This window comes from Mucilaginibacter sp. UR6-11 (assembly GCF_020880695.1).
Taxonomy (GTDB): Bacteria; Bacteroidota; Bacteroidia; order Sphingobacteriales; family Sphingobacteriaceae; genus Mucilaginibacter.
The window spans coordinates 1-115343 of the sequence record NZ_JAJIWO010000001.1; the positions used below are offsets into that span (position 1 = coordinate 1).

113 protein-coding genes (1 of these 113 running past the window's edge) are annotated in these 115343 nt (G+C 43.2%); 42 read left to right on the plus strand and 71 right to left on the minus strand.

Annotated features, from left to right (window positions below; translation table 11 throughout):
* Positions 1-104 precede the first annotated feature (104 nt).
* The gene (locus LJ658_RS00005; RefSeq protein ID WP_230544394.1) at positions 105-920 is read right to left on the minus strand and encodes a hypothetical protein; all 816 of its coding nucleotides are present in this window, start codon (positions 918-920) and stop codon (positions 105-107) included.
* A 238-nt stretch (positions 921-1158) separates the two neighbouring features.
* Between LJ658_RS00005 and LJ658_RS00010 the strand changes: the two genes are divergently transcribed.
* Complete coding sequence (locus LJ658_RS00010) at positions 1159-2430, plus strand: sorbosone dehydrogenase family protein (protein WP_230544395.1); 1272 nt, start codon at positions 1159-1161, stop codon at positions 2428-2430.
* 60 nt (positions 2431-2490) lie between these two features.
* Here the strand turns inward: LJ658_RS00010 and LJ658_RS00015 are convergent, their stop codons facing one another.
* A complete protein-coding gene (locus LJ658_RS00015) occupies positions 2491-2742 on the minus strand; it encodes a hypothetical protein (protein ID WP_230544396.1) in 252 nt (83 codons plus the stop codon).
* 189 nt (positions 2743-2931) lie between these two features.
* Between LJ658_RS00015 and LJ658_RS00020 the strand changes: the two genes are divergently transcribed.
* Together LJ658_RS00020 and LJ658_RS00025 are read left to right on the plus strand one after the other, a co-directional pair.
* Positions 2932-3945 carry an IPT/TIG domain-containing protein gene (locus LJ658_RS00020; protein ID WP_230544397.1) on the plus strand — a complete coding sequence of 338 codons (1014 nt, stop codon included), beginning with the start codon at positions 2932-2934 and terminating at the stop codon, positions 3943-3945.
* A 50-nt stretch (positions 3946-3995) separates the two neighbouring features.
* The gene (locus tag LJ658_RS00025; protein WP_230544398.1) at positions 3996-4175 is read left to right on the plus strand and encodes a hypothetical protein; all 180 of its coding nucleotides are present in this window, start codon (positions 3996-3998) and stop codon (positions 4173-4175) included.
* Between the two features lie 18 nt (positions 4176-4193).
* On the opposite strand, the gene LJ658_RS00030 is transcribed toward LJ658_RS00025, so the two are convergent.
* The 8 genes from LJ658_RS00030 to LJ658_RS00065 form a co-directional block, all read right to left on the minus strand.
* Positions 4194-4943: an ABC transporter ATP-binding protein gene (locus tag LJ658_RS00030; RefSeq protein ID WP_230544399.1), complete on the minus strand. Its 750-nt coding sequence runs from the start codon at positions 4941-4943 to the stop codon at positions 4194-4196.
* Between the two features lie 180 nt (positions 4944-5123).
* Positions 5124-5999 carry a sugar phosphate isomerase/epimerase gene (locus tag LJ658_RS00035; RefSeq protein WP_230544400.1) on the minus strand — a complete coding sequence of 292 codons (876 nt, stop codon included), beginning with the start codon at positions 5997-5999 and terminating at the stop codon, positions 5124-5126.
* A 127-nt stretch (positions 6000-6126) separates the two neighbouring features.
* Entirely contained in the window at positions 6127-7359 is a 1233-nt protein-coding gene (locus LJ658_RS00040) for a nucleoside permease (protein ID WP_230544401.1), read from the minus strand.
* A 146-nt stretch (positions 7360-7505) separates the two neighbouring features.
* Entirely contained in the window at positions 7506-8711 is a 1206-nt protein-coding gene (locus tag LJ658_RS00045; protein WP_230544402.1) for a sugar MFS transporter, read from the minus strand.
* Between the two features lie 137 nt (positions 8712-8848).
* Positions 8849-9901, minus strand: a complete 1053-nt coding sequence (locus LJ658_RS00050) for a sugar phosphate isomerase/epimerase (RefSeq protein WP_230544403.1) — start codon at positions 9899-9901, stop codon at positions 8849-8851.
* 5 nt (positions 9902-9906) lie between these two features.
* Entirely contained in the window at positions 9907-11064 is a 1158-nt protein-coding gene (locus LJ658_RS00055) for a Gfo/Idh/MocA family protein (RefSeq protein WP_230545440.1), read from the minus strand.
* Positions 11065-11343: 279 nt separating this feature from the next.
* The gene (locus LJ658_RS00060; protein ID WP_230544404.1) at positions 11344-12441 is read right to left on the minus strand and encodes a fatty acid desaturase; all 1098 of its coding nucleotides are present in this window, start codon (positions 12439-12441) and stop codon (positions 11344-11346) included.
* A gap of 115 nt (positions 12442-12556) precedes the next feature.
* Positions 12557-13126 carry an acyl-CoA thioesterase gene (locus LJ658_RS00065; RefSeq protein ID WP_230544405.1) on the minus strand — a complete coding sequence of 190 codons (570 nt, stop codon included), beginning with the start codon at positions 13124-13126 and terminating at the stop codon, positions 12557-12559.
* Positions 13127-13206: 80 nt separating this feature from the next.
* Here LJ658_RS00065 and LJ658_RS00070 point away from each other — a divergent pair, with 80 nt between their 5' ends.
* Complete coding sequence (locus tag LJ658_RS00070; RefSeq protein WP_230544406.1) at positions 13207-13899, plus strand: hypothetical protein; 693 nt, start codon at positions 13207-13209, stop codon at positions 13897-13899.
* A gap of 81 nt (positions 13900-13980) precedes the next feature.
* Here LJ658_RS00070 and LJ658_RS00075 read toward each other — a convergent pair whose 3' ends face one another.
* Both LJ658_RS00075 and LJ658_RS00080 read right to left on the minus strand, forming a co-directional pair.
* On the minus strand, positions 13981-14481 hold the full coding sequence (locus tag LJ658_RS00075) for a peptidylprolyl isomerase (protein ID WP_230544407.1): 501 nt from the start codon (positions 14479-14481) through the stop codon (positions 13981-13983).
* Between the two features lie 127 nt (positions 14482-14608).
* On the minus strand, positions 14609-16627 hold the full coding sequence (locus LJ658_RS00080; protein WP_230544408.1) for a thioredoxin domain-containing protein: 2019 nt from the start codon (positions 16625-16627) through the stop codon (positions 14609-14611).
* A 194-nt stretch (positions 16628-16821) separates the two neighbouring features.
* On the opposite strand from LJ658_RS00080, the gene LJ658_RS00085 reads away from it, so the two are divergent.
* On the plus strand, positions 16822-18795 hold the full coding sequence (locus LJ658_RS00085; RefSeq protein ID WP_230544409.1) for a M1 family metallopeptidase: 1974 nt from the start codon (positions 16822-16824) through the stop codon (positions 18793-18795).
* Positions 18796-19011: 216 nt separating this feature from the next.
* Positions 19012-19965, plus strand: a complete 954-nt coding sequence (locus LJ658_RS00090) for a hypothetical protein (RefSeq protein WP_230544410.1) — start codon at positions 19012-19014, stop codon at positions 19963-19965.
* Positions 19966-20026: 61 nt separating this feature from the next.
* Here the strand turns inward: LJ658_RS00090 and LJ658_RS00095 are convergent, their stop codons facing one another.
* The 13 genes from LJ658_RS00095 to LJ658_RS00155 all read right to left on the minus strand — a co-directional run bounded on the left by LJ658_RS00095 (position 20027) and on the right by LJ658_RS00155 (position 32810).
* Complete coding sequence (locus tag LJ658_RS00095) at positions 20027-20548, minus strand: HAD family hydrolase (RefSeq protein WP_230544411.1); 522 nt, start codon at positions 20546-20548, stop codon at positions 20027-20029.
* Between the two features lie 5 nt (positions 20549-20553).
* Entirely contained in the window at positions 20554-20796 is a 243-nt protein-coding gene (gene iscX / locus LJ658_RS00100) for a Fe-S cluster assembly protein IscX (RefSeq protein ID WP_230544412.1), read from the minus strand.
* Between the two features lie 92 nt (positions 20797-20888).
* Positions 20889-21221, minus strand: coding sequence for a 2Fe-2S iron-sulfur cluster-binding protein (locus tag LJ658_RS00105; protein ID WP_230544413.1), 333 nt, complete (start codon positions 21219-21221; stop codon positions 20889-20891).
* Positions 21222-21240: 19 nt separating this feature from the next.
* Positions 21241-22023, minus strand: coding sequence for a Rossmann-like and DUF2520 domain-containing protein (locus tag LJ658_RS00110; RefSeq protein WP_230544414.1), 783 nt, complete (start codon positions 22021-22023; stop codon positions 21241-21243).
* A 93-nt stretch (positions 22024-22116) separates the two neighbouring features.
* Positions 22117-24594, minus strand: a complete 2478-nt coding sequence (gene ccsA / locus LJ658_RS00115; RefSeq protein ID WP_230544415.1) for a cytochrome c biogenesis protein CcsA — start codon at positions 24592-24594, stop codon at positions 22117-22119.
* A gap of 10 nt (positions 24595-24604) precedes the next feature.
* Entirely contained in the window at positions 24605-25015 is a 411-nt protein-coding gene (locus LJ658_RS00120; RefSeq protein ID WP_230544416.1) for a cytochrome c maturation protein CcmE, read from the minus strand.
* Between the two features lie 101 nt (positions 25016-25116).
* Complete coding sequence (locus LJ658_RS00125) at positions 25117-26835, minus strand: gliding motility-associated C-terminal domain-containing protein (RefSeq protein ID WP_230544417.1); 1719 nt, start codon at positions 26833-26835, stop codon at positions 25117-25119.
* Positions 26836-26990: 155 nt separating this feature from the next.
* Positions 26991-28427 carry a Glu/Leu/Phe/Val dehydrogenase gene (locus tag LJ658_RS00130; RefSeq protein ID WP_230544418.1) on the minus strand — a complete coding sequence of 479 codons (1437 nt, stop codon included), beginning with the start codon at positions 28425-28427 and terminating at the stop codon, positions 26991-26993.
* Positions 28428-28580: 153 nt separating this feature from the next.
* On the minus strand, positions 28581-28790 hold the full coding sequence (locus LJ658_RS00135; protein WP_230544419.1) for a CcmD family protein: 210 nt from the start codon (positions 28788-28790) through the stop codon (positions 28581-28583).
* Between the two features lies 1 nt (position 28791).
* Complete coding sequence (locus tag LJ658_RS00140; protein ID WP_370632938.1) at positions 28792-29493, minus strand: cytochrome c biogenesis protein; 702 nt, start codon at positions 29491-29493, stop codon at positions 28792-28794.
* Positions 29494-29525: 32 nt separating this feature from the next.
* Positions 29526-30677 carry a carboxypeptidase-like regulatory domain-containing protein gene (locus LJ658_RS00145; protein WP_230544420.1) on the minus strand — a complete coding sequence of 384 codons (1152 nt, stop codon included), beginning with the start codon at positions 30675-30677 and terminating at the stop codon, positions 29526-29528.
* A gap of 183 nt (positions 30678-30860) precedes the next feature.
* On the minus strand, positions 30861-32057 hold the full coding sequence (locus tag LJ658_RS00150) for a carboxypeptidase-like regulatory domain-containing protein (protein ID WP_230544421.1): 1197 nt from the start codon (positions 32055-32057) through the stop codon (positions 30861-30863).
* 69 nt (positions 32058-32126) lie between these two features.
* Positions 32127-32810: a heme exporter protein CcmB gene (locus LJ658_RS00155; protein ID WP_230544422.1), complete on the minus strand. Its 684-nt coding sequence runs from the start codon at positions 32808-32810 to the stop codon at positions 32127-32129.
* 76 nt (positions 32811-32886) lie between these two features.
* Between LJ658_RS00155 and LJ658_RS00160 the strand changes: the two genes are divergently transcribed.
* On the plus strand, positions 32887-33372 hold the full coding sequence (locus tag LJ658_RS00160; RefSeq protein ID WP_230544423.1) for a methylated-DNA--[protein]-cysteine S-methyltransferase: 486 nt from the start codon (positions 32887-32889) through the stop codon (positions 33370-33372).
* On the opposite strand, the gene LJ658_RS00165 is transcribed toward LJ658_RS00160, so the two are convergent.
* From LJ658_RS00165 to LJ658_RS00200, 8 genes are all read right to left on the minus strand, one after another.
* The gene (locus LJ658_RS00165; protein WP_230544424.1) at positions 33369-35300 is read right to left on the minus strand and encodes a response regulator; all 1932 of its coding nucleotides are present in this window, start codon (positions 35298-35300) and stop codon (positions 33369-33371) included. The two genes, LJ658_RS00160 and LJ658_RS00165, sit on opposite strands and share 4 nt — an antisense overlap.
* Positions 35301-35328: 28 nt before the next feature.
* Complete coding sequence (locus tag LJ658_RS00170; RefSeq protein ID WP_230544425.1) at positions 35329-35916, minus strand: chemotaxis protein CheB; 588 nt, start codon at positions 35914-35916, stop codon at positions 35329-35331.
* Positions 35906-36733: a protein-glutamate O-methyltransferase CheR gene (locus tag LJ658_RS00175; RefSeq protein ID WP_230544426.1), complete on the minus strand. Its 828-nt coding sequence runs from the start codon at positions 36731-36733 to the stop codon at positions 35906-35908. The genes LJ658_RS00170 and LJ658_RS00175 overlap by 11 nt, the downstream gene beginning before the upstream one ends.
* 1 nt (position 36734) lies before the next feature.
* The gene (locus LJ658_RS00180) at positions 36735-40166 is read right to left on the minus strand and encodes a response regulator (RefSeq protein ID WP_230544427.1); all 3432 of its coding nucleotides are present in this window, start codon (positions 40164-40166) and stop codon (positions 36735-36737) included.
* A 105-nt stretch (positions 40167-40271) separates the two neighbouring features.
* Positions 40272-40679, minus strand: coding sequence for a hypothetical protein (locus LJ658_RS00185; protein ID WP_230544428.1), 408 nt, complete (start codon positions 40677-40679; stop codon positions 40272-40274).
* 8 nt (positions 40680-40687) lie between these two features.
* On the minus strand, positions 40688-41017 hold the full coding sequence (gldC, locus tag LJ658_RS00190) for a gliding motility protein GldC (RefSeq protein ID WP_230544429.1): 330 nt from the start codon (positions 41015-41017) through the stop codon (positions 40688-40690).
* A gap of 75 nt (positions 41018-41092) precedes the next feature.
* The gene (locus LJ658_RS00195) at positions 41093-41359 is read right to left on the minus strand and encodes a hypothetical protein (RefSeq protein ID WP_230544430.1); all 267 of its coding nucleotides are present in this window, start codon (positions 41357-41359) and stop codon (positions 41093-41095) included.
* A 3-nt stretch (positions 41360-41362) separates the two neighbouring features.
* Entirely contained in the window at positions 41363-42709 is a 1347-nt protein-coding gene (locus tag LJ658_RS00200) for a DEAD/DEAH box helicase (RefSeq protein WP_230544431.1), read from the minus strand.
* A gap of 138 nt (positions 42710-42847) precedes the next feature.
* Between LJ658_RS00200 and LJ658_RS00205 the strand changes: the two genes are divergently transcribed.
* On the plus strand, positions 42848-43432 hold the full coding sequence (locus LJ658_RS00205; protein WP_230544432.1) for an NUDIX hydrolase: 585 nt from the start codon (positions 42848-42850) through the stop codon (positions 43430-43432).
* Positions 43433-43437: 5 nt separating this feature from the next.
* Here LJ658_RS00205 and LJ658_RS00210 read toward each other — a convergent pair whose 3' ends face one another.
* A complete protein-coding gene (locus tag LJ658_RS00210) occupies positions 43438-45810 on the minus strand; it encodes a CHASE3 domain-containing protein (RefSeq protein ID WP_230544433.1) in 2373 nt (790 codons plus the stop codon).
* A 214-nt stretch (positions 45811-46024) separates the two neighbouring features.
* On the opposite strand from LJ658_RS00210, the gene LJ658_RS00215 reads away from it, so the two are divergent.
* Positions 46025-47359: a dihydroorotase gene (locus LJ658_RS00215; RefSeq protein WP_230544434.1), complete on the plus strand. Its 1335-nt coding sequence runs from the start codon at positions 46025-46027 to the stop codon at positions 47357-47359.
* Positions 47360-47376: 17 nt separating this feature from the next.
* On the opposite strand, the gene LJ658_RS00220 is transcribed toward LJ658_RS00215, so the two are convergent.
* A complete protein-coding gene (locus LJ658_RS00220) occupies positions 47377-47814 on the minus strand; it encodes an SRPBCC family protein (RefSeq protein WP_230544435.1) in 438 nt (145 codons plus the stop codon).
* Between the two features lie 78 nt (positions 47815-47892).
* Positions 47893-48858, minus strand: coding sequence for a YafY family protein (locus tag LJ658_RS00225; RefSeq protein WP_230544436.1), 966 nt, complete (start codon positions 48856-48858; stop codon positions 47893-47895).
* 52 nt (positions 48859-48910) lie between these two features.
* On the opposite strand from LJ658_RS00225, the gene LJ658_RS00230 reads away from it, so the two are divergent.
* The 3 genes from LJ658_RS00230 (at position 48911) to LJ658_RS00240 (ending at position 51206) form a co-directional block, all read left to right on the plus strand.
* Positions 48911-49327 (plus strand): DUF2007 domain-containing protein, encoded by a 417-nt coding sequence (locus LJ658_RS00230; RefSeq protein ID WP_230544437.1) that lies wholly within the window; start codon positions 48911-48913, stop codon positions 49325-49327.
* A gap of 64 nt (positions 49328-49391) precedes the next feature.
* On the plus strand, positions 49392-50408 hold the full coding sequence (locus LJ658_RS00235) for a N(4)-(beta-N-acetylglucosaminyl)-L-asparaginase (protein ID WP_230544438.1): 1017 nt from the start codon (positions 49392-49394) through the stop codon (positions 50406-50408).
* A gap of 48 nt (positions 50409-50456) precedes the next feature.
* Positions 50457-51206 (plus strand): copper homeostasis protein CutC, encoded by a 750-nt coding sequence (locus tag LJ658_RS00240; protein ID WP_230544439.1) that lies wholly within the window; start codon positions 50457-50459, stop codon positions 51204-51206.
* 39 nt (positions 51207-51245) lie between these two features.
* On the opposite strand, the gene LJ658_RS00245 is transcribed toward LJ658_RS00240, so the two are convergent.
* Entirely contained in the window at positions 51246-54056 is a 2811-nt protein-coding gene (locus tag LJ658_RS00245) for a hypothetical protein (protein ID WP_230544440.1), read from the minus strand.
* A 108-nt stretch (positions 54057-54164) separates the two neighbouring features.
* On the opposite strand from LJ658_RS00245, the gene hscA reads away from it, so the two are divergent.
* Entirely contained in the window at positions 54165-56021 is a 1857-nt protein-coding gene (gene hscA, locus LJ658_RS00250) for a Fe-S protein assembly chaperone HscA (protein WP_230544441.1), read from the plus strand.
* Positions 56022-56025: 4 nt separating this feature from the next.
* Here the strand turns inward: hscA and LJ658_RS00255 are convergent, their stop codons facing one another.
* Positions 56026-56733 carry a DNA alkylation repair protein gene (locus LJ658_RS00255; protein ID WP_230544442.1) on the minus strand — a complete coding sequence of 236 codons (708 nt, stop codon included), beginning with the start codon at positions 56731-56733 and terminating at the stop codon, positions 56026-56028.
* A gap of 115 nt (positions 56734-56848) precedes the next feature.
* Here LJ658_RS00255 and LJ658_RS00260 point away from each other — a divergent pair, with 115 nt between their 5' ends.
* Positions 56849-57385 (plus strand): DUF4251 domain-containing protein, encoded by a 537-nt coding sequence (locus tag LJ658_RS00260; protein WP_230544443.1) that lies wholly within the window; start codon positions 56849-56851, stop codon positions 57383-57385.
* Between the two features lie 37 nt (positions 57386-57422).
* Here LJ658_RS00260 and LJ658_RS00265 read toward each other — a convergent pair whose 3' ends face one another.
* Complete coding sequence (locus LJ658_RS00265; protein WP_230544444.1) at positions 57423-57719, minus strand: hypothetical protein; 297 nt, start codon at positions 57717-57719, stop codon at positions 57423-57425.
* A 94-nt stretch (positions 57720-57813) separates the two neighbouring features.
* Here LJ658_RS00265 and LJ658_RS00270 point away from each other — a divergent pair, with 94 nt between their 5' ends.
* Together LJ658_RS00270 and LJ658_RS00275 are read left to right on the plus strand one after the other, a co-directional pair.
* Positions 57814-58965, plus strand: coding sequence for a tetratricopeptide repeat protein (locus LJ658_RS00270; protein ID WP_230544445.1), 1152 nt, complete (start codon positions 57814-57816; stop codon positions 58963-58965).
* 81 nt (positions 58966-59046) lie between these two features.
* Complete coding sequence (locus LJ658_RS00275) at positions 59047-59310, plus strand: YnfA family protein (RefSeq protein WP_370632939.1); 264 nt, start codon at positions 59047-59049, stop codon at positions 59308-59310.
* On the opposite strand, the gene LJ658_RS00280 is transcribed toward LJ658_RS00275, so the two are convergent.
* Entirely contained in the window at positions 59307-59891 is a 585-nt protein-coding gene (locus LJ658_RS00280; protein ID WP_230544446.1) for a riboflavin synthase, read from the minus strand. The genes LJ658_RS00275 and LJ658_RS00280 overlap by 4 nt on opposite strands.
* 59 nt (positions 59892-59950) lie before the next feature.
* On the opposite strand from LJ658_RS00280, the gene LJ658_RS00285 reads away from it, so the two are divergent.
* The gene (locus tag LJ658_RS00285; protein WP_230544447.1) at positions 59951-60415 is read left to right on the plus strand and encodes an NUDIX domain-containing protein; all 465 of its coding nucleotides are present in this window, start codon (positions 59951-59953) and stop codon (positions 60413-60415) included.
* Between the two features lie 11 nt (positions 60416-60426).
* Here LJ658_RS00285 and accC read toward each other — a convergent pair whose 3' ends face one another.
* From accC to LJ658_RS00300, 3 genes are all read right to left on the minus strand, one after another.
* On the minus strand, positions 60427-61905 hold the full coding sequence (gene accC / locus LJ658_RS00290; RefSeq protein ID WP_230544448.1) for an acetyl-CoA carboxylase biotin carboxylase subunit: 1479 nt from the start codon (positions 61903-61905) through the stop codon (positions 60427-60429).
* Positions 61906-62388: 483 nt separating this feature from the next.
* The gene (locus tag LJ658_RS00295) at positions 62389-62907 is read right to left on the minus strand and encodes a c-type cytochrome (RefSeq protein WP_230544449.1); all 519 of its coding nucleotides are present in this window, start codon (positions 62905-62907) and stop codon (positions 62389-62391) included.
* Between the two features lie 75 nt (positions 62908-62982).
* The gene (locus tag LJ658_RS00300; RefSeq protein ID WP_230544450.1) at positions 62983-63825 is read right to left on the minus strand and encodes an SDR family oxidoreductase; all 843 of its coding nucleotides are present in this window, start codon (positions 63823-63825) and stop codon (positions 62983-62985) included.
* A 140-nt stretch (positions 63826-63965) separates the two neighbouring features.
* On the opposite strand from LJ658_RS00300, the gene LJ658_RS00305 reads away from it, so the two are divergent.
* Positions 63966-64727 (plus strand): hypothetical protein, encoded by a 762-nt coding sequence (locus tag LJ658_RS00305; RefSeq protein WP_230544451.1) that lies wholly within the window; start codon positions 63966-63968, stop codon positions 64725-64727.
* A 92-nt stretch (positions 64728-64819) separates the two neighbouring features.
* On the opposite strand, the gene LJ658_RS00310 is transcribed toward LJ658_RS00305, so the two are convergent.
* On the minus strand, positions 64820-65905 hold the full coding sequence (locus tag LJ658_RS00310) for a DNA topoisomerase IB (RefSeq protein WP_230544452.1): 1086 nt from the start codon (positions 65903-65905) through the stop codon (positions 64820-64822).
* Between the two features lie 195 nt (positions 65906-66100).
* Here LJ658_RS00310 and LJ658_RS00315 point away from each other — a divergent pair, with 195 nt between their 5' ends.
* Positions 66101-67129 carry an aldo/keto reductase gene (locus LJ658_RS00315; protein WP_230544453.1) on the plus strand — a complete coding sequence of 343 codons (1029 nt, stop codon included), beginning with the start codon at positions 66101-66103 and terminating at the stop codon, positions 67127-67129.
* Positions 67130-67161: 32 nt separating this feature from the next.
* Here the strand turns inward: LJ658_RS00315 and LJ658_RS00320 are convergent, their stop codons facing one another.
* Entirely contained in the window at positions 67162-68178 is a 1017-nt protein-coding gene (locus LJ658_RS00320; RefSeq protein WP_255670380.1) for a low specificity L-threonine aldolase, read from the minus strand.
* Positions 68179-68220: 42 nt separating this feature from the next.
* Here LJ658_RS00320 and LJ658_RS00325 point away from each other — a divergent pair, with 42 nt between their 5' ends.
* Positions 68221-68904, plus strand: a complete 684-nt coding sequence (locus LJ658_RS00325; RefSeq protein ID WP_230544454.1) for a hypothetical protein — start codon at positions 68221-68223, stop codon at positions 68902-68904.
* A 48-nt stretch (positions 68905-68952) separates the two neighbouring features.
* Positions 68953-70893 carry an endo-alpha-N-acetylgalactosaminidase family protein gene (locus LJ658_RS00330; protein WP_230544455.1) on the plus strand — a complete coding sequence of 647 codons (1941 nt, stop codon included), beginning with the start codon at positions 68953-68955 and terminating at the stop codon, positions 70891-70893.
* Between the two features lie 16 nt (positions 70894-70909).
* Here the strand turns inward: LJ658_RS00330 and LJ658_RS00335 are convergent, their stop codons facing one another.
* Entirely contained in the window at positions 70910-72127 is a 1218-nt protein-coding gene (locus LJ658_RS00335; RefSeq protein WP_230544456.1) for a glycosyltransferase family 87 protein, read from the minus strand.
* Between the two features lie 29 nt (positions 72128-72156).
* Positions 72157-73371 (minus strand): NAD(P)/FAD-dependent oxidoreductase, encoded by a 1215-nt coding sequence (locus LJ658_RS00340; protein ID WP_230544457.1) that lies wholly within the window; start codon positions 73369-73371, stop codon positions 72157-72159.
* Between LJ658_RS00340 and LJ658_RS00345 the strand changes: the two genes are divergently transcribed.
* The 4 genes from LJ658_RS00345 (at position 73370) to purE (ending at position 76237) form a co-directional block, all read left to right on the plus strand.
* On the plus strand, positions 73370-73981 hold the full coding sequence (locus LJ658_RS00345; RefSeq protein ID WP_230544458.1) for an NADH-quinone oxidoreductase subunit A: 612 nt from the start codon (positions 73370-73372) through the stop codon (positions 73979-73981). The two genes, LJ658_RS00340 and LJ658_RS00345, sit on opposite strands and share 2 nt — an antisense overlap.
* A complete protein-coding gene (locus tag LJ658_RS00350; protein WP_230544459.1) occupies positions 73974-74456 on the plus strand; it encodes an NADH-quinone oxidoreductase subunit B in 483 nt (160 codons plus the stop codon). The genes LJ658_RS00345 and LJ658_RS00350 overlap by 8 nt, the downstream gene beginning before the upstream one ends.
* A gap of 85 nt (positions 74457-74541) precedes the next feature.
* Positions 74542-75681, plus strand: a complete 1140-nt coding sequence (locus LJ658_RS00355; RefSeq protein WP_230544460.1) for a 5-(carboxyamino)imidazole ribonucleotide synthase — start codon at positions 74542-74544, stop codon at positions 75679-75681.
* A 58-nt stretch (positions 75682-75739) separates the two neighbouring features.
* Positions 75740-76237, plus strand: coding sequence for a 5-(carboxyamino)imidazole ribonucleotide mutase (gene purE / locus LJ658_RS00360; RefSeq protein ID WP_230544461.1), 498 nt, complete (start codon positions 75740-75742; stop codon positions 76235-76237).
* Here purE and LJ658_RS00365 read toward each other — a convergent pair whose 3' ends face one another.
* Together LJ658_RS00365 and LJ658_RS00370 are read right to left on the minus strand one after the other, a co-directional pair.
* Complete coding sequence (locus LJ658_RS00365) at positions 76238-76657, minus strand: hypothetical protein (RefSeq protein WP_230544462.1); 420 nt, start codon at positions 76655-76657, stop codon at positions 76238-76240.
* A 34-nt stretch (positions 76658-76691) separates the two neighbouring features.
* Complete coding sequence (locus LJ658_RS00370) at positions 76692-77255, minus strand: YqgE/AlgH family protein (RefSeq protein WP_230544463.1); 564 nt, start codon at positions 77253-77255, stop codon at positions 76692-76694.
* A gap of 118 nt (positions 77256-77373) precedes the next feature.
* Between LJ658_RS00370 and pdxH the strand changes: the two genes are divergently transcribed.
* The 4 genes from pdxH (at position 77374) to LJ658_RS00390 (ending at position 80173) form a co-directional block, all read left to right on the plus strand.
* Complete coding sequence (pdxH, locus tag LJ658_RS00375; protein WP_230544464.1) at positions 77374-78021, plus strand: pyridoxamine 5'-phosphate oxidase; 648 nt, start codon at positions 77374-77376, stop codon at positions 78019-78021.
* The gene (locus LJ658_RS00380) at positions 78018-78515 is read left to right on the plus strand and encodes an NADH-quinone oxidoreductase subunit C (RefSeq protein ID WP_230544465.1); all 498 of its coding nucleotides are present in this window, start codon (positions 78018-78020) and stop codon (positions 78513-78515) included. Before pdxH ends, LJ658_RS00380 begins: the two co-directional genes overlap by 4 nt.
* Positions 78516-78579: 64 nt before the next feature.
* Entirely contained in the window at positions 78580-78954 is a 375-nt protein-coding gene (locus LJ658_RS00385; RefSeq protein WP_230544466.1) for a four helix bundle protein, read from the plus strand.
* A gap of 91 nt (positions 78955-79045) precedes the next feature.
* Complete coding sequence (locus LJ658_RS00390) at positions 79046-80173, plus strand: NADH-quinone oxidoreductase subunit D (RefSeq protein WP_230545444.1); 1128 nt, start codon at positions 79046-79048, stop codon at positions 80171-80173.
* Between the two features lie 85 nt (positions 80174-80258).
* Here LJ658_RS00390 and LJ658_RS00395 read toward each other — a convergent pair whose 3' ends face one another.
* Together LJ658_RS00395 and LJ658_RS00400 are read right to left on the minus strand one after the other, a co-directional pair.
* Complete coding sequence (locus LJ658_RS00395; RefSeq protein WP_230544467.1) at positions 80259-81356, minus strand: serine protease; 1098 nt, start codon at positions 81354-81356, stop codon at positions 80259-80261.
* Positions 81357-81370: 14 nt separating this feature from the next.
* The gene (locus LJ658_RS00400) at positions 81371-81943 is read right to left on the minus strand and encodes a sigma-70 family RNA polymerase sigma factor (protein WP_230544468.1); all 573 of its coding nucleotides are present in this window, start codon (positions 81941-81943) and stop codon (positions 81371-81373) included.
* A gap of 237 nt (positions 81944-82180) precedes the next feature.
* On the opposite strand from LJ658_RS00400, the gene LJ658_RS00405 reads away from it, so the two are divergent.
* From LJ658_RS00405 to LJ658_RS00415, 3 genes are all read left to right on the plus strand, one after another.
* Entirely contained in the window at positions 82181-82429 is a 249-nt protein-coding gene (locus LJ658_RS00405; RefSeq protein WP_230544469.1) for a hypothetical protein, read from the plus strand.
* A 197-nt stretch (positions 82430-82626) separates the two neighbouring features.
* A complete protein-coding gene (locus tag LJ658_RS00410) occupies positions 82627-82827 on the plus strand; it encodes a hypothetical protein (protein ID WP_230544470.1) in 201 nt (66 codons plus the stop codon).
* Positions 82828-83072: 245 nt separating this feature from the next.
* Positions 83073-83255 carry a hypothetical protein gene (locus tag LJ658_RS00415; RefSeq protein WP_230544471.1) on the plus strand — a complete coding sequence of 61 codons (183 nt, stop codon included), beginning with the start codon at positions 83073-83075 and terminating at the stop codon, positions 83253-83255.
* A gap of 77 nt (positions 83256-83332) precedes the next feature.
* Here LJ658_RS00415 and LJ658_RS00420 read toward each other — a convergent pair whose 3' ends face one another.
* The gene (locus LJ658_RS00420; RefSeq protein WP_230544472.1) at positions 83333-83791 is read right to left on the minus strand and encodes a PA2169 family four-helix-bundle protein; all 459 of its coding nucleotides are present in this window, start codon (positions 83789-83791) and stop codon (positions 83333-83335) included.
* An 85-nt stretch (positions 83792-83876) separates the two neighbouring features.
* A complete protein-coding gene (locus LJ658_RS00425) occupies positions 83877-84047 on the minus strand; it encodes a hypothetical protein (RefSeq protein WP_230544473.1) in 171 nt (56 codons plus the stop codon).
* 181 nt (positions 84048-84228) lie between these two features.
* Here LJ658_RS00425 and LJ658_RS00430 point away from each other — a divergent pair, with 181 nt between their 5' ends.
* A complete protein-coding gene (locus LJ658_RS00430) occupies positions 84229-85734 on the plus strand; it encodes an ATP-binding cassette domain-containing protein (protein ID WP_230544474.1) in 1506 nt (501 codons plus the stop codon).
* A 270-nt stretch (positions 85735-86004) separates the two neighbouring features.
* The gene (locus LJ658_RS00435; protein ID WP_230544475.1) at positions 86005-87129 is read left to right on the plus strand and encodes a CofH family radical SAM protein; all 1125 of its coding nucleotides are present in this window, start codon (positions 86005-86007) and stop codon (positions 87127-87129) included.
* A 229-nt stretch (positions 87130-87358) separates the two neighbouring features.
* Here the strand turns inward: LJ658_RS00435 and LJ658_RS00440 are convergent, their stop codons facing one another.
* Positions 87359-88201, minus strand: coding sequence for a ferritin-like domain-containing protein (locus LJ658_RS00440; RefSeq protein WP_230544476.1), 843 nt, complete (start codon positions 88199-88201; stop codon positions 87359-87361).
* Positions 88202-88213: 12 nt separating this feature from the next.
* A complete protein-coding gene (locus LJ658_RS00445) occupies positions 88214-88921 on the minus strand; it encodes a ferritin-like domain-containing protein (RefSeq protein ID WP_230544477.1) in 708 nt (235 codons plus the stop codon).
* Between the two features lie 347 nt (positions 88922-89268).
* Here LJ658_RS00445 and scpB point away from each other — a divergent pair, with 347 nt between their 5' ends.
* The 3 genes from scpB to LJ658_RS00460 all read left to right on the plus strand — a co-directional run bounded on the left by scpB (position 89269) and on the right by LJ658_RS00460 (position 91344).
* On the plus strand, positions 89269-89829 hold the full coding sequence (scpB, locus tag LJ658_RS00450; protein WP_230544478.1) for an SMC-Scp complex subunit ScpB: 561 nt from the start codon (positions 89269-89271) through the stop codon (positions 89827-89829).
* A 128-nt stretch (positions 89830-89957) separates the two neighbouring features.
* Positions 89958-90146 carry a hypothetical protein gene (locus LJ658_RS00455; protein ID WP_230544479.1) on the plus strand — a complete coding sequence of 63 codons (189 nt, stop codon included), beginning with the start codon at positions 89958-89960 and terminating at the stop codon, positions 90144-90146.
* Between the two features lie 79 nt (positions 90147-90225).
* On the plus strand, positions 90226-91344 hold the full coding sequence (locus LJ658_RS00460) for a GNAT family N-acetyltransferase (RefSeq protein WP_230544480.1): 1119 nt from the start codon (positions 90226-90228) through the stop codon (positions 91342-91344).
* A 103-nt stretch (positions 91345-91447) separates the two neighbouring features.
* Here LJ658_RS00460 and LJ658_RS00465 read toward each other — a convergent pair whose 3' ends face one another.
* The 11 genes from LJ658_RS00465 to LJ658_RS00515 all read right to left on the minus strand — a co-directional run bounded on the left by LJ658_RS00465 (position 91448) and on the right by LJ658_RS00515 (position 103201).
* Positions 91448-91789, minus strand: coding sequence for a helix-turn-helix domain-containing protein (locus LJ658_RS00465; RefSeq protein WP_230544481.1), 342 nt, complete (start codon positions 91787-91789; stop codon positions 91448-91450).
* Between the two features lie 76 nt (positions 91790-91865).
* Positions 91866-93224 carry a UDP-N-acetylmuramate--L-alanine ligase gene (gene murC / locus LJ658_RS00470; protein WP_230544482.1) on the minus strand — a complete coding sequence of 453 codons (1359 nt, stop codon included), beginning with the start codon at positions 93222-93224 and terminating at the stop codon, positions 91866-91868.
* A 70-nt stretch (positions 93225-93294) separates the two neighbouring features.
* Entirely contained in the window at positions 93295-94143 is an 849-nt protein-coding gene (locus LJ658_RS00475) for a universal stress protein (RefSeq protein ID WP_230544483.1), read from the minus strand.
* Positions 94144-94334: 191 nt separating this feature from the next.
* Complete coding sequence (gene prmA, locus LJ658_RS00480) at positions 94335-95171, minus strand: 50S ribosomal protein L11 methyltransferase (protein ID WP_230544484.1); 837 nt, start codon at positions 95169-95171, stop codon at positions 94335-94337.
* Positions 95168-95647: a hypothetical protein gene (locus LJ658_RS00485; RefSeq protein ID WP_230544485.1), complete on the minus strand. Its 480-nt coding sequence runs from the start codon at positions 95645-95647 to the stop codon at positions 95168-95170. Before LJ658_RS00485 ends, prmA begins: the two co-directional genes overlap by 4 nt.
* A gap of 410 nt (positions 95648-96057) precedes the next feature.
* Positions 96058-96822 carry a triose-phosphate isomerase gene (tpiA, locus tag LJ658_RS00490; protein ID WP_230544486.1) on the minus strand — a complete coding sequence of 255 codons (765 nt, stop codon included), beginning with the start codon at positions 96820-96822 and terminating at the stop codon, positions 96058-96060.
* A 112-nt stretch (positions 96823-96934) separates the two neighbouring features.
* Positions 96935-98095 (minus strand): GlmU family protein, encoded by a 1161-nt coding sequence (locus LJ658_RS00495; RefSeq protein ID WP_230544487.1) that lies wholly within the window; start codon positions 98093-98095, stop codon positions 96935-96937.
* Positions 98096-98163: 68 nt separating this feature from the next.
* Positions 98164-98409 (minus strand): type B 50S ribosomal protein L31, encoded by a 246-nt coding sequence (locus LJ658_RS00500; protein WP_175268733.1) that lies wholly within the window; start codon positions 98407-98409, stop codon positions 98164-98166.
* Positions 98410-98787: 378 nt separating this feature from the next.
* A complete protein-coding gene (locus tag LJ658_RS00505; RefSeq protein WP_230544488.1) occupies positions 98788-101055 on the minus strand; it encodes a CocE/NonD family hydrolase in 2268 nt (755 codons plus the stop codon).
* Between the two features lie 185 nt (positions 101056-101240).
* Positions 101241-101642 carry a methylmalonyl-CoA epimerase gene (gene mce, locus LJ658_RS00510; protein ID WP_230544489.1) on the minus strand — a complete coding sequence of 134 codons (402 nt, stop codon included), beginning with the start codon at positions 101640-101642 and terminating at the stop codon, positions 101241-101243.
* Positions 101643-101716: 74 nt separating this feature from the next.
* Positions 101717-103201 (minus strand): TonB-dependent receptor, encoded by a 1485-nt coding sequence (locus tag LJ658_RS00515; protein WP_230544490.1) that lies wholly within the window; start codon positions 103199-103201, stop codon positions 101717-101719.
* 261 nt (positions 103202-103462) lie between these two features.
* On the opposite strand from LJ658_RS00515, the gene LJ658_RS00520 reads away from it, so the two are divergent.
* From LJ658_RS00520 to LJ658_RS00530, 3 genes are all read left to right on the plus strand, one after another.
* Complete coding sequence (locus LJ658_RS00520) at positions 103463-104674, plus strand: IscS subfamily cysteine desulfurase (RefSeq protein WP_230544491.1); 1212 nt, start codon at positions 103463-103465, stop codon at positions 104672-104674.
* Positions 104675-104778: 104 nt separating this feature from the next.
* Positions 104779-105192, plus strand: coding sequence for a Fe-S cluster assembly scaffold IscU (gene iscU / locus LJ658_RS00525; RefSeq protein WP_230544492.1), 414 nt, complete (start codon positions 104779-104781; stop codon positions 105190-105192).
* A gap of 102 nt (positions 105193-105294) precedes the next feature.
* A complete protein-coding gene (locus tag LJ658_RS00530; RefSeq protein ID WP_230544493.1) occupies positions 105295-105621 on the plus strand; it encodes an iron-sulfur cluster assembly accessory protein in 327 nt (108 codons plus the stop codon).
* A 57-nt stretch (positions 105622-105678) separates the two neighbouring features.
* Here the strand turns inward: LJ658_RS00530 and LJ658_RS00535 are convergent, their stop codons facing one another.
* On the minus strand, positions 105679-106404 hold the full coding sequence (locus tag LJ658_RS00535) for a nuclear transport factor 2 family protein (protein WP_230544494.1): 726 nt from the start codon (positions 106402-106404) through the stop codon (positions 105679-105681).
* A gap of 341 nt (positions 106405-106745) precedes the next feature.
* Here LJ658_RS00535 and LJ658_RS00540 point away from each other — a divergent pair, with 341 nt between their 5' ends.
* On the plus strand, positions 106746-108659 hold the full coding sequence (locus LJ658_RS00540) for a long-chain fatty acid--CoA ligase (RefSeq protein WP_230544495.1): 1914 nt from the start codon (positions 106746-106748) through the stop codon (positions 108657-108659).
* A 301-nt stretch (positions 108660-108960) separates the two neighbouring features.
* On the opposite strand, the gene LJ658_RS00545 is transcribed toward LJ658_RS00540, so the two are convergent.
* The 4 genes from LJ658_RS00545 to LJ658_RS00560 all read right to left on the minus strand — a co-directional run bounded on the left by LJ658_RS00545 (position 108961) and on the right by LJ658_RS00560 (position 114886).
* Positions 108961-109644, minus strand: coding sequence for an HAD family hydrolase (locus LJ658_RS00545; protein ID WP_230544496.1), 684 nt, complete (start codon positions 109642-109644; stop codon positions 108961-108963).
* 37 nt (positions 109645-109681) lie between these two features.
* On the minus strand, positions 109682-110407 hold the full coding sequence (locus tag LJ658_RS00550; protein ID WP_230544497.1) for an SDR family oxidoreductase: 726 nt from the start codon (positions 110405-110407) through the stop codon (positions 109682-109684).
* Positions 110408-110476: 69 nt separating this feature from the next.
* The gene (locus LJ658_RS00555; RefSeq protein WP_230544498.1) at positions 110477-111370 is read right to left on the minus strand and encodes a helix-turn-helix domain-containing protein; all 894 of its coding nucleotides are present in this window, start codon (positions 111368-111370) and stop codon (positions 110477-110479) included.
* Between the two features lie 24 nt (positions 111371-111394).
* Positions 111395-114886, minus strand: coding sequence for a glycosyl hydrolase (locus tag LJ658_RS00560; RefSeq protein ID WP_230544499.1), 3492 nt, complete (start codon positions 114884-114886; stop codon positions 111395-111397).
* A 150-nt stretch (positions 114887-115036) separates the two neighbouring features.
* Between LJ658_RS00560 and lysS the strand changes: the two genes are divergently transcribed.
* On the plus strand, positions 115037-115343 hold the 5' end (the start) of the coding sequence (gene lysS / locus LJ658_RS00565; protein WP_230544500.1) for a lysine--tRNA ligase. It continues 1415 nt past the right edge of the window; 307 of the gene's 1722 nt are visible here — the first part of the coding sequence; the start codon lies at positions 115037-115039; the stop codon falls past the right edge of the window.

The following is a 115343-nucleotide window of genomic DNA, read 5'->3' on the forward strand; positions in this document are numbered from 1 at the left end:
CCTACAAAAAGGGCTCAGAAGAATCTGAGTCGATGCATTTAGACGAGAAAAAGCTATATTCACAAATCACATCTGACAACTTTTAAAACCAAATAACTGTCAGATCAAGTAGTGGCTATTACACCTGAGTTACCTCTTTGTTGCTGGCCACTTCCGTTTTGGCGTGATGGCTGGTTTTGCTGATTGTTATTATCTCTTCCTCCTTGCTGGGCCGGTTGGTTGTAACCACCCTGTCCTCTGCCTTGTTGCGCAGGTTGGTTATAGCCACCCTGGTTTCTGCCTTGCTGAGCGGGTTGGTTGTAACCATGATCACCTCTGCCTTGCTGAATCGGCTGATTATAGTTATAGTTACCACGATCGTAGCCTTGTCCGCGGTTATTAAACCTGTCATTATTCATGTTTCTGTTATCCCAACCACGGCCTTCGGCATGCTCTGCGCCACGATAGTTATCGTTACGTCTCTCAAAACGCGGCTCGTTGCCCCTGCGATCGTCGCGGTTACCATAGCTGCGGTTATCAATCCTATCGTTGTTACGGCCCCAGTTATTTACGGTACCTCTATATTTTTCGCGGTAAACATCGGCATTTAAATATGGGCGGCTTGCACGCACTTCATAGTGGCGGGCGTTTCTCCAATCGTAGTTACGATATTCGCCGGGAAGGTAAGCCGCAGATACCCATCTTCCACAATCATTATAATAGTAAGCCTGTTCGTAAGCATTATAATAAGCGTCTACCTCGGGCAGGTAATAATAATCGTCTGCACTGCTATAACCTACCGCAACCGGGGTAGCCAATGACGCCTGTATAACCGGGTGACCGCCACCTAAACGTAAGCCTATTTGTAGTACTTGTGCATTTGCGTTGTTATAAAATAAACCGCCTAATGCTATTGCTGATATTAAAGCTATCTTTTTCATATTCTTAGTTTTTATATACATCTATGACAGGATAAAGAAAGAAAGGTTTAACCGATGCTTTCATTATTATTTGTATAATAGAATATATACAGAATAAAATATTGAATTTTAATTGCAAAACAGAACATAATTAAAAATAGATGAAATTTTGACTGATTGTAAAAGCTTTGATAATATTAAATTTGGTTCTGCTTTGAAATTATATTGTTCTTAATTTTGGTACATAAACTTGCAACTGATGAAAAACAAAAGATTATTATCGATGCTGCTTCCGCTGGCCGCTATAAGTGGATTGGTATCATTAAATGCACTCAAAAATGACCCACCTGCAAAACATAGAACAAATGCAGGCGCCGACGCCGGCCTAACCCTGCCGGCTGGTTTTAAAGCAACCGTTATTGCCGAGAACCTGGGTAGTGCACGCCACCTGGTGATCACCCCTCAAAATGATATTTATGTACATATTGCCAGCACGCGCAAATCAAAAGGTATAATAGTACTACATGAAGAAAACGACCAGGCAACTATAAAAAGCAGTTTTGGCGATTATGGCGGCACGGGCATAGCAATTGGTGGCGGTTATTTATTTGCCAGCTATAAAGGCGGCGTGTATCGTTATAAACTGGATGCAAACAACCAGGTTATCGATCCATTAAAGCCAGAGCTTATCGTTACCGGTCTTATCGACATAGACTGGCATCAGCCTAAAGCCATTGCATTAGACAACAAAGGCAACATTTATGTAAATATTGGCGCTCCAAGTAATATCTGCACCGAAAAGGACAAAAACCATACGGGTTGCCCGCTGCTTGACTCGGCTGCAGGTATATGGCAGTTTAAAACCGACGAGTTAAACCAAAGTTATGCCGAGGGTGTACATTATGCCTGGGGCCTGCGCAACGTAGTTGGGATATCATGGAACAACGAAGCTGACCAGCTTTTTGTAATGCAACATGGCCGTGATGCATTACATGATCTTTACCCTAAGTTATACACTGCCCACCAATCCGCCGAACTGCCGGCCGAGTGTATGTTTGCTTTGAAAAAAGGTGATAACGCCGGTTGGCCTTACGTATATTACGACTGGCAAAAAAAGAAAAACATGCTGGGCCCTGAATATGGCGGCGATGGCGAAAAAGCTGCCGATCCGAAATACATTAACCCGGTTGCAGCTTATCCCGGCCACTTTGCGCCGGATGCCTTACTGTTTTATACCGGCAGCCAATTCCCGGCTAAGTATAAAAACGGGGCTTTCATAGCATTCCATGGTTCATGGAACCGCGCACCGCTGCCGCAGGCAGGTTATTGTGTAGTTTTCCAGCCGTTTAAAAATGGCAGGCCCGACGGTAAATGGGAGGTGTTTGCTGATGGTTTTGCCGGTACAGCCGAGCAAAAAGCATCAGGCGCCGCGGTACACCGTCCTACCGGTTTAGCACAAGGCCCGGATGGTTCTATATATGTAACCGACGATAATAAAGGCACGCTTTACAAGATCAGCTACAAAAAATAACAGCTTTTAAAGCAAAACAAAAGCGCCGTTTGAAAACATCAAAACGGCGCTTTTTTCTATTTACGCAGCGAGTGCCGTATTTACTTTCACTATCTCTATCAGGAAATTATTCTTTAGTTCTTTTTCGGCTACCACAACCGCGAAGTCGTCGTAACGTACACCGTTGTCTATCGGGTATACGGTATAGCCGCGTTTATTGGCATCATACTCGCCCAGCTCAAACATTTCGTCCTGGGTTTTGCCTTTGATCTTTGCACCACTCACCAGCTGGTACGCATCAAATATGTTCTGGAAGTTGTTATTGTTCATCATAGTGATTGGATGATTACAATAAGTTTGCCAAATTTTAACCTCATTAAAATAGATAGGTATCCCTATAGCCCATTATAATAACCCGCAAAGGCAACCTTTTTGAATATAATTACGTGGTGACGACAAAATAAACTTATCCCATTTCAACTCATGCGTAATCTTTTCTTATTTCTAACATTATTATTTGCCGTGTCTACACTACAATCATGCAGTAAAAAGAACACGGAAAATACCGCTCCAATTAAACCTAACGCCACAGAGCCTCTTAAAATAACCGGTTTTAGCATTGCAAGTGCGCCCAGTGACTATACAATCATTATAACAGGTAAGGGCTTTAGCACAATAAAAAGCGAAAATATAGTAACTTTTAACAATAAGCCGGCAGTGGTTTTGGAGGCAACTGCTACCGCCTTAACGGTAAGTGTCCCTATAGCGGCCGGTACCGGCAAAATAACCGTAAAATCGGGCAATCAAACAGCTACCAGTGGTGATGAGTTTAATTTTATTTATACTGTAACAACTATTGCGGGCAACGGGACTTACGGATTTAAAGATGGCAAAGGAGCTGAGGCGACATTTAGGACCCCTTATGGCCTGGCTGCTGATGCGGCAGGTAATGTGTATATAGCAGATAGTGACAATAATAAAATACGCAAAATAACGGCTGATGGCACAGTAACCACTATTGCCGGTACGGGTATTATTGGCAGCGCCAATGGTACAGCTTTAATTGCCCAGTTTAATTATCCGCACGGCTTGGTTTTAGACGCCACCGGTAATATTTATGTTGCAGATGCGGGCAATAACATGATCAGGAAAATAACGCCGGCTGGTATAGTAAGCACGGTTGCAGGCGATGGCACGGGGGGATTAGTAAACGGACCGGCCGCAACTGCTGAGTTTAATTTTCCGGCCGGAATTACTTTGGACCAGGCCGGAAATCTGTATGTAGCTGATGGTACAAATAAATGCATCAGGAAGATACCCCCCGGCGGCACAGTTAGTACTTTTACGGAAAGCTCTTTTGGCTTTCCGGAAGGTATTGTAACGGATAATACAGGCAATTTATACGTGGCCGATGCCGTAAGCAGCGTTATCCGTAAAGTAACGCCAAATGGCACTGTTAGTACTTACGCCGGTTCAATCCCGGGTATCATGACGGTGGTGCGGCCGACGCGCAATTTGCTAATCCTGAGGGAATAGCCATTGATGCTGCCGGTAATTTATATATTGCCGACCTATCCAACAATACCGTGAGGAAAATTACACCGGCTGGGGTGGTAAGCACAATTGCAGGGGCAACAACCAGGGGATATCTCGAGGGCCAGGGTACTAACACCAGGTTTAGTAACCCAAGCGGTATAACAGTTGCGCCGTCTGGCATAGTTTATTTAGGTGACATAGATAACTCGCGGATACGTAAGCTTCAGTAGTGATGATATCGGGGCAAATTACCCAAACCACTCAAACAGATCATTCTGCTTCAGCACCTTCTTATTGTCACTATTGACATCCTTGATGATCCTTCCTTCACTCATCTGGATAATGCGAGTTCCATAATTATAGGCATCCTTTAAATTATGGGTGACTAATATTGTGGTCAGTTTAAATTCGCGGCTCAGTTTATCCGCGGTGCCCATCACTATTTCTGCCGACCGGGGATCGAGGGCGGCGGTAGGCTCGTCAAGCAGCAGGATCTTACATTCGTCCATTACGCTCATCAGCAAGGTTAGTGCCTGGCGCTGCCCGCCTGATAAGGTGCCTATGGGTTGCTCTATTTTATTTTCAAGCCCCATGCCCAGCGTGGCTATTTTTTCTTTAACCTGCTTTTTAAAAGCATCGTTAACGCCTATGCTTAATCCTTTAGCTTTGGTGCGGATAGCCGCCAGCCTGAAATTATCCAGGATACTCAATTCGGACGCGGTGCCGCTCATCGGGTTTTGAAACACACGGGCTATCCATTTGCTGCGTTGATAGTCGGCCTGGCTGGTTACATCGTCATCATCAATTTTTATGGTCCCCTCTGAAGGCCGGATACTGCCTGAGATTAGGTTCAGCAGCGTGGTTTTGCCCGACCCGTTTGAGCCAATGATCACCACAAACTCTTCATCTTTAATGCTTAGGTTGATACCATTAACCGCGTTAACCTGGTTGGCCTTACCCCTGTTAAATGTTTTATAAAGGTTTGTTATAGTGATCATGATAACACAAATGTAAAAACAAAACGTCATTGCCGGTAAAAGCAATCACTGCAACAGACATTCACTAAGCAAAAATGCCAGCGGTAAGAATAATGCAAATAACATTTGTCTTACCACCGGCATCTGAAAATTTGATCGGCGGGTACAGAGATTGCGTCGTTCCCGGCCGGTGACGGGCGATTAAATACTCACTTTAGTTTTTAAATAGTTTGCGCTTTCAGCAATACTAACGTAAGGATCAATATTGATATAGTTTTCCTGCTCAACAATGAAGTGTTTTACACCACCTTGTTTAGCATGGCTTAATATCTTAACAAAATCAATACTTCCTTTGCCTATTTCGGTATTTAATCCGCTGTTGGTTTTGTCCATATCTTTTATGTGTACAAATTCAAAACGGCCGGGGTGTTTAGCCATCAACTCTAACGGATCTTTGCCTGAGCGTACTACCCAGTAAATATCCATTTCCATGGCTACCAATTTAGGGTCGGTGTTGTCAATAACGGTATCATAAAAAGTAGTATTGCCTATTGGCTTCCACTCGAAATTATGGTTATGATAACCCAATTTTAAACCGGATTTTTTACAGATCTCGGCCGCCTGGTTCATCTTATCGGCAACGGCTTTACACTCGTCAACCGTTTTTATAAATTCGCCGTTTATAGACGGGATGATAATATGCGATTGGCCGGTAGCGTTAGCTGCCTCAATATAAGCTTCTAAATTATCTGTTTTACCCGAACCAAAGAACTGATTCATGTCATAATGGGCGCTTGGTGTAGTTAAACCATTAGCTTTTAACAAGTCGCTGAATGCTTTAGGCTCTAATCCCCAGAAACCGCCTTGCTTGCTGTAACCAAACGGCTCAACTTCTTTATAGCCGGCTGCTGCAACTTTGGCTATAACACCGCTTACATCTTTAGGTAACTGGTCGCGCAGGCTGTATAATTGCAGGCCCACATTTTTTACTGGTTTTGCCGATAGTAAATGCGGCGCTAACATTGCCCCTGCCGATAGCAGGCCTGCCTGCGTTAAGAACGTTCTTCTTGTTGTCATTGTAAATTAGTATTTGTAATTAGTTGGCTAAAAATAGTAATATCTTATTATGATTTACCTTATAGACAAAAAAATAGCGATGGGTTTAAAGCCCATCGCTATTTATATTTAAATGCGTGTTTATTAATTAAGCCTCGATATTCGCTTCGGCTTTGGTCTTATCGTTAAAGAACAACAGGAACAACACCATTACCGCGGCAGCAATACCTGCAGGAATCAGCCAGATCATGTGCCAGTCGTGGGCACCTGCTATGACATAGGCATCAGATATTAAACCGGCTATATAGAAACCAATCAGCATACCTACACCATAGGTAGCTAAGGTAATTACACCCTGCGCAGCGCTTTTAATTTGCGGGCCGGCTTTAGAATCGGTATAGATCTGGCCTGATACGAAGAAGAAATCATAGCATACCCCATGTAACGCAATGCCTATTATTAGCAGGAAGCTTAATTCTCCTGCGTTGCCATAAGCAAACATAGCGTAGCGTAAAGCCCAGGCAAGCATACCAACTAAAATTGTCCATTTAAACCCAAATCTTTTAAAGAAAACGGGTAATGCCAATAAAAACGCCACTTCAGACACTTGCCCTATGGTCATTTTACCGGTTGGGTTATTAACCTTTATTTCTGTCAAGAAGCTATTAGCATTTTGGTAATAAAATGCCAACGGGATACAGATCAGAATTGACGCGATAAAAAATACCAGGAAGTTTTTATCCTTTAACATTTTAAGTGCATCTAAACCTAATACCTGTGATAGGCCCACTTTCCCGGTGGTTGTTTTTGGGGGAGTGGCCGGTAAAGTAAAGCTGAATAAACCCAATACTAATGAAGCAATACTCGACATTAAAAATGTATACTTTAAAAATCCTTTTGATACACTTTCTACAGCGTCCCAATGGAACAGAAAACTAATAGCCAGGCCGGCAACTATCCAGCCTATGGTACCCCAAACGCGTATAGCCGAAAATTCTTTTTCGGGATCTTTCATCTGGCTAAATGAAACAGAGTTTACCAATGCCAGAGTTGGCATATACAATATCATATAACCTAATACATAGGGATAAAAAGCAGAAATATCAACCGCTGCATAGCATTGGTACATTAATATGGCGCCGATGATGTGTAACACGCCTAATATTCTTTCAGCATTAAAATACCTGTCGGCAATCAGGCCAACAATAAATGGTGCTATAATAGCGCCCCATGATTGTGTAGAATAAAGCGCGCCTGTTTGTGCGCCGGTAGCATGCAGGTTAGCACCGGCAAATGGCCCCATGGTAACATACCATCCTCCCCAGATAAAAAACTGCAGGAACATCATTACCGATAGCTTAATTTTAATAGTTGTATTCATTATTAGTAGTTAGATGATTTTAAGGAGCTAAATTTAGTAATATCCTAACCGAATGCCTGCTGTATGATGGATTATTTCTGTTACATTAAATAAAAAAAGCGATGAGTTTAAGGCCCATCGCTTTTTATTCAGTTTTTATTGACAATTTAGATTTGTACGGCTGCAGCTGACTTGTTGCTTTTGCCTTTCATATAAATAACCAAACCGGCAAATGCTACAATCAGCGCCAAAGGTATAACCAGGGTTGCATTTAACACACGCTGGCCGGCAAAACTATTATCGCCATGAGCTTCGGCAACAATTCTGTCATAAAAACCACCCATAAAGATGGTATATATTGATACAGCAAACATACCCGCGCCACCCATCAGGTTTAAACCTAACGCGCCGGTAGCCGGCATATTGGTGTTAACAAAACCCAGCATGGTGGGCCAAAAGAAACACACACCCATACCGAATATGATAGCTGCGCCAAATATGGCGCCACCGCTTAAGTGGCTCAGCATATATAAGCCGGTTGAAGCCAAAATTGCCGATATTAACAATACAGTTTGTGGCTTAACCAGTTTAAGCACCGGCTTGGCAAAACCACGGCCCAATACCATGATACCGGTCTCTAAGGTTAGCAACAATAAAGCGTTGGACGATACATTTTTTAACAATACATCTATCCACTGGCCGGTAAATAACTCGGTGATTGCTGTACCAAACATGCAAATGAACATGAAGATGAACAGTGGATTTAATAATGCCTTATACATACCTGCTGTTGATACACCGGAAGCTACCCGCTCAGTAACCGGGAAATCCAGTTTAGAGAACAGGTAACCATATATTACAGTTGGGATAAGCATCATGCCTACCTGTATCTGCCAGCTCAGGCCCAGTTTATCAAACAGGGTTACAATTAAGGTACCTATAACAATACCACCGGGGAACCATAAATGGAAGTGATTTAGTTTGGTTGTTTTTTCTTCGGTGTATAATCCTGCAACTAATGGGTTGCATGCTGCCTCAACGGTACCATTAGCCAAACCAACTAATAGCGTTGATATATAAAGCGTCCAGAAACCACCGGCGAAAATAGTAAGCAATATACCCGCCAAATGGAAAATAAAGGCTAATACCAACAGGCGTTTCATGCCGATGATATCAACAATAAAACCACCGATAACTACAGCGATAGGAAAGCCGTAAAAGGCTGTCGCTGTAATAGATGCCAGCTGCGCTTTGTCGAGTTGAAAATCAGTACCCAGCTTGTTTAAAATACCCGCCCGGATACCAAATGATAATGAAGTAACTAACAGGGACAAACAGCTTGCCCTGAACAGTTGTGTACGGTTAATTTGCATTGCGTTATGTTTAAGTTTATAATTGGTTTTATAAATGTACTTATTGGTTTAGTATTTTTACAGTAAGAGGTTGATTATGATTGAGTGAATAGTTCCCATTAACTATTCACTCAATCAACCACTCACTTTTCTACTCACTAAATGCCTAAAAGGTTACGGTTAAAATCTTCGTCTGATCCTGCTGCTGCAAAATCATCAAAAGCTTTTTCGGTAACACGGATGATATGATCCTTAATAAATATAGCGCCTTCTCTGGCACCATCTTCAGGATGTTTCAAAGCGCATTCCCACTCCATCACGGCCCATCCGCTGAAGTCATACTGCGCCATCTTACTGAAGATAGATTTAAAATCAACCTGCCCGTCGCCTAACGAACGGAAACGCCCCGCGCGCTCAACCCAGTTTTGGTAACCGCCATAAACGCCCTGTCTTCCCGTAGGGTTAAACTCGGCATCCTTAACATGGAACATCTTTATACGCTCGTGGTAGATATCGATATATTCCAAGTAATCCAGACATTGCAAAACAAAGTGCGACGGATCATACAATAAATTAGCACGCTTATGATTGTTTACCTTCTCTAAAAACATCTCATAGCTAACGCCGTCATGCAGATCCTCGCCCGGGTGAATTTCATAGCAAACATCAACGCCGTTATCTTCAAACACATCCAGAATAGGCAACCAGCGTTTGGCCAGCTCTTTAAAACCGGTTTCAACAACGCCTGCCGGGCGTTGCGGCCACGGGTAAACCATCGGCCACAATAACGCGCCGCTAAAGGTAGCGTGTGCATTTAAACCTAGATTCTGCGATGCCTTTGCAGCATATTTCAATTGCTGTACGGCCCATTCCTGGCGTGCCTTTGGATTTTTATGTACCTGCGCCGGCGCAAACGCATCAAAAAGCTCATCATAAGCCGGGTTAACAGCTACCAGCTGGCCCTGTAAATGGGTTGACAGCTCGGTAATTTCCAGGCCGTGGCTGTTAACCAGTCCTTTAATTTCGTCTGCATATGTTTTGCTTTCGGCTGCTTTTTGCAGATCGAAATAGCTGGTTGCCCAGCTGGGGATCTGCACACCTTTAAATCCAAGGCTTTTTGACCATTGACAGATTTCTTCAAGCGTGTTAAAAGGCGCAGTGTCGCCTAAAAACTGCGCCAAAAATATTCCGGGGCCCTTAATTGTTTTCATAAAGTTTATACGTTGAATTTAGTCCACTTAATATCTGATTTACCTGATGCTATTACGTTTTCAATAAACGCCATACCTCTTACCCCGTCATCAATGCCCGGATAGTCCTGCGCCTCAGGGCTGGCCTGAGTGCCTTCAATTTCGGCCTTAACACATAAAGCGAAGTTGTGGTACAGGTTGGCAAATGCTTCCAGGTAACCTTCGGGGTGGCCGCCCGGTGTACGGGTATTATGCGCCGCGAACGAACTTACGTAGCCGCCGCCGGTGCGATAAATCTCCCATGGCTTACCGCTCATTTTTACCAACAGCGAGTTGGCGTCCCATTGTTGCCATTCCAAGCTGCCCAGTTCGCCGTAAACACGGATCTTCACATTGTTTTCTTCGCCTGCGGCGATCTGGGTGGCGGTTAACACGGCGCTGGCGCCATTATTTAATTTGATTAACACGGCACCGTCGTCATCCAGCTTGCGGCCCTCAACAACAATGTTGATATCGGCACAAAGCTGAGTTACCTGCAGGCCGGTAACATATTCCATTAAATTAAAAGCATGGGTGCCAATATCGCCCATAGCACCTGCGATACCACTTTTCCCGGGGTCAGTGCGCCACGAGGCCTGCTTATTATCTTCGCCCTCCAGGAAGGTACTTAACCACCCCTGCGGATACTCGACATAGATCTTACGCACTTTGCCGATTTTTCCGGCTTTAACCAGCTGCTTGGCTTCTTTAACCATCGGGTAACCGGTGTAGGTATGCGTCAGGCAAAATAATTTTCTGCTTGATTTCACTACCTTTTCCAGCTCCTTAGCTTCGGCCAATGAGAAGGTCATCGGCTTATCCAGCACCACGTGGAAACCATTCTCCAAAGCCATTTTTGTTGGACCAAAGTGTACGTGGTTTGGTGTAACAATGCTGATAACCTGCACCCGTTCATCAGCCGGTAATTGTTTTTCTTTCTCAATCAGCTCTTCATATGAGGCATATGACCTATCGGCGGATAGGCCAAGCGAAACGCCGCTTGCTTTTGATTTTTCGGCGTTACTGCTAAAAGCGCCGCATACTAATTCATAATCGCCGTCAATACGGGCGGCAATACGGTGCACGGCGCCAATAAATGCACCCTGACCACCACCTATCATTCCTAATCTTAGTTTCATATTAATTGTCAGCATGTTAGTTATATACGGCCAATTTAAATTGGCGTATTTAACGTTCGGTTAGTAGTTTATAGTTATAATACTTTGGTTTGTTTGGTAATGTAACGGTTGTAAAACACGCATTTAAACCCCATTTAATAGGTTTACCAAACATAATAACTTTATTAATAAAAAACCTAATGCCATAAATTTATTACGAAGGCTTTGGTACCTGCGGCAGGTTCAAACAAAAAAGGCCAGGCAGAAATTCTGCCGGGCCTGTAAATTGTATTGTATTTAATTAAGCTAAACTATCTCGGGTAGCAATTTTTTATCCTGCATTTCAAAAGCTTCAACAATCCCTGCGTCAGCCGTTGCTTTGCCAGATTTATGGATACCATAATGGTCGCTATAAAATTGTTGTTTTGAATCACGATATGAGCTTATCGCGCCTATCATACTCATAAATTTAATATAGTACCAGGCGGTATCAACCTGCCATGGTTTAAAGCCCGAGCGGGCGCTGTTAGGATAGGCATGGTGATTATTGTGCCACTCGCCGGCAACTATGCCCGGCCATACCTGGTTTATAGACATGTCATCACGGTTAAAATCCACACCGTCTTTGCGCATATCTTTCCCTTTGCCGTGGCCTTCGTAATTAAAGGTACGTACGCCTACCGCCCAAAAACCCGCAGCGCCAAACATGGCGGCCGCCAAACCCATTCCGCCTATCAGGTAAAACGCGGTAAACCACAGACCCCAGCTTAATATTACGCTTAAAATAGTTTTAAGCGGATTGGCCAATGTACCCCATTTTTGGTATTGTGCATAGGTGTTAACCTGTACCCCCGTATGATCCATTAATTTAACACAGCAGTTATAGTCTTTCTCGGTCATGAGCCGGTTTATAGGCTGATGGTTTACATCCGCCAAGAAACAATATAAAAAGCCGCCCTGCGCGTTATATGGGTCGCCGGGTTGGTCTGATAAAGCATGATGCACATGGTGCGACACAGCGTAGATCTCTTCCGGGATAATTTTAAGCGTCAGGTTTTGGGTAAAAAATCGCCAAAAGCTGTTTTTGAACTGGTATGCACTATGCGTACAGTACCTGTGGTGCCAAATGGTACCATGGGTACCCATAACGATCATGCTGTAAAAAAAAGCCGCGATCAATAATTTGATCGAAAAATATTTAAATACAAAAAGGAAAAGAAATGGCGCAAGCACCAGTATCATCATCCAGCTCATAAAAGAAAGCCAGTTTTTCTTGTCTTTAAAAACGTTTAGTCTTGAAAAAAATTCTTTGAAAATTTGTTTTGGGGTTGGTTTCGCCAGGTCACCGTTCTTGTCCGTCCATCCGTATGCAGGTGGTTGCAGCACATTATTTAAAAATGCCATCTAATAGTTTTGAGCTAATATCAATTAATCGGGTTTGTAATTTGAGTGTAATATATGAAGAAAAATTTGTAAAAATTTTTTATTTGATTTATTAACACCCTGTTAATATCAAACGTTAATTGTTAATTAATATTACACGTTCGCCGGTTAATAACTTTTCGCATTCCTCGAACCCATCAGGCACCGTAATATGGTGTATTTCCTGTTTATAGTTTTGCTTAATTTCTTTTCGTCGTTTAGCTTCAATAAAGCGCCTTACATGATCACGGCTCTCCAATATTAAACCCGGAATTTGTGCGGGCCGGTTATTTTCGTCCCTGGCAACCATGGTAAAATAACTGGTGTTGGTGTGATTAGTAGCGTTGGTTTTAATATTTTCTGAAACAACCCTTATACCTACTACCAGCGAAGTGTGACCTACATAGTTTACCGATGCCATGAGCGAAACCAGGTCGCCCACCTCAACGGGTTGTAAAAAATCAACCGTATCAATTGAGGCTGTGACACAATAATTGCCTGCGTGTTTGGCGGCGCAAACGTAGGCCACTTTGTCCATCAGCGATAATAAGATACCGCCATGGATCTTGCCACCAAAGTTTGAATAGGACGGTATCATCAACTCGGTTATCGTAGTTGCCGAGAAATTTACTTTTTTAAAAGCAGAGGTGTCAGGCCGAAGAGTCATGTTTTAAAGTAATCTGCCGCAATATAAAACTTTAGGCAATGCAATATTTCATAAAATATTAAATTGCCAAAAATATCACTGTGAAAAAACTGCTGTTGTTTATTGCGATTACCTTTTATTGGAGCCGCGGCTCTGCCCAACAACCGGCCGAGCATAAAGACAAGCTTACCGCTGACATTACCGAACAGTTTCAATATACCATTGAGAGCACCAAACCTGTAAAGAACGGCTTTTATAAAGCTTTTTATAAAAAGAAGACGTTGATTGCAGACGGCACCTATAAAAACGATAAAAAAACAGGCGTATGGCATTTCTTTTCGGCCGAAGGCGATGTACTGGAGGACTTTGATTATGACAGCAATAAGCTCTTATATGAGGCCCCGGAACAGAAAGACTCCCGGTTTAAATATGCGGTTGATTACAACCTGACTGATTCGGATATCGTGATCCAACCCATTAAGCCGGGCGGCAGGTTATTTGGCTATATCCCCTACCTTAACATTTTAAAACAGGTTGGCGACATCCCAAATCTGGCCGATGGAAATTGTTATGTCGTACTAAAATTATTGGTGAGCCCGCTGGGCAGGCTGGCTGATTGCAACGCAAGTATTGAGTGCGGGGGTAGCACGCCTGTTGTCAAAAACATCAATACAGATCAGCTGGCTGATGATGATAAAACGTTTATACCGGCTACCTATAACAAAAAAAAGGTAGCCTCGCAGATAGAGGTTTATTGCCTTATTAACAGATTTGGCGAGCTTGATATTTATTAAGATATATAGTTAAGAAACTATACCCTTCAGATGGTGAGGATATAGTTTCTTACTGCCAATCGTCAAAAAGACAAATCGATATTAGTGGCTATGATGCCCGTCTGCACCGTGAGCGTGACCATGAGACAGTTCCTCAGGAGTTGCAGGCCTGACGTTGATGATAACGCCTTTAAAATGCAGCGGCTGCCCAGCCATTGGATGGTTCAAATCTACAATGATAGAATCTTCGGCAACAGAAACTACCTGGCCCTGAAAATGGTTACCCTGGTTATCCTGCAAAGGTAAAATAGCGCCAATCTCCGGCAAATCAGCACCCTGGAACATTTCGATAGGCAAATTAGCAACCGCTTCCTCGTCATGTTCGCCATAGGCGTCAGCAGCTGTCAGGCGGAAATCATACGTATCATTGGTTGATAGGGTACTTAAATTTTCTTCAAACTTCGGAAGCATTTGTCCGGCTCCAAATAAAAAGGTAAGCGGTTGTTCTTGCGTGGCGCTTTCTACTAAAGCTTCGGTACCATCTTCCTGGTCAACATACAAATCGTAAGTTAATGACACTACATGTTGTGGTTCAATTTTCATCAGTATAATTGTTTTTTTAAAGGTGATGAAGCTACCATGAGTGATGACTCATGCCAGTTTCATTAGAATAATTTATTCGATCGTGGTAAAATATTGGCACCCATGAGTGCTTTTTCTGCTTATTATATTAAATGTTTGTGGCACCAATTTGTTTTAATGCTTCCGCGATATTAGCCGCCGGTAAACCGCAGGTTTTATCTTTACATATAAAAAGCTGCGTTTTGTCGCTAAACTTGTCCTGCAGCAAAGGTAAACTTCCTTTTTTACCGCCCAAGATAATTTTATTAGGAATATAGTTTTTTTCCATTTCTATACGGAACGGCTCTGCATTATCGCCAACTATTGCCACCTCATAAGTACCAAAAACCTCTTCCAATAATAACATGGCCCAGTTTGAATAAGCCGATCCATACTTTGCCATATGCGGCATGATATTGCGTAACTGCTGTGCTGATATCTCCAGATACAGCTCATTGTCAAACAGCAAACCCAGTTTCTTCAGGTTACGTGCCATCACCGAGTTTGATGCCGGGATAACCCCATCCATAATTTCAGATTTACGGGCTATTAACTGCTCGTCGTCATCCGCGGTAAAAAAGAAAACCCCACTGGTTTTATCATAATAACGGGTGATGGCGCTATCGGCTAATTTTACGGCATAACTGAGCCATTGCTCATCAAAAGTTACTTCATATAGTGCGATAAAGGCATCTATTATATTAGCGTAATCATCCAGGAATGCTTCAGCCCGCCGCTCTGTTTTAGCAAGAGGGTCGTATACGCGGGCTATACGGTCTCCTTTTATTAAATTACCGGTAATAAAGTTTGCATTTTTTAGGGCGATGCTTAAATATTCGGCTTTATTAAATGTGCGGTACGCTTCGCAAAGGCCTTTCAACATCAAACCGTTCCATGAGGCCAGGATTTTGTTATCCAGCCCCGGGCGGATCCGTTTGCTGCGCGCCTCCAACAGTTTTTTGCGTGATGCCGCCACGCTCCCCAGCATTTCATCAAGCGGGATACCTATGGCTTCTGCCAGGTCAGCATCTTTGCCGCGCTTAAACAGGATATTGGTTTGCTCCTCTTCCCAGTTTCCCTCGTCGGTGATATGATAATAAATACAAAACAATTGGGCTTCGGCGCCCAATATCGCATCAACTTCCTGCTTATCAAAAATATAGAACTTCCCTTCTACCCCTTCACTATCCGCGTCAAGTGCCGAATAAAAGCCTCCCTCCGGCGAAAGCAACTCGCGCACCGCAAAATCCAGCGTATCAGCAACTACCTGTTTATATAATTCGTCAGGCTGCCAGGTATATGCTTCGGCGTACAGGCTGATTAGCTGCCCGTTATCATACAGCATCTTTTCAAAATGCGGCACATGCCATAAGCCATCTACGCTGTAACGGGCAAAGCCGCCGCCTAAATGGTCGTAAATACCGCCGTCGGCCATTTTTTGAAGTGTAAGCTTAGCCAATCCGCCAATTTCTGCATCCTGAAATAAGTGGGCATAACGCATCAAAAACTGCCAGTTATTCGGCATCGGGAATTTGGGAGCAGTCCCTAAACCGCCCTCTGTTTTATCAAAATACTTTTTCCAGTTATTAACAATCAGTTCCAGGTCGGCCCGTGTATAATCGGGCTGCGTCTCCACAAAACCAATCGATTCATATTTTTGGATTCCCTCGGTTAAGCGGGTGGCATATTCCAGCGCGTCCTCAGGCTTTTGTTTATAGTAATCGGCGAGGTTAAACAACAGGCTTGTCCAGTCATTTTTACGGAAATAGGTGCCTGCATAAATCGGGCGCTGATCAGGCAGGCAAATACAGTTAAGCGGCCAGCCACCGCGCCCGCTTATTAACTGCACCGCGCTCATGTAGATCTGATCAACATCCGGGCGCTCTTCTCTATCCACTTTTATGCACACAAAAAACTCGTTCATTACCGCGGCTACCTGCTCGTCCTCAAAGCTTTCATGCTCCATAACGTGGCACCAATGGCAAGCCGAGTAACCAATGCTTACAATGATCAGCTTGTTTTCGTCTCTGGCTTTTTGCAGTGCCTCTGTGCCCCAGGGATACCAGTTAACAGGGTTATTGGCATGTTGCAGCAGGTAGGGTGAGGTAGAGTTAGCTAAGCGATTCATATGGCAAAATTGCAATAATAAAATCAATAGTATTTACAGGGAATTGTTTTTAATTGATATCAACAATTACCCGTTTTTATTTCATCCCTGCCTGAGACGGGCACCATGTTCTAAACGTATTTAACGCGCTGTTCGGCCTGATTATGCAATAACATTTAATTTCGCTTAATTTGCCCTTATAAATTAACTGATCAATGCATTATATAAAAAACTACCTGCTTGTTGCATGCGGCTTACTTACTGTTGCCCTTACCGCATCGGCACAAGCTCCGGCCGACACTGTTAAATACAATCACTCGGACCTATTTGGACCGATTACCTGGCCAACAACCAGCAATGGCACCCGCTCTGCAGCAGGTAAACCCGGGCCAAATTACTGGCAAAACCGCGCAGATTACCAGATCCACGCTACCTTAAATGAAGCCGCGCAGGATACTACGATCACCGGCGACGTAACAATAAGCTATACCAATAACAGCCCGGATAATATGAATTACCTGTGGCTGCAACTGGATCAGAACCTGTTCAGGCCCGACTCGCGCGGAGCCGCGGTTACCCCATATACAGGCGACCGCTTTGACGTTAAAGGCTTTAGCCGCGGCGGTATTACTATCGCATCGGTTTCTGTTACCTATAAAGGTCAGACCTATACCGTTACCCCTGTTATTACTGATGCCCGCATGCAGGTGCGTTTAAACAAACCACTGGGTGCCAATGGCGATAAAATACAGGTAAAAGTAAACTACAGTTTCTCGATCCCTTATTACGGTGCCGACCGTATGGGCCGCAAGCTGTTTAAACAAGGTATGGTTTATGAAATAGCACAATGGTACCCGCGCATGTGTGTTTATGACGATGCCGAAGGCTGGAATACACTGCCTTACATGGGCCTTGGTGAGTTTTATTGCGAGTACGGTGATTTTGATTACTACATCACCGCCCCTGCCAACATGATCGTAGTAGGATCAGGCGACTTGCAGAATGGCAGCGAGGTGTTAACCCCAACCCAGCAAAAACGTTTGGCTGAAGCGCGTAACAGCGACAAAACAGTAACTATCATATCAGACAACGAAGTTGGCGAAGCCGCTACCCGTCCGTTCAAAGGTTCATTAACCTGGCACTTTAAAATGGATAATACCCGTGATGTTTCATGGGCAGCCTCAACTGCGTTTATCTGGGATGCTGCTAAGGTTAATTTGCCATCCGGCCGTAAATGTATTTCGCAATCGGCCTACCCTATTGAGAGCGCCGGCAACAATGCCTGGGGACGCTCTACCGAATACCTGAAAAACAGCATTGAGATCTACTCGAAAGCTTATATCGAATATCCCTGGAACTCGGCGGTTAACGTATCGGGTGTTGCTTTAGGTATGGAGTACCCCGGCATTATCTTTTGCTTAAGCGGGTTAAAAAATGGTGGTTTATGGGGCGACGTTACCCACGAGATCGGTCACAACTGGTTCCCGATGATTGTTGGCAGCAACGAGCGTAAATATATGTGGCAGGATGAAGGCTTTAACACCTTCATTAATGAATACTCAACCAAAATGTTTAACAATGGTGAGTACGCCCCGAGAGGCGCAGATAACAGGGCGCAAAGCATACTAAGAAGCTACATCAAAAGTAACGACCCGTTAATGACGCCGTCAGAAGCTATTGGTTTGAATGATTACGGGCAATATTATAACAAAACCGCCTTGGGTTTAGACATGCTGCGCGAAGTGGTATTAGGCCCCGAGCGTTTCGATTTTGCTTTTCATGAATACATTAAAAACTGGGCCATGAAACATCCGTTGCCTTATGATTTTTTCCGCGCGATGAATGATGCAGCCGGTGAGGACCTGAACTGGTTCTTTAAACCCTGGTTCTTTACGACCTGGAAACTGGACCAGGCTGTTGAAAGCGTAACCTACGAAGCAAACGATCCTACCAACGGCGCCATTATCACTATCGTTAACAAAGAAAAAATGGCCATGCCGGTTGACCTGAAGATTACCCAGGCCAATGGCAAAACCGAGTTATTGAAGTTGCCGGTGAACGTTTTCCAGCGTAACGGCACCTGGAAGTTTAAATACCCGTCAACCTCGGCCATAAAAAGCATCGTGATTGATCCGGATCATTTATTACCGGATATTGATCTGAAAAATAACATTTACAAAGCTGAGTAACTATCGGGCCCGATTAGCCTGATGGATAATACAGAAAGCCTTCAAGTCAATAACTTGAAGGCTTTCTATTTTTAATAACACCGAAGGCCTGGCACAACCCTGTGAGTATCTTAATTTTAGTTTAACCAAATGTGTTGAATATCATATTTTAATAATTTGTTTTTAAGGATATTTGGTTAGGTATTATTTATAAAAAAAACAAGAAAGCGAATAAGCATGAGGTTTTCTAAGTCCGCAGTAATCAAATCAATTATAGCCGGCAGCATATTAATTTGCCTGTCGGTATGCGATACACAGGCTCAACAGATCAATCGTTTTAACCCCGACACGCTCCGTACCATCGTAATTGACAGCAATCTGGTGAATATTAAATCTCACCGGTTAAACGCACAGGATTTTATTGATGCCATGCTGGCCGATACCGGTTTTTACCTGGCCTTCCGCAACATGAAAAACTACGCTTTTGACGCCGAGAACCGGGTGTATACTTACGACAAAAAGAACAAAGTTGCGGGTAAGATCTATCGTAAAATACATCACAGCAATATCAGGGGCGTGCATAAAATGGAGTTCCTGGCTAAACGGGACAGCGGCGAGGTTTATAAAAAGAACGGCAAATATGAATTATATACTGTAGAGATGTTCGACTATATTTTCATGAACGCCAATAACTCCGACTTTGTTAAAAGCGATTCGCCGATTGGCAACGGCAAAAACGAAGGTTATAAAGCCAAACTTAAAACTTTAATTTTTACACCTGGCCGCAGGGTGCGCGGCATACCCTTCATCAGCAGTAAAACTGAGATCTTCGGCCCCGATTTGAAACAGTTTTACACATACCAGTTTGCACGGGGCACTTATCTGGATACCATACCTGTTTACCGCTTTAAAATAACGCCCAAACCCAGTACTGCAGATGATGATGTGATGATTAAGGAAGTAACCACCATTTTTGATATACGTACCTTCCAGATACTGGGCCGGTACATCGACCTGAAGTTCCATAACTTCCTGGTTGATTTCGATGTGCAGATGAATGTTGAATGTAATAATTTTGACGGCCAGCTTTTACCCGTAAAAATAAGTTACCAGGGTAATTGGGATGTGCCATTTCATAAAGAAGAGCGTGCCAGCTTTTTAATAGTCCATAAAAATTACGTAAAAGAGTAACACCGCTAATAACAGTGCAGCAGTACCTCCGGGGTGATTTGCTGATTTATCCTTCAGCTTATTACCAGCTGTAAGATTCCTCGCTCATCCACTTATCTTGCACTTTAAGCACTTTCTCTATCACATCGCGGGCGCAGCCCTTGCCGCCTCCAAGCGGGGATACATAGGCGCTTAACGCTTTAATTTCTTCAACAGCGTCCGCAGGGCAAACCGGTAGGCCGGCCAATTTCATTACTCCCAGATCAGGTATATCGTCACCCATGTATAAAACATTAGTGGCCCCGATATGCTTTGATTCAAGGTAATCTTTAAACTTATTCACTTTTACATGGGCACCAATAAATACGTCGGTAATGCCCAGGCTGTTTAAACGATGGATAGCCGTTTTTGAGCGGCTGCCAGAAATGGCGCAAACATTATAGCCGCACTTAACAGCAAGTTGCAATGCATACCCGTCTTTTATATTAAAGGCGCGGCTTTGCTCGCCGGTCTCGCTGACAAAAACAGAACCATCTGTTAATACGCCATCCACATCAAAAATAAAGGTGGTAATATCTTTTAACTTACTTAAAAAAGTTTCCATCCCGGCTATTGATTATCGCGCCATTCATAAACCCAGGCCGACTGGATCTGTTCCAGATGGCCCTCGGTTGATTGCTCGCGGGTGCCCTTAAAATTAGGCAGCGAAAGCACCCATTCTAATAAATCGGTAAAACGGATGCGGTATATTTTTGATTCGTTGAAATCATCGCCGAATTTCTCATAAAGCGACATGGCAATGTCTTCATGATCGTTCCAATATATCGGAAGCGCAAATTTATCGTCTGTCATTTTGTTATGTTATACGTGGTACGTTTTACGTAATACGTGTAAATTTATATATCGGGAAACGTATTACGTAAAACGCAATACGTAAAACTCCGTTAATGTCCTAAAAACTGAGATTGATCTGGCAGCGTAACTTCAATGTCTCCGTCAATCATTACACATTGGCAACCTAATCTTGAGGTAATGCGTGGATTAACCGCGCGGTCAATAAAGTCTTCTTCCTTATCAGAAATTTCCTGAACGTTGTCCATTCCTTTATTAACATAGATATGGCAGGTACTGCAACCGCATACGCCACCGCAATTATGCTGCAGCTCAATGCCATTCTCCAGGCAAACATCCAACACAGATTCTCCTTCGGCTATAGGCAGTTCAACAGATTCGTGGTCCGCTTCCTCAAAGTTTATCTTTACTTTAAAAATATTCATTTTGGCAAAAGTAACAAAATTACTTATCCCTGCGCGGGCCATTATCCATTTTGATAATACCCTGACTTAATAAAGAATATAATTGCTGCAAATCCGGACTGTTTTTTAATAATTGCAGATGGTTGTTCATCGTAATTTCATCGCCGCGTATGGCTGGTCCGGTTTGCATAGCAGCGGGTAAATCGGTTTGCACCTTTTGGGCGGTTTCCAGTATCAGCGGCCTGATCAAATCAAAGTCCAGTTGGTGTTGCGCCAAAATTTGCTGCGCGATGGTATATAGATAGTTGGGGAAATTATTAGCAAATACAGCCGCCAGGTGCAGCGTTTTGCGCTGTGCGCTATTTATAGCATAAACGTTGTTGCTGATAGTTTGTGCCAGTTGTGTTAATTCTTTGGCAATAACTTCATCCGCAGCTTCTATACATAGTGGTACGGTCCTGAAATCAACCTCCCTGGTTTTGCTAAAAGTTTGCAGTGGATAAAAAACACCTACCTGGTCAGAAAAAGCCAGTAATGCATACAGATCCGTAGCACCCGAGGTATGCACCATTAATTTTTGAAAGGGGGCCAATTGTTCGGCTATTATACCAATTGCATCGTCTTTAACAGAGATCACAAACAGGTCAGTTTCGGGATCGATCTGGGTCAGATCATTAACCGGCTCAGCCTTTACATGATAAGCCAGCAATGCAGCGTTTTGCATATCGCGGCTATAAACCTGCACAATGCGGTGGCCGGCGTTTTTAAACGCAGCTGCCAAATGTGTGGCTACATTGCCCGAACCAATGATGGTGATGCGCATAAAAACCCCTCTAAATCTCTCCGAAGGAGAGACGCAATATGATTATTTATTATCTTATTCAAAGCCCTACCTTTCGAAAGGCCGGGAGGTTGATTACGTAGTCTTCAACTCCTTATTCCTTCTAAAAATAGAAAGCAAAATACCAATCACCATAATAATAGTACCAGCCCACAGGAAGTTAATATCAGGGAACTGTATGGCGCGCATTACGATCCATTTTTTAGCGCTCTCCGGTTGTTGATACAGGGTGATCTCTACCTTACCTTTTTGCGGCAATACTTTGGTGAAACGCAATTTTAAACCGGCATCTTCAACCTTGCGGGCAAAATCAAAAGCATTGCTATTACGGATCATGTAGATAGGTTCTGCGTCATACGTTTTGCTGTTAGCTACAATATGTATCCTGGCACCTATAGCGACATCCTTACCAGTCAGCGCGATATCCTGCAGATGATCAACACGGCCAATGCTGGTTAGGGTAGCGTAACCTTCTCTGAAACGGATAGTATCACCAACGGCAACCTCGTAGGTTAAAGGGGCTTCATATTTTTTATCCTCGTCGGCCTCGTCATGCCCTGCAGCTTCACCGCCCTCGCCGATTTCAATGGCGTTTGACATGTTAACGTGGGTATATAAATCACTAAATAAATAATGTTTGGTATCCGGCGATGCGATCAGGCCCATTTTGGCATTAGCCTGGGCATTGGGTTTTAATAAAAACTCTTCGGTAACTTTGCCGTTGGCATCAATTACCCGGTAGTTTACCTTAAAGTAGTGATTTGGCGGAGCTACAGAGTCGCCTATATAGGTTACTGTATATTTACCCATTACCACGGGTTTATTTTTGTAAAGGATAATATTTTCGCGGGGATTATTTTTTGATTTGGCAAAATCGTCAGAAAACTGCTCGCCGGTGGTGTTTTCTGAAATTACCTTGCTGGTTCCGGCAGATATCAGCGCGCCCACCATGATCAGTCCGAAACCAATATGTGCCACTGCCGATCCGGCCAGTTTAAGCTTACCTTTAAACGCATCGATTAATACCTTACCATTGGCTAATATAGAATAGATGGCGCCAACCATTATCAGTATAAACACAAACTTCAATTTGTTGGCTCCTGTAAAATAAACTATCGGCAGCGTAATTAAACCGGCAACCAGCAAATAAACCAGGGTTGATATAAAAAATTTGGCGCCGTCTGTTTTCTTGTATTTTAAAAACTGGGTAAAGCCGGTTAATAAAGTAACTACTACGGCAAACGATGCCTGTACGATGTTATAATGTTTTACCGGGTCAGACGGCGGAGCCAGCTTGGTACCGAACATCAAATTCCAAACCGGGATAGATGATACCACCACCAGGTGGAAGCATGAAAGGCCTAAAAATACCGACCCTACAAACATCCAAAATTCGCGCGAGTAGGTTTCTTCATCCTTCGTGGTGCGCGGCAGCTCTTTCCAGCGGATAGCCAGCATAACAACGGCCAGTACCAGGAAGATAACCACATCGGCCACCAGGTGCCAGAACATGCCGGCGTCTGTAAACGCATGCACAGAAGTATCGCCCAGCACACCGCTGCGGGTTAAGAACGATGCGTACAATACCAGCACAAAGCTCATTAAAACCAAAATTGTAGCAGTGATATAGGAGTGGCTGGTATTTTTATAAACGATCATGACGTGTACCGCGCCAACCAGGATCAGCCATGGAATAATTGAAGCGTTCTCCACCGGATCCCACGCCCAAAAACCGCCGAACGACAAGGAATCATAAGCCCAGAAAGCGCCCATGATAATACCAGTGCCCAAAATCATCATGGCAAATAAGGAGTATGGGATAGCTGGTTTGATCCACTCTTTATAACGTTTTTGCCAAAGGCCCGCTATAGCATAGGCAAACGGAACTATCATTGATGCAAAACCTAAAAACAAGGTAGGCGGGTGTATCACCATCCAATAGTTTTGCAACAGCGGGTTCATACCGTTACCGTCTTTGATATAAGTTAAGTAGTTATGATACAATGCCGGGTTTGCCGCAAATGCCGGCGCGTTTGCTTTCAGGTCGATAGCCTCGCGCAGCAAAATAAACGGCGATGTGCCGATGCGCTGCCCAAATATATCAACGCCGATAAGCATGGTAGCCAGGATAGCTTGTGATAATGATACCACCGCCATCACCGGGTTTTCCCAGGATTTGGCTTTCCATATTAAAATGTTACCTAATACGGCCTGCCAGAACGTCCATAACCAAAAGCTACCCTCCTGCCCGTCCCAAAAACTGGATATGATATAATGGGTTGGCAACGCTCTTGAAGAGTGCTCCCAGGCATAGTAATATTCAAAAAGGTGATTTAAAATGATGTAATACAGGCACACACCTATGCCTATAACAGCAATGGTATTGATATAGGCGCCCAAACGGCCCAGGCGTTTCCACGAAGTATCAAGTGGGTTGGTAGTTGCAAAATAGTAGCTTATTGCCGCAAACAGGGCCGAGCCAAATGCCAAAATAGTAAAGAACTGGCCCAGGTGGCCCGGTAAAAGGTGTTCGCCTTTAAAAGCTGTATCCATTAAATAATTGTTATATGCTGGCCTGTTTAGCTTTGGCCTCTGTAATTTCTACTTTGTCCTGGGTGTATTTTGACGGACATTTCATTAATATTTTTGACGCATGAAACTCATTACCGCGCATTTGCCCGGTTAATACAATTTGTTCTGAACGCTCAAAATCCTGCGGCTTGCTGCCCGTAAATACCACCTTACACTCCTCGCCTTTATTATCTTTCATGTAAAACGAAAAATAATTGGCATCCCTGGTAGCATCGTAAAAAAGTTGTTTTTGTTTGTTAAGATGCCCTACGATATGCAATTCGTTACTCGTATTTTGGGCATCTTTAAACGAGCCATAAGTGCTTGAGTTTGAATAAACACTTATAATAACCGCTATAGCTATGGCTATAACAACGAGGCCAAATATGGAAGATTTTTTCATTGACGGTTTATTTCCTGTAATTCAAGGTTACAAAAATACAAAACGTACAGGTAATAATGTTTATTACTAAGGATATATATTATTTAGAACTAATCTAAACACTAACGTATAATGGAGATGGAACCGCTTTTTTTAATGGGTGCATGATAGTAAGTGTCCATACCGTCAAAGATCCAATAATAGGCGCCCGCCGGTAACGCATGCCCGTTGAGGTTACCATCCCATAACCCAGCCCGGGATTTAGCGGTGTACACTAACTGGCCATACCTGTTAAAAATATTGATATTATTAAATTGTACAAGGCCCTCAATATGCAAAGCAAAGTAATCATTAACGCCGTCGCCATTTGGAGTGAAGACATTAGGCGCCGTTACTACATACGGCGGAGGAGGTAAAACTTTCACGTCGACAGATGTTATCAGCTCACATCCCGATTCATTGGTAACTTTTATAAAATAAGTACCGGTTTTGTTAATTGCTGTATAATTAATTAAGGGGACAGTACACGAAGCGTCGCTAAAATAACCATAACTCTCACCGGATTGCGCCTCAAAAGCTTTGGTAATATCAACAGTTGCGGGATAAGTAACCGGGGCCGGTTGGTTGACATTGATAACAGGCGATATCAGTTTTACCTGTATTGATTTAGTATTGCTGCACCCGTCGGGGCTTAAACCTTGTATAAAATAAGTGCCCGGTAATACTATTTTTTTTGGATCACGGATATTTACGGTTTCAGAAGCATCTGTGAAATAATTGTATATCAAACCGGGTGTACTGCCTTCAGTAACCGAAGGGGCAGTTAGGTCTACCCCCGTTTCGGGACATCCCGTAATGGACGGCACAAGATTTAATTTATAAGGACTATTAATTTTGTTTACCACGGTGTATAAAACGTCCGGACAACCCAGGTCGGGGTAAGGCGTAATTTTAAGCGCGAACTCAGACAGATCCGGCGGCGGGGGGTAAATTTCCAGGTCCCTGGCTGTACCCAATAGCTGTGTCAGGTCTTTATTATACCATTGATAAGCTGCAAAACCTATAGGGCCTTTTAAGGTTACGGATTGCGCTCCCTCACAATAGGCGTTCCCCGTAATTGGTTTTGATGATTTACCCTCATCAATATCTAAATAAGCATAACCAAAATGTTTTTGAAAGGTGCAATCGTTAGTTGTAAACTCAAGGCGTATGATCTTACCTATATAAGGCGTCAGATCAAAGGTGGCTGATGACCAGTCTTTATAAAAAACAGGAGCCGACGTACCATCACTATCCGTTAAATTCCGGGGGGATAACTTGAAGCCGGGCAATGCTGTACCCGCTACAAAATCAAATGCAGGGCAATCTGCATATTTTTGCGCTGATACGTCATAAATACGCGCGGTAAAACGGGGCTGTTCATAGTTTTTATGAACGGGATTTTGTAATACTACCGCATAATTAAATGTTATGGCATAGCCCAATGGTGAATCGCTGGCTACAAAAAAGGTATAACTTACACTTTCCGCCTGAGCGTGAGCTTCATCATTGCCCAGCCTGATGGAGTAATTGCTTCCATTTGGACATACAACCGGAAAATAACCGTAATAGTCTAGTTTTTCGGCAGCATTTTGCTTACTAAACAAGGTGTGCCGCCCGTCAACAGGCGCGCTGGGATTAAGCGTAATGGTGCTTGTTGCAGTTTGGTTGTCAGCTGTTACTGAACCTATTGCGCAGTTCCAATGATTAAAAGATCCGTCCTCAAAGCCGATATTTGGTGGCAATTGAGCAAACGAACGGATACTCATCAGCAAAAACAATATCAATAAGCTCTTACACACGGGGGCTATCCTGAAAAGTGAATTTAAGAAATATACGTTTATAACCGGCAATGATTTAGTTATTACGTGAGCACTTAAAAAAACGTTGCTTTAGCAAAAAGGGCAGACATTACGGCCCACCCTTTATTTTTTCAATATCGACTTAGGACGTTCTGCTACGGCCAGATACCCAGATTTTGATAAGACACCGCAATTTTATTGATAACCCCCACTAATGCTGCGGTACGCATGCCGTCAATTTTTTCGTTGTTCTTATAAATCTCGCGGATCTCATGATAAGAGCGGATCATGGTATCTTCCAAACCAGAGTTTACCAGCTCCAGCTCTGAAGCGCCTTTCACAATTGTAGCGCGTTGCAGCGGCGTTAAAGCCAGGCCGGTAATGCCTTCAACCATATTTACCAGGTTCAGGTTCGAATTTTCTTCAAACCGCCTGTTAATACGGCCAAATGCCACGTGCGAGAGGTTCTTTAACCACTCAAAATACGATACCGTTACACCGCCGGCATTGGCATACATGTCGGGCACAACTATGCCACCCATCTGGTAAAATATCGTTTCGGCTTCGGGGCTGGTTGGACCGTTGGCGCCTTCAACAATAATTTTTGCTTTGATATTGCGGATATTATTAACCGTTAACTGATTCTCCAAAGCGGCCGGAACCAAAATATCACATGGTTGCTCCAGTCCTTCCATGGTATTTTTAAATTCTTTTTTTGCTCCGGTATATCCCAAGATAGATCCCGTGGCTTTACGGTGCTGGAAAACGGCTTCAACATCCAATCCGTCTTCATTATAAACCGCGCCTTCAAATTCACAAAGGCCAACTATCAGGGCGCCAAATTCTGAAAGAAACTTAGCCGAATAATAGCCTACATTACCCAGGCCCTGAACAATAACTTTTTTGCCTGATATGCCGGGTGTTAAACCTATTTTTTGCATATCCTCTGCAACCCCCACACATTCTCGGGCTGCAATGGCCACTCCCCTGCCGGTGGCTTCGCGGCGGCCGGCTATGCCGTGTAAGGCAATAGGTTTACCGGTAACGGCACCCATGGCGTCCAGCTGCCCGGGGTTCATGGTAGCATAGGTATCGGCGATCCAGCTCATCTCGCGCTCGCCCGATCCGTAATCCGGCGCCGGTACATCAATGCTGGGGCCGATGAAGTTTTTCTTGATCAGCTCAACTGTATAGCGGCGGGTAATATTTTCCAGTTCCTGTACAGTATAATTTTTTGGATTGATCTTAATGCCGCCTTTTGCCCCGCCAAACGGTACGTTCACGATAGCGCATTTATAGGTCATTAACGCGGCAAGCGCCATCACTTCATCCTCGTTAACCATTTCGCTGTAACGGATACCGCCCTTGGTTGGCGACTGGTGGTGCGAGTGCTCAACGCGCCAGGCGTCAATTACTTCAAAACTATTGCCGCGGCGTATAGGGAAACGGAAACGATAAACGCTGTTACATGATTTTATCTGGTCTAGTAAACCGGCATCATGCTTGGTAAATTGTGCTGCATAATCAAAATTGCTGCATACATCAGCAAAAAAGTGGGTGTCCTGATTAGCGGCTGAATTATTTGTAGCCATAAATTGTTGTTGATAAATATGATTTTCTTAATAAACGGTGCAAATTTGATACAAATTTTATCAATATCGCAATTTATTATTCCCGAATACCGATACTTATCGTAACAACGGTATAAAAACTATGTTTAAACAACAATAGCTTATTTTTTTCGGCTATTTTTCTTTTTCAATTTTTTTAAGTCGTCTGTCTATCGCGAACAAATAGATAGCCAATCCGATAAAAATTATAACGATTGTAGCTATAACAACATATATTTTTCCCGAACTGCGAAAGGCGTCGGCCATCTCGACAGATTGAGCCGGTTGCGCAAACACTGTTACGAAAGATAGTAAGAATAATATTAAGATGATTGACTTCTTCATGTTAGTTTATGCTGTTTCTTTTGTTTTCAATTAAACGGATGCGGTAGCGTAAAGTTGCTATCCAGATAGCCATAAAGCTCCAGCCAAGCATTGCGGGGTAAAAGGCCAGTTTCATTCCGTTATCCAGATCATACTTACCAAACGCCGGGTTACCGCCGCTACCTGGGTGTAATGAATCAGTCATCCTGGGCAAAACAAATATCAGCACCACCATGATAGGGAACGCAAAAATATTGTAGATAGCCGATATTTTGGCCCGCTTTTGTTCTTCGTCGATTGAGTTGCGTAACACAATGTAAGCGCAATACAGCAAAAAAGCTATGGCCGCGCTGTTTTGCTTAGGGTCACCGCTCCAAAACTCGCCCCAGGTATATTTTGCCCACATCATTCCGGTTATTAAACCCAATGTATAAAAAACCAAGCCGGTGTTTACACATTCAACCGATGCCAGATCATATTCCTCTTTACCGGTGTTCAGATATTTAACACTAAAGAATACGGATATGGAAAACACAGAAAGCATCCCCATCCACATCGGCACATGAAAATACAGGTTACGAATGGTTTCATGTAATACCGGCAGCCTGGGTACAGGCAGTATTAAGCCGGTAATAAAAGTAGAAAGTATCAGCAAAACCACTATAACCTTCCACCAGGTTTGATATATAAATTTCATGTTGATCTGTAGGGCAAATGTAGTAATTATTTAGATTGGCAGGCAACTATGTTAAGCAGCTATCGTTTTTCTGACGGAACATAATCAACCGGTAACAGTTCAGACAGCCTTGCCTTGCTCCAGGTGCCCTCATATAAGGGTTCGCCGGATATTACAATACCGTTTTTGTCAAACAAAGCGTACGGCGGGTTATTGTACAGGGTAACAACGCTTATTTCATAATTGGGCATATCCAGCGGCCTGAAAATGTCTTTGTAGTTGGTTTCGTCACGTTTTTTGGTATACATTACGTATAGGTAATTAGGAAATGTTATAGCATATATACCCTGCTGCCCGGTCTTTCTTAATACCTCGTATGAGTACCAGGGAATTTGTGTAACTCTTTCCTGGGTGTATTTAGACAGGTTGGCAATCTCGATCCAGTGGTTTACAGAGTCGCCCCGGTTAATTGATTTAAACCTGTTTATTTTTTGATGAATTATTTGGTCTGACGGCCTGTCCGGATTTGGATAGCGTGTTAGCCTGCGCATTTCAAACCCGTCTTCAGCCAGTTTATCGGTATAGAGCGACCGGTAGAAATGCATCGGCGAACCATAATAGGCTATGTCCCTGTTTTTTTGCCATATCTTTTTTTGCGCTGCCGAACCGGGCAGGTCTTCAAACAAGCGTTCGCCACCATAAGTGATTACACCTGATATGGCATCGCTTTTGAAATCCTTAAGCAAAAACTTTACCCTGTATCCCAGCCCGCGGTTATCAATCACCAGGAAATTATCTGTTTCCGCTTCCAGCGTCAGTTGCCTTTTATGATAGGTAAAATAGAGTACGTCCGGGTTAAGGATCTGGCATAACTTGGCGTTTTCATCAGTACCCAAAAAATCCTTTTTAAACTGTTCAAAATTTCTTTTCCAGTCGGCTTTAGCGGTAGTCGAGATGGTTACTTCTCTTAATTGAATTGTTTTTGGCGAGAGCTCAACATTTACCGTAACAGACTCGTCATCTACCTGTATTTTCTTTGTAAAATCCTCAAATCCAACAGCAGTAACAACCAGCGTATACTGGCCCGGCCTGAGTTTATATAAAGCGAAAGTTCCGTCAGCCAGACTGATGGTACCGAATGATGAATTACTTAAGAAAACGCTGGCCCTTTGTACGGGCGATTTTGTTTCTTTGGACGTTACCTTACCGGTTATGCTTGCATTTTGCGCCATCGTTAAAACGGGGCATAACAAACACCATATGATTAACCGGAAAAACCGCATAGATAATTTAACATTAAGCTTTTTTTAAAATGCTAATTAAAACAATTACAAGTAAATATTTCATCCCTGCAAGTATAAAAAATATTAAATCTATACATTCTAATTTCGTTTTAATCTACAGCAGCCGGTCCATCAGGGTTGTTTACCATAAGGTGTATAGTCAACGGGTAATAATACGGATAAACGGGCCTGCGACCAGGTGCCTTCATACAGCGGGCTATTTGCTATGATGGTTCCGTTACTATCTATTATTATTGGCTGGTTATCATTAACAAGGCTGACTATTGTTGTAGCATAATTAAGGTCATGAGGAATGCGATATACATCTTTATAGTAATTGGTTTCCCATTTTTTGGTATAAACCACATATAAATGATCAGGGAACGATATGGCCAACAAACCAGGCCTCGCCGTTTTTTGCACGATATCTTTTGCGGCGAATTTTCCTTTAAACTTCTGATTTGAATATCGTGAAAAATGCCCTGCCTGCATCCAATATACCAATGAATCTGCACTTAACTTCTTAGCAATATCCAAGTGCTGTTGTATTTCATCATCGGACGGACGCCTGGTGTTAAACTGGCGCGACAGGCGATAAATTTTAAACCCGGCATCGTCAAGGCTGTCCCTGTAAAGCGACCGGTAAAAATGCATCGCCGAGCCAAAGTATGCTTCGTCGCGTTTTTGGTGCCATTTTTTTTGTTTCGATCCGCCGCCTTTCATTTCCTCGAAAACCTGACTGCCGGAGTAGGCAACGTTACCGGTAAGGAGCTGGCTTTTAAAGTTCTTCAATAAAAATTTTATACGATAACCCAATGCCTCGTTTTCAACTATCAGGAACTCATCAGTATAAGCCTCAAGCACACTTTTATTTTGGCTGTAGGTGAAGTTTAACACCTCCGGATTAACAATGTTACAGTCACCAGCATTAACGTCAGTGCCGATAAAATCCTGTTTAAACTGTTCAAGCGCTTTCTTTTTATCGGCTTTTGAAATGGTAGATATGGTAACCTCTTTAAGTTGGGTAACCTTTGGTGTCAGCCCGATATCTAAATTAACCGGTGCGTCATTTACAACCAGGATCCGCGTATAATCTTCATACCCTATAGTGGATACAACCAGGTTATACTGCCCGGGTTTTAATCCGTTTAACTTGAAGGTGCCATCTTTACCGGTTGAAGTACCAAAGGAGGAATTGCTTAAAAAAACGCTGGCCCCGGCAATTGGCGCCTTTGTATCAGCTGCTGAAATTTTACCGGTAACAACCTGGCTTTGTGCCCTGACAATTATAGGTAGCAGGATCAACATTAATATCCGGAATAATTTCATGGGGTGTTATAGTATGCTTTGCTAAATATCATTAAAGTTTATTTAAACGAAGTTTGTTTGCAGGTATTGCTAATCGCGCCATAAATAAGGGAAGAGTAATAATGCTGTTGCCAGAACTATGGCGTTAATAGCACAAAGCACGCCGATATCGCCATAACTTAAGCTGCGCTCTATCCCGTCCATGGCGTTTTTACTTAAACGGATCAATATCAAAATAACGGGTATAATGACGGGGAAACTTAATATAGCCATCAAGGTACCGTTATTGCCGGCTTTTGAAGCAATGGCAGATATCATTGTAAAAACCGTGGAGAAACTGAGGCTTCCCAGGATCACAACTAAAAAATAAAATAAAGGGTCGCCTATGGTATTGGTAAAGAAAACCAGGTAAACCAGCAATGCCAATATGCTGAGCAACGACATCAGCAGGATATTGTAAATGGTTTTTGATAAAATTATGGCATGCGGGCTAGCTATAGCATAATAATACAGCAACCTGCTCTTACTTTCCTGCATAAAACTTTTTGCTATAGCGTTAACCGATGCAAACAGGATAATAATCCAGAATAATACGTTCCATACTACTTTATAGCCGGTGCTTTTATCAAAACCCGGGGTAAGGTTAAAAGAAATATAACAAACAAACACCGTTGACACCACATATAACAACACACCATTAAACGCGTATTTTGAGCGCCACTCCAACACAACCTCTTTTTTAAAAAGCTCCCACGTTTGGTCAATGAGTTTCATAACTGTAAAAGTAGTGATTAGAGATTAGTTAATTAACGATTAGTAAAAAATGGTGTTCATTTAATAACTTTACCTGATGCCGGTAGCTTACTATAAAACACCCGTAGGGATAGCCCAGATAACAGAAGAGGATGATTTCATTACCCGCATTCATATTATGGATGATGAGCCTGCCGGCGGATCTGCCACATCCCCATTACTTACTGAAACTATGAAACAATTTGATGAGTATTTTGCCGGTACACGAAAGGTTTTTGATCTTCCCATCAGGCAACACGGCTCAGATTTTCAGCAACTGGTTTGGCAGGAATTATTAAAAATAGAATATGGCAAAACGATTAGCTACAACCAGCAGTCTGTACAAATGAACAGCCCGCTGGCGATACGTGCCATTGCTGCGGCTAACGGTAAAAACAATCTTTGGGTGGTTGTACCCTGCCACCGGGTAATAGGATCAAACGGGAGTTTAACCGGCTACGCCGGTGGCTTATGGCGAAAGAAATGGTTGCTTGAGCACGAAGCCAAAGTAATGGGCATAGGGCAGACAAAGCTGGAGCTTTAAACTGACGGCCTCAATAGCTTCGATATTTTTTTATATAACTGACCAGGCTGAAAAGGTTTGGACAGCACATCATTCATACCCGACGCCAATGCCTCCTGCTGTTCATGATCAAAAGTGGCCGCAGACAATGAAATTATGGGTATGCTTCTTTTGGGCTCGGCAAAATCAACCCTTATTTTACGGGCAGTCTGATAGCCATTCATTTCAGGCATATGGGTATCCATTAATATCAGGTCGTATTCGTTATCTCTCAATTTATCAAGTGCCTTAATGCCGTTATTGACCATATCAACGTTCACTTTCCATTCGGTCAGTATTTTTGACAGCATGAATTGATTAACCAAATTATCCTCGGCAACCAATATTTTAACATCGGTAAACGGCTCAGGCACGTTGTCAGGTCTTTTATTGCTTTCGTCTTTTGGTTTGGCTGCAATAGCATATGAGTTGGTAAAGCTAAAAACACTCCCCTTCCCTATCCTGCTGTCGACGGCTAATTCGCCGCCTTTCAGTTCTACTAATTTTTTAACAATAGCAAGCCCAAGCCCTGTCCCCCCATATTTATTGGCGATGTCGTCATCAGCTTGTTCAAACGATTCAAAAATGTCCTTTAAACGATGTTTAGGTATGCCTATACCTGTATCTTCTACTGTAAACTTCAGTTTTACTTTATCATTTTCTTTTTGTAATAAAGCAATGTTGAGTTTAACATGGCCCCGCTTGGTAAACTTTATGGCATTACTCAATAAATTCATTAATATCTGGTTCAACCTTAGTGAGTCAAACATCAGATATTCCGGAATTTCAGGATCAACGTCTAAAAAGAATTCAATATGCTCCTCGTCAGCCTTAAACTTAAGCAAACGATAAACGGCTTGCACAACGTCTGTAAGTTTATTGGACGATCTGATGATGCTGAATTTTCCGGCATCTATTTTTGAAATATCAAGCACATCATTAATCACACCAAGTAATGATTGCGACGAAACTTCCAATAAATCAAGCATATCGCTTTGCTGGTCGGTAACTGTAGTTTTACGTAAAAGCGATGTAAGGCCAATAATACCGTTGATAGGTGTCCGCAACTCATGGCTCATATTGGCCAGAAAAGCTTCCTTGGCTTTTTTACCGATCTCTGCTGCTTCTTTTGATTTAATAAGCTGGCTCTGATAACTTTTTTGCGGGGTAATGTCATTAATATTGAAAAATAACATCTTGTTCCGGTAAGCTACACGGCACTCTACAGAAATCGGAGTTTTAGAAAAAGTTACAAATTGAAAGCCCATTACCGCAAGGCTGAGATTCTCTTTAACTATACTTCCCAGTTTTTTGTGGAACGCCGGTTTATCATCCTTAACCACACGGTCAAGAATACTTTTACCGATTAGTTCTGCCTGCCTGAAACCCAATATGGTTTCGGCTGCAGGGTTGATACTTTTTATACGCAGGGTATCCGCGTCAACAACACAAATAATATCAGCCGAATTTTTTACCACCGTAGCAAAGTTTTCAAGCTCGTCATTTTTTTGCTTAACCTCTGCCTGCGCGCGGGCCAGTTGTATAAATGAATCAACTTTAGCTGAGGTGATATAGGGATCAAGCGGTTTGTAAAGGTAATCAACCGCGCCCACCCCGAGTCCTTTTACCGCATATTTGGTTTCCTTTGATATGGCGGTCACAAAAATCACCATTATGTCACAGGTCCGTGGATTTGATTTTAGCATTTCAACAAACTCAAATCCATCCATCTCGGGCATCTGCACGTCAACAAGCGCTATCGAAATATTGTTCTCCCAGGCTATTTTAAGTCCTTCATTTGGCGATATCGTTGAAAAAAGTTTAATATCCTTCCGGTTTAACAGCGCCTCAAGCGCTACAATATTTTCGACACGGTCATCAACTATAAGGATATTAATGGGAACTAGCATTATAAAAAGTTTGGTTCAGCGCTAATAATTATAATTGAAAAAGTTCTAAAATATCTTTGGCTGTTAAAATATACTCCGCGGCTTTCATATCAATAGCAGCCTGCGGCATTTCTGACATCTCAGCCTCAATCGGGTCCTGAACTATGGTTAATGCCCCGTTATTGCGTAATTTAAGCAATCCGGCAGCCCCGTCAGGATTAGCCCCAGAAAATAATACAGCGGTACATCTTTCATGATAAATATCAGAGGCACTCTCAAAAGCTACATCAATTGATGGTTTTGAATACCATACAGCGTCAGATACATCCAAACTAAAAGATCGGTCTTTTTCAATAAGGGTATGATAATTGGCAGGTGCTATATAAATAGTGTTATTGTTTATCACATCCTTGTCACTAACTTCCCTCAACAACATACGGCTGCTATCTGCAAACAGTTTTTCTATTTCGCTAAAAAAGTTTTTTTTCCGGTGGATGATTATCATTACCGCTTTATTTAAATTAGCGGGGAATATTTTAACGGCATTATAAATGGGTTTGAATGAGCCCGCGGAGCCCCCTAATAACAACAGATCGGAGTTATGCCAGCGTTCAATTATTTTAGGATCAAGAGCCAATTTTCTGGTATATGTTTTCTTTCTGATTAATTACTTTAAATTTCGTTCTGAAATTATCAGACCGGATAGTTTCTTTGGCCCCCAGGCATAGAAAGCCCAACGGCGCCAGGCTTTTATAAAAAAGATCCAGTATCCGCTCCTGCAGTGCAATCTCAAAATAGATGAAAACGTTGCGGCAGCTTATTAGCTGAAATTCATTAAACACGTTATCAGATACCAAATTGTGTACAGAAAACAAAGTGTTTTGTTTCAGCTCGCTGTGTATGGTGGCCGCATCATACAGTATCGTAAAATGATCCGTTATTGATCCTTCAAGGCCGGCCATCTGGTAATTTTCGGCATAACTTTTTATTTTACGCAAGCTATAAATACCTTTTCTTGCCTCTTTAAGGCATTCGGTATTGATATCGGTGCCGTATATGAATGATTTTTTTCTTAATCCGGCGGTTTGCATTAATATTGCTAGCGAGTAGGCCTCCTCACCTGAAGCACAACCGGCACACCATATTTTAGTATGCTGATAAGAGGACAGATACGGGATAACCTGCTTATTAAATGCCTTATAAAAACTGGGGTCACGGAACATTTCCGTAACGTTAACCGTGATCTCTTCCAGAAACTGCTGAAAAAAGCCCGCGTCATTTACCAGGGTATGCTTAAGGTCATAAAACTGCATCCTTTTTAACTGCATTATCCTGGTCATCCGCCTTTTTAACGATGCTTTTGTATAGCTGCCAAAATCAAAACCATATATCCTTTTTACGAGATCAATGATCTCTGTAACTTGTGGCGTTGTTATGGTTTCGTCTGGCTGCATACTATTTGTCCAGCCATAATTGCATCAATGCTATTAAACGGTCCATATCAACCGGCTTGGTTATATAATCATTAGCACCGGCTTCTATACATTTTTCGCGGTCGTCCTTCATGGCTTTTGCTGTTAAAGCTATAATAGGCAACCTTGACCATTTGTTTTGTTTACGAATATATCGGGTTGCTTCATAGCCGTCCATCTTGGGCATCATGATATCCATTAATACAATATCAATGTCGGTCATTTGTTCCAGCTTGGCTATCGCTTCTTCGCCGTCGCCCGCTATTTCAACATTCATATCATAGCCCTGTAAGGCACTGCTTAAAGCAAAAATATTACGCATATCATCATCAACAATGAGCACTTTTTTGCCTTTTACGCCATCCTTGCCTGAAACAGCCGCGGCTTTGGCAGCTGCTGATCCGGCTTGTGGTGCCGTACTTATTTTATTTAAAAACAAATTCACTTCGTCTATTAATCTGTCTGATGATTTATTTGTTTTAACAACCATAGCATTGGCATATTTCATTAAACGGCTTACAGAGGTTTTATCCAGTTCCATAGCGGTATTAATAATTACTGGTAATGACGAGAACCTCTCAACTGCTTTAATTTTATCCAGTAAATCCAATCCTGAAATATCGGGCAGGTTAAGGTCCAGTATAACGCATTGGTATTCGTTTTCATGCAACATCCTGAACGCCGACTCGCCATCAAACGCCTGATCAACCGTAATACCGTTAGCCTGCATCATTTCTTTCAGGGCCTGGCTCTGCGCCATGTGATCTTCAACAAGTAATATTTGTTTAAACCGGGTACCGGTATTGATCATTATATCGCCAAAAAGCTTATCAAGGACACCGGCGTCAATAGGCTTTTTAAGGAAGCTGATTGCCCCCTCTTTACGCACACGGGTTGCGGCGGCATCTCCTGCGGACATCAAATGCACCGGTATATCTGATGTTTCCTCGTCTTGCTTCAACTCCTTTAATATTTGCCAGCCATCTTTACCCGGCAGCATAATATCCAGTATTACTGCATCGGGTTGTTTTTCTTTAATAACCTGGACGGCGGTAGTACCCTCATTGACAACAACCGACTGGTATCCATGATCTCGCGAGTAATCCTGCAATATACTGGCGAAGTTTTTATCGTCTTCAACAATAACCACCAGCGGCTCACGGCCTTCCTGCCTTGCGGGTTTTACCAAAGGCGTCAAAAATTCTCTGACCGGAGCAAAGGTTTCAACAGTTTGCACGCTATCTTCCTCAGTAACAACTGCTGCTTTAGCCTGTACCGGGATGGTTAATATAAACTCACTGCCTTCGCCCGGCTTGCTGTGTAAAGTTATCGTACCGCCCAGCAAGGCTGTCAGCTCACGGCTGATTGAAAGCCCCAGCCCGGTACCGCCGTATTTGCGACTGGTTGAACCATCGGCCTGCTGAAACGCTTCAAATATTATTTTTTGTTTGGCCGGCGGGATACCTATACCGGTATCTTTTATAGAGAAACTAATGGTTTGCGGTAATTTACCGGCGTCAACGTCAATGGCTATTGCTCCGTTTTCGGGCGTAAACTTAAATGCGTTCGACAATAGATTTTTTATTACCTGTTCTACCCGTACCTTGTCTGTAAATACCGTTGGTGCTACATTTTTTACGCTGGTAGTGAACTTTATCCGCTTGTTGGATGCCAACTCTGCGAATAACATTTCCATATCCGACAGGATATCTGAAATCTTAATATCCTCGTTCTGCATATCCAGTTTACCCGATTCAATTTTTGAAAGGTCAAGGATATCATTGATCAGCGTCAGCAGGTCATTTCCTGCATTAAATATCACACTGGCGTATTTAATCTGATCGTCTGATAAATTAGCCGGTTTATTGTCTTTTAATATACGGGCCAGCACGAGTATACTATTAAGCGGCGTGCGCAGTTCATGGCTCATGTTAGCCAAAAATTCAGACTTGTATTTACCGGTAGTTTCCAGTTCTTCAACCTTAACGTTAATAGCGGCACGGGCTTCTTCAATAGCCTGATTTTTCTCTTCAAGCAAGCTTGCTTTTTCCTCCAACTCGGCATTTATAGTGCGCAGTTCTTCCTGTTGCACCCTAAGCTCCTCTTCTGATGCTTCCAACATTTCTGTTTTATTCATCAGCTCCTCATTGGTGACACGCATTTCTTCCTGTTGCGCTGCCAGTTCCTCGGCCTGCTGTTGTGTTTCTTCAAACAGATCATGCATAATAGTGCGGGCCTGAGCAGTATTGACAGCTATGCCGACGTCATTTGCGATAGCCTTAAAATATTGTTTGTTATAATCTTTTAACTCGCCGGTAAAAGCTATCTCTAAAACACCTTTCAGCTTTTTGTCAAAGAAGAACGGCAAAACATAAGTCTCAACCGCATTGTCAAGCACCACAGATGATTGCAGGTCAAGTTTATCGTTTAATTTTCCTTTGACAACGGCCCCTTTCCCGGTCCGGGCGACCTCGCCTATCCAGCCCTCGCCCAAGGCTACTGTTTGCTTTATGCTGTTAAGATTTGAAAATGCATAAGCTGCATATAGGTCTAAACGCGTTTCCTGTTCATTGTATAAATAAATTGTGCCCGTTACCGCTTGGGTGTACTCACAAATTTCGGCCAGTACGTTTTCTGACAGTTCCTTCTCGCTTTGCTGGCCCTGCATCTTTTCATTAAGAGAACCGGCACCGGTAAGCAACCAGTTTTTGGCTTCATTCTCGCCCAATACTTTCTCAAGTTCAATATTGGTGATTTTAATTTCCTCCTCTATTTTTTTCTGTGCGGCAAAGGTGCGTTCTATATAATAAAAAAGGAAAAGGATAATCACCAGGAATATCAGGGAACCAACCACAATAAACGTTATGGCATTGGTAGACGCTACTTTTGAACTTGCTTTACGGGCAGCAAGTAATTCATTCTCAGTATCAATTACATGACCAACAATTTTCCGGATACCATCCATATTTTGCTTGCCGTTAACAAACATATCATGCTGAACCATAAAGTCCAATCCTTTGCTGTCGCGTGTTTCTATATTTTCTTTCAGAATATTTAGCTGGTCATTAACCATGGCAGCTAAAGTATCTAACCTGGCAACCTGTGCCGGGTTATCAGAGATTAGTCCTCTTAAATCTTCTAAATCAGAATTAATTACCGGCAATGCGTTTTTATAAGGATCAAGAAATTCCTTTTTAGCGGTGGCGCCATAGCCACGCATACCGGTTTCTGCATCAATCAATTGTTGAAGCAGATTAGTTGATGTCTTGATCACCTTTTGGGTATGATCAACCATCAGGGTATCATTTTCTAACTGATCAATACTTTTGTAAGATAGTATTCCGACGATAAAAACAAGCAATATAGACACGGCGAAACCCGCTAAAACCTGGTTTCGAAAAGATAGTTTAAGCATTCTAGATAGTTTGGTGTTGCAAATATGTAAAAAAACTTCTTTTTGGTTTTGATGCCGGGTAATTAACAGATGTTTTTACTAATTGTTGCAACATATTTCTTATAGCTAACGGGAATACCGGGATGTTTTAAACATTGAACCCGCGAGTGCGGTTAGCGGGCCGGCAGCTAACAAATACCATCCCCATTTAAATTTTATCTGGCTTGACAAAAACCCGGCAATCGATTTAAACGGGATAAAGCTAAAACTGGTATGCACTTTTAAGTAGGCCGCCACAAACAACACCAATACTAAGAGTAAAGACAACCATGCCGTAAGGCGCACCAATTTTATGCGGGTTAAGATGACCCCTAATATGCCTACCACCGATACCAGCAATATTACCATACCATACGGGCGGTTAAGATCATATACATCCATATTAAATAAATGGAAAGGACGCAGTAAAGGGCACCAGGTGCCGGCCATTAACAGTACGAATCCGACAAATGATACTAATGACGGTAATCTCATGGCAGGTATTATTTAGATATTTCCATTTTCTCGGCGAAGTGAGCGCAGTAGTCGCGCAGGTCTTCAATGATATTGGTTTCGCCGGTTGCCCTTAAAAAACTATCGCCCATCGTCATTAAGGTTTGGTAAAAAAAGACCTTCATTTCATCAACAGGCATGTCTTTTGTCCAAAGGTCAATACGCAGGGCATTTTTATAATTCTGATCCCAAAGCGACAGCATAATTGATTTCACTGGCACGGCCTCTTTATTTGTTGAGTCGGTTGATTCCCATAAAATATTTTCAGGAACATTATTGTCATCAAGTTCTACAGTAACTTTAATTTCGGCAGTTTTCATTTAAGTTATTTGATTTTTATAAGGTGATGAAGGCATCAGGACCGCGTTGTTTTAGCCCTGATAATCATTCAGTAATTATTTAACAAGTAAAAATATTATAGTGGCCAAAGTTATAAAGCTTAGCTCTATCAGCCATAATTTTTTAAGCCCGGGGAAGAAATTGCGGAACATTATATCCATAAATGACACTACAAAAGCAAACAGCAAAAATATCAGGCTTATGGCGCCGCCCAAATGCGGAAATTTCATGCCGGTTACAGCCGCCCCGTTTATCCAGACGTAAACAGACAGGAGCAGGAAAAATGCAGTGGCAAAGTTTAAAGGTGTTATTCTGATCTTCATTTACTAATGCTTCTTTTTAAAATTCTTTGGCTTACCTTTTTTTGGCGGGCCGCCGGCGCCGGTGCGTTTGGCTTTTTCGGCATCAAATTTCTTGCGCTGGTTCATTGTTTTCTTTTCGTGGAAGGCTCCTTTAAAATCAGGATCCTCTTTACGTTTCTGCAGATCTATTTCACGGTTCTGATCCTGGCGCTCCTCGTAAGGCGTTTCCTCAATAAAAACTTCGGGTGGCATGGGTTCAACCGGGATAGTTTGCTTAATCAGCTTTTGGATCTTGCCTACATAATATTCTTCGGTAGGGTTACAAAATGTTATGGCAACGCCCGATTGAAGGGCCCTGCCCGTACGGCCGATACGATGTACATAATCTTCAAATACCACCGGCACGTCAAAGTTTATCACGTGGCTCACATCGCTCACATCAATCCCGCGCGAAGCTACGTCTGTGGCTACCAGTATCTTCACTTCATCGTTCTTAAATGCGTTCATGGAGTTAATACGGGTATTTTGCCCTTTGTTGGCATGCAGCACTCTTACCTGTCCTTCGCCATACTTACGCAGCAGGAATTTATATACATCCTCTGCAACTGTACGGGTCTTGCAGAAAACCATCAGCTTGGTAATATCGCTTTCGTCTTTCAGCAACTCACGCAGCAGGTTGATCTTGGTTTTCATGTTAGGCACATGATACAGCTTTTGTATAACTGTTTCGGCCGGCGTAGCCTGCGGACTAACCTCGATAACTGTAGGAAACTCCAGGAAATTACCTGACAACTCCTGTATTTTATCAGACATCGTAGCCGAGAACAAAAGGTTTTGCCGCTTTACCGGCACAACTTCCAATATGCGATTTATCTGGGGCATAAAGCCCATATCCATCATTTTATCAGCTTCATCCAGCACTAAAACCTGCAGGGTTTTGGTTACGATGTGTCCGGCCAGGTAAATATCCATAAAACGGCCGGGGGTAGCAACAATGATATCAACCCCTTTATTAATAAGCTCTATCTGAGTTTTTGGGCCCAGGCCGCCGTATACAGATACAACACGCAGGTCGGTATATTTGGCATATTGCTTCACATTTTCTTCAATCTGCATAGCCAGCTCACGTGTCGGGGCAATAATAAGCGCACGGGCATGGTCGCCCTGGGCATATTTAAGGCGCATTACTATAGGCAATACATACGCAGCGGTTTTACCGGTACCTGTTTGGGCTATGCCCATAACATCCTGCCCGTTCAATATAGGCGGCATAGCCTTTTGCTGTACGGGCGTAGGCTCGGTGTAACCAGCATCGGCAATGGCATTTAAAATTTGCCGGTTAAAATTAAAATCCTCGAAAGTTATTGCCATGGCACAAAGATAGTTTTCTTTGCGGTGAAAGGCGAAAGGTAAAAGCCTAAAGGTTTTAACGCGAAGATTCCACTTTCTAAAAATTAAAATCTTTAGATCGCCCGCCTGCCATCTTAATTAATTCTTTAATTTTAGCCGATGCCCATAAATAAAGAAATACAAAAATGGACCGTGCTCCACGAGCAGGATGTATCGCCCAGTCCGTGGTTCCCGTTGGTTAAACATACCGTAAAGCTGGCCAACGGGAATGTTATTGATGATTATTATTTTTCGCCATTAGGCGATGTAGCCCAGGTATTACCAATCACCAAAAATAACGAGGTAGTACTGGTGAAACAATATAAACACGCCCTTGGCGAAGTATTGCTGGAATTACCCGGCGGAATGCAACAAAAAAATAAATCAATTATCGCATCGGTCCTGAACGAACTGGAAGAGGAAACCGGCATCCGGGCTACAGCCGGCCAACTGATCTCACTCGGGAAGATTGCCAATAACCCCACGAAACTAAACCAGGTGACTTATGGATTTATTATTTTTGATGCCGAATTTAATGCGGCACAAAAATTAGACCCCACCGAGGATATACAGGTAATTACCCTGCCAGCCCCGCAGGTTTTAAAAATGGCAATCAATGGCGAGATCTGGGTAACCGATTCGCTTAATTTTATATTAAAAGCAGCCTTGGCTTACCCGGACATCTTTGGATTGGCTAAGCGATAAATTAATTACAGTTTAAATTTAATTATAAATTGGGTCCCCTCATTTTCCTTGCTGGTGATTGCTATTTCTCCTCCCAGCGTTTCAACCTGGGTTTTTACCATATAAAGGCCCATACCCTTTCCTTCTATCTCGGGATGAAATCTTTTATACAGTCCAAAAACATAGGCTTTATTCTTTGCCATATCTATCCCCTTGCCATTGTCGGTAAATATCAGTTGCAAAACATTTTTCTCAACCTTGCTCTTAATGGTTACAACAGATAACACCCCGGGCCGGGAATATTTAACGCTATTAGAAATAAGGTTGTAAAAAATGCTGTATAAAAAAGGCTTAACAGTTAAATATTGGTTATGCTGTGAAAAATCATATTCAATACTGATATTTTGCCCGAGCTGATTTTTTATGCTCTCTTTAATATCATTAACCAATTCTGAAAACTGAACAACTTCTTTGGTCTCATTGATATTACCCTTTACCTGCAAAATGTGGTTAAGATCCTTAACCACGTCATCCAGTTTCATGATCGATGTGTTAATTGCTTTATTGAGAATTTCCTGATCTTCTTCCGTAACATCGGTATCATTTAAAGCGCTCGATGCCCCAATGATATTTGCAACCGGGGCACGCAGATTATGTGAAATGATATAGGCAAATTGCTCCAGATCGCTGTTTCGTACCATGAGGTCATTAACCATTTTTGTCCGTTCTATATCTGCCAGTTTAACCGCTGTAACATCCTGTATGATCCCGAATATCCGGGTAGGCACGTCTTCCTTATTTAATTTAAATTTTGCTTCAAGATAAGCGTATCGGGTACTTCCGTTAGCATGGATAAACTTAAAATCAATGACCAGGCTCTTGCAGTCTTTATAGGATTGTTTTACCTTCCGGGTTACAAACTGAATGTCTTCCGGATGTATCATGGTCAGAAACAATTCGGTTGAAGGTTTTACCTTTTCTTTTTTCAGCCCAAATATCTTATACAACCCGTCAGACCATACATCGGTATTGTTTACCAGGTCTATATCAAAGTTGCCGGTGTTTGCGATTGCTTGAGCCTCCCGCAAACGGGATTCACTTCTTTGCAGGTTCTTCTCAGCTATTTTTCGAACCTCGTTTTGAAAAATCAGTTCCTGATTTGCAAAGGCAAGTTCAATCGCCCGTTGTTCTTTTTCCCTGTTTTGGAAAGAAAGCTCCTTGTTGGCTATGACTAATTCAGCTGCCCGTTTTTCTTTCTCGGCGTTATTGTACCACAATTCTTCATTGGCAATAAACAGTTCAACGGCACGCTTTTCTTTTTCTTCGTTTTGAAATAATAACTCTTTATTGGCAATTATTAATTCGGCCGCCCGCTTCTCCTTCTCTTCATTTTGAAACAACAGTTCCTTATTGGCAATAGCCAGTTCGGCCGCTCGCTTTTCTTTCTCTTTATTTTGAAATAACAACTCCTCATTGGCAATAACCAATTCTGCCGCTCGTTTTCCCTTCTCGCCGCTTTGATAATTAAGCTCTTCACCAGCAATAATCAATTCTGCGGCGCGCTTTTCTTTCTCACCGCTTTGGTAGGTAAGCTCTTTATTGGCAATCCGTAATTCGCCCGCCCGTTTTTTCTTTTCGCTGCTTTGATAGGTAAGTTCTATGTTGGCTATAGCCAACTCATCCGCCCGTTTTTCTTTCTCGTTGTTCTGAAAAAAAAGTTCGGCATTAGCAATTACAAGTTCTGCCGCTCGTTCTTCACGTTCGTTATCCTGCAATAAATATTTACCTATGGCTATAATTAATATGATGGTAAAACCAGCCATGATAACAAAGGCCAAGGTAGACAGTTGATTAAACGATTTGAAGCTTTGCGCATTGATGTCCTGCCGTTGTTTTAACAGCACTTTTTCTGCCTGCTCAATAGCCATTATTGTCTGGGAGATCGGGACTGTGTAATACCGGTCATTTTGGGCAGACATATAAGCTATAGCGGCCTGCAATCCATATTGACGACGTATCTCAATAACTTTAAATGTAAAATCAATTCGTTTGCGCGCGTATCCATCTAACAAATCTATCCTATGCTGCTGCGACGGGTTGTCACGGGTTAAAAGCCTGATAGTTTGTATGTCAGCCAAAACCTTTTGCGCTGCAATTTTGGTTGACCGGAGATACTCCTCTTTATTAATTATGATATAGTCCCGTGAATCGGTCTTTATTTCATTAGCCGTCGAAAATATGGTGATAGCCTGGTAGATAACCTGTTCGGTATGCCGAACCCGTTTACCCGACTCAAGGAACTTGTTGTTGCTTTCATACAAGGTATAACCTAAAAGACAATTACAGAGAAGGACTATAAAAGAGAAAAGAAGAAATTTCTGCAGAAGGGTAAATTTCATACCGGCTAGTTAAATTTAAGGATAGGCAAATAGATACTGCTACTAAATACGCTTTCAAAGACATATTGTTTTACCCTTCCGATTGTTAATCAAAGGTTTACAGGATATTGTTTCATTGTATTGAAAATTTAGCTTTAAGCTAAAAAACTTTCAGATCGACTACTCCTGTTTTGGGTCGGCTGAAATTTCAATGTATAAAAACTATATTTGCAATATGGCCACTATTCTAATCAAATCAGCAACAATAGTTAATGAAAACAAGCAATACATAGCTGATATTTTAGTAAAAGATGGTTTGATTGATAAAATAGCCCCCCAAATAAATGCCACTGCGGATCAGGTGATCAATGCCGAGGGCCTGTACCTGTTTCCCGGCGCTATTGACGACCAGGTACATTTTCGCGAGCCTGGATTAACCCATAAGGCCGATATCCGCTCAGAATCGCGTGCGGCGGTTGCCGGCGGTATTACCTCTTTTATGGAGATGCCGAATACCGTACCCAATACCTTAACACAACAACTGCTTGAAGATAAGTATGCCATAGCGGCCGGGAGTTCGCTGGCCAATTACTCTTTTTTTATGGGCGCATCCAACAATAACCTCGACGAGGTTTTGCGCACCGATATTAAAAATGTTTGCGGTATTAAGGTATTTATGGGATCATCCACCGGGAATATGCTGGTAGATAATCCGGCAACGCTGGAGCAGTTGTTTGCACAATCGCCAATGCTGATTGCTACCCATTGCGAAGACGAAGCCACCATACAAAGCAATCTGGCGCATTACAAACAATTATTGGGCGACAATATCCCGGTTAGGCTGCATCCAAAAATACGCAGCGAAGAAGCCTGTTACCTTTCTTCATCAATGGCAGTGTCATTGGCTAAAAAGCACAATACCCGTTTGCATATTTTACATATCTCGACAGAAAAAGAAACCCACCTTTTTGATAATACCATACCCTTAAAAGATAAACGCATTACTGCCGAAGCCTGTGTACATCATTTATGGTTTAGCAACAAGGATTATGAAACCAGGGGCAACCTGATAAAATGGAACCCCGCTATAAAAACAGAGAACGACCGCGAAGGTATTTTAAACGCAGTGCTTGATGGCCGTATTGACGTGATAGCCACCGATCACGCCCCGCATACAATTGAAGAAAAGGCATTGCCTTATTTGCAGGCGCCGTCAGGCGGCCCGCTGGTTCAGCATGCCCTACCCGCTATGCTGGAGCTTTACCACCATGGCAAAATCACTTTGGAGCAAATTGCCGAAAAAATGGCCCATAACGTTGCCATTTGTTTTGAGATAGAGAAACGCGGCTTTATCCGTGAAGGCTATTTTGCCGATCTTGTGCTGGTTGATCTGAACAAACCCTGGCGGGTTAATCAGGAAAATATCCTGTACAAATGCAAATGGAGCCCGTTTGAGGGCACTACTTTCCGCTCAACCATTAAACACACCATTGTATCCGGCAATTTGGCCTGGAGTAATGGCAGCTTTGTTAATGATATCGCCGGTAAGCGGCTGTCGTTTGACAGGTAAATACGTTAGCTGAGCGGTTACTTCACTTCCCCATTTTCTATCATCTCCTTCATGCTGCCAAAAACACGCTGCCAGGTTTGTTCTGAATGTTCTTTGGCGGCCTCGTCCCTGATATTTTCCTGGCCTATCACCAGAGTGGTCACTCCATCTTTTTCATTAAGGCGATAGCTTACCTGCTGATAGTTCTCTGGTTTATCTTCTGTGCCACCCATGCTGCTCCAATAGCTGTACTTAACATAAGTGCCCGGTGTAATTTCCAGTATCTTTCCATGATCCCGGTAGGTTTTCCCCTCCCATTCGCCGGTCCAGCTAATGTCGCTGCCTTCGTTCCAATCGGATTGCTGTTCGGTCCCAAAAAAATATTTTTTTACAATCGCGGGCTCTGTCAGCGCTTTCCAAACCAGCACTGCAGGCGCAGTAATGGTAAGAGCTGTTTTTAAACTGATATTTGTCATGATAATTTGCTTTTAGTATATTATGAAACAGATAGTTATACTATCTGTTTGCAAATAAACCGGCAGCGACTGACAACCCTATGTCAGCAGGTTTACAGAATTAAAGTTTTTTTGCAGTAATTTCTCAGCTAATTCTCTCACTCTATCCTTCAAACTATCCGGTGTAATAATTTCGGCCTTCTCGCCATACATCATATACCAACGGGCAAACCCTTCTAACGATGCGGTTAAAAAAGTCATTTCAATACAATCACCAATAGGTTTTTCGGATATAAAACCGCTGTAATACTTTTGGTTATCTAAATGGCTGCGAATACTTTTATCAACCAAAATAATTACAGTTTCCAGGTCTTTTTCTTTGGCTGTCTGGGCTATATAGTCTTTCAGCGCCGGGTGTTCATCGGTATAATGGTCGTCGGTAACGGTAAGATTTTTTATGCGGTCTATCCTAAAATCGCGGTAATCCTTCCGTAACCGGCAATAAGCTATTAAATGCCAGTAGCCTGATAAGAAATATATTCCAATTGGCTCCACATATCTTTTGGTATGTTCCTGGCTATGCTGGGCAAAATAATTAAGCGCAAGTATTTTTTTTTGCGATATGCTGTGCAGTATGGTCTGAATATGATCATTGCCGGTGGCCGCGGGAAGATTCGCGGTTTTTAAAACTTCAATGCGGTCGTCTATGCTTTCCAGCATATCTTTTTCAGTAGTTTTTAATATGGCCCGAACCTTATACATGGCCGATTTATAATTGGCCGTAGTAGATGCATCCGTCAGGGTCTCCACAAATTTTTCGGCAGTTAAAAATGCCGTGGCTTCTTCGCGGGTGAACATTACCGGTGGTAAACGGTAGCCATCCATGATGGAGTAACCCACGCCGGCTTCGCCAATTAAAGGGATGCCCGCTTCTTCCAGTGTCTTTACGTCACGGTAAACGGTACGTAAACTGATATTAAACCGCCCGGCAATATCCGCAGCCTTGACTACCCTGCGCGATTGTAGCTGGATCAATATGGCTGCTATGCGGTCAATACGGTTCATACTGCCAAATTAAAAAAAACATACTACATTTAGCTAGCTATTAGCTTTATTTATGGAAGACAAAATTGTAACGCTTGAATCTTACTACGACCCAATGCTGGCCGAAATTATACTTGCCCGCCTGGCGGCTAATGGCATACCGTGTTTTTTAGCAGATGAAAATACATTGTCTGCAAACCCATTTTATAACCAGGCAATAGGTGGCATCAAGATTAAGGTATTTGAACACGATCTGGAAAAGTGCAGAGAAATACTGGCCGAAAAATTTATACCGCAATCGGCAGACGAAGAGCCGTTAAGTTGTCCGAACTGCGGTTCTGTTAACGTAAGCTACGGGTCGGCAACTTTTAAAAAAAACTGGTTCAGCATTATCATATCGGCGCTTATTTCTACCTTTCCGGTATACTTACGACGCACCTGGATTTGTGCCGATTGCGGCGCAAACTTCGATTCGCCAGCCGGCAAGTAAGTTCAATTTTGTAATTATTGAGCCGGATAGCTTCAGCACTGCACATATTTTTTTATCTTGCATTATGTACAACCGCCGGCAATTTATCAAAGCATCATCTCTAAGCGCTTCATTAGCAGCGCTATCTGCGTCAGCTTTTGCAAAAGCTGCTTTAAAAGCAGAACCTGCAAATCACCCCATCGTTATATCAACCTGGGATTTTGGTGTTGCGGCCAACCAGGAAGCCTGGAAGATTTTAGCAAAGGGAGGCCGCTCGTTAGACGCTGTTGAAGCCGGCGCCAGGATACCTGAAGCCGATCTAAAAAACCACAGCGTTGGCCGCGCGGGCTACCCGGACCGTGACGGACATGTTACCCTGGATGCCTGTATCATGGACGAACAGGGCAACTGTGGCGCCGTAGCCGGCATGGAAGATATTGCGCACCCTATATCAGTAGCGCGTTTGGTAATGGAAAAGACCCCGCATGTTTTATTGGTTGGGGATGGTGCCCGGCAGTTTGCCATAGAACAAGGTTTTAAACCAGAGAAACTTTTAACACCCGAGTCAGAAAAAGCCTGGAAAAAATGGCTCGTAAAGCATGAATATAAGCCGGTGATGAACAGCGAGAACCAAATGCCCGGTGGTAAATTTAACCATGATACTATAGGCATGCTGGCGATAGATGCCCGGGGCAACCTATCCGGCGCCTGTACTACCAGCGGTATGGCGTTTAAATTACACGGCCGCGTGGGCGACAGCCCGATTATTGGCGCAGGTTTATATGTTGATAATGAAGTTGGCGGCGCAACCTCAACCGGTGTTGGCGAGGAAGTGATCCGTAACGTAGGCAGCTTTTTAGTAGTTGAACTAATGCGCCAGGGTTACAGCCCGCAGGATGCTTGTAAAGAAGCCTGTCACCGTATCATTAAACGTAAACCAGATACTGTTAAGGAGATACAGGTTGGTTTTTTAGCCATCAATAAAAAAGGCGAATATGGCGCTTACGCGTTGCATAAAGGTTTTACCTTTGCGGTCTGCGATTCAAAAAAGCAGGATCTGATTATCCCGGGGCAGTATTTTTATGAAACAGTAAAAGACTAATCAACCCACTAATAATTTATATTTACATACTTAACCCCGTTATTTAACATGATCTCATTAGAGGTTTGTGCAAATTCTATTAATTCGGCATTGGCAGCGCAGGAAGGCGGCGCCATACGGGTTGAGCTATGTGAGAATTTGCATGACGGCGGTACGACCCCGTCACCCGGGCAGATTGCTGTGGCCCGCAAACTGCTCAACATTAAGCTATATGTATTGATACGCCCCCGCGGCGCCGATTTTTTATATGATGATGTAGAGTTTGAAACCATGCTTGCCGATGTGAAATATTGCATTGACGCCGGTTGCGACGGCATTGTGACAGGTATGCTAAAAGCCGACGGAACGGTTGACAAAGAACGTTGTGGCAAGTTGATTACGCTGGCTAAACAAGCAGGCCTGGGCGTTACCTTCCATAGGGCGTTTGATATGTGTGTTGACCAGCTACAGGCATTGGAAGATATTATTGAGCTGGGCTGCGAGCGGATATTAACCTCGGGCGGAAAAAGCACGGCTATAGAGGGAGTAAGGACGATAGCTGAGCTTGTGCAGAGAGCCGACGGCCGTATTTCTATTATGCCCGGCAGCGGTATTACCGAGATAAACGTTGCCGATCTGGTACTGTTTACCGGCGTAAATGAAGTACATGGTACTTTGCTAACCCGCGTAAAAAGCAAAATGTTGTATAATAACGACCATATTGTGATGGGCAGCAACTACGGAGATGAGTATGCGGTTGATGTGACCAGTGCAGAAAGGGTGCGTGAAACCTTGAAAAAAGCCAACAACCCTGTTTAATTCTTTAAATAGGTGGATACTGTTTTGCCAAAAAAAACGCTAAAAAAAGCTTACCGGCAATATTACTTCAATTAAATTGGGTCCGCCGCCGCCAAAAATATCATTGTCAAGCAGGCGGCTGTATCTTACACCAAAAGTTAGCGGCTGCTGGTTAAACCATTTGGTGTCAAAATATAACTCGGCACCTGCCGAACGGAAATTATTTTTTAATAAAATTGATTTGGTATAATAGTAACTGCCACGCGTATAATCAAAAAATAAGTTACCGCGGATCCGTAAAAAATAAACGGTATTAGCTATGCCCGCGTCAGGATAAGCGATAGGGAAATGATAGTCGGCGCCCAATTTATCCATCTCATGTAAATTCTCGGCGGTGTACCCACGGCTAAACGGAAAGTCGTTGGAATAGTTAATGACATTTTCCTGGCCTTTTTGCTGATGTGCTGCGCTGATGATCAGGCTATTATTAGCAAAAATCCCGGGCAAATAAAATCTACCCAGGGCCAAAAACTGGGTGGCTGTTAAACCGCTGACAGCCGTTTTATAATTCAATGCAAGAGTTTGCCCAAACTGCGGGTAAATGTCTTTCCGGGCCTGTTGTATGCTGTTGGTAAAAGTTATAGTATTATTTAAATAAGTATAAGACTGATTTAGGATACGCTGGTACTGCTGCTGAAATGATGTGGCGGCGAAGTGTACGGATGAACTAACGCTTAGCGCCGTTAGTTGTTTACCGCTGCTCAGATTAAACGGCAATTGTAAACCGCCATGGATATCGCTTTCATTCCAGTAAACATTTATACCCTGGTAATTTGCGCGCCTGTCTAAAGTGTAATCAAACCCGGCAGACAGATACGGGAATAATGCGCCGTAAACAGCGTCAAATCCAAAATCCTTATAACCCTCGTCCCTGTTATAGTTAAACAGCACCCGCGATTGGAAAGTGTTTAATACATTTTCGCCTTCAAGGGTAACGGTATAGTTAGGGTCGCTAAAGTCGGGCGTCAAACTGTGAAAATTAAACAGGTGATAAGCCTTATTGTAGTTAGTTACCGGCATTGGCTTAGCCGGAATAGCGGGCAGCAGATCTGTTGATGAATCCCTTTCTAAAGACGCTACATTAAAATCGGGTAAAGCCCCCGGTAGTTTATTATCCGGCAATACCGTCCATTGATCGGGATGGCTGTCCTCCTCTTTAAGCTGATAACCAAATGCCGTAAACTCTACCCAGGCCATTTTATTTGCTGCCACAGTGGGCTGATATTTTCCTAACCCGGAGTTGTCAATTGCAAAGAGTTTGCCGGTACTAGCCTGTACCGCGAACAAACGGTCATTTACCCCCGCAGTCGCCGAAAAATAGATATAGTCATCATGCACAGCGGGAAACGCTATGGGCTGGAAAGAAAATGGGAGCAGGTATTTGGCATTGCCGGTTTTGATATCAATTAAAGCCAGGCTCATTTTGCCCGCTGTATTCCGCACCGCAGACACCAGCCTGGTATCACTATAAAATTTCGGATACGTATAAAACAAATTTTCTGTATTAGGTATCGCCGTAATTAACCTACCATCAGTGGCGCTTACAATTTGCAGTTCATTTTTACCGGTGGGATCAACCTTCACCGCGACAATTTCGGCACCATCCTTACTAAATGCCGGCGAAAAATATTTGGTATGCCGCGTCAGTCTGCGTTCGCGGCCGGTCTTAATATCCAGCAGCTGCAGTTCACTATAATCCCGGTAACCCCAACGTATATCAGGATGCAGTACCGGGTACACTATCTTCCCGTTGTTGTAATCAAAATAGTTATCAAGCGACAATGACCTGGTGCTTATTTTGGTTTCTTTGCCGTTGGTGTTGATCGTAAATTGCGGTAGGCGATCATATGTGCTTTTCATATAAATAACCGTGCTGTCAGTGGCAAAAACCGGATATTCCTGGCTGCTAAACAGGTGCTTTTTTTTATTCCAAACCGGCCTGTCGGCGGCATACACCTGTTTAAAATGATTAAATCCATCAGCAGTAAACTGGTCAAAGCGCTGGCCCGAATACTTCTTTATCGCCCTTTGCATAGGATAAAACAACCCCTTGTAGGCGGCCGCATCATGGGTTACCTTTCTCCAGAAATCATCACCATATTTTTCGCGACCGTAGGCGACCATCATATAACCCATAGGGTACCAGTCAGGCACATAGTCAACCAGCGAACCGTTGCGCAGCTTCATCCAGCTATAGTTACGGTTTGCGTCCCATAAAGCGCGATAGCCGTTAAAGAAGTAAGGCAACCGGCCCCGGCCCTGCCCGCTTACGTGGGTTTCATTAAATACGGCGTCACCTTCAAAAAACCAGTCGGGTACTGCCAGGTCATTACCCAAAGCCTGTCCACCCTCGCCAAACACAAAATGTAAAACTTTTGACAGGCCCACATCAAAATTATTATACTGTTGCACATGCCTGAACTCATGTATAGCTAACTGATCCGCCCAGGGCAAACTGCCAATTTCAAAGCTATTTTGCTCGGGGGTTAAATAAAATTCACTTCTAAAAGGCGCCAGCCCCACATAGGCGTTTGAGATGGTGGTTTGATTTTGCAATAATATGCTGATCTGCTTTTGCTTATAGCCAATTGTGGGCAGTACCGCAACATTCATTCGCTGTATAATATCAGCAACCCTTGACCCAATGGAGTCCATCCCAGTCGGAAATATAACGCGGGCCTGCGGGGTGTTTACCTGTTTCCACTCAATAGATGGCGGATTGCCGCCAAACTGTTGTGCTTGTGCAGAGCAAGTAATTGTTATCAGTAACGGTACTATTATTTTCTTTAGGATATTGATTTTATAAACCATCAATGTGAATGTACAACAAAAATAAATAAACAAATAAGTCAATTCACAATAACATGACATACTGTGTGTCAAAACTAAGTACATTTGCCGCTTGTTACATTAAACAAAATGGCTAAAGTTTCTATTAACCTGGCAACAGGCTCTATACAAAAAGAAGAGATAATTGTAGGTATTGATCTGGGTACTACCAATTCGTTGGTGGCTTTTATTAATCCGGATAAGGATGCTCAGGTTATCAACGATACCGGCAAGGGTGTTTTGGTACCTTCTATTGTGCATTTTAGCCCAACAGGTGAGGTTACCGTTGGTAACGAAGCCAAAAACTTTTTAATTACCGATCCTCAAAACACCATTTTTTCAGTAAAACGGTTGTTGGGCCGAAGCTACCGGGATATTGAAAACTATAAAGACTTTTTTAGCTACAAGGTTATTGACGATGACAGTGAAAGCCTGGTAAAAATAAACATAGGCGATAAATTTTATACACCTATTGAGTTGTCGGGGCTGATACTAAAAGAATTAAAAGCGCGTGCTGAGCATGCGTTAAAAACGCCGGTTAACCGTGCAGTAATAACCGTTCCGGCTTATTTTAATGACTCGCAGCGCCAGGCAACCCGCGATGCCGGCAAGCTGGCCGGACTTGACGTATTACGTATCGTTAACGAGCCTACAGCTGCAAGTTTGGCTTATGGTATCGGTTTAAATCCGGAAGAAACAAAAACTATTGCGGTATATGATTTGGGTGGCGGCACCTTTGACGTGTCTATCCTGCAAATACAGAATGGAATTTTTGAAGTATTGTCAACCAATGGTGATACATTTTTGGGCGGTGATGATTTTGACAGCGCCATTGTTGATTATTGGATCACTAAAAATGAGCTTGACAGGGAGGCTTTAATAGCCAACCATGAGCTGGCCCAGGAACTGAGATTAAAAGCGGAGGAGGCAAAAAAAGCGCTTAGTCAGCAAAGTTTATTTAACGAAAAGATTGGGGATATTTGGTGCACGCTTGACCGCCAAACTTTTGAGCAACTGATATTACCCAAAGTACAACAAACCATCAACGCTTGCGAGAATGCTTTAAAAGATGCCAAACTAACCATCAGTCAGATTGATGAGGTAGTTATGGTTGGTGGATCAACCCGCACTGCATTGGTAAAAAAAATGGTGGCCGATTTCTTTAAGCGCCCCGTTCATGACGAGGTCAACCCGGATGAAGTAGTGGCCTTGGGCGCCGCCATACAGGCTGATATTTTAGCGGGTAACCGTAAAGATATTTTACTACTGGATGTTACCCCGCTATCGTTAGGTATTGAAACGATGGGCGGCTTAATGGATGTGATCATTCCGCGTAACAGTAAGGTGCCAACTAAAGCGGGCAGACAATATACTACCTCGAAGGACGGACAGGTAAACATGAAAATAGCCGTTTACCAGGGCGAACGCGACCTGATCAAAGAAAACCGTAAACTGGCCGAATTTGAATTAAAAGGCATCCCCTCTATGCCGGCTGGTTTCCCTAAAGTTGATATAAACTTCTTGCTCAATGCTGACGGGATCCTGAAGATACAGGCGGTAGAACTGCGGTCGGGTGTTAAGCAGGAGGTTGAGGTTAAACCCACCTATGGCATTACTGACGACCAGGTTGAGCAAATGCTGATGGATAGCATTACTCATGCCAAAGATGATATCAATCAGCGTATGCTGATAGAAGCCCGTACAGAAGGCGAGCAAATGGTTTATACGGTGGAGCGGTTTATCCAAAAAAATGGAACTTACCTGTCTGCAGACGAATTGACCGCTACCGAAAAATATATAGCAGACCTGAAAGCAATTTTAGCAACCGGTGAAAAGGACGCGATATTAAAACAAATTGATGAAGTGAACGAGTTTACCCGCCCGTTTGCAGAGCGTTTGATGGACCACGCTATCAGCCACGCGATGAAGGGGAAAAGTATAGAATAGGTTATCAGCATTTCACCGTTTTCTTCTTTTTGTTCAAACTGCCGCGCGCTTTGGTTTTTTCGATATAATCAGGAGCGAAAGGAACTTTGCAGGCCGTACCTTCTTTTATTACGGTTACCGGCCCTATCCTTTTTGCAACAGCGCTGGCTTCATCAGTCAACGGGTTTACATAGCCGCCAACGCAAATAACAAAGATATTCATCCCGGAACGCACCCGGTTTGGCGAGGCGTGGATGGTATGTTCTACCCTTGTTAACAGGTCTTTTAAACTAACTATCGGCAGTTTATCATCAGGTATTAAAGTAACCAGATTACCTAACGTGAACCAACCTGCCGATGCAATATAATCTTCACCGCTGTCAATCCACCCCATGGCTAATTCATAACCGTGATTGCCTTCTGCTGCCACCCAGGGGACGGTATAATCAGCAACATTGTTTGAAACAGCCTGTTTAACCCAGGCCTGCAGATCGGCTTTGGTCATTTGCTTATCATCAGTAATTAAGCCCGCCAGGTACATGGCGTCTGCATTTCCGGTTGCATACAGGTCTTTTGCTAACTGGTAATCCTTTTTGATCTTTTTCTGAATGGTTTTTAAGTATTCAATTTTAACGCCAAAGAAAGGCTCTTTTACACCATGATTCACTAAGATCTTTTTGATACCTGCACTACCATGCGCTTTAAGGTCGGCCATTATTTCGGGTACGGTCATGACGCTTTTTACAGTTAGTTATTGCTAATAAAAATAATAATAATTTTTAAAACAGATAGTTAACTGCATTTGTAATACATGAAAGACTGCATTTATTCACGCTCACCTGTAAAAAATGAAACGCTTTTTAATATTACTATTTACTATTGTAAACATTAAGGTCACTTACGCGCAGGATCAGCCAAAACCTGTTTCGGCTACGGACATCAAAAAAATGGCTGATGATAAGAAATTCCGGTTTAACGCTAAAATGGCTGTATTAACCGTAAGTGGCGACCGCGCCGGCGCATCGGTTAGTTCTGAAATTACGCAAGATAATCATAAGACATTAAGCGGACCATATTACGCATTACTGACACCCGATTCCGTAGCATCATACCTACCCTACTTTGATAAAAGCACGACTGAAGCGGTAGGAACAAATAGCGCTACAACGCTGCTGGAAGATCCCACCAAATTTTCAACTTCTGCTTATGATTACTCGGTAAAAGAAAAGAAAGATGGCAAAGTGAATATAACCATCAAGCCTAAGGACAACAGCAAGATTACTAAATATGTATTTGACCTTGCGCCCGACGGAACCGCCAAGCTTGAGTTAACCATCGAAAATTATAAAGTGATAACCTACAACGGTTTCTTTACCACTTTATAGAAACAAAAAGGTCCCATAAATTATGGGACCTTTTTGTTTAAGCTTTTAAAGCTTCTATAGCTTCCTGCTCTTTCAGGGCAGTAATGTTGTTTTTATTACTGAAGGTATCAGTCTGGCCTGCAAAATCTTCCAGCAGCCCTGCAATTGTATCCAGGTTGTCTGATACGCGCTGGTGCATATCAGGCAGCTCTTTTTCAAGTTTTTTATCGCCCAGGTCTATATTATCAACTTCAATTTTGGTCAACTTGGTAATGATAGCCTGTTGGCTGTTTTTAAGGTCTTCCAATTCATGGACGATCTTTTCCATAAGTCCAAATTTCTTTAAGGTATCCATAGCTTCTGCTTTAATTTATTAATGTAATTATAAATCATCAACCAAAAATCGTTCCGAATTTGGAATTACGATTTATAACTAATAATTTAGTTATATGAAATACCTAACTATCTGCCTGCTCCTTTTAATAACCGGTGTACGGTTTTCGTACGGCCAGCAAACCCGTAAAACTGATGACGCTTTATTATTGGATTACTATCAAAACCAGCGCTTTACTGAGGCATTATCATACTTAAAATCTGTTTATACCGAACCGGTTACTGACAAAAAAGAACTATCAACCCTGGCCTACACCGCAGCAATGGCTAATAAGCTTACTGATGCCGAAGCATTTTATCAGCGTATATATGATATGGATACCACCAACATAACCGCTTTATATAATATTGCCGGCATTAACCATCGCCGTGGCAATGCTGCAAAAGCCGCCGCTTACTACATAAAGTTTACTTTAAAAGACACTACCAACTTTTTGGTGTATAAACAATTGGCCCGCATTAGTAGCGAAAAGGCAGATTTGACGGGGCAACTCCATTATCTGCAGAAGGCCAATAAAATTGATCCTGCAGAATTTGATGTAGCCTCAGACCTGAGCGACCGGTATGTACAATTAGGCCAGCTTGCCGTCGCCGGGAATGTGTTGAACCTGGCCCTGGCGGCTGATCCGGAAAATATCGTCTTGCTGCAAAGCTTGCTAAAACTTTATTCGGCACAAAAAAGGTGGGCCGAAACCATTAGCACCGGCGAAAAACTACTTCAGCTTGGTGATGTGGCGATATCAACCGTAAACAAACTAGGAATAGCTTATTACCAGTTAAAAAACTATGAGTGCGGTATTACGACACTACTATCATTACCTGCCGCGTTACAAACCGAAACAACAACCTATTTCATTGCCGCGTGTTATAAAGAACTCAAGGATCCCCAAAAAGCGATCATCTATTTTAACAAAGCTATAAAGTTAAGTATCCCGGCCGCTACCGCCACTTATTACAGCGAAATGGCCGATAGTTATGAAACTATCAACCAGCTAAAAAAAGCACAGGCGGCCTATCAAAAAGCGTTGTTGTACCAGGAAAACCCGTTAACCTATTATTACCTGGCTACTTTGCTTGATACCCGGTTAAAGGATAAACGCACAGCATTGAAATATTTTAAAAAATACATCGTCTCAAAGCCCGACAAAAAACAACAGGCTTATGTTGATTATAGTAAGGAACGTATTGCAGCGTTACGCGCTAAATAATTATATTAGGCTCATGGCGGTAATCAGATCATTAGCATTATTTATTTTGGCCGCCTTTGTGAGATAGGCGGCGGTTACCTGATCTGGCTCTGGCTTAAAGAAGGCAAACCGGTGTGGTTCGGCCTGATGGGCGGGGCGATATTAATTGCTTATGGCATAGTGGCAACCTGGCAAACTGCAAACTTTGGCCGGGTATATGCCGCATACGGAGGCATTTTTATAATAATGGCCCTGATCTGGGCATGGAAAGTTGATGGCTTCCATCCGGATAAATATGATATTATAGGCGCTTTAATTGCCGTTATAGGCGCATGCATAATTATTTATATGCCGCGGAATAATTAACGCTGCATTAAACGCGCTACATATTTACCAATAATATCAAACTCCAGGTTAACAACTGAGCCCACCCCTACATTGTGCAGGTTAGTGTGTTCGAAAGTATAAGGTATGATAGCAACCGAGAAACTGTTGGCCTGCGAGTTTACCACCGTCAAACTAATCCCGTTAACGCAGACAGATCCTTTTTCTACCGTTACATTACCTGTAGAGGCATCATATTCAAACGTATACTCCCAACTGCCATCCAATGCTTTAAAGTTAACACAGGTGGCAGTTTGGTCAACATGGCCCTGTACAATATGGCCGTCAAGCCGCGCATTCATTTGCATACAACGTTCCAGATTAACCGGCTCGCCGTTTTTAAGGTGCCCCAGGCTGGTTTTATTTAAGGTTTCTTCAATAGCGGTAACAGTATGTTTGCCATCGGCAACAGCAACAACGGTTAAACAAACACCGTTATGCGCTACCGATTGGTCAATCTTTAATTCGTTAGATATGGCCGACTCGACCGTGATATGTAAATTACCCTGGTCTGCGCACAGATCGGTTATTTTGCCTAATGTTTCTATAATGCCTGTAAACATTCCGTTGGGAGTTTAAAAATGCAAAACTAATTATATTAATTTAGGTTTATCAATCACGTATGCACATCTCCAATCAAAGCGCCGGAATTTTACTATACCGCAACATTAATGATCAAACTGAAGTTTTCCTGGTACATCCCGGCGGGCCATTTTTTAAAAACAAGGATGAGGGCTCGTGGTCTATCCCCAAAGGAGAATTTCTGGATGACGAGGATCCGTTGCTGGCCGCACGACGCGAATTTTTAGAAGAAACCGGCCAAAAGCTTATTGGCGAGCAGTTTATCGAGCTGTCGCCTATAAAGCAAAAAAGCGGTAAAACTGTTTTCGCCTGGGCCATTGAGGGTGATATTGATCCGACCACCGTCGTCAGCAATTTATTTGAAATAGAATGGCCGCCAAAATCGGGCAAACAAGCCAGCTTTGCTGAGGTTGACCGGGCGGATTGGTTTGTACCTGAAATTGCAAAAACAAAAATCAACCCGGCGCAAATACCGCTGATAGACGAGTTATTGACAAAAATCTAATGTTTGCGCAGTTACGGCTCCTTTCTGTTCCTGGCCCAGTTTGACGCTGTGTCGGTGGTTTCGGTAGCCGTAGTTTTAGCAGCATTCAGCAATTGTCCCATAACCAAAGCAGCTATTAATGCCTCTTCTTCCGTATCGGTTTGCAACACTTCGGGTGTGAAATATTTTTCTACAAAATGCGTGTCAAAATTACCCGATATAAAAGCCTCGTGCTGCATAACAAACCTGCCAAAGCCCAGTGTAGTTGTAATACCTGTTATCTGGTATTCATTGATGGCCCGCAACATACGTTCAATTGCTTCCGCCCGGTCTTTACCCCACGCAATAAGCTTAGCGATCATCGGGTCATAATATATGGGGATCTCCATGTCTTGCTCAAAGCCGTCATCAACCCTTATTCCCGGCCCTTTTGGTGTAACGTAAGTCTGTAGCGTACCAATATCCGGTAAAAAATTATTAGCCGGATCTTCTGCATAAACACGTAACTCTAACGCGTGCCCGGTTATTGTTAAATCGTGCTGTTTAAAGCTGATGGCTTCTCCTCTTGCAATTTTTATTTGTTCTTTTACCAGGTCAATGCCGGTAATTAACTCAGTTACGGGATGCTCAACCTGCAAACGGGTATTCATTTCTAAAAAATAGAAATTCAACTGGTCGTCCATAATAAATTCAACCGTGCCCGCGCCGGTATAATTTACAGACCGGGCAACATCTACGGCACATTTACCCATTGCGTCGCGTAACGGCGGCGTTAATATGGATGATGGCGCCTCCTCAATCACTTTTTGATGGCGGCGCTGTACTGAGCAATCACGTTCAAACAAATGCACGATATTGCCATGCGTGTCGCCCAGCACCTGGATCTCGATATGCTTTGGCGATGATACATAACGCTCAATAAAAACAGAGCCATCGCCAAAGGCCGAGGTAGCTTCTGAAACCGCTAACTGCATTTGCTCTTCAAAATCAGCTGCGGTATTAACAATACGCATACCCTTGCCGCCACCGCCGGCAGCGGCCTTAATTAAAATGGGGAACCCTACTTCAACCGCGCGCTTCCTGGCTTCGTTAACATCGGTAATGGCCTCTTCCGTGCCGGGCACCATGGGGATATTGTATTTCATGGCGGCAGCTTTGGCCGACAGTTTATTTCCCATGATCTCCATGGCCTCGGGCGAGGGGCCTATCAGTATCAAACCGGCCTCGCGCACCTGGCGGGCAAACGCGGCATTTTCGCTTAAAAAACCATAACCGGGATGTATTCCCCGGGCGCCGGTTTTAAGACAGGCCTCAATAATTTTATCGCCGGCCAGATAGGATTGACTGGATGGTGCTTCGCCGATAAATACAGCCTCATCTGCATAGCGTACGTGCAGTGCATCCCGGTCGGCGGCCGAATAGACAGCAACAGTTTTAATCCCCATCTCGCGCGCCGAACGCATTATTCTTAAAGCAATCTCGCCCCTGTTGGCAATCAATATTTTTTGCATAACTAACAAATGTAACAGATTTGTTTATAGGGCGATATAATTACATTATTTAATTCTATCTGTTTTATTTGAACTTGCATTATGTAGACAAGATATGATATTTATAATATAACGGCCAATATTTACGTTTTATGAAAACCAATAATTATTGATTATGTTATATTAAGGATAGTTGACCTGGTGATTAAATTGTTATAAATGTATAAAATACCTAAGCCGATACAGTGGTTTAATAAAAAAGTACGCACTAAAGATGATTTTCAGTTTGTGATTGTTTTGATGCTTGTTTTGTTTGTCGTGCTTACTAAATGCTACTTATTATTGTTTGCCCGTAATCAGGTTAAACAAGCCATAAACTCGACTAAGCCGTCTTCAAAACATTATCTTCAAAACACGTTTAGTCTTCCGTAAATAAGCCCGTTGCTTATAAACAAAAATGCCTTCCGCTAAACCGGAAGGCATTTTTTATTTATATAAATTCTGTTAACGGCCGCTGCCCTGCGGTTTTGGCTGAGCATTTGGGCCGCCCATACCCGGCGCTCCTGCCGGTGGCATACCCGGGCCACCACCACGTTTAGGCCAGGTGGCTTCTTCTAAGTGCGCTACCCCGCGGTGGCAGGTATAACAGTTAACGCTGCCCAGCTTGGCTACGCCTATAGAATCCTTATCGCCTGATTTAAAATATTTTTTGTTGATCTTGGTTGACATTATATACATTTCGCGGGCCATTTTTTTCTCTGGTTTAGCGTCACTGGCAAAATCCATTTTCTTGGTTTCGTCATTACGGGCATGGCAAAAATTACATTTTACGCCTAATGATGAGGCCCATTGCCCCATAATCTTATCCAAATCTTTATGAGATATATGTTTAGGCAAAACTTTTAAATTAACCGCCTTTTGGTCTTCTTCCCTGGGTGTTTGCTGGATCAAGGTCATTGAAGCTAAAACGACCACTGCTAAAAACAGGCATATCGGCACAAATACTTTTTTATTAAAACGCATAATTGTCATATTTAAGTCACTAAAATAGCTGATAGTTTTGAATGTTCCAACAATTATTTTATTGTCTTATTAATATTACAAAGCAAATTCGGCAACCAGTTTTTCGCTTAGCTCCCATAGCTGGTTTCGCGCAGTAGCATCATTAGCCGGTGATGCTGGTTTCGCCACTTTCTTCTTAATAAAGTATTGCCCGCTTTTTGACTCCAGTTTATTGCCGGTGGCCAGGTAAATGGTGGTCTCGGCGCCCTTTTCCGGGCTGATCATAAATGGGGTAGCCAACGAAAACAAAAACTTCAAAAAACCGGTAAGTTTTGAGTTAAAGCTGGTTTTAACAACACCCGGATGCAATGCATACGCGGTTATGCCTTTATCAGCATATTTCTCGGCTAAAGACTTGGTGAAATAAATATTAAATAATTTACTGTTACCATAGGCCTTAACCGCCGAATATTTTTTGCGGCTCTGCAGTTTTTCGAAATCCGGTTTCCCGGCTTTATGCAGGTCAGAACTTACATTAATTATGCGCGCATGGCCTTTTTCAAGCAACGGCATCAAACTGGTAGTTAGTAAAAAATGCCCCAAATGGTTTAAAGCAAAAGTCATTTCAAAGCCGTTTTTACTTTCGGTAAAATCATTAAACATACCACCCGCGTTATTGATCAGGACATTGATGTTAAACAGCCTGGCTTTTAGTTCCGTGGCTGCGGCGGCTACGCTTTCCAGATCGGCCAGGTCACATTGGATGATATGGATCTCTTTATTACCGGTTTCGGAAATAAGGCGCTGTTTAAGCTGCCCGCCTTTTTGCATATCGCGTACCAATAAATACAGGGCATGCCCCTTGTTCGCCAGGGCAAAGGCGGTTGCCTCGCCTATACCTGATGTAGCGCCGGTTATTACGGTACTAGTTATAGCCATGCCGTTAAATTATGTAAAGTGGCGGATAAACTGGTAAAATATTGAAAATAACTTTGCCTGATTGCGAACCAATATAAAAGCTTCAACCTTTTTGATTTATGCTGACAGGTAAGTAAATTTGATAACCATACCTACTTATCATGAAAAACATCGCTGCTAGGATTGCCCTGCATATCTTGTCTGCTCTTGTCCTATTCGCCCCTTTCAATATTGTCAATGCCCAAAAGCCTGGGCTGCGCGCCCCAATAAATATTAAGATAGACGGCAAGCTTACCGAGTGGAATAATAAGTTGAAGGAATATAGCAACCACACCCAATTTTATTACGCCATATCAAACGACGATAGATATCTTTATTTAACCGTTCAGGCCACCGATGACTTTATTATCAACCGGATATTAAAAGGGGGCATAACCTTAACAATCAATAAATCAGGCACCAAAAAAGATCCGGACGGCATACATATCAGTTATCCTATCGTAGATTATTTCAAGATCCATCAAAAGAACGCGCCTCAAATCAAAAAAGGAGCTACAGCAGCCAGCGTGGATTCGTTTGTAAATGTCATCAATACCCGATTGGAGCAAAAGTTAAAAATGATTAGGGTGATAGGCATCAAAAATATTGACAGCTTAATTTCTATTTACAACCTTGACGGCATTAAAGCAGCGTCTCAGATAGATGATAAAATACATTATAACTTGGAAATTGCAGTGTCGCTAAAAAATCTCGGACTTGACATTAACAGCCCGGCTAAATTTATGTACCAGGTGATGATTAATGAGGTAGCCGTGACTGACTTAACTCCGAAAAATCAAAAACCGGGAGAAATATATGTTTCCATAACGCTGCCCGGACAGTTGGCGACTGATTTTTGGGGTGAGTATACATTGGTAAGATAAATCAAACAAAGATGTCGTACTGAGGCACTCGAAGCATGCGGGCGACCCTACGCCTACCCTTCTACAGGCTCAGGTGACAGCTTTCTTTATTGCTAACTCGCCTCTGCCAGTTTCTCTTTATCCAATATCTCCAATAATGCCTTTTCGGCTATGTTCAATTCGGCTGCCTTGATGTCTTTATCCGCATCCAGTTCTTTGATGTAGTTAAACAATCTGCCTTCTTCATAACTTTTAATCACGGTAGGATGTACGTAGTATTTCTTGCAGACGGTGCGGGTGTTGCCCAAATTAATGGCTACCTCATCCAGTACACTCACTATCTTGCGTTTACATTCGGTCACGGTAGCAAACTCACCGGCTTCTTTAAACGCATACAGTGCGCTAACGCTGCCCGCCCAGGTCCTGAAATCTTTGGCGGTAAAATCCTCGCCGGTAATTTCTTTTAAATAGGTATTGATATCGCCCGAGTCGATAGAGCAGCGTTTACCCTCATCGTTATAAAACTGGAACAGCTCTTTACCCGGGATATCCCGGCATTGCTTCACCAGTTTAGCCAGCTTACGGCTTTGCAAGGATACTTTATGAAAAACGCCTTTTTTTCCTTTAAACTCAAACCTGAGGTTGGTGCCATCAATTTTTACGTGCCTGTCCTGCAATGTGGTTAAGCCAAATGATCCATATAGTTTTTTATACGACTCGTTCCCTACCCTTATGCTGGTGAGCTCCATTAAACGCACTACCAGCGCAACTACTTTTTCATGATCAAGATTCCGCCGGGACAGATCCTTGTCCACCTGTTTGCGTATATCCGGCAAATGGATAGCAAAAGTTTGCAGGCGATGATATTTTGATTGATTCCGGATTTTGTTCCAGTGGGCATGATAGCGGTATTGTTTACGCCCGGCGGCATCAATACCGGTAAATTGAAGATGCCCGTTTTCAAACGGCGAGATCCACACATTGGTATAAGCCGGCGGGATCACCAGTTTATTAAACCGGCTAATCACTTCCTTATCCTTTACAACCTTACCCTCCGCGCCCAGATAGCTCCATCCTGACCCGGCTTTTTTGCGGGTATAACCCGGGGCTGAATCTGATACGTAACGCAGGCCCACCGCTTTTGCGGTTATTTTGGGATCGCGGCCAATTTTTTCCAGTTTTTTTACCAATCTGTTCATCGGTGTAATAACGGTTGTAATTGAAATAAGTTTTTTACCTCAACTCTTTCCGCCGAAGGCAAGAAAGCAGGTTTATCTTTAAATCCCTCTCTTTTGAAGCGCGTTAGGGTAAGGCTTTTTTACCCTCCTCTGACCATTTTATTCAAACACAAACCCCAACTTTATGCTTTATCTCACAACAAACCACAACAATTTATGAAATACAATTTTTTAGGGAACACCGGCCTGCTGGTATCCGAAATTTGTTTCGGCACGATGACTTTTGGCGGCAGCGAAACCGGCATTTGGGGCAACATAGGCCGCTTACAGCAGCAGGACGTTAACCAGATGATGAAAACCGTGATTGATGCAGGTATAAACTTTATCGATACCGCCAATGTTTATTCGTTCGGAAAATCTGAGGAACTGCTTGGTCAATCCATTATTGACCTTGGGCTTAACCGCAACAACCTGGTTATTGCAACCAAAGTACGCGGCCGCATGAGCCCGGACGTTAATGATGTGGGACTGACCCGCTTTAATATCTTTCAATCGGTTGATGCCAGTTTGAAACGGTTGCAGCTTGACCATATAGATATTTTATATGTACACGGTGTTGATTTATTTACACCCATAGCTGAAACCGTACGCGCTTTAAATGATATCGTGCTAACCGGCAAGGTGCGTTATATTGCCATTTGTAACTGGCCCGCCTGGATGGTGATGAAAGCGCAGGGCATAGCAGAGCAAAACGGCTGGAACAAATTTGTCGGCCTGCAATATTTTTATTCCCTGTCGGGACGTGATATTGAGCGCGAAATTGTACCGATGGCGCAAGATCAGAACCTTGCAATTTTGCCCTGGAGCCCGTTGGCCGGAGGCTTTTTATCCGGAAAATATACTCGTGATAACCAAACCAGCGGCGATTCACGCCGGGATAAGTTTGATTTTCCGCCAATAAATAAAGAAAAAGCTTATGATATTATTGATGTATTGGGCGATATCAGCAAGGCGCACAATGTTTCAGTTGCGCAGGTAGCTTTGGCATGGGTACGTTTGCAAAAAGGCGTTACCAGCACCATCATCGGTGCCAAAACTATCGATCAATTGAATGATAATTTAAAATCGACCGACATCGCTTTATCGGCAGATGAACTGAAGAAAATAGATGAAGTAAGCGCCTTACCAAAAGAATACCCGGGCTGGATGGTTGAAAGGCAAATGGCTGACCGGCTTGTTAAATAAACCAATAGGTAGAGACGCAATGCATTGCGTCTCTACATTAATGAACCAACGGCCTTAACCACATGCTCCACCTGTTCCGGATGTACATCCAGGTGCAATACAAAACGGATGCGGTGTTTATCTGTCGACAGCGCGTTTATACCCTGTGCAGCCAGTTTCTTCAAGATGGCATCTGCCGGCTCAACGGTATCAAACAAAACAATATTGGTTTCGGCCGGCAACACGTTGGTTACCGCGGATGAATTACTTAACGCTTCGGCCAGGATCTGCGCGTGGGCATGATCTATCTTTAATCGCTCCACATGATGATCTAACGCATAGATCCCCGCAGCCGCCAAAAAGCCGGCCTGGCGCATGCCCCCGCCCAATACCTTGCGGATGCGGCGGGCGTACTTGATGGTGTCTTTATCCGCCAGTAAAACCGAGCCAACCGGCGCACCCAATCCTTTGGATAAACAAACCGAGATGCCATCAAAATATCGACCATAATCAGCAGCTTGATCACCGGTATGGGCAAGAGCGTTAAAGATGCGGGCGCCGTCTAAGTGAAGCTTTAAACCTTTGGCTTTGCAAAGTCCTGCTATTGGTTTGATCTGGTCTAAAGTATAACAGCTGCCGCCGCCTTTGTTCACCGTATTTTCAAGCACCACCAAACTGGTGTGAGGATAATGTATATTTTCAGCATTGATCTCCGGCTCAATCATTTCAGGCGTTAATATGCCCCGGTAACCGTTAAGCAACCGTGTTGATACCCCCGAGTTAAACGCTATGCCCCCACCCTCGTACCGGTAAACATGCGCGGTTTGATCGGCAATTAACTCATCAAGCGGTTGCGTAAAGCATTTAATAGCTATCTGGTTGGTCATCGTTCCCGAAGGGCAGTAGATACCGGCTTCCATTCCGAAAATAGCCGCAGCCTTTTGCTCCAGTTCGTTTATAGATTCGTCCTCGCCAAAAACATCATCGCCTACCCTGGCATTAAACATAGCTTCCAGCATGCCGGCAGTAGGTTTGGTCACGGTATCGCTGCGTAAATCAACAGTAATCATATTAAATATGTTAAAATTGCGTTATTTGTATTTTTATATCTTATGCGCCCAATTTTAATCATTTTATGCCTGCTGTTGTTATTTACAACAGCAAGATCACAATCATGGCAACCCGGCACCTTTTACGACGTTAAAGGAACGAAAAATACCGGACTTATACGTGTTGACCCCAGGGGAAAAGGCCCTATAAAAGATGAAGGTTTTATAGAATATAAAGAAAACGCCAAGGCCGACGCCATCAAACTAAGCGCCAGCGATCTGCGATCATTTGTAGCCGGCCGGGATAGCTTTATCGTTGCCGCGGCCCCCAAGCAGGGTTGGTCTAAATTTGATCTTGACTTTGTGCAGGTAGTGGTTGACGCACCTTTGCGGTTGTTTGCTGCTAAGGGTAGCGTTGGCGGCGGCGGTGGTAGCGGCTCGGGCATTGGGTTTGGTGTTGGCGGCGGTGCCGGGACTGGCGGTTTCGGTGGCGGATTGGGCGGTGGAATCTCTATTCCTATTGGCGGCAGCGGTCGCGGCAGTTCCAAGACCCTCTACTTCTATGGTGCAAATACAGCCGAAATGAAACTGATTACCAGCGAAAACTTTATTGATGTAATGAGCGAAATTATGGGCGATGAGCCTGATGTAGTTGAAAAGATCCAGACTAAAAAATTCGGTCCAAATAACATGGATAAGCTGATCGCCTATTTCAAACAGGTGCAGGCGGGGAATGTTAAAAAATAGAGATTGGTGGTTAGAGCTATGAGATCATATTTGCTATATTGAAATCTCATGAAATACAGATTTATCTTATTAGCCTGGCTTCTTTTCATTAATTCTACGCTTCCTTCAGAGGCCCAAACCGCTTATCCGTTCGGAAAAGATCTTTCGCAAACCATGACTTTCAAAATCATGCTGCGTTGTGCCACTGCTGACCAGATATCCAACCTGGATTTAGGCGCCGTATTGAAATATCTTAAACAGTTAGACAACATCACACGCGGGCTGCCCAAAGTGGTTATCCTTGGCGGTTACCAGCAAGACGGGCATGACCATCAGTATCCCTGGTGGACCCCGGCAGATAATACATTCTTTGCGCCCGGCGGCCTAAAAGGTAAAGCCGCACTAAGCTGGTTAATGCGGGAGGCCGTTAAATACCATACCCATTGCACTTTTCACGTAAACCCTTTTGATGCCTATATGGAGAGCCCAAAATGGGGCTATTACGCCGGTAAAGATTTGATATGCAGGGAAACAGACGGATCCTATTTAAAAGGGCAGAAATGGTGGGGACGGCAAAGCTATTTTGTAGACCTGGTAAATGAATGGAAGTCGGGCGTTACGAAAGAACGGATCGATGACCTGATCGCGGCTTTTCCCCAGCTGAAAGAAACTGGTGTTTTGTATTTTGATAACATTACCCAGTATCCGGCAAGCCCGTATCACCATCAAACAAGCAATGATCAGCGTAATACCATTAAACAGATAGCAATCTATCTTAAAAACAGCTACGGCATTCAATTAATTGGTGAGTACGGCGATAAACAGCTGTATGGATATCTTTCGCAGGGTATTACCTGGGATTGGGGCGAATACTCCTTAGGGATTAACCAAATGGAGGTACCACCCTACCTGATGTGTGGCGGGCGGGACATTGCTCATGACAAGCTGTTGAATCAACGCCTCGACATCAAACCTGCGCTACAGGTATTTGGCAGCAGCGTACAATTCGAAGACATCCAGTTTCAACACTTCCCGGACCGGGCGCAACGCGAATTTGCACACCACACACTCACCTATTTTAACCTGAACCGATTACTGCGCCAAAAATATACTATTGATAATGGCGACTATACATTAAACTTATCTGAAAATACCGTCAGCAACTATAAAAATGGTTTGCATACAATAACACAAGATGGCAATTTGATCAAATCAGGCTATGATGTTTTTATGCCGGTTTACTGGCTTGACCATCTTGAAACAATGTGTTATTCAATGGATGGAGGTATACGCAGGTGGGTGTTTCCGACAACCTGGGAAAATATCAAATCAGCAGATATTTACGTCATCACTCCCGACACCATAACGCTGAAGGAAAGTAACAGAAGAATAACCAATCATTCGATAAACTTAGCCATGAAAGCGGGCGAATGCCTGAGCATCGTTCCGCATGGCATAAACATACATCGCATCCGTACCATATATGAACTTCCGCCAAGCGGAACTGTCCGGTTCGATGAGCAAGATCAAAACACCAAAGGTAATTGGGTTGGCGCATACGGTAAATCGGGGTATGATGTCATCGGCGGGAAACGTCAACTACCATCGTCCATAAATTTAAATTACGTGGCCAATAATTTAGAAACCTGGGCCGCAAATTCAACCGATGTACGCGCTCCCTACCTATCTTCAAAAAAAGAAGGGCGTGTTGCGGCGGGGAATACAGCCCTGCTTCACGAAATAGCTGATGTTGATTTAAAAAACGGGGTTACGAAAAAAGTATCTCTTTATTTTCTTGACTGGCAACGTTATCACCGGCAAATGCTGGTTGATGTGATCGACGCGAATACCAAAAAGGTATTACAGTCAAATAGCTTGTCTGATTTTGATAATGGCGTTTATTTGAATTATTTGGTAACGGGACATGTCCAGTTTCGTATCACCCGCTTTTTTTATGATGGGTACAAAGATCCAAATTACCCGACTTTTTCAGGTATCTTCTTCGACTGATAGATTATTGAAATTTCTAACTGATTTTCAGCAACCAGTCTTTATTCACTAATCTTTCATATTGCTGATCGATCTTTGATTTTTGGGTAACAAAGTCTTTGAGCAGTAACTCGTAAACTATTTTTACCCAAATGATGATTACCGGCCAGGCCTTCACCGAGTAACGGGCTATATACGGCTGACGAATAAATTTGGGCACTGCATCTGTTAACCCAAGCCCCGTTATTACTAATACCAGCACCAGGAAAATGATATTGATGGTTGAATAAGGCTTATCCTGGATCAGCATCCAAATAAAAACCCCGGTTACGGCAATAATATAAGTTGGATGCTCGGCACCGGTACTAAAAATCACTATAAATATCAATGCCGATGCCAATACCTGCGCACGGTACATAAACGACTTATACTGTTTAAACCGCAGCAATGGCAGTAAAAACAATATGGCCCCGCCAATTAGAAATGGCAGGTTAGGCACATTGATATTGCCGGTTACGCGCCTTGCTACTCCCATTACGCAAATGTCCTGCGGCGAGTCAAAATAAGCATTAAGCCCAACTTTTCCATGCACCGCGGCTAACCATTGCGGATAGGAGTTGATTACAAAAGACGGGCTGCTCAATAACATGGGTAAGGCGGCAAATACCACCAGCCAGATCCCTGCCCACAATATAAACTTGCCCTTATTCCGGGAAAACAGGAGGAAAGTGAGCCCAATAACGGGGTAAAGCTTTATCAGAAAACCCAATACAATAAACAAGGTGGCCCATTGGTCTTTACCGCGCTCAACCAAAATAAAGCTGAGCAATATCATGGCAGTTATAGCCGGGTTAAACTGCATGTAAAATACGGCGTTGGCGTATTCAATAGCACAGAGTAATAGCAACTGATTTTTTTGCCGGATGGTAAATGGCAGCAGATGAATAGCCACCAAAATGGCTATCGCGTTGGCCAGTTCCCACAACAGGAAACCCCAGGCATGCGGCAATAGAGCCGATGGCGCAATTATTACCGGAAAGACCGGCCCGTAATAATACATATCACCATACTCCTGCGGGTAGGCGTCGTAAAGGTTCTTCCCGGCCCTGGCATGATAATACGAAGCACGAAAGATCTTGTAGTTGTTATCAATATGGCGGGTATATTTAAACAGGCAGGTATAAGCTGCAACGGCAATGTATAGTACCCAAAGCCATTGATAACCTGTTAAATAAAGAACCCGTTTATTGGTCATAACAACAATATTACAATTATTTTTAATAGTTAAAGTTGCTGCGCTATTACAAAGCCGCTGGCCCAGGCCCATTGAAAATTATAACCTCCCAACCAGCCGGTAACGTCAACACACTCGCCACCGAAGAAAAGGCCGGGTATTTTTTTTGCTTCCAATGATTTGGATGACAGTTCATCGGTTGATACGCCACCGCGCATTACCTCGGCTTTATCATAGCCTTTATCGCCGGCAGGTTTAACTTTAAAATGATGAATCAGGTTAGTTATGTTCTCCAGGTCTGTATTGCTTAAAGTGGCCAGGTTCTTGTCAACCGGCAGGTAGCCGCTTAATGCTTCAACAAATTTACGGGTATAAATAGTAGCCAGATAATTAAGCAAGGTTTTTTTACCGTTCACCTCCCGTTCTTCCTGTATCAGCTCGGTTATATTTTCGTTAGGTAACAGATCGATATAAATAAATTCGCCGGCCTTCCAGTAAGATGAGATCTGTAAAATAGCCGGACCGCTCAGGCCCCAGTGGGTAAACAGGATATTTTCTTCAAAGCTGGCCCTGTCATTCCACACCCGGCAAAAGATGCTGTTGCCGGATAGCTGCTCATACCATTGTTGGTCTTTACCCGTAATGGTCAGCGGAACCAATGCCGGTGCGGTATCAACAATCTTTAAATCGAATTTACGGGCAACACTAAGGCCAAAATCTGTCGCCCCCATTTTTTGTATGGGTAATCCGCCCGCGGCAATAACTACTTTTGGCGTGTGGATGCGTATTTCCCGCCCATGCTTTTCGTACACTACCTCAAAACCATCGCCAGTTTGTTCTATGCTTTTCACGTCTGCGTCGCAGCGGATCTCCTGGCCCAGATCATGACACAGGTCTGTAAAAACTTTTACGATGTCTTTGGCTTTATCGCTAACCGGGAAGAGTTGACCAAGTGTCTTTTCTTTGCCTTGTATCCCGTATGTTTCAAAAAAATTTAGCGTGTCGTCCACCGTCCACTGCGCAAAGGCTGATTTGCTAAAATGCTCATTATCTGATATAAACTGTTTTGGCGATGCGTAGAGATTAGTATAATTACATCTGCCTCCGCCGCTGATCAGGATCTTGGCGCCCACCTTGTCGTTCTTCTCCAAAATCAAAGTACGCTTGCCTAAAAACCCGGCCTGCACGGCACACATTAATCCACACGCGCCACCGCCAATAATTATAGCATCAAAATCTGTTTGTTTTATTAAATTTGCCGGCATGGTTGAAGTTTCGCAAATATCAGAATTTGGAAAGATACTTATCTTTTTAATTACAGGAATAATCCTGGTGGGCCTGATATTTCTTTTGAACCGCCTTATTGCACCCAATAACCCCACGCCGGAGAAGCTGACATCTTACGAATGTGGTGAAGAGCCAACGGGCAATGCCTGGCTGCCTTTTAACTCGCGCTTTTACGTAATTGCCTTAATATTTTTACTGTTTGATGTGGAGATGGTGTTTATCTTCCCCTGGGCAACGGTATTTGGCAGCCATGAAATTATTGCGGCCGATGCGCGCTGGGGATGGTTCTCATTAGCCGAAATGTTTATTTTCCTGGGGATATTGATCCTCGGATTGGTATACGTTTGGGTTAAGGGAGATCTTGACTGGATAAAACCCAAACCGGCAATACCTGCCACAAATACAAACATCCCGACATCATTATATGATCAGATAAATAAAGAACAAAGTGTATTTAAGGTTAGGGCATTTGCTTTAGAACCGGTGGTGGCGACCGCTGCGACCGCACCTGTTGCATCAACTGCCGGGCCTGCACCGATACGCAAGCCCATGTTTAAGCCTACCTTTAAAAAACCAGCCGATGAGTAACGATATAAACAGCGAAGGCGGCGGCATAGTAGTCACCAAATTAAATGACCTGTTAAATTGGTCGCGGTTATCCTCATTATGGCCCATGGGTTTCGGCATAGCCTGCTGCGCGATAGAAATGATGGGATCATACGCTTCCACTTATGATATGGATAGGCTGGGTGTATTCCCCCGCCCGTCTGCCCGGCAATCTGACGTTATTATTATTGCGGGCACCGTTACCTTTAAAATGGCCGAGCGGATTAAACGCCTTTATGAACAAATGCCCGAGCCTAAATATGTGATCTCTATGGGGTCGTGTTCAAATTGTGGCGGTCCTTACTGGCAGCATGGTTATCATGTGGTAAAAGGCGTTGACCGTGTTATTCCGGTTGATATTTACGTACAGGGCTGCCCTCCGCGCCCCGAAGCCCTGATAGGTGCAATTTTAGAGCTGCAGAAAAAGATCGAAGGCGAGCATTTGATAAAAGGATAACACCCCTCATTTCGCAATTGTTATCCGCCTAATGTAAATTCGCCTATGCTTTTTGAAAGATTTAGGGTAAACTTGCAGTACAAAAATGAAAGCATTTTACGGAGATCTTAAACTGGGTATTTTAGGCGGCGGACAATTGGGCCGTATGTTAATCCAACAAGCCATTAACTATAATGTAACGGTTAAAGTACTTGACCCGGATCGCGAAGCGCCCTGCCGCAAACTATGTGATGAATTTATGGCCGGATCACTGGGCGATTACGAAACCGTTTATAAATTCGGTAAAAAAGTCGACCTGCTTACCATCGAGATTGAGAAGGTTAATGTAGACGCGCTGGAGCAATTGGAAAAAGAAGGCGTGTTAGTATATCCTCAGCCAAGAATAATCCGGCTGATACAGGATAAGGGCCTGCAGAAGCAGTTCTTTAAAGAGAATGATATACCAACTGCCGAATTTAAAATAATATCGTCAGTTGATGAACTTAAAAAAACCGGCATCCCCTACCCTTACATACAAAAATTAAGGCGCGATGGCTATGATGGCCGTGGCGTTTATAAAGTGATTGACGAAAGCTATCTGCCCAACGCCTTTACCGAACCAAGTTTGGTTGAGCGACTGATAGACTTTGAAAAAGAGATAGGCGTTATCGCGGCCCGTAATGAAAGTGGCGAGGTAAGTACCTTCCCCTTGGTTGAAATGGAATTTAATCCGGATGTTAATCTGGTTGAGTTCCTGATATCGCCTTCTACCCTATCTTTTGAGATACAGCAGGAAGCCGAACGTATTGCCAAAAAAATTGCCGAAGATTTAAAGATTGTTGGTTTACTGGCTGTTGAGATGTTTTTAACCAAAGATGGAAAGATCCTGGTAAATGAACTGGCGCCGCGCCCGCATAACAGCGGTCATCAGAGTATTGAGGGTAATGTGGTATCGCAATTCGAGCAGCATCTGCGCGCCATATTTAACCAGCCGTTGGGCGATACAACCTGCCTGAGCAACGCAGTTATGATAAACATACTGGGCGAGCCTGGCTTTGAGGGCCCGGCAGTTTACCAGGGGATTGAAAAAATATTAAAATGCCCCGGCGTATATGTACATTTATATGGTAAGGCGCTAACCAAGCCGTTCCGCAAAATGGGGCATGTTACCATTATTAATGCGGATAGAGAAAAAGCAATTGAAACGGCAAGGTTTGTGCAACGGACGTTGAAAGTAATAAGCTAATAATATTAACACCACGTCATTGCCGGAAGTGAAACGACGTCTTGGTAAAATAAACTATATGAACTCTCCAAAAATAGGAATCATCATGGGCAGCAAATCGGATCTTCCGGTTATGCAGGATGCCGCCGACGTGTTAACAGAACTGGGTGTAGCCTACGAAATTACCGTCGTATCGGCACACCGCACACCCGACCGTATGTTCACTTACGCCCGTGAAGCCGCCGGCCGGGGCTTAAAGGTAATTATTGCCGGCGCCGGTGGCGCGGCGCATTTGCCGGGCATGGTAGCTTCGTTAACGCACTTACCGGTTATCGGCGTACCGGTGAAATCCAGCAACTCAATTGATGGCTGGGATTCTATCTTATCCATCCTTCAAATGCCTAATGGTATCCCGGTAGCTACAGTAGCTTTAAACGCGGCAAAGAACGCAGGCATATTGGCAGCTCAGATTATTTCTACTGCGGATGATGCGATTGTTCAAAACCTGATCGCTTACAAAGAAAATCTGAAGAAAAAGGTTGAGGAATCAGCAGAAGAAATGAAGGCTAATCAATAGTTAATCAAATGCCAGCGTATCTACGCCCAATACTTTCTCAACATGGCATTTGCATCCGCCGGTTATCTTAAACATAGTCGTCTTGGTTTGATTGGTTGCCGGATTGGTTGCTGATACCAATACCTCATCGCCTTCGGTTGATAATTGCGACTTCGCGCTATCGTCCGCCACTATGTAATAACCTATACCAAAAGGATTTGCCGGTGGGTTTGAATTGACCATATTCAAATGGGTACGCTGGTTAACCGCGGTATAATTTTGAACCACGATTGCAGTACCATTCTTATCTGTAAAATGGATCCCGATGATGGCGAACAATGTGGTACATACCTGTGCATCGCAACCTGACTGTTGCACTGACTTTTTATGACAGCTTAAACAACTGCCAATCATTAACAAAATAAAAAGTTTCCTGATCATATTAATTAGCCGCTAACCTTTAATTACCCAAATCTCAGTTCAACTGCGGATTTTCAGGGAAATTGGCAATATGCGCATAACGGTTACCCAGGCTTATTACTACTTCCTTCCACATGTTTTGTTCTGAAACGGTAAAAATGGTTTGAGCGCTACACTTCTCGGCAACTATCCAGCTATTTTCTTTTAGCTCCTCGTCAAGCTGGCTTGGTGTCCAGCCCGAGTAGCCCATAAAAAACTTAATCTCGCTTTCATCAAGCTGATAATTTGATACCAGTTGTTTTATGGTTTTAAAATCACCACCCCAGTAAATCCCGTTGCAAATTTCAATGCCACCTTCAATCTTGTCAGGTACGCAATGTATAAAATGCAGGGTATTGGCGGCTACCGGCCCGCCGATATAAACCGGTATCTCAGAGTATGAAGTGTCGGGCAAAACGTCGCCCAATAAATAGTCGCTTTGATGATTTAATATAAAGCCCATGGCTCCGCTATCGGCATATTCTGTTAGCAAAATAACCGACCTTTTAAAATTCGGGTCCAGCATAAAAGGCTCCGAAATTAATAGGCGGCCCGCCGCGGCTGTGATAGAATTTAACATAGACGTTTTTTTAAATTATGACTAAATTAACAAGCTAAAGTAAAATATGTTCGGCTGGCATAACATGAAATACAATATTAACTATTTACGGTATAATTAATTTGTAAGTTTGCAGTAAATGAATCAGGAAGAATTACAAAATCTAAGAAAAGATTACAGTGCTGAAACTTTAACAGAAACCAGCATAAATGCTAATCCCATAAAACAGTTTGATATATGGTTTAATGAGGCTGTTGAGGCCAGGATCCATGAACCAAATGCCATGACGCTGGCAACCGCTACTACGGACGGCCGGCCCTCTGCGCGGATTGTTTTATTGAAGGGATTTGATATCAACGGCTTTGCTTTTTACACTAATTATTTAAGCCGTAAAGGGAAAGAAATAACCAAAAACCCATTAGGCGCTATCACCTTTTACTGGGGCGAGTTAGAGCGGCAGGTACGTATTGAAGGTAATATAGAGAAACTGAGCAAAGAGCAATCAGAAAAATATTTCCATTCGCGCCCAAAAGGCAGCCAGATCAGCGCCCTTGCCTCTCCGCAAAGCCAGGAGATAGCCAGCCGCGATATATTGGAAAGCAAAATCAGCCAGTTAGAAGAAGAGTATGCGGATAAAGATGTTCCTAAACCATCTTTTTGGGGCGGATATATTTTAAAGCCGCGTTTGATAGAATTTTGGCAAGGCAGGCCAAGCCGTTTACATGACCGCATCCTGTACAAGAAAATAGATAACAAAAACTGGAAAAGAGTACGCATTGCCCCATGAGTTTTGAGGATATTAAATTATTGCTGGCCGGTAAATTTGGCGCTGAGATAATTGAAGGAGAAGAAACGGGCGGCCTGCAACCCGCCCTGTTGATTGCCCCGGACAAAATTGCGGACGTATGCCTTGAACTGCGCAATAATTCAAAAACTTATTTTGATTTCCTGTCGTGCCTTACGGGTGTTGATTATGGCGCTGAAGCCGGGCGTTTTGGTGTGGTATATCATCTAGCATCGATGCCATACCAGTTACAGCTTACTTTAAAAATCAGTAAAGAATATGACCGGGCCAACGGCGAGCCGGTTTTTAAAAGTATTGCCGATGTTTACCGTACCGCCGACTGGCATGAGCGTGAGGCTTATGATCTGGTTGGAATATTTTTTGAAGGACACCCTGATCTGCGCCGTATCCTGTTGCCGGACGACTGGGAAGGATATCCGTTGAGAAAAGATTATAAAACAGCGGAGTATTATAAAGGAATAAAAATAGATTTTTGATATCGGATTTCGGATGTTCGATTTCGAATTTATTGAATGCCGATTGACGATTTAGGAATTAATAATGGATAAAACAGAATTAAAACAACGGGCGCAAAAATTTGCTGTCGATGTAATTAAATTTATTGAAAGCCTGCCTGGCGGCCGATCGATTAATGTTTTAACCAATCAGGTATTAAGAAGTTCAACATCAGTAGGTGCTAATTATCGTGCTGCCTACAAAGGAAAATCAACAGCCGACTTTATCAATAAAATTGTAATTTGTGAGGAGGAGGCTGATGAATCAATTTATTGGTTTGATTTGATGGAAGAAGCCGGATTGATTTCACCAACTATTATAGCCCCATTGAAAAAAGAAGCAAATGAACTTACTGCTATATTTACCGCAATAGGCAAAACTGCTAAAGAAAATCAACGAATTAAAAATTCAAAAAAATAAATCCGAAATCGAACATCCGATATCCGAAATCATTGTGACTGACGCATTAAAAGCATATCACCAAAAAATAGCCGACGCCAGCGTCGAGGACATGGTGCTGAACATGGGGCCGCAGCATCCGTCGACTCACGGCGTTTTGCGGTTGGAGTTAATAACTGACGGCGAAATAGTTAAAGAGGTTATCCCCCACATGGGTTACCTGCATCGCTGTTTCGAAAAACATGCCGAGTCGCTTACCTACCAGCAAACTATTCCATTTACCGACAGGTTAGATTACCTGGCATCAATGAATAACAGCCATGCCTGGGTGATGGGGGTTGAGCGTATGCTGGGCATTGATCAGGATATCCCTAAACGTGTTGAATACATTCGGGTGCTGGTTTGCGAAATGAACCGTATTGCCTCGCATTTAATTGCGGTTGGTACCTATGGTATTGATATTGGCGCCTTTACTCCGTTTTTATGGCTGTTTAAAGATCGCGAACATATTATGGGGATGCTGGAATGGGCATCCGGCTCGCGCATGTTATATAACTATATTTGGGTGGGTGGGCTATTTTATGATTTGCCCGTTGGCTTTGAAGAGCGCTGCCGCGAGTTTATTAACTATTTTAAACCCAAAATGGTTGAGTTAAATCAACTATTAACCGACAATCAGATATTCATCAGCCGCACCGCCAATGTTGGCGTATTGCCGAGGGATGTAGCCATTAACTACGGTTGCTCGGGCCCTATGCTGCGTGGATCCGGCTTAAAATGGGATTTGCGCCGGATAGACGGCTACTCTGTTTATCCTGAACTTGATTTTGATATCCCCGTAGGCGCAGGACTAATGGGTACTGTTGGTGATTGTTGGGATAGATATAAAGTACGGATTGACGAAATAGAGCAATCACTAAAAATAATGGAGCAATGTCTTGATCGCCTGCAAAACGAGTTAAAACGCACTGTCGATTTTGATCCGCGCGCCAAACTGCCGCGAAAGCTTACCCCAAAACCACAAGACTATTACATAAGATGCGAAGGCGCCAAAGGCGAACTTGGTTTTTATTTTATCCACAGCGACACCCGGTCTGAAATACCTTTCCGTGCCAAGGTACGTGCACCCAGCTTCAATAACCTGTCTGTATTGCCCGAGATAGCCAAAGGCGTTATGATAGCAGATTTAATTGCTATTGTTGGCAGTATTGACTTTGTTTTGGGGGAAGTGGACAGGTAACTCCTGTAGCCGACGACATATCCAGATACAAGAAAGGCGCTATAAGCGCCTTTTCCCGTCCATAGGTAAATGGTGTATTTATTGATTAATAAACTTTAACCATAAATACAAAGTTCTTTGCCTTAGCAGCTTTCTGCGCCTCGGTTAAACCGGCCAGCGTATTCTTTTTGCTTAAAACAATTTTGCTGTCCAAAGAATCAGCAGGTATATTTTTAATGGCATCCAGTAAATATTTTGCTTTTATGGCAAAATGCTCACCTTCAATGTGTGCCTCTTTTGAATCGGTAATCCCAATTACGTTTCCTTTGCTATCCCATAGCGGGCCGCCACTGTTACCCGGGTTAATAGGCATGGTAACCTTATAATGCAGGGTATCACCGTTTTGGCCAAATAATGATGACAATGAACCCGGTACATAAGCGGGGTAACCATCCGGATAGCCATAAGTAGAGATCTGCTCGGCCAGGTTACTTTCTGCCCTTTTAAATGTATAAGGTATCGTACCCAATGGTTCAAAAGATTTATCAGTGATCTTTAAGATAGCTATATCATGCTGCGGCTCGCTGTATAAAACTTCTGCCTTATAAGTTATACCACTGGCACTTTGAACAGATACCGCGTTTACACCATCCACAACGTGGTAATTGGTAGCAATTAATCCGCCTGAGGTAATAGCAAAACCGGTAGCGCTGGCACTGTATCTATCAGCAACGGGTTTTCCTTTTTCTGACTTGATAGCATTGATAGAGCGGCTTAAATTGGTATTTGACCGGTCAAGCCTGTCAACCTTGTTCTTCAGTTCTACAATTTTAGAGCTGTCGTTATTATTTAATTTACCGGTAAATAACAAAGCACTTAAAACTGCAAATATAGCTACCGACGCTGCCACAGATATTTTTGAATGATGATTGCGCCATAGCTGAACGATCCATACCGGATGCACCATCAGGTTTTCTTTTAACGTATGGACGTCAATCTCGTCATGTATAGCGTTTAAACGGCTCTCCAGCTCAACACGCTCGCCATATTGCTTAAGCAGGTTGGTAAAAAGTTTATGTTCAACAACTTTTCCATCCACCTCTGCATTTTCTTTGCGCAGCAATTCAAATTTCTTACGCTCATCGGCCTTCATTTCGCCGTTAAGGTAACGTTCAATTACTTCTAAAAGTTGATTATCGCTCATTTTCTTACTCCTTCTTATTTCTGCTGAAAAAACAACTTCTTCAGCCTTTGCAGGCATTTATATTTTTGCGTTTTGGCATTATCTGCATTGGTATAGCCAAAACGTTCGCAGATATCCTGCATTGATCTGTTGTGTATATAAAAGTCTTCCATAATGGTTTTACACGGCTCGCCTAACAACTGTAATGCACTTTCCATTTTTACAAACTGCACATTCCGGTCATTATGTTGCTCAGCTTCATCTTCCTCAATCGGCAGATATTCCTGAAAATCCCTGATATCCCCGCCATAGCGGTTAATCTGGGTCAGCCTTTTTAACCAAAGCCTTCTGCAAATTGAATAAATGTAAGTTTTAAGCTTACTGCTTAACTCAAAATCCCCGGCTTTAACTTTATTATAAAGAACTATTATGGCTTCCTGGTAAATATCCTTAGCATCATCTACATTGCCGTTATTATTAATAATCAGTTGTAATACCATCGGAAAATATGCCGTATACAATCGTTTTAAGGCGCTTTCCGAATTATTTAGTATCCCAAGAATAACTTCGCTGTCTGTTGGCGTTGAATCTTTTAGCTGTTTACTCACTAGTCTATATACATTACTTAATACTATTTATAACAAATGGTAACCCATTGTTGTAATAAAAATCTAAATTAAATAATTATTGCGGTTGGCAGTTTTATAATTTCGGCAGTATAACATCACAAACAAATAACCCTTTCATTTGCAAACAGTTAAAATACCATAATAAATTGTTTGGCATGTTTAATGCATATGGGTTATATTATTAAAACACTTATCAATATTTAATTAGCAAAAACCATGAAAAGCACTTTAAAAAACAGCCTTGTGGCTTTAGCAATTGCCGCTTCATTTGCGGCCTGTAAAGGTAAAGGATCTGCAGCTGTTGATTCCGTAAAAACCGATTCGTCGTCCACCACATTAATAACCGATACCACCAAAAAAGACACCAATTCTATGATTCCGGATTCTTTAAAAAAGGACACAAACGTTAATACAAAAAAAACAGAGGTTAAAACAAAAACAACCGAGATCAAAAAGAAGCCCTGATAATTTACCTGTTTAACCAACAAAAAAAAGACAAGCTAAATTTAGCTTGTCTTTTTTTTGTTGGTTGCCAATTGAAGTTTATAATATTTGTATTTTTATGGCTATATTAGTGCCGCATTTATAAACATATGTAACTTTTTATAAACGCATTATGTAAAAAGGTAATATTCACATTTATTTAAACCCAACAACACACAATGAAAAATTTATTCAAAATTACCCTGGTAGCTTTAACCGTTGTATCATTTGCAGCCTGCAAAGGTAAATCTACCGCTACTACAGATTCTGTAAAAGTTGACTCAACTAAAAAAGACACCACAGTTAAAGTTGACACAACCAAAAAAGACACCGTTAAGACTACAACAACCGTAAAAAAAGATTCTACTAAAAAAATGTAATCTTTTAGCTTAAAGCTAAAGTGAGGTCGTTATTTAAATAACGACCTTTTTTTTTGCCATCTGACCAGGTCTTCCACGGTTACAACAACTATAAATTAATACCGAAAAAAATAAATTTTGCATCTTTTATAGCTGATTATTAGTTTTTTATCAAAAGGTAATACATTATTTTACAAATAGCGGGTTACCTTTTGCCGTTTATTGTATTAATAACAAAACTATATAGTCACTTTAAAAATTTTAACATGAAAAATTCATTCAAAATCGCCGCTATCGCTTTAGTTATGGCTTCTTTCGTTGCTTGCAAAGGTTCAAGCACTACTACTACAGATTCAGTTAAAACTGATTCAGTAAAAACTGACACTACTAAAGTTGTTGATACAACTAAAGTTGATACAGTAAAAAAAGACACTACTAAAAAAATGTAATCTTTGATGATCACAAATAAAAAGGCCTCCCGGTTTACCGCGGAGGCCTTTTTATTTAACCGGAATTTTACCGGAAATTAGTCGTTCGATACTGAATCACGCAATGCTTTGATCTCATCATGCGATTGTGATAAAATTGCCTGTTGGTCATTCAGTATATCCCTGATAAAAGCAGGCAGGTGTTCTTCGTTTAAAGCTGATTGATAAGCCTTCTTAATAGCGTCTTCGCCAAACTCGCACTCTTCTAAAATGCTTTTTTCGCTATGTCCCGAGAAAGCAGCCTTAACTTCAAGCCAGGTACGATGGATAGTACCGCTTACCGTTGTGGTGTTATCTGCATCATTGCCCAGTACCTGGATTTCTTCAGTCAGGGTCGATTTAAATTGCTGGCTCTCCAATATCTTATTATTAAAAACAGATACCAATTCGGCGTCATCTTTAGTTTCCTTTATGGCGCTTTCATAACCTCTGATACGGTCATTGTTAATTTGAACCAGGTCGTTCAATGTTTCGATTGTTGCTTTATTGTTTTCCATTTTTATAGTTATTTAATTATACAGGATATAACTAAAAGCGGGCCAAAGTAACCCGGTTTAAATTAAATATCAAAAGCGTAAAAATTTATTTGCCGCCACCGGTAAACATGGAAAAAATCCATATAATAATACCAATTACTACAATTACGGCTAAAATACCTACAACGGCGCCGGCTTTAAATATACCGGTGATAACAGAGCATCCGCTTAGGGCAATCATTGCCAAAACGATAAGGGAAATGTTTAATTTTTTCATGGTTTAAAGTGTTTCCAACTTATATGCAATAACTAAGCCTATCAGCTAAATAATAAAATTAGCTTTATGCGGCCTAATTTGCCCGGCTATAATGTATAGCAATAGGTACACACCATCCTTTATTTAGAAATTGATTTATAACTGACGGATAAATTAAGGCAGATAGCTATTTTTACCGGCTATGGTGCTTCCTGTATTTTCTGCGGACAAAATCTCTGTCAGGTTTTTAAATAACGTTTTGTTTAGCAACTTAAACTTCCATATAACCAAGGGCCAAAGCTGGGCGCTGACAGGCGAAAGCGGATCCGGCAAAAGCGCCTTATTACAAACCATAGCCGGTAATTTTAATATAACCGGCGGCGAAATCAGGTACCACTTTTTTGAGGACTACCTGCAACAGCATCCGGATAACCCCGGGCATTTTACCCATCATCAATTAATTGCGCTGGTTGAAGCTAAGCATCATTTTAAAAACCTGTCAAACACCGGCGATTTTTATTACCAGCAACGCTATAATTCTTCGGACAGTGAAGACGCCCTGACGGTTGAGGCCTACCTGCATACCATAAAGCCCGCGCCGCAACCCAATATTTACTGGCATTTTGATAAGATCATTACCACCCTAAAGCTCGACCAGTTGAGTAAGAAAGAATTGATCAAGCTGTCAAACGGCGAAACCAAACGGCTAAGGATAGCAGCGGCATTAATGAAAAATCCGGTCCTCCTATTATTAGACAGCCCTTTAACCGGCCTTGATGTGCAAACCCGGCAGGAGTTTAACGCTATAATTACCGAGATAACGGCTTCGGGCATTACCGTAGTGATGGCAACATCACCCTATGAGATACCTGACTCCATAACCAATGTGGCTGTTTTAAAAAACGGCGTCATTACCCACACGGTTGGCAAAGCCGATTTTACCCCGCAACTGGTTGAACAATACCAGGCCGACAACATTGACAAAGCCGAACTAAGCTCATTACTTCATACCAACAACTCGGTACACGACTACCGAAAAATCATCAGCATGAACAAGGTGCATGTAAAATACGGCACCAACGTTATTTTAAATGATATAGACTGGCAGGTTAATCCCGGCGACAGGTGGGCCCTGCTGGGTCATAACGGTGCGGGTAAATCAACCTTGTTAAGTTTAATCAACGGCGACAACCCGCAGGCTTACGCTAATGACATTATCCTGTTTGATAAAAAACGCGGCAGCGGCGAGAGCATCTGGGATATTAAAAAGAAAATAGGCTTCGTATCGCCAGAGCTGCACCAGTATTTCCCGGTGGATAACAGTTGCCTGCAGGTAATTGAATCAGGCTATTACGATACCCTGGGATTATTCAGGCCCGGCAGCAAGGAAAAAGCCGAAGTTGCCCTGCGCTGGATGAAGGCCCTGGAGATTGATAAATACGCCCGGGTCTTGCTCAAAAACATCCCCGCCAGCGCGCAGCGTTTATGCCTGCTGGCCCGGGCGCTGATAAAGAACCCTCCCCTGCTCATTTTTGATGAACCCTGCCAGGGTATGGACAGCCACCAGCAGCAGCACTTTAAAAACCTGGTGGATACTATTTGCAGTTTAAGCAAGGTTACGCTGATCTATGTTACGCATTACCAGCATGAGATCCCTGAGAGCGTGGATAAGGTCTTGAAACTGGAGAAGGGCCATGTGGTGAATTAACCGGGTGTTCCACTTTGCGTGAGCGGAACGAAGCGGAACACCCGGAACACTCCGGAACACCCTTTTTTCTATTTGGAACACCATAATAGTTAAGCGGAACACCACATTAGTTAAGAAAGTTAACCAGGAACGCACTGACAACCTGTTGTCACCAACATTAATTAAAAATCTGTTCGAATATCCCAAGCCGACTGTCACCTCAATATAAAAATCAGCATAATCAGTTAATCATATAAATCAGCGGTTCAGACAATATTGTATATTTGCTTTATGAATACTGCCGATCTGTTACAGCGTGCTTCACGGTTTGAGTTTTTAAGCATTGAAGAAGGTGTTTACCTGCATCACAATGCGTCTACAGCCGATTTAATGTATGTAGCCAATGAGCTGCGTAAAAAGCAGGTGCAGCATGGTAAAGTAACCTGGCAGATAGACCGCAATGTTAATACCACCAATGTTTGTATAGCTAACTGCAAGTTTTGCAATTTCTTTCGTCGCCCCGGGCACGAGGACAGCTACATTACCGATATTGAAACCTATAAACAAAAGATAGAAGAAACCTTCCGCCTGGGCGGCGACCAGCTTTTATTACAGGGCGGCCATCACCCCGACCTGGGATTGAAATTTTATACTGACCTGTTCAGTGAACTAAAAAATCTATATCCAACGCTTAAACTGCATTCGCTGGGCCCACCTGAAATTGCGCACGTTGCCAAGCTGGAGAACATGAGCCATATTGATGTATTGCGGGCCATGAAAGAGTCGGGCCTGGATTCATTACCCGGCGCGGGCGCAGAAATACTGAACGACCGCGTTCGCCGCCTGATATCCAAAGGAAAATGCGGTGGCAAAGAGTGGCTGGATGTAATGCGTGCCGCACACCAGCTTAACCTGCCAAGCTCGGCCACGATGATGTTCGGCCACGTAGAGACCATTGAGGAGCGTTTTGAGCACCTGGTTTGGATCCGCGAGGTACAGTCTGAAAAACCGGAGGGCCATCATGGCTTTATCGCCTTTATTCCGTGGCCGTTCCAGGATGACGGTACTTTATTACGCAAAGTGCGTGGCATCACCAATAACGTTACCGGCGACGAGTATATCCGCATGATAGCTTTGAGCCGCATTATGTTGCCCAACATTAAAAATATACAGGCCTCATGGTTAACCGTAGGCAAGCAGGTTGCACAGATCTGTTTAAATGCCGGCGCCAATGATTTCGGGTCGATTATGATTGAAGAGAACGTGGTATCTGCCGCAGGCGCACCCCACCGGTTTACCGCTAAAGGAATCCAAGACTCGATAATAGCGGCTGGCTTTGAACCGCAGTTACGCAATCAAAAATATGAATGGCGTGATATGCCGGCGCAGCTGGAAGAGCAGGTAATTAATTACTAAGTATACGGTATCTTTCCTCTTTACCATTTACTGAGGCTGGTTAGATTTGACAACTTTTAAAAAGTTGTCAAATCAATAGCTATATACCCAACCCTCTTTACCGCTTGCGGGAGAGAGGGTGAACGAGCGCAGCGATGTTCGGGTGAGTCCCCGCGACAGAATAAAAATCTCCATAAACAAAAAACGCCCCGAACAACCGGGGCGTTTTTATTATCATAGGTATCAGCTATTATTTAACCCCAAATGGCCCTACTAAAGCAACAACCTGCGCCATTGTTAAAGGCTCATCAAAACACTCTGTAGCAGCATTGGTAGATATGTTGCCACTAACACCTGATAAGCTGGTGATAGTTACGCCACCCTGGTTAAGGTTATCCTCGCCTGCGTAGTTAGCGTTTACTGCAGCTATGCCGGTATCGTTTGCACCTGTGATCCATGGTTTAGTTGTAGCTGCACCCCTGGCTCTGCGGATTTGACGAACAGCAGAAGCATGACGCGCCTCAACCGAATGGATGTTTAACGCCGCCGTTAATGGAACCTGCTGGCCCAGCAAGCTGGGCGCCGCTCCTTTATAAGCGCGTACACCTGTATCTTCAAACGCTTGTGCAACTGCAAAAAATGTGTCTACGTTGGTTAATACGGTTGGGAAAGTACCACCGGCAGTAAAATCATAAGTACCATTAGTACCCTGGGTTGATTGTGCTACTGCTGCGCTGCCTAATACGCTTTTCAAAAATGCAACGTGCGCATTTTCATGCCCCTGTATAGTTGTGAGGTAAGCCCGCTCTGTAGACGAAAACGTAAGCCCGGTAGCCGCTATGCCGGCGTTATAAAATGCGGCTTCCAGGTACTCTAATTTTAACGCGTAGTTTAAAACGTCGGTTACAGAAACAGTTGCTGCCTGGCCGTAAGCTTTTTTAAACAAGGTGCTAAAAGCAAATGGTATTGCAGCTACCGCTACTTTTGAACCAAAGCCGGTTATATTTTTTATTGCGTCGCGACGCGGGCTGATCCTGTCCTGAAACTCAGGGTCTGCTTTTCCAATTTCTTCTATTATTCCAAATAAATTCATGACTTTTCTGTTTTAAGATGCTACATAACCATAACTAGACGCACTCACTTTCGTGGTGAGGAAGCTGTTTGCGATACCCAATACGGCTGCAATGCTTTGTTGTTTATCCATGCCGTTTGCATCTAACACCGTGGTGTCTGCAAAGCTCCCCGGGGTGATCAGGTTGCGGATATAGGCGGCATGACGTGCCTCCACCGAAACAATTTTACCGGCTAAGGTTAAGTAAGCCGGGTTCTGAATTAAATATCCGGCGCCATTATAAGCGGTAACACCCGTATCTTCAAAAGCTCTGGCTGCGGCTAATACGCTGCTTCTGCTTGAAAAATCAATAGCGTTAAAGTTTGGCGTTAATGCCGGGATGGCGTTGGTGCCTAAAGCCGCTTTAAAAAACTCGCGGTGCGCAACCTCATGGTCACGGATATCGGTTAACAATGCAATCTCATCTGCTGATGCGCCGGTGTACATGTGGGCGGCTACGTTGATATAAAACGCGGCCTCCAGTTGCTCAAGCGCGTAAGCATAATTTAATATGGCTAAATCACCGGTGGCGCCGATATCGATTTTTGACTTACCGGGGGCACCTTTGTAATCGTCAAAAGTTTTGCTGCATGAGGTTGCGGATAACACGCCGACGGCGGCCACCCCTGCCCCTGCATAACGTAAAAACGACCTCCGGGCCATATTTACCTCTGCATTTTCAATTAGTTTTTCTGGTTTCATAAGTTAATTGTTGGTTGTATGTTTTAGTTATAAATAGTGTCTGGCTGGCCGGCGTTCTTTTTTTACCTACGCTTAAAGATTACGCTGCGGTTTTCATATTTTTAATATATTGTTACTCCTTATAGGAATTATTGAAGTTTTATTAAAAAAGAACCTATTAATTTAAAATATTCATAATTTGCCAAGCAATCGGGGGTTGCCAATAAGTATGCCATGTTTAGTGAATATTCCTCAGGGGTTTAATTTTTAATTAAAGCCTTCCCGTAATATTGTATTCTAGCTTCAAAAAGAGCATTTTTTGTAATTGAACTTGTTACTCCGGCGGGGAATACTAATTTTACCGAATAATGGAAAACCCTGAATTGTATATAGAGGCGCTTGTTTTCGCTTCAGAGCAAAGCATCCGCATTGAAGAAATACTGTACTGCCTGCAGGCAGCCTTTGAGCGCGACTTTACCCTGGACGAGGTGACCGCCTGCCTGGCAAATATCAGCACTAAATATTCGGCCGAACATTTCGCTATCGAACTGGTGAATATCAATAACGGTTACCAGTTTTTAACCAAGAAAGCCTATCATCCGGTGATCAGCCTTTTGCAGCTGCAACGCTCAAAAAAGAAGCTGAGCCAGGCTGCATTAGAGACGCTTGCCATCATTGCTTACAAGCAGCCCGTAACCAAAACAGAGGTTGAGCAGATACGCGGTGTAAATTGCGATTATTCGATACAAAAGTTGCTTGAAAAGGAGTTAATCGCAATAAATGGGAAGTCTGATGCGTTGGGGAAACCAATTTTATATGGCACCAGCGTACTTTTTATGGACTATTTCGGGATAAATAATATTGAAGAATTGCCTCATATAAAAGAACTTACAGATAACTCGACCTCCATTGGCGAGCAGCAGGAATAATTTTTAAATGTTTTTTCTTTCAAATTGATTTTTCGTTATTTTTACTAGTAACAAACACGAGCAATAAAAAGAAGATTTCGTAATTTAGTTTAAGCAAATTTTAATTTTATAATAAACATTCACCGCCAATGGGAACGCCAAAAAAAAATGCAGAGAAGAATATTCCTAAGAATACGGATGCAGAAGATGATGATGATGACTTGGAAACAACACCAAAAAAAAAGGTAGTTGATGAGGATGAGGACTTTGACGGGTCTTTAGATGATCTGGGTTTTGAGGAATTTGGTGACGATGACGACGACGACGACGATTTTTAATTGATATATTATAAATACCGTATTTTAAGCATTCAGAATACCTTTCTGGATGCTTTTTTTATATTTTCCCAAACCCTGCATGACGATTATAGAAGTAAAGGACAAAGCGGCAAGAAGGGCCTTTTTAGATACGGCCCGCATCATTTATAAAAATGATGATAACTGGGTATGCCCGCTTGACAATGATATTGAAGCCGTTTTTGATCCGCTTAAAAACAACTTCCACCAGTATGGCAAATGTACCCGCTGGATATTAAAAAATGACAAGGGCGAATTAATTGGGCGCGTTGCCGCATTCATCAACAATAAAAAAGCATTTCATTATGAGCAGCCAACCGGCGGCATGGGTTTTTTTGAATGTATAGCTGGTGAACAGGCCGCTTCTTTATTATTTGATACGGCCAAAAACTGGCTGCAGGAAAACGGCATGCAGGCAATGGACGGGCCAATTAATTTTGGAGAGAACGATACCTTTTGGGGTTTGCTGGTAGAAGGGTTTTCGCCGCCTTCATACGGCATGAATTACAACCCGCCTTACTACCAGGCGTTTTTTGAAAATTATGGTTTTAAGAAGATGTATGAGCAAATAACCAATCATCTGGACGTGCACAAGCCATTCCCCGAGCGTTTTTATAAAATAGCCAAATGGGTTAGTCAAAAGCCCGGCTATGAATTCAGGCACCTGGAAACCAAACAAATAGAAAAATTTGCCGCGGATTTTATTGAGATCTATAACGATGCCTGGGCCGGTTTTGAAAATTTTGTGCCCATAACTTACAGCACCATCCTGGAAAGCTTTAACAAAATGAAGCCTATTATGGACGAAAACCTGATATGGTTTGCCTATGTAAACGGCGAGCCTGCCTCTTTTAACATTGTATTGCCGGATGCCAACCAAATGTTAAAACCACTAAACGGTAAGCTTAATTTAACAGGAAAACTTAAATTTTTGTATTATAAATGGCGTGGGGTTACCCGTATGCGGGCCATCGTGATGGGCACCAAGCAAAAATTCCAGAACCATGGCCTGGAATCGGCCCTGTTTATTAAACTTGGAGAGTATGTGCTGCCGCTTAATCAATATGACGTTTTGGAACTGTCATGGGTGGGCGATTTTAATGAAAAAATGGTGGCGCTGCATAACTCCATGGGCGCCACATTTGCCAACAAGCACTTAACCATGCGATACATATTTTAAATACAAGTTAAAAATATATAAATAGGAAAAATATACAGCAAAAAAGCCCCGTCGCACAGTTAATTGTTTGTACGGCCAGGCTTTATATTTAAGTAAAAGCTATTTAAGCAGTGGCTTTGTTGTGCCTTAGCTCTTCAAAAAGCTCAATAACTTTCTTTTGAAGCTCTATTATCTCTATTTCCCTGTCGGTAAGCTTTTTGTTAACCACATCTAACTCGTTAACAAATTTTTGCTCCTGCTCCATGTCGTTAAAGGTAAGTAACTGAACTACTGACATCTCGAACAAATTGGAGATTTGCTCAAGTCTTGATAAATTAATATCAGTAATACCAGTTTCTATTTTAGAAAAAGCAGGGATAGAAATATCTAATCTCTTAGCTACATCTTCCTGGCTCCATGCCTTCTGGTGGCGCAATAGTCTGATTTTTTTTCCTAGTGATTTCATGTTGGGGGGTCTATAAATAAGGAATTGGGTTTCTCAATAGTTAATAAAGTTACTAATTTTTTTTTATTTCAAACAATTATCGTAATAATTTATTTTTCAAATCAATTAAGTCGATACCGCCAAAATTACCCGAGCTCATCATCAGCAGGTTTGCGTTACTTAAATTGAGCTGTTGCAGCTCAGTTAATAACAGTTTCGGATCATTAAAAAAAATTAAATCATTCTTTAAAAAAGCGGTCTTTACTATCCCGGCAGGATAGGGTTCCATCTTTTTTTGCTCAAAAGTTTTCTTATCAATAAAAACAATTGCTACGTCGGCATCGTCCATGGTGCCGGCATACTGGGCCAAAAAATCTTTGTTCAGGCTGCTAAAGGTATGCAATTCTATACAAGCTATTAATTTCCTGTCAGGAAACTGCGTTTTAACTGCATGTATGGTTGCCTCTAATTTAGAAGGCGAGTGTGCAAAGTCTTTAAAAATGGTGGCATTATCATTTTTACCAACCAGCTCCAGCCTGCGGGCCGCGCCCTTAAAAGTGGTGATATAGGTATAAAAGTCGGCTTTGGTAATCCCTAAAGCCTCGGCTACTAATCGTGCGGCCTGCATATTCAGCAGGTTATGCTCGCCAAATACTTCCAGAGGATATTTTTCTCCGTCTGATAAAATGGTGGTGATGCCATTTTCAATGCTATATTCGGGCAGGCCGTACGGTTGTTTTCTAACTCCCGACTGATCATCGGCCACAACTTCTTCTAAAACCGCATCGGTTTGGCTATAGATCAATGTACCGCCCGGTTGTATGGTTTCAATAAACAGCTTAAACTGCTCAATATAACTCTGGAAGGTTGGAAATACGTTGATATGATCCCAGGCAATACCGCTTATAACGCCAATATTGGCTTTATACAAATGAAATTTTGGCCGCCTGTCAATCGGCGAAGCCAGGTATTCATCGCCTTCAATGATCATTACCGGAGCTTCTTTGGTTAGTTTCACCATGGTCTCAAAACCCGCCAGCTGCGCTCCTACCAGATAATCAAAATCCTTACCTGCGGCCTGCAGCACATGTAATATCATGGAAGTAATGGTTGTTTTACCATGGCTGCCACCTATCACGACACGTAATTTATCTTTTGATTGCCCGTAAATATATTCAGGGTACGAATAAACCTTCAGGCCCAACTGCTGCGCTTTTAACAACTCAGGATTGTCAATCCGGGCGTGCATACCCAGGATAACGGCATCAATAGCTTTAGTGATCTTTTCCGGATACCAGCCATTTTCGGCCGGCAGGATCCCGTACTTCGCCAGGCGCGAAACCGAGGGCTCAAACAGTACATCGTCTGATCCGGTTACTTCAAATCCCTTTTTGTGTAAGGCAATGGCCAGGTTGTGCATGGCACTGCCGCCTATTGCTATAAAATGTACCCTCATGTATTCCGCAGGTTAATGCTTATTATAAGGTGCAAATTAACGCAAAAACGCTTGTCTTAACAAAGATTTATCATTTCAACAACAATACCGGTACTGCCGCGCTTGCGGCCAGTTGCTGCGACACGCTATCATGTAATAATGATTGGAAAAAACTGTACTTATGCGGCAGTGCTATCACCAGCTGGGCGTCGTTATCAGTGGCAAATTGCAGTATGCCATTAATCACGTCGGTATTGTGTACGTAACTGTATTTGGGATGATAGGGCTTCAGCATCTGGTGCAATGCCGTCTCTTCTGCCCTGCGTTCGGCATCGCCGGATAAATGCCTTGAATCTTTATCGATATTTACGATCAGCAGCTCAAATTTTTTCTTGTCCAGCATTTTTTTCAGCGACTCCAGCGGCACGGTTTCTTTCACCTTGTCAAAATCGCAGGCTACCACAACGCGTTTAATGGTTTCAAAGCTGTAGCCGGGCGGCACCACAATTACCGGAACCGGACTGGCCTTTGATATTTTTACCACGTGCCCGCCAATCTGCGAGTCGTGTTTACTGGTGTTGCCCTTGCTGCCCAGTATAACCAGGTCGGCATTTTTTACGGCAACGTTTTCAATAACCGCACGCAGTAAATGCGACCGGTTTAAATGTATGCTGACGGTTACCCCTGCCCTAACCACTTTGCTTAGCCTTAGCTTCAGCTGCTCCAGGTTTTTGATCCTGTCGGCTGCATTTTGTTCTACTTCTCCTTCCAACAGTTGTACCATATCGGGGCTGGGCAACATCGTTTCTATGGGCGATACATAGTACGCATTCAGTAAAATGATGTTTTCAACGTTGGTTTGTTTACTTAGTGCGGCTGCAAACTCGGCGGCGTTTATTGACGCCTGCGAAAAATCGATAGGTACAAGATAAGTTTTCATGACAGTAGGAATTAGATTTTATAGCTTTCTGACCATTTAGGTCTAAAAGTTAAATACAAAATTAGTATGTTTAAACAGCTAATTTGTCAAGCCAATAACATTTTGTACAACGAATATAAATGATTTGAGTTTGCCGGCGTTAATGCCCGCTAATTTTTCAGGGTATGTAGCGGCGTGTTTCTGGCGATACTTTACTTAATAAACTTTGCGGCCACCCACTCTTTGTCTTTTTTGTGGATGATATATTTCAGGCCGTATTTGCGGGCCTCATCGGTTATAATATCCAGATCATGCGTTTCATAAAATCCGCTGAAATAGATCTCGCCATCAGCTTTTAAAGCGCCGGCATAACGGTCCATCTGATCAATTAAAATATTGCGGTTAATGTTGGCCAGGATGATATCATACTGTTCGTCCGGGATAGCTTCTTTCGACCCGCAAAGGGCCGTAATATTGGTGATGTTATTTAACTGCGAGTTCTCAATGGTGCTTTCATAACAAACCGGATCGTAATCAATAGCCGTTATATCCGCAGCGCCCAGCTTTGCGGCCATTATAGCCAGTATGCCCGTACCGCAACCCATATCCAGCACTTTTTTTCCTGAAAAATCATTCTCCAGCATCAGTTGCAGCATCATGGCCGTAGTTTGATGATGGCCGGTACCAAAGGCCATTTTAGGATCAATAACAATCTCATACTCAAACTCGGGGCGCGGCTCGTGGAAAGTGGCACGTACAAACACTTTGTCGCCAATGGCTATCGGTTCAAAATTACTCTCCCATATTTCGTTCCAGTTTTTTTGCGGGATCAGGGTTACCTCGTAGCTAAACGTAAACATGTCGCGGTAAGGTAACAAAGCTGCCTGCAGCAGTTCCTCATCAAAATCATCCGACGGGATATAGGCCTTAAACCCTAAATCCAGTTCCTCAAACGTATCAAAACCTATCTCACCGAGGGCGTTGATCAAAAGGTCCTGTTGATAATCTTCGGTAGTTATGGTGGTAAAAAGCAGCTCGTAGTAATTCATGATGAGGTATCTGTTTCAATGGTAGATGGCTGGGCGGTCTTTCTGAAGGCTTTCCAGTCTAACAGGTATAGTATTAAGAAGTTAAATATCCAGTAAAATAGCTGCACGCCGGTCATGAAAAAGCCGATGGCAATTAAACGGCTAACCGGAGTTGCCGCATCCCAGATCACGTAGCCCAGGCCAAATGCAAGTATTAAACAAACAAAAAACATAATTGTAAAAATGACTATAGCCGATCTGGGTTTTGCCAATATCTTGCGCCACAGGGGCATTACAATTAAAAACTGAGTTAGTAAAGCAATTATTATCTGTACCGGGGCAAATATCTTGTAATAGGCTATCAGTCCGTAAACGGTGTCTTCGCCCAGGTTGGCCATGCCGTCAACATGATGAAAAAATGGGGTAAATTTTATAAATGCCGCAAATGCCCAAAAAGCAAACAGAGGGGGCAGTATGATTTTGAGTAAATACTTCATATTATTAAGTACCCTTTTGCTTTTGCGATAAGTAAAGCAAGTGAAGCTACAAAGCTAAAGAATATTGGGACCGCAAAGACAATTACGTCTAACCAATTTTGCCTCCTGCCTTCTTCCGCGTCATACCAAGAACCTCTATTATATGTTGGTTCTACACCGTATAATTTTAGATACAGGTATCGCAAGAAGGCATAACTAACTATATAAAAAAAAGATATAGAAAAGGCTGCTGCCTCAGGAGTTTTGATAGCTAATCCTATCAACGCAAATATAAAAGAAGGGATAGACAAGACCTTTAGCCGATGACTACTCCTTAATTTCTTATAGGAAATAAACATAAACAGAATGAACGCTGGAGCAGCTCCAACGTAAAAAAAAGTCATTCTGTCTATGCCGTCCAACAACTTAGCTTAGTTAAAAGCCTTTACAATATCCGTAAAATCTCTTGATTTTAACGATGCGCCGCCAATTAAACCGCCATCGATATCTGCGCAGGCAAATAGCTCGGCAGCGTTTTTAGGGTTACAGCTTCCACCATATAAAATTGTGGTAGCATCTGCTACACCCTGATCATATTTGGCAGCAATTTCCTTGCGGATAAACGCGTGGATCTCCTGCGCCTGGTCTGACGTTGCGGTAACACCGGTACCTATGGCCCAAACCGGCTCATAAGCCAGTACCAGCTTGCCAAATTGGGTAGCATCTAAATGGAACACACCTTCAACCAGCTGGCTTTTAATAATATCAAAATGCTGGTTGGCTTCGCGCTCCTTCAAGGTCTCGCCGATGCAGAAGATCGGTTTAAGGTCATTAGCTAAGGCTGTATCGGTTTTTTTGGCCAGCAGCTCATTGGTTTCACCAAAATATTGGCGACGCTCTGAGTGGCCTAAAATAACGTAAGCCGCGCCTACTGATTTAATCTGCCTGGCTGATATTTCGCCGGTGTAAGCGCCGCTTTCGGCCTGGTGAGCGTTTTGTGCGCCGATAGAAACTTTTGCCGAGCCTTTTGCCAACTGCACCAGGCTATGTAAATGAATAAACGGACTGCAAACTACCACTTCCTGGGTTCCGGTAGCTTCATCTTTTACCATATTTACAACTTCAGAAAACAAGGATAAACCTTCGTTGTAATCTAAATTCATTTTCCAGTTTCCGGCAACAATTTTTTTTCTCATGATTGGTTTTGTTGTTCCATGTCCCATAGTTGATGGTCCATAGTATTGTTAGTTTATTGTATTAATATATTTCAGGCTGTCGCGTTATGGGCTATTTAGGCCAGGTACTCTTTTAGAATACTCCTCTAAAACCCGCCGTCAGTTCAAAAACGGTTTTTAATATTTCCTGCTCGTGCTCATCAAACTCCACATTCCGGCGTTCATACACCAGTTTAGCGGTTTCAAACATTTTTTTAATGGTATATACCTCAAAACCCTGCGCGCCACCCCAGGCAAAATCAGGTATAAAATTACGCGGATAGCCCGAGCCAAATACATTGGCGCTTACCCCTACTACGGTACCTGTGTTAAACATGGTATTGATACCGCATTTAGCATGGTCGGCCATAATTAACCCGCAAAACTGCAGGCCGGTTTTACGGAAACGCTGCGTGGTATAATCCCATAATTTAACCTCGGCATAGTTATTTTTAAGGTTAGAGTTATTGCTGTCGGCCCCTATATTACACCATTGGCCCAATACGGCATTACCCAAAAAGCCCTCATGCCCCTTTGACGAATATCCCCAGATCACGGCGTTATTGATCTCGCCGCCAACCCTCGAATACGGGCCTATGGTAGTGGCGCCATAGATCTTGGCGCCCATTTTAACCTGCGAATTCTCGCATAATGCAAAAGCGCCGCGTATATTCACGCCTTCCCAAACGCTGCTGCCTTTTCCTAAGTAAATAGGGCCATTGGTGGTATTAAAGGTTGAGCATTCGGCTTCAGCGCCCTCCTCAGCAAAAAAATCAGTGCCGATGATGATATTGGTAGCGCTTATTGTTGCGCTGGTTCTGCCTTTGGTTAACAGCTTAAAATCTTTACGCAGCTCAATATTATTTTTGCTGAAAATATCTTCGGGATGTTTGATGCTGATAAAAAACGGATCGTAATTAACAACACTGCTAAATTCACTGTCAATAGCGGCTTTGGCAGCAATTAAAAATTCGCCCTGCTTTAACGCGTCGCCTGTTTTCAATTCGCCTATCGCTTCCAGCAAACCCTCGTCCGGACAAACAGAACCATTGATATACAAATCATCATACCCGGTTTTAAGCGGGAACTTAGCCTGTAAATAAGGTTGTGTCTTGAAAGAGTAAGTGGTACCCAGGTGCTTTGCCCATTTCTCGGCAATAGTTAATATCCCAACACGGAGGTCGGCAACAGGGCGAGTGTATGTTAAGGGTAGTAAAGATTGGTATGCGTTATCGTCAAACAGGATAATTGCCATAGCGCAAAAATAAAAAAAGTCCCGACTGGAAAGCCGGGACCGGTGAATATTTTGTTAACAAGTTAATATTACTTGTTATAACGGGTACGGAATTTATCAATACGACCGGCAGTATCAACCAGTTTCATTTTACCGGTATAGAAAGGGTGTGATGTATGAGAAATCTCTAATTTTACTAATGGATATTCGTTACCGTCTTCCCACTTTACAGTTTCACGGGTGTCGATACATGATTTAGTGATAAAAGAATAGTCGTTTGACATATCTTTAAATACAACTAATCTATAGTTTGATGGATGCAGATCTTTTTTCATTGTTTAATCTTCTTATAAAAGAGGTGCAAATGTAGTATTTTAATTGTAAAGTAGAAAGTCAAAATTAAAAAATTATTAACAGGGTGTGGAAGATTAGTTATTGGAGATTAAAGATTGGTAATTGAAGATTGGTTTTATGTGATTTGTAACCCTCTTTCCGCCGAAGGCGAAGAGAGGATGATCAAGCGAAGCGACGATCGGGTGAGTCGACGGCGCGCGTTTAATATGGGCGTTGCCTGCGGCCCGTGCTATCCGCTTATACGGCTTCAGGCCCGTATCCGCCTATCTCTACAGTGGATATGCGTGCACACGGCACTGTCCGAAGTTTGTAACTTCAGATGACTATGTTGGAGCGGGGGATTGAGCAGGTATCGATAACTAAAATTTATCAGACACGATAGGTATGCGTATCAAACTATCCCCAAACCATTTTATCTGTAATGGTTGTTTGGCGTCGGCTATTGTTTCTGTTGCTACATCTTTACCTGTACCGTAATTAACTTCAACAGCGGCGTTATTAAGCACTGATACCTGAACTATAATTCTACTGCCCTTTAACACCTTTTTACCGGTAAAGTTGCCGGTAATTGGTATGGCTTCTTTTACCCCTGGTTTGAGTAATTGGCGCCGGCTGTTGTTTTTTGAATAGCTTGCCCTTTGAAAAGCGCTTGATAATGAAGAATATTTTCCAAAAGGATCCTGCACGATAACCGCCAGGGCGATATCCATATCTTTCTTATTTGTTAACGCCATCAGGTCCCCGGTGAAAGATCCTGCGATAACAACGTCACTTTGAAGCTTATCAGACACAAATGTCAGGGCATCTTTGCTATTCAATGTGTCGCTAAACATACTATAGCTATCTTTAAAATCAGCAATTACACGTTTAGAAAAGTCTGCTGCCTGAGCGATGTGCCCACCAGTTTTTTTATTAGCCAGCTTATTAAATTTCCCTTCTTTCTCCGTCGAGAGGTAAAAATCCAGCGTCCGGCTACTCATTTTTTCAAGAGAGGCGGCGTGCCACCACTCGTTAGTACCCATTACCTGGTAATTCACGGTATTTTTTAACAGATCGGGCTTCACACCTCCTTTCAACACAAAATCAAACCACTGAAAAACCAGTTTATTGATGTCGATTTTAGCCACCTGGTCAATAGTGTAGCCATTTACAACCGCCGACGGGCTACCCTGCGCGCCAGCATGGTCAAAAGGCCCGATAACCAGGTAGTGATTTGCCGACGGATTCCAGAGGTGATGCTGTTTATAATAATACAAAGCACCTAACTGATCGCCGTCAAAATAGCCGGTAATAGTTAAAACCGGGATATTTATTTTGCTAAATTCCTGTTGATAAGGGATCATGCTTTGCCAGTATTTATCATACGACGGATGCTGCAGCCACCGTTGAAAAATTGTATTTGACTGCCCGTTTACACTATCCAGAGCGTTATAGGCCTGCCCGGCGGTGTACCATTTGTTAAATGACGCATTCCAATCGGCGGTGTCAAAAAAGCCTTTCCAATCGGTTAATTTATTTTTAGTTACATTGCTTACCCAACGTAGCGCGTAGGTAGTAAACACGCTGTTGTGCATCGGGAAATCTATGCCGGGCGCGGCAGCGGCCTGCGGGACAATTGTTTTTAAGGCAGGGTGCAACTTTTTGGCGGCCGCCCACTGGCTAAAACCCAGGTAGCTTCCGCCATACATTCCTACTTTGCCATTGCACCAGCTTTGTTTGCTTATCCAGTCGATGGCGTCATAGCCATCTTCAGCATCGTGCTCCCAGGGCTCAATTGAAACATCAGAGGCGTATTTTCCGCGTGTGTTTAATATCACCCCCACGTAACCCCGGCCCGCTATTTCTTTTGCTAAATTTATCTCTTCGGTACCGGCGTAAATGTTACTCATCATCACTACGGGCTGCGGCGCAGTTAGTTTTCTGTCGCGCACAATTACCGCAGCCAGTTTTGCACCATCGCGCATGGTTATCATGGCGCTGTCCTGTATAATAAAATTGGCGTTGTCTGCCTTAAATGCTGCCTTTTTACCTATAGCTAAAAAGGGCTTATAAACCAGGTGTTGTAAATAGGCCTGGGCAAACATAATGGCCGAGTCGATAGATAAACTATCGCTTTGCCTTGCCTGTACTTTAGCCAATGCTGTTTGCCATTCTGTTTCTATTGCAGCTGCGTCGTGCGAATATGGTTCAGTAGCATAGGCAAAAGCCTGGCCTTTAAAATTACCAAGCACTATGGGCAGGGCCCATTTAAAGATCTCTTGTTCTGAGCGTTTGTCGCCGCTTGCCCGCATTAATTTGATATGGTTATACGCCTCATAAATATTCAAATAACCCTGACTATCCTCTTCAGGTACACCGGTAGTTTTAAGGGCCAGCCTCAGGCTGTCAATGCTTTGGTTACTCTCTTTATATTTATGGGTTAATGCCTGCACGGCAAATAGGCAACCGTAATATTCACCATCTCTTTTATCGCGTGCCGTAGCAGCAAGGTTTTTGATAAGTTGCCCGGACAGCACAAACATATGCTGAGATAGCGTCGTGCTATCAGCCGGTATTTTGCGGGAAAAATAAATTTGCTGGCTGCTTGCAGTGGGTAAAATAAATAGCGACAATAAAAAAATTGCCATCGCCCGGTATATCATGACAGGTTATTTAGGTGGTACTTAAGTTTTGGAATAACTAATATAGAAATAATTGGTTATTGGATGCTTAAAATCAGCGTATTTAAAATATCTGATTTTAGACGACGGGGTAGTATATAAATTCAACTGTAGAGACGCAATGCATTGCGTCTCTACCACAGGGCCACGCATTATCTCACCTCCTGCACCAACTCCACCAAAACCCCACCCGCGCTCTTCGGGTGCACAAAGCAAACCAGCTTATGATCTGCGCCGCGTTTAGGCTCATCGCTTAACAGAATAAAACCTTCGCTTTTAAGCCGGGTCATTTCGGCAACGATATCATCTACCTCAAAAGCGATATGATGGATCCCCTCCCCTTTTTTGGCGATGAATTTAGCGATGGCGCTATCGGCAGACAATGCTTCCAACAACTCGATTTTATTAGGCCCGTTTTGCAGGAACGCGGTTTTAACACCTTCGGCGGCTACGTCTTCAATCTTATAAACATGGGTGTTTAATAGTTTTTCATACAGGCTGCCGGCGGCTTTAAGGTCGGTTACGGCAATACCAATATGTTCTATTTTGTTCATTGAACAAATATGCTGAATTAATTGAAGATTTCTATTCCCTCCCGGCGGAAGGGAATAGCAGTTGCCCCACTCTTTTATGATTTTGCAGCGGCCGCCTCGTCAATCTTCGCTGGCTCACCCGTTGCCGGGTTAACCGCGCAGGGATAACCAAACAGGCAGCGCTCCTTGATCATTTTGGCAACCTCAACCGGCACATATTGCTCCCAGCCCTCAACACCCTGTTTAATCAGCTGTAACACAATATCGGTTTGTACATGCAGGTTGTTCTCGTTGTAGTTGCGGATATCTTCGATCTTGTTGTTGGCTATCAGGTAGCGGTACAGATCAATTAAATGTGGCGGCGGGTAAAAGCGCAGGCAGTTCATGATAACGCCGTTGCGCAGCGTTGGGTAAATAAACAGCTTCACTTTACGGCTAAACAGCGTGGCAAACGACTCCAGGATGCCACCCGGCAGGTCCTTATAATGCTCCTCGCCGAAAATATATTCAAGGTTGGGATAGCCCAGCACCACGCCCATTTTAAGGCTGGTGATCTTGGAAAGATAGGCTACCAATTTATAGTATTCGTGGAAGTTGGATATCAATACCGTTTGCCCTAATGAGCAGAGGATATCCACGCGCTCAAGGAAATCTTTTTCATCGATCTCCGCGTTTTCGGCGGCGTTACGTTCTTTTAACGATTGCAGCGTGAGCTCGCTGATCACTTTTACATTCTTCTTGTCAACATCAGGCTCCTGCTTAAACTGCTTTACACCCGTGTTCAGCATATCCATATGCACATTGATTATCGGGCGGAAACGGCCACGGATAACCACGATATGCTTCTTATACAGGGCTTCAGACGGTTGCTGGTTCTCGCCGTCGGGGCCGAACAGCGCCGCGTCAGAAAAACCGTATTTAACCAGGTGCAGGCTCATCAGGCGGTTATCAACTTTCTCAAAATCGGGCCCCTCAAAACGGATCATATCTATCTGGATACGGTCTTTTGAAAGCTCGTCCATCAGCGACAGCAGGAAAATACTGGGCGTGGCATGGTAATAAAAACAGGCATAAACCAGGTTCACCCCCAATACGCCTACAGCCTGCTGCTGCAAATTACTGTCGGTATCCAGCAGCTTTACATGGATCACCACGTCATTAAAGGCGCCGTTGGGCTCCAGTTGAAAGCGAAGACCCATCCAGCCGTGCGCTTCATTGGTTTTATGATAGTTAAGCGTTGATACCGTATCAGAAAAAGCAAAAAAGGTTGTAGTGTCGCCGCGTTGTTTGGCCAAACGCTCAATCAATAAGCTATACTCGTGGTCAAGCATCGCCATCAGGCGCGACTCGCTTACATAGCGTTTAACCTTTAAGGCGCCATAAATAGCGTCAGACACGGTCATGTCATAAGCCGACATGGTTTTGGCAATAGTACCTGATGAAGCACCTGCCTTAAAAAAGTTGGCGGCTACATCCTGGCCGGCGCCTATTTCGGCAAATGAACCGTAAATTTCGGGATCGAGGTTTATGGCAAGGGCTTTTTGTTTTGTGCCAATATCTTTATTGTAGGTGATATTCATACACGCAGGTATTTATGATTTACTGTTGCCATTATCATTATTAAGATATCTTAAAAATACGATATTTTTAAGGATTTGGTTACATGTTTATAAAAAAAGCAACCTGTTAATTTATTGCAAATTAACGGCTTGTTTGACAAAACTGCATTTTCTAAATCATATTAACCTTAAATTATTAGTTTAATATGACGGTTTTACCTTATATTGAATGATTTTAAATAAAAATGTTTGCATATCTTTGTACTATTAATATATTTAGATATGAACATCCCGATTTACCTTGATAATAATGCTACAACACCTATGGATCCGAGGGTGCTGGAAGCGATGATACCTTACTTTACAAGCAAGTTTGGTAACGCCGCCAGCCGTAACCACCCGTTTGGCTGGGTAGCAGAAGAAGGTGTTGATTATGCACGCGAGCAGGTGGCCAAGTTAATTGGCGCCAGCGAGAAAGAGATCATCTTTACATCAGGTGCCACAGAATCAGACAACCTGGCTATAAAGGGCGTTTTTGAAATGTATAAAGAAAAAGGTAACCATATCATTACTACGGTTACCGAGCATAAGGCTGTATTGGATGCCTGCAAGCACGTTGAAAAAATGGGCGGCAGAGTTACTTATCTGCCCGTACAGGAAGATGGTTTGCTTGACCTGGCCGTATTGGAAGCTGCCATGACCAGCGAAACCATTTTAGTATCGGTAATGTATGGTAATAATGAGATCGGTGTTATACAACCTATAAAAGAAATTGCTGCAATTGCCCATAAATATGGTGCCTTGTTTATGACTGACGCCGTACAGGCAGTTGGTAAGATACCGGTTGATGTTAATGCTGACGGTATTGACTTACTGGCTTTATCGGCACATAAATTTTACGGGCCAAAAGGCGTTGGCGCGCTATACGTAAGACGTAAGGGACCACGTGTTAAGGTTACCGCGCAAATGGACGGCGGCGGCCACGAACGCGGCATGCGCTCAGGCACGTTAAACGTACCGGGCATTGTTGGTTTGGGTAAAGCTGCCGAGCTATGTATGCTGGAGATGGAAAGCGAAGCCAAACGTTTATCAGCTTTACGTGATAAATTACAAGCGGGATTAACCGTGCTGGAAGAAAGTTATGTAAACGGAAACGTTGACCATCGCTTACCGCATGTTGCCAATATCAGCTTTAAATATGTTGAGGGCGAAGGCTTAATGATGGCAATGAAGGACCTGGCTGTATCATCAGGATCAGCCTGTACATCAGCATCGTTAGAGCCGTCATACGTGTTGAAAAGCCTGGGCCTGTCTGATGACCTGGCACATTCTTCAATCCGTTTCGGATTGGGAAGGTTCACTACCGAAGAAGAGGTTGATTACGCAATAAAAGTAACCAAAGAAGCGGTTACCAACCTGCGCAACATGTCGCCGCTTTGGGAAATGTTTAAAGAAGGCATTGACCTTGACTCAATTGAGTGGGCAGAACACTAAGAATTCAGGAAATCGGCTTTCCGATTTCTGATTTAAAATTTAAAACAACGGGTTTAGAGCGAATAACTCAATACTCACAACACAATACTTAAAACTATAAGAAAATGGCATATTCAGATAAAGTAATCGATCATTACACCAACCCACGCAACGTTGGTACCTTGGACAAAAGCAGTCATAAGGTAGGTACCGGCCTGGTTGGTGCACCAGAGTGCGGCGACGTTATGCGCCTGCAAATTGAAGTTGGCGATGACAACATCATCACCGATGCTAAATTCAAAACTTTTGGCTGCGGTTCGGCCATAGCCTCATCATCACTGGCTACCGAATGGTTAAAAGGTAAAAGCATTGACGATGCCATGAAAATTGACAACATGGATATTGTTGAAGAACTAGCATTGCCACCGGTAAAAATTCACTGCTCTGTTTTGGCAGAGGATGCTATTAAAGCAGCTATCAATGACTTCCGCGTAAAAAATGGCATGGAAGCGCTTGAGGTTGAAAAATCGCATCACTAAGAAGTAGCAAGTATATAGTATCAAATCAAGTATTTAGATATTATATGCATTACTTAAAAAGTAGCAAGAATCTTGCTACTTGATACTCAATACTAACAAACAATGGTAACTGTAACTGATAAAGCGAAAAGTAAAGTAGAGGACCTGATGAGGGATTCGGGGCTTGATGCTTCCTATTTCCTGCGGGTTTCTGTTCAGGGTGGCGGATGTTCGGGTTTATCTTATAATCTTGATTTTGATAACGAGGAGAAGAAGGGCGACCAATTTTTCGAAGATAAAGGCGTACGCATGTGCCTGGACATGAAATCTTTCCTGTACCTGGCCGGAACCGAGCTTGATTTTTCGGACGGATTGAACGGCAAAGGTTTTAATTTCCACAACCCAAATGCCAGCCGCACCTGCGGTTGCGGCGAGAGTTTTTCGGTATAAATCCATCCTAACAATATTTAAAAAGCCATCCGTCAGATACCGGATGGCTTTTTTATTTTATAACATACCGTTATTATGCTGCATAACAGCAGGTATGAGCTGGTTTACGCTCCAGTGCTCCACAATTTTGCCGTCGGCAATACGCAGGATATCATATAAAACAAACGACTGTGATTGCTTAACATATTCTGATTGTACCACGGCAAAGTCGCCTTCTGCTATTACCCTGCGTACCTTAATTATATTTTCAATATAACCGGTCAGCGGTTCTGCAACATTATGTTCCAGGTACTTTTCGTCCAGGTAAACAGGCATTAAATCCGCACCGGCGTTGGCAAATACTTTTAAATAAAAGGCGGCTACCAGGGCCTTGTTGGCGGCAGTATCTGCTTTAGCATCAATTATCCGGGCACCACCGGTCATGTTATCATTATCAGCAGTAATTTCCTGTACGGCGTCCCAATGTTCGGCCAGCATGCCATCGGCCAGGCGAAACAAGTCCAGCACCACCATACGCTTCCCCATAAAGGCGATATCCAGTTGTATGACCACCAGTTCACCTTCCCCTATTAATCGTTTTACCGGCGATTGCGTTTCTGTTGATGGCGGCAAGGTTTTTAAAAATTCAACCATCTCAAAAAGTCCCTGCCGGCCAGCCTTACCCGCGGCGCTATGCTGTATATAATCTTCGCGCACATAAGTGTTTATTAACGAGCTATCCCGTTGCCCCACTATCTTTTTATAAAATTCGGCAACTATAGTTTTATTTGATTTTTGTTCCATTGTGTTTTTGATGAGGCATAAAAATGCCGGTGAGCCATTGCAGCAGCAAGGCGATAAATTAAAGTGTAATTAAAAAAGAAAGGATACTACAAACCAAGGCCACCGTTTGGCAGCACTGTATATCCTGGTTAAGGATTCGGATTTTTGGTAATCCGCGTTTGATATGTAGTTATAGTAATTATGCCGTAAATATAATAAAAATATGATACCCTGCTCAACAGTTAAACCGGTTGTCTTCCTGTTCATAACAACAACGGAGAGATTCTGCTTCTTTAGCCTTTTCCATTTTTAAAAAATAAAATTAGCTTTGTTATTGTTATAAACTTGATTTTAGATTATAAATGAGCCACGCAACTGAGCGCCAAACCGTACCCAGCCTTATACGCTATTTAGTAAACCACGTCCATCCTGATACGCACACCTTTTTAAGTCATAAAGTTGAGGATAACTGGGTTGATATCAGCTATCGCGAAGCCCTGGATAAAATTGACGCGATATCGGCCTGGTTCATTGACATCGGTATAAAAAAAGGCGACCGGCTGGCGCTTATGATGGAAAACGGGCCGGATTATATCTACTACGATCAGGCCCTGCAACAGGTAGGCGGGGTTAATACATCCATCTACCCCACCCTTAGCGAAACAGATATAGAATATATTTTAAATGACTCGGGTGCCCGCACTATTATCTGCGGCAATCCTTTTCTATTCAGAAAAGTGCTTCAGGTAGCCAACAACTGCCCGGAGCTAGACCGGATAATCCCCGCGTTTGATGATTATGAAAAATACCTGGAGATCCATAAGCTGGATGCCGGGGTGATAAGTTTTAAAGAACTGATCAACATTGGCACAACGTTGATTGGCCGCCATCAGTCGGCTATTAACCGCGCGCGCGAGGCCATATTGCCATCTGATCTGTCCTGCCTGATCTATACCTCGGGCACAACCGGGATACCAAAGGGCGTTATGCTTACGCATCATAATTTGGTCGAGAATGTCAGGGTAAGCCTGGTACAGATCCCGATCATCGAAAAAACAGATACTTTTTTATCCTTTCTGCCCTTGTCGCATGTATTTGAGCGTACCGCCACCTATCATGTATGCCTGTATGCAGGCGCCAAAATGGCATTTGCCCAGGGGCTTGAACTCTTGGCTAAAAACATGGCCGAGGTTAAGCCAAACGTAATGAACTGTGTACCGCGGCTGCTGGAAAGGATACATGACCGCGCCATGAAAAACGGCACCAGCGCCGGCGGTTTAAAATCAAAGATATTTTTATGGGCGCTGGATATTGGACGCAAGCACCGGATAGCTAACGAGGATGGTAAAAAATCAGGACTGATACTGAACAGCCAGCACGCGCTGGCCGAAAAACTGGTATTCAGCAAGATAAAAGAACGCACCGGCGGCAATTTAAAGATCATGCTGTCGGGCGGCGGGGCGCTGCCTAAAAACATCGGCGAATTTTTTGGCGATCTGGGTATCAAAGTATTGGAGGGATTTGGCCTTACCGAGACGTCGCCGGTAATGGCTGTCACCGAGGTTCACCGCCAGATCTATGGCACCGTTGGCCGTATTGTACCGGGCATTGAGGTTGCTATACAAAATATCGATACCAAAGAGATCTACACCATACAAACCCACGAATCGTTTAAAGAAGACTTCCAGTCTGAAGAAGGCGAGATCATCGTGCGCGGGCACTGTGTGATGAAGGGCTACCTGAATAAACCGAAAGAAACAGCCGCCACCATTGATAAAGATAACTGGCTGCATACCGGTGATATCGGCCGCTTTTTTAAGGGCAACCTGCAGATCACCGACCGCCTTAAAAACATGCTTGTTAACGCCTACGGCAAAAACATTTACCCCACGCCGGTAGAAAACACTTACCTGAAGAGCCCCAAAATTGAAGGGGTATTTTTACTGGGCGACAAACGCGAATTTATAACCGCCTTTATCATCCCGGCCAAAGAAACCCTGCAGGAGCAGTTTGGGCTGGATGACACATTTTTTCAAAACGCTGATCCCTTTATTGAGGATAAGGCCATTAAAGACTGGCTAACCCAGGATATCCGGAAACTATCAAACGAACTGGCCAAATTTGAGCGGATTAAAAACTTCAAGATCAAGCGCAATCCGTTTAGCATGGAGGACGGCGAGATCACCCCGACCATGAAACCAAAACGCAAGGTTATCGAGAAAAAATACGCGGATGCGATTGAGGAGTTGTATGCCGGTGAAGCGGCGGCAGATTAACCAGTTTAATAACGTGAAGTGATCCGCTTAAAAAAGTAAATCACCCGGATCACCATTTTTTGTTAACTATTTGTAAATTAATATTTTAGCTTTTTAAGCGGATCACTTTGGATCATCCTTATTCGTCAGGATCTTTAAGTGTATTTTCTCATTAAATTATTAATAATCAAATGATTGCAACAGGGCCATTTTTCGCCCTTTTTTGACGGGTGGATCACCTGATAATGGATCATGCCTAAGCATCTTAGGTATATAATTTTACTTTCATTCAAGTGGGTATGCCGGAAAAAGACGACGCTAATTAAACGAAGCCTAAAACATCTTTGATACACTCCACACTTTTAAACATACCGCTGTCAATACTCTGTTCAATTTCCTCATGGGCCCAGGTGATATGATAAGGCACGTGTATGGCATAACCGCCGATGTTTAGCACCGGCAGCACATCGCTCTTCAGCGAATTGCCAACCATTAACAGCTCACTTGGGCGGATATCAAGATGCTTGATCAGTTTTAAATAATTGACATCATCTTTTTCAGACATGATCTCCACATGGTGAAAGTAAGCGTTAAGATTTGACTTGCGGAGCTTGCGCTCCTGGTCTAACAAGTCGCCTTTGGTTGCCACCACCAAACGGTATCTGCCTTTTAAAGAACACAGCACTTCTTCAACACCGTCAAGTAGCTCAATAGGTTGATTAAGCATTTGTTTACCAAGATCGATGATTTCGCCTATGGTTTTGGCACTGATCATATTATTGGTTACGGCCATGGCGGTTTCTAACATTGACAGTACAAAGCCTTTTATGCCGTAACCATATAAACCTAGGTTGGCTATTTCAATTTTAAGCAGCTCACGCTCCAGTTCGTGCCGCGGAAGGTATTCTTCCAGCAACGTACAAAAAGCCTCTTCAGATTGCCTGAAATAAGGCTCATTTACCCAAAGCGTATCATCTGCATCAAAAGCAATAACTTTAACGTTCATACCACAAAGGTATCAAACATAAACTACATCGAAAACATTACCACGGGCTTTCCTGATCGCCAGCTTCTCTATCATTACTAAAATACTTACCGGTAGGGCCATCTGCCCCGATCGTGGCATATTTAACAATGATCTTCGCTGCATCTTCAACCGTTCCCGGTCCGTTGTGATGATTAAAATCCGTTTGGGTATAGCCGGGATCAATGGCATTAACTTTAAAGGCGGTGTCTTTCAACTCGTGAGCCAAATGAACCGTATAGGCATTCAAAGCCGTTTTTGACGGCCCGTAAGCCGCTCCCTTAACCTGGTAATATTTCCAATTCGGGTCGCTGTGCAGGGTTAGTGATCCCAGGCCCGACGTAACGTTTACTATCCTTGGTTCAGGCGATTTTTTGAGCACATCGATAAAGCTTTGGGTTACGCTGATCACTCCGAAAAAGTTGGTATCAAATACTTCTCTGATGGTTGATAAAGGTGTGGTTGACGGTGTTTGCTGCATGCCGCCCAGTATGCCGGCGTTATTGATCAATACGTCCAGCTCTTTCACCTGTGCGGCAGCCTGCGCCACCGATTCAGGGTTGCTCACATCGATCAGTAACAGCCCGGTGTTAGCTAAACCTTCGGCTTTTAGCTGGGCCACGGCTTGTTCGCCCTTCGCTTTATCGCGGCTGCCCAGGTAAACAAAATATCCCTGTTGTAATAATTGCCGGGCTGTTTCAAAGCCGATACTTTTGTTGGCTCCTGTTATCAATACTTTTTTCATAGTTGTGTTTTTTTTATGCGATACAAAGGTACCCGCCCTGTTTTCAACACAACGGCACTCTTAAAGGTTTCAACGGTACATTTCACGGATGGCGGTACGGTAGGCCACCGGGGTATCATTAACAATGCGCTTAAAGAAACGGTTAAAATAAGAGGCATCCTCAAAACCCAGCCTGAAGGCTATTTCTTTAACCGAATGGTCGCTGTGAAAAAGCAGGCGTTTGGTTTCAAGTATTAAACGGTCATGGATATGCGCAATGGCAGGCTTGCCGCTTTGTTCTTTAACCACCTCGCTTAAATGCCCGGCAGATATGTTGAGCATATCCGCATAGGCCGAAACCTCGTGATACCGGGCATAGTTCTCTTCTATTTTATTAAGATAACGCTTTAACAATACGCGGCCGGGCGCGGTATTTACATTACTAAATTGTTCCACATAAAGCCGGCTTAAATAAATCATCAATACGCGCATATAGCTCATGAGCATGCTATGCTGCCAGTTACTATTGTTGCTGTTTTCGGTATAAACCTTTTCCAGCATCTCCCCGATAAAAGCTACATCGGCGTCACTCAATAAAAGTTCATGCCCGTTTTCCGGGTTTTGAATGATGGGCAATTGCCGCAACAAACTGTTTTCTTCCAGTGCCAGAAACTCTTCCGTAAAACCAAGGATGATACCGGTGAACGGTTTGCCGTCTTCCTTTAAGTGCACCTGGTGCGGCACGGTAAAATAAAAGGTATTGGATTTAAGGACGTAAGGTTTTGTATCTATCCAATGCTTATTGGCGCCATCTTTTACAAAAGCCCAGAAATAATAGCCTTTACGATGCGGCACCAAAAAGTCAGCGCGTTTATACATTACACTGCAATTTGCCTTGTGAATGCTGAACATTTTACTGCCGGTAATTACGTCAGGCGCCAGCGCATGACTTGGTATAGCAGGCTCTATATCGGTATGGTACATTACCCAAAGTTAAGGGTAATGTACCTACTGCGCTAATTTTATATGCTGATATGACCGTATAATAACCGGACCCAATAAACCCGACTGCTGCAAAGGCGAATTTCCGTCCCAATGATTAAAAGTAACAAACGTGGTGCGTTTTGAATCGCGCTTACCTGTGCCGTCAAGCCAGTTTGGCCATTCACTTATAATTGAACCGTTATATTTCAGATCGCCCGGCATACGTGCATCGCCAACCAGCCGGTTACGCCATAAGTTAGTCACTTTAATCTCGATATCGTTTTTGCCCGCATGTACTGCACCCGTCAAATCAACTCTAAAAGGTATTTTCCATAACACACCCAGGTTCTTACCATTCACGGTAACCTCGGCAATAACGCCCACGCTTCCTAAATCTAATTCTAACGAATAGCCTTGCTTCAGCATATCTCCCGTTGCGGTAAATTGCTTTTTATAAGTCGCCGTTCCCGAGAAATATTTTATGCCTTCATCATCAGCTGCCGGCCAGGAGATCAGCTTCGAAAAAGTGGCTTTAGCCGGAGCGCCCGTATTTTTAGGGAAGGTAATATCCCACGGCCCCGCTAGTTCAATTGGCCTTGGCACCTTAGTAACTACGGCGGTTTTAGTTGTACCGCTGTTAGTTGTATAGGTTACCTTACCGGGATAGGGCGTAACCCAGGCAGGTGCTCCGTTTTCATACACCAATTGGGTTTGAGGGATGTCGTTTTCAAGGTGGACTATATTTCCATTTTGTATTTTAACATGGTAAGTCTCGCCGTTGGCAAAATAAGCCAAATGCAGCTCACGCTTAGTGCCCGGCTCGGCAGGTGGCGCTTCAAATAACTGGTCATCAACCGCAAATATCAAGGCGTTTGAACTAACCAGCCCGTTTACTTTTTTAGTAACATCGTAAACAGGATATTTTGGTGGCACGCCCGTCAGATCCGGCAAAAACCTGCCGTACAGCGCCCTGATCAGTTTAAACGGCTGACCATTGAATGCCAGGTCTGAGTGCTGGTTTTCCAGAAGATTTAGTTGATGGCGCTGACCTCCTAACTCATAGTCCATTCGCAATTCTTTTACCGATCCGAAAGCCGGGTCGCCAGATGAAAGGGCGTTATTAGCTGATATATGAAGCCCGTCATTTTTGACAGCCCTGGTTAAGGTATCGGTCACATCAGCAATTCCATCAGGCAGAAACGCGCCGTACTCTGCTTTAATAATTCGCAGACCAGACAAAGGCTCAAGTTTTGGGTGATCTAAAGTGATCCTGGCGTTAGCAATATAATTTGACGATGATGCCGCCGCGCCGCGGAAGATCACAAAAACAGCCCCGTTGGTATTAAAAGTCAATGGGATAGCAGTAGTATTCCCGGCTCCTTTTTGCCAAACTAAAAGATCTTCAACTTTTCCGGTCTCCGGGTTCCATAACTGCGGCTTTTTTCCGGCTACCCTGAATCTGCAAATTTCTGTCCGGGTATTAGTTTGCGGGTTTGATACAAAGTAAATATCATCATTACCAACCGTACGGTGGATAAAATTAAGATCGGAGCCGGTTGTTCCGCCCGAAAAATCAGGAACAAGTCGCTGCCTGTTAAGCGCATCGGCAACTGAAAGATCTGATGAAACTTTAATGTTCCATAATTCGTCAGCCAGTTGAGTAACCTGGCTGTCGCTGGCAGGATACCCTTGTAAGCTTGGCGATTTAATAGGTTTAGCGCCAATGATAGCCGCGCCGGCGGTACTTAATTCTTTAATTTTGTTTAATAATTGCGGCGTTGCCCAAATGGTATTAGGCAATACCAGCAAACGATACGCTAAGCCTGCATGGGTATATATCTTGCCATCTTTAACAGTTAGGCGCGCCAGTTCATCGGGGCCAATCTGGTCATAATCATAACCCAGGCGTTTAATATCATTTCTCAGAATGGCATCATTTGGAGAAGATTCGTCTGTAAACACCAAAACATCGGCGTTGCTTCGCCCCTGCTGTAATAAAAACTGACCGCGGGCCAGGTAGCTCATGTAAGCTTTACTTTGCTCCCACCAGGTATTGAGGCGGCTCATCTCTACCCCCCACTGATGGAAAGTAACGCCGGGTGCAATGCTCCACGGCTGGTGCGGGTAACTGTGAAAAATAAACCGGTTAACGCCTTCTGTCCACATCCGGTCGCCCAGGGGTTTCATGGTTGCGGGATGATTTACCCAACCGCCTATGCTGGTAAATGCTTCTGCACCTACTAAAGCGTTACCTCTAAGATGCGCAACTGATGCAGCCATTCTTGCCGACTCTGCGTAATCATTACCTGTTAACCAAAACTCGCCCATAACGATATCAGCCGGTGCACCTACCTGCAGAGATTCGTACGGACCGCCATAAGGCTCGGTCGAGAACTTCATTTTATTTTTATGGCACAGTTCGCCAAAATAGGTATAGTAATTGTCGGCCATTAAGTCGCCAATTGTCCTGCGGAAATCCCACAGAAAACGTTCAGCTACTTCGCCGCTTTCTACATAATAACCCGCCAGCGTTGGCAAATAACCCAGGCAATCATATTGGCGGCGTTTTTTAAACTCCTGATTGAAACCTTCGGTCCAGTTATCGCAGCCGACTTCATAGCTGTCTACCAGGCAGTTATTTAATGTCTTGCCAACTAAAGGGCTTACCTTATCCAGGATTGGCTTTATACCATCAGCCCAGTAGGCATCAACTGCGGCGCGGCTCATTTTATCAATTTCAAGCCCCTGGCCGCCTTTTTCAGACGGGTGGTTCTCGGTTCCGTTTGGTGTATGGCCAAACCGGATGATTGTCCAGTCGCCGGCGGGCGCTGCCCAGTTTAGCGTTCCGTTTGCCGACATTTTTGAGCTAAGATCAACTATGATGTTTTTTGCGATGATGGAGGCAGGGTCAATTACTTTATCGCTGGGATCAAGGTGTGTTTTAAAATCGCCCCCGGCCAATGATTTAATTCCCAGCAGATCTATCTTTTGGTTGCCTTTTGGTGTAGGGAAAGCCAGTACAACGATGTCTTTATAATAGTTAAACTTAGTTGCCGGTTGTGGTAATATCTGGTTAATAACGCTCCCGCCCTGAACCTGGGTTTGGCTGTAAACTATGGTTTGCATAGCGTTTTCGGGTTTAACCCATGGCCCGCCGCTTGACGACCAGCCCGGTCCGTTGTGAAAAGCCAATTGCATGCCGAGACGATTTGCCTCGGTTACCGCAAATTTAAAAAGCTCAAGCCACCCGGGGCTTAAGTAAGTTACTGTTCCTTGCGGGTAGCCTTGCCCTACGTTAAAAATTTGCGCCTCCTGGATACCTACGCGTTTCATTGCTTCCAGGTCGGCGGTTATGCCTTTTTTGGTGATATTGCCATCTATCCAATGCCACCAGGTGCGGGCCCTGGCCGATGGCGGTGGGTTTTTAAAGCCGGACAACAAAGCATCCTGGGCTTGTACTACATTTTGAACAAGGCATAGCGCCGCAAAGGCAATAGCAAAAAACAAACGATTCATGAAACGTAAATTATAATTGGTGCACCCAAGATAAATACATTAACGGTGCTAACTGTCTGTGTCTGTCCTGATGGTAAATGTTTACGCTTGGGCTATCGCGCAAGCTAAAAAAATCGTATTTTTGCCACCTCAATAAAATATCGTTACAACATGAGTATTGCACTATCCGAGCAGGAAATTATACGCCGCGAATCTTTACAACAGTTACGTGCCCTGGGCATTAATCCTTATCCTGCCGAAGAATTTAAGGTTACTGATTTTGCGCAGGATATCACCGATAATTTCCAGATTAACCCGGATACTTATACAAGTGTAACCATAGCCGGCCGGATCATGACGCGCCGGATTATGGGCAGCGCCTCATTTGCCGAGATACAGGATAGTACCGGCCGAATGCAGATTTACCTTAAACGCGACGATATTTGCCCGGATGAGGACAAAACCCTGTACAACACCG

Coding starts and splice junctions, on each gene's coding strand:
- LJ658_RS00005 (WP_230544394.1), bottom strand. CDS start 920: ATGAAAAAGATAGCTTTAATATCAGCAATAGCATTAGGCGGTTTATTT.
- LJ658_RS00010 (WP_230544395.1), top strand. CDS start 1,159: ATGAAAAACAAAAGATTATTATCGATGCTGCTTCCGCTGGCCGCTATA.
- LJ658_RS00015 (WP_230544396.1), bottom strand. CDS start 2,742: ATGATGAACAATAACAACTTCCAGAACATATTTGATGCGTACCAGCTG.
- LJ658_RS00030 (WP_230544399.1), bottom strand. CDS start 4,943: ATGATCACTATAACAAACCTTTATAAAACATTTAACAGGGGTAAGGCC.
- LJ658_RS00035 (WP_230544400.1), bottom strand. CDS start 5,999: ATGACAACAAGAAGAACGTTCTTAACGCAGGCAGGCCTGCTATCGGCA.
- LJ658_RS00040 (WP_230544401.1), bottom strand. CDS start 7,359: ATGAATACAACTATTAAAATTAAGCTATCGGTAATGATGTTCCTGCAG.
- LJ658_RS00045 (WP_230544402.1), bottom strand. CDS start 8,711: ATGCAAATTAACCGTACACAACTGTTCAGGGCAAGCTGTTTGTCCCTG.
- LJ658_RS00050 (WP_230544403.1), bottom strand. CDS start 9,901: ATGAAAACAATTAAGGGCCCCGGAATATTTTTGGCGCAGTTTTTAGGC.
- LJ658_RS00060 (WP_230544404.1), bottom strand. CDS start 12,441: ATGGCATTTTTAAATAATGTGCTGCAACCACCTGCATACGGATGGACG.
- LJ658_RS00065 (WP_230544405.1), bottom strand. CDS start 13,126: ATGACTCTTCGGCCTGACACCTCTGCTTTTAAAAAAGTAAATTTCTCG.
- LJ658_RS00075 (WP_230544407.1), bottom strand. CDS start 14,481: ATGAAAATTGAACCACAACATGTAGTGTCATTAACTTACGATTTGTAT.
- LJ658_RS00080 (WP_230544408.1), bottom strand. CDS start 16,627: ATGAATCGCTTAGCTAACTCTACCTCACCCTACCTGCTGCAACATGCC.
- LJ658_RS00085 (WP_230544409.1), top strand. CDS start 16,822: ATGCATTATATAAAAAACTACCTGCTTGTTGCATGCGGCTTACTTACT.
- LJ658_RS00090 (WP_230544410.1), top strand. CDS start 19,012: ATGAGGTTTTCTAAGTCCGCAGTAATCAAATCAATTATAGCCGGCAGC.
- LJ658_RS00095 (WP_230544411.1), bottom strand. CDS start 20,548: ATGGAAACTTTTTTAAGTAAGTTAAAAGATATTACCACCTTTATTTTT.
- iscX (WP_230544412.1), bottom strand. CDS start 20,796: ATGACAGACGATAAATTTGCGCTTCCGATATATTGGAACGATCATGAA.
- LJ658_RS00105 (WP_230544413.1), bottom strand. CDS start 21,221: ATGAATATTTTTAAAGTAAAGATAAACTTTGAGGAAGCGGACCACGAA.
- LJ658_RS00110 (WP_230544414.1), bottom strand. CDS start 22,023: ATGCGCATCACCATCATTGGTTCGGGCAATGTAGCCACACATTTGGCA.
- ccsA (WP_230544415.1), bottom strand. CDS start 24,594: ATGGATACAGCTTTTAAAGGCGAACACCTTTTACCGGGCCACCTGGGC.
- LJ658_RS00120 (WP_230544416.1), bottom strand. CDS start 25,015: ATGAAAAAATCTTCCATATTTGGCCTCGTTGTTATAGCCATAGCTATA.
- LJ658_RS00130 (WP_230544418.1), bottom strand. CDS start 28,427: ATGGCTACAAATAATTCAGCCGCTAATCAGGACACCCACTTTTTTGCT.
- LJ658_RS00135 (WP_230544419.1), bottom strand. CDS start 28,790: ATGAAGAAGTCAATCATCTTAATATTATTCTTACTATCTTTCGTAACA.
- LJ658_RS00145 (WP_230544420.1), bottom strand. CDS start 30,677: ATGGCGCAAAATGCAAGCATAACCGGTAAGGTAACGTCCAAAGAAACA.
- LJ658_RS00150 (WP_230544421.1), bottom strand. CDS start 32,057: ATGAAATTATTCCGGATATTAATGTTGATCCTGCTACCTATAATTGTC.
- LJ658_RS00155 (WP_230544422.1), bottom strand. CDS start 32,810: ATGAAACTCATTGACCAAACGTGGGAGCTTTTTAAAAAAGAGGTTGTG.
- LJ658_RS00160 (WP_230544423.1), top strand. CDS start 32,887: ATGCCGGTAGCTTACTATAAAACACCCGTAGGGATAGCCCAGATAACA.
- LJ658_RS00165 (WP_230544424.1), bottom strand. CDS start 35,300: ATGCTAGTTCCCATTAATATCCTTATAGTTGATGACCGTGTCGAAAAT.
- LJ658_RS00175 (WP_230544426.1), bottom strand. CDS start 36,733: ATGCAGCCAGACGAAACCATAACAACGCCACAAGTTACAGAGATCATT.
- LJ658_RS00180 (WP_230544427.1), bottom strand. CDS start 40,166: ATGCTTAAACTATCTTTTCGAAACCAGGTTTTAGCGGGTTTCGCCGTG.
- LJ658_RS00185 (WP_230544428.1), bottom strand. CDS start 40,679: ATGAGATTACCGTCATTAGTATCATTTGTCGGATTCGTACTGTTAATG.
- gldC (WP_230544429.1), bottom strand. CDS start 41,017: ATGAAAACTGCCGAAATTAAAGTTACTGTAGAACTTGATGACAATAAT.
- LJ658_RS00195 (WP_230544430.1), bottom strand. CDS start 41,359: ATGAAGATCAGAATAACACCTTTAAACTTTGCCACTGCATTTTTCCTG.
- LJ658_RS00200 (WP_230544431.1), bottom strand. CDS start 42,709: ATGGCAATAACTTTCGAGGATTTTAATTTTAACCGGCAAATTTTAAAT.
- LJ658_RS00205 (WP_230544432.1), top strand. CDS start 42,848: ATGCCCATAAATAAAGAAATACAAAAATGGACCGTGCTCCACGAGCAG.
- LJ658_RS00210 (WP_230544433.1), bottom strand. CDS start 45,810: ATGAAATTTACCCTTCTGCAGAAATTTCTTCTTTTCTCTTTTATAGTC.
- LJ658_RS00215 (WP_230544434.1), top strand. CDS start 46,025: ATGGCCACTATTCTAATCAAATCAGCAACAATAGTTAATGAAAACAAG.
- LJ658_RS00220 (WP_230544435.1), bottom strand. CDS start 47,814: ATGACAAATATCAGTTTAAAAACAGCTCTTACCATTACTGCGCCTGCA.
- LJ658_RS00225 (WP_230544436.1), bottom strand. CDS start 48,858: ATGAACCGTATTGACCGCATAGCAGCCATATTGATCCAGCTACAATCG.
- LJ658_RS00230 (WP_230544437.1), top strand. CDS start 48,911: ATGGAAGACAAAATTGTAACGCTTGAATCTTACTACGACCCAATGCTG.
- LJ658_RS00235 (WP_230544438.1), top strand. CDS start 49,392: ATGTACAACCGCCGGCAATTTATCAAAGCATCATCTCTAAGCGCTTCA.
- LJ658_RS00240 (WP_230544439.1), top strand. CDS start 50,457: ATGATCTCATTAGAGGTTTGTGCAAATTCTATTAATTCGGCATTGGCA.
- LJ658_RS00245 (WP_230544440.1), bottom strand. CDS start 54,056: ATGGTTTATAAAATCAATATCCTAAAGAAAATAATAGTACCGTTACTG.
- hscA (WP_230544441.1), top strand. CDS start 54,165: ATGGCTAAAGTTTCTATTAACCTGGCAACAGGCTCTATACAAAAAGAA.
- LJ658_RS00255 (WP_230544442.1), bottom strand. CDS start 56,733: ATGACCGTACCCGAAATAATGGCCGACCTTAAAGCGCATGGTAGTGCA.
- LJ658_RS00260 (WP_230544443.1), top strand. CDS start 56,849: ATGAAACGCTTTTTAATATTACTATTTACTATTGTAAACATTAAGGTC.
- LJ658_RS00265 (WP_230544444.1), bottom strand. CDS start 57,719: ATGGATACCTTAAAGAAATTTGGACTTATGGAAAAGATCGTCCATGAA.
- LJ658_RS00270 (WP_230544445.1), top strand. CDS start 57,814: ATGAAATACCTAACTATCTGCCTGCTCCTTTTAATAACCGGTGTACGG.
- LJ658_RS00280 (WP_230544446.1), bottom strand. CDS start 59,891: ATGTTTACAGGCATTATAGAAACATTAGGCAAAATAACCGATCTGTGC.
- LJ658_RS00285 (WP_230544447.1), top strand. CDS start 59,951: ATGCACATCTCCAATCAAAGCGCCGGAATTTTACTATACCGCAACATT.
- accC (WP_230544448.1), bottom strand. CDS start 61,905: ATGCAAAAAATATTGATTGCCAACAGGGGCGAGATTGCTTTAAGAATA.
- LJ658_RS00295 (WP_230544449.1), bottom strand. CDS start 62,907: ATGCGTTTTAATAAAAAAGTATTTGTGCCGATATGCCTGTTTTTAGCA.
- LJ658_RS00300 (WP_230544450.1), bottom strand. CDS start 63,825: ATGGCTATAACTAGTACCGTAATAACCGGCGCTACATCAGGTATAGGC.
- LJ658_RS00305 (WP_230544451.1), top strand. CDS start 63,966: ATGAAAAACATCGCTGCTAGGATTGCCCTGCATATCTTGTCTGCTCTT.
- LJ658_RS00310 (WP_230544452.1), bottom strand. CDS start 65,905: ATGAACAGATTGGTAAAAAAACTGGAAAAAATTGGCCGCGATCCCAAA.
- LJ658_RS00315 (WP_230544453.1), top strand. CDS start 66,101: ATGAAATACAATTTTTTAGGGAACACCGGCCTGCTGGTATCCGAAATT.
- LJ658_RS00320 (WP_255670380.1), bottom strand. CDS start 68,178: ATGATTACTGTTGATTTACGCAGCGATACCGTGACCAAACCTACTGCC.
- LJ658_RS00325 (WP_230544454.1), top strand. CDS start 68,221: ATGCGCCCAATTTTAATCATTTTATGCCTGCTGTTGTTATTTACAACA.
- LJ658_RS00330 (WP_230544455.1), top strand. CDS start 68,953: ATGAAATACAGATTTATCTTATTAGCCTGGCTTCTTTTCATTAATTCT.
- LJ658_RS00335 (WP_230544456.1), bottom strand. CDS start 72,127: ATGACCAATAAACGGGTTCTTTATTTAACAGGTTATCAATGGCTTTGG.
- LJ658_RS00345 (WP_230544458.1), top strand. CDS start 73,370: ATGGTTGAAGTTTCGCAAATATCAGAATTTGGAAAGATACTTATCTTT.
- LJ658_RS00340 (WP_230544457.1), bottom strand. CDS start 73,371: ATGCCGGCAAATTTAATAAAACAAACAGATTTTGATGCTATAATTATT.
- LJ658_RS00350 (WP_230544459.1), top strand. CDS start 73,974: ATGAGTAACGATATAAACAGCGAAGGCGGCGGCATAGTAGTCACCAAA.
- LJ658_RS00355 (WP_230544460.1), top strand. CDS start 74,542: ATGAAAGCATTTTACGGAGATCTTAAACTGGGTATTTTAGGCGGCGGA.
- purE (WP_230544461.1), top strand. CDS start 75,740: ATGAACTCTCCAAAAATAGGAATCATCATGGGCAGCAAATCGGATCTT.
- LJ658_RS00365 (WP_230544462.1), bottom strand. CDS start 76,657: ATGATCAGGAAACTTTTTATTTTGTTAATGATTGGCAGTTGTTTAAGC.
- LJ658_RS00370 (WP_230544463.1), bottom strand. CDS start 77,255: ATGTTAAATTCTATCACAGCCGCGGCGGGCCGCCTATTAATTTCGGAG.
- pdxH (WP_230544464.1), top strand. CDS start 77,374: ATGAATCAGGAAGAATTACAAAATCTAAGAAAAGATTACAGTGCTGAA.
- LJ658_RS00380 (WP_230544465.1), top strand. CDS start 78,018: ATGAGTTTTGAGGATATTAAATTATTGCTGGCCGGTAAATTTGGCGCT.
- LJ658_RS00385 (WP_230544466.1), top strand. CDS start 78,580: ATGGATAAAACAGAATTAAAACAACGGGCGCAAAAATTTGCTGTCGAT.
- LJ658_RS00390 (WP_230545444.1), top strand. CDS start 79,046: ATGGTGCTGAACATGGGGCCGCAGCATCCGTCGACTCACGGCGTTTTG.
- LJ658_RS00395 (WP_230544467.1), bottom strand. CDS start 81,356: ATGAGCGATAATCAACTTTTAGAAGTAATTGAACGTTACCTTAACGGC.
- LJ658_RS00405 (WP_230544469.1), top strand. CDS start 82,181: ATGAAAAGCACTTTAAAAAACAGCCTTGTGGCTTTAGCAATTGCCGCT.
- LJ658_RS00410 (WP_230544470.1), top strand. CDS start 82,627: ATGAAAAATTTATTCAAAATTACCCTGGTAGCTTTAACCGTTGTATCA.
- LJ658_RS00415 (WP_230544471.1), top strand. CDS start 83,073: ATGAAAAATTCATTCAAAATCGCCGCTATCGCTTTAGTTATGGCTTCT.
- LJ658_RS00420 (WP_230544472.1), bottom strand. CDS start 83,791: ATGGAAAACAATAAAGCAACAATCGAAACATTGAACGACCTGGTTCAA.
- LJ658_RS00425 (WP_230544473.1), bottom strand. CDS start 84,047: ATGAAAAAATTAAACATTTCCCTTATCGTTTTGGCAATGATTGCCCTA.
- LJ658_RS00430 (WP_230544474.1), top strand. CDS start 84,229: ATGGTGCTTCCTGTATTTTCTGCGGACAAAATCTCTGTCAGGTTTTTA.
- LJ658_RS00435 (WP_230544475.1), top strand. CDS start 86,005: ATGAATACTGCCGATCTGTTACAGCGTGCTTCACGGTTTGAGTTTTTA.
- LJ658_RS00440 (WP_230544476.1), bottom strand. CDS start 88,201: ATGAATTTATTTGGAATAATAGAAGAAATTGGAAAAGCAGACCCTGAG.
- LJ658_RS00445 (WP_230544477.1), bottom strand. CDS start 88,921: ATGAAACCAGAAAAACTAATTGAAAATGCAGAGGTAAATATGGCCCGG.
- scpB (WP_230544478.1), top strand. CDS start 89,269: ATGGAAAACCCTGAATTGTATATAGAGGCGCTTGTTTTCGCTTCAGAG.
- LJ658_RS00455 (WP_230544479.1), top strand. CDS start 89,958: ATGGGAACGCCAAAAAAAAATGCAGAGAAGAATATTCCTAAGAATACG.
- LJ658_RS00460 (WP_230544480.1), top strand. CDS start 90,226: ATGACGATTATAGAAGTAAAGGACAAAGCGGCAAGAAGGGCCTTTTTA.
- LJ658_RS00465 (WP_230544481.1), bottom strand. CDS start 91,789: ATGAAATCACTAGGAAAAAAAATCAGACTATTGCGCCACCAGAAGGCA.
- murC (WP_230544482.1), bottom strand. CDS start 93,224: ATGAGGGTACATTTTATAGCAATAGGCGGCAGTGCCATGCACAACCTG.
- LJ658_RS00475 (WP_230544483.1), bottom strand. CDS start 94,143: ATGAAAACTTATCTTGTACCTATCGATTTTTCGCAGGCGTCAATAAAC.
- prmA (WP_230544484.1), bottom strand. CDS start 95,171: ATGAATTACTACGAGCTGCTTTTTACCACCATAACTACCGAAGATTAT.
- LJ658_RS00485 (WP_230544485.1), bottom strand. CDS start 95,647: ATGAAGTATTTACTCAAAATCATACTGCCCCCTCTGTTTGCTTTTTGG.
- tpiA (WP_230544486.1), bottom strand. CDS start 96,822: ATGAGAAAAAAAATTGTTGCCGGAAACTGGAAAATGAATTTAGATTAC.
- LJ658_RS00495 (WP_230544487.1), bottom strand. CDS start 98,095: ATGGCAATTATCCTGTTTGACGATAACGCATACCAATCTTTACTACCC.
- LJ658_RS00500 (WP_175268733.1), bottom strand. CDS start 98,409: ATGAAAAAAGATCTGCATCCATCAAACTATAGATTAGTTGTATTTAAA.
- LJ658_RS00505 (WP_230544488.1), bottom strand. CDS start 101,055: ATGGCAATTTTTTTATTGTCGCTATTTATTTTACCCACTGCAAGCAGC.
- mce (WP_230544489.1), bottom strand. CDS start 101,642: ATGAACAAAATAGAACATATTGGTATTGCCGTAACCGACCTTAAAGCC.
- LJ658_RS00515 (WP_230544490.1), bottom strand. CDS start 103,201: ATGAATATCACCTACAATAAAGATATTGGCACAAAACAAAAAGCCCTT.
- LJ658_RS00520 (WP_230544491.1), top strand. CDS start 103,463: ATGAACATCCCGATTTACCTTGATAATAATGCTACAACACCTATGGAT.
- iscU (WP_230544492.1), top strand. CDS start 104,779: ATGGCATATTCAGATAAAGTAATCGATCATTACACCAACCCACGCAAC.
- LJ658_RS00530 (WP_230544493.1), top strand. CDS start 105,295: ATGGTAACTGTAACTGATAAAGCGAAAAGTAAAGTAGAGGACCTGATG.
- LJ658_RS00535 (WP_230544494.1), bottom strand. CDS start 106,404: ATGGAACAAAAATCAAATAAAACTATAGTTGCCGAATTTTATAAAAAG.
- LJ658_RS00540 (WP_230544495.1), top strand. CDS start 106,746: ATGAGCCACGCAACTGAGCGCCAAACCGTACCCAGCCTTATACGCTAT.
- LJ658_RS00545 (WP_230544496.1), bottom strand. CDS start 109,644: ATGAACGTTAAAGTTATTGCTTTTGATGCAGATGATACGCTTTGGGTA.
- LJ658_RS00550 (WP_230544497.1), bottom strand. CDS start 110,407: ATGAAAAAAGTATTGATAACAGGAGCCAACAAAAGTATCGGCTTTGAA.
- LJ658_RS00555 (WP_230544498.1), bottom strand. CDS start 111,370: ATGTACCATACCGATATAGAGCCTGCTATACCAAGTCATGCGCTGGCG.
- LJ658_RS00560 (WP_230544499.1), bottom strand. CDS start 114,886: ATGAATCGTTTGTTTTTTGCTATTGCCTTTGCGGCGCTATGCCTTGTT.